The following is a 109,621-nucleotide window of genomic DNA, read 5'->3' on the forward strand; positions in this document are numbered from 1 at the left end:
CAGGCCCATGAGCTGCAGCTGCAGCAGCGGATGGAAATGCACGCCCGCACGGTCCCAGCGCGAGGTCGAGTAGATCGATGCGGCAAATGCGATGACGCCGGTGAGCGTGACCATCATGGTCGAGAGCCGGTCGGCCACCAGCACGATGCCGAAGGGCGCGCGCCAGTTGCCCGGCAGGTAGACGCCGATGGATCCGGGGCCGCCGCCGGTGTCGGCCGCGTTGACCCAGCGCAGCAGTGCGAGTGCGGCGAGCAGGCCGACGAGGCCCGACACCACGCTCAATGCCGACTTGGTGCGCCGACGGTTCTCGCCCAGCAGCAGCATGAGCGCGGCCGTGAGCATGGGCACGAGGATCGGCACCGCCACCAAATGCGGCATGCCGAACTCGAGCAACCTGTCGAGCAGATGGGAGATCTCCTTCACTCTGCCTCCTGCCGCTCTTCACCGTCCACATGGTCGGTGCCGGTGAGGCCGCGCGAGGCGAGCATCACCACGAGGAACAGCGCCGTCATCGCGAAGCCGATCACGATGGCGGTCAGTACCAGGGCCTGCGGCATCGGGTCGGCCGTGTTGGCCAGCGTGGCGGTGAAGCCTTTGACGAGCACCGGCTCGCTGTCGACCTTGAGCCGGCCCATGCTGAAGATGAAGAGATTGACCGCGTACGAGATCAGCGTCAGGCCCATGATGACCTGGAAGGTGCGTGGGCGCAGCAGCATGTACACGCCCGAGCCGGTGAGCACGCCGATGGCGAGTGCGAGCACGATTTCCATCCTAGGCTCCCCCCCAGGCTGCGCGCACTTCGTGTCGCTTCGCCAACCCCCTTCCGGGGGCGGCACCTATCGCCCGGCAAAGCCGGATCGATGGTGCCCTGCGCGAGGGAGCCTCCTGTCCCTGGCCAGGAACACCGCGGAACCGGCTTTGCCGGGCCGCTGGTGTTGCCCCCTTGAAAGGGGAGGCGGCTACACGAAGTAAGCAGGCAACGGGGGTGATCATTTTTGTTCGGCCTGCTCGTCGGCCCAGCGGTGGCTGCGTATCGACTGATGGGCCAGCCCGGTGAGGATCAGCATGGTGGCGCCGAGCACCAGCGCGAACACGCCGATGTCGAAGAAGAGGGCGCTCGGCACATGCACCTCGCCCAGCAGCGGCAGGTGAACGTGCGCGGTGTGCGTGGTCAGGAAGGGGTAGCCGAAGAACACCGCACCGCTGCCGGTGGCGAGCGCGAACAGCAGGCCGATGGCGATCCAGCGGCGCGGATAGATGCGCAAGTGCTCTTCGACCCATTCGGTGCCCGAGACGATGAACTGCAGCACCAGCGCCACCGACATCACCAGCCCCGCGACGAAGCCGCCGCCCGGCGCGTTGTGGCCGCGCATGAAGAAGTAGACCGACACCAGCACCGCCAGCGGCAGCAGCAGCCGCACCAGCACGGCCGGCACCATCAGGTAGCCGACGGCGGTGTCCTTGGCGCGGCGCGGGTTCAGCAGGTCGCTGCTGCCGTCGTCGACCTGCAGGCGCTGCTGTATGGGCAGGGCCATCGATTCGATCGCGGGGCGGAAGCGCCGCAGCAGCGCATACACGGTGAGCGCCACCACGCCGAGCACCGTGATCTCGCCGAAAGTGTCGAAGCCCCGGAAGTCGACCAGCATCACGTTGACCACGTTGGTGCCGCCGCCTTCGGTGAGCGCGCGTTCGAGGAAGAAGGGCGAGATGCTCTGCGGGAACTCGCGCGTCATCATGGCCCAGGCCAGCATCGCCATGCCGCCGCCGGCAACAGTTGCCACCAGCAGGTCGCGCCCGCGCCGGCCCCAGGGCCGCAGCCGTGCGCGCGCGGGTTGCACGGCGTCCTTGCTGCGCATCGGCAGCCAGCGCAGCCCCAGCAGGATCAGCACGGTGGTCACGGCCTCGACCACCAGCTGCGTCAGCGCGAGGTCGGGCGCGGAGAACCAGATGTAGGTCACGCACGAGACCAGCCCGGCGCCCGAAGCCAGCATCAGCGCCGCGAGCCGGTGGAACTTGGCCTGCCAGGCGGCGGCCAGCGCGCAGGTGCCGCCGATGATCCAGGTCATGGCGAACATCGGCGAGAAGGGCAGCAGCTCGCGCGTGCCGGGCGCAGCGGGCGTGGCCCACAGCGAGGCCGCGGCGCCCGCAATGGCCACGACAACCAGCAGCAGCAACTGCCACTGCATGCGGCGCGTGCCGAACAGGCGGCGGCTGCGCCGGCCCGCCTCGCTCAGCAGCGCGAGCAGGTGTTCGAAGATGGCCTGGCCGTCGAAGCGGTGCAGCAGCGGCGTGTGCGTGAGACCGCCGTCCGCGCGTCGGCTGCGCTGCAGCAGGTAGAGCGCGGCGCCGCCCGCCAGCGCCACGAAGCTCATCGCGAGCGGCAGGTTGAAACCGTGCCATACGGCCAGGCTGTACTCGGGCAGCGTGCCGCCCACCACGGGCGCCGCGGCCGCCGCCAGCAGCGGGCCGATGGACCAGGCCGGCACCACGCCCACGACCAGGCACAGCAGCACCAGCAGCTCGACCGGCACGCGCATCCAGTGCGGCGGCTCATGCGGTTGCCTGGGCACGTCGGGGCCGCAGGGCGGACCGAAGAACACGTCGAACACGAAGCGGGCGGAGTAGGCCACGGTGAAGACGCCCGCGACGGTGGCGATGATCGGCAGGCTCCAGTCGATCCATGGCGTGGACTGGATGAACACCGTCTCGGCGAAGAACATCTCCTTCGACAGGAATCCGTTGAGCAGCGGCACGCCGGCCATCGAGGCGCTGGCGATGATGGCCAGCGTGCCGGTGATCGGCATCAGCCGCAGCAGGCCGCTGAGCTTGCGGATGTCGCGCGTGCCGCTCTCGTGGTCGATGATGCCGGCCGCCATGAACAGCGATGCCTTGAAGGTCGCGTGGTTCATGACGTGGAACACCGCCGCCACTGCCGCCAACGGGCTGTTCAGGCCCAGCAGCAGCGTGATGAGCCCGAGATGCGAGATGGTCGAGTAGGCCAGCAGTGCCTTCAGGTCGCGCTGGAACATGGCAATGAAGCCGCCGAGCAGCAGCGTGACCGCACCCGCGCCGCCCACCATCCAGAACCACTGCTCGGTGCCCGAGAGCACGGGCCACAGCCGCGCCATGAGGAACACGCCGAGTTTCACCATGGTGGCCGAATGCAGGTAGGCCGAGACCGGCGTGGGCGCGGCCATGGCGCGCGGCAGCCAGAAGTGGAACGGGAACTGCGCGCTCTTGGTGAAGGCGCCGAGCAGCACCAGCACCAGCGCGGCCGGGTAGAGCACATGCGCGCGGATGAGGTCGCCCGAGGCCAGCACCACGTCGAGCTCGTAGCTTCCGACGATGCGGCCCAGCACCAGCACGCCGGCCAGCAGGCACAGCCCGCCCGCGCCGGTGACGGTGAGCGCCATGCGCGCCCCGCGCCGCGCATCGCGGCGGTGGTGCCAGTAGCCGATCAGGAGGAAGGAGAAGAGGCTGGTGAGCTCCCAGAACAGCGCCATCTGGATCAGGTTGCCGGAGAGCACCACGCCCATCATCGCGCCCATGAACGCGAGGAAGAACGAGAAGAAGCGCGGCACCGGGTCGGAGGCCGACATGTAGTAGCGCGCATAGAGCACCACCAGCGCGCCGATGCCCAGCACAAGCATGCAGAACAGCCAGGCGAAGCCATCCATGCGGAACACGAGGTTGAGGCCGAGGGCCGGGAGCCATTCGATCTCCTGCCGCAGCACGTTGCCGTGCGCGATCTGCGGAAAGAGCCACGCGGTCTGTATCGCGCAGCCCAGTGCGACCAGTCCCGCGAGGGTCGACTCCCTGTTGCGCGCGTTGGATGGCATCAACGCGGCCAGCACGCTGGCAATGAAGGGGAGTGCGACGAGAAAGACCAGAGGCATTGGGATCGATTCTATCGATCGACCCTTTGGGAAGCCCTATCCATAACCGCAAGACATAAGGCGCATTTATGCCCTGTTCAAGCCGAGAAGATCCGCACGGTCCGGATGCCGAGCCAAGTGAAGAAGAGCGAGCCGCCCAGGTGGGCCGAGGCCGTGACCATGGCCACGCCCAGCCGGCCTTCGAGCAGCATGGTGGTGACCTCGATGGAGAAGCTCGAGAAGGTGGTGAGGCCGCCGAGGAAGCCGGTGATCAGCGCGAGCCGCCAGACCGGATCCAGGTCGGGCAGCAGCTGGAAGGTGGCAACGGCCACGCCGATGAGGTAGCCGCCGATCAGGTTGGCCGCCAGCGTGCCCCAGGGCATGAGGCCGCCCATGCCCAACCAGAGGGCAAGGCCCCAGCGGGCCAGAGCGCCGATCGAGGCGCCGATGCAGATGGCAAGAATCGGTAGAAGAAGCATGCGTCTATTGTCGGCGCGCCGCCCCGCGGTTTCAGGGCGCCATCTGCTGCGGCAGCCAGGTCACCAACTGCGGCACGAAGTAGATGATCAGCACGGCCGCGACCATCAGGAAGAACATCGGCAAGGTGACGCGCGCGATGTAGAGCAGATCCTTGCCGGTCATGCCTTGCAGCACGAACAGGTTGAAGCCCACGGGTGGCGTGATCTGCGCCATCTCGACCACCAGCACGACGAAGATGCCGAACCAGACCGGATCGATGCCGGCTGCCGTGACCGTCGGCATGATCACGCCCATGGTCAGCACCACCATCGAGATGCCGTCGAGGAAGCAGCCCAGCACGATGTAGAAGGCAGCCAGCGCCAGGATGAGCTGGAACTTCGACAGGCCCAGCGAGCCGATCCATTCGGCCAGGTGCCGCGGCAGGCCGATGTAGCCCATGGCCAGCGTGAGGAAGGCCGCGCCCGCGAGGATCAGCGCCATCATGCAGTACAGCCGCGTGGCGCCCAGCAACGCGTCCCTGAAGCTTTGCCAGGTGAGCGAGCCCTGCGCGCCCGAGATGATCATCGCGCCGACCACGCCCACGGCCGCCGCCTCGGTGGCGGTGGCGATGCCCGCATAGATGGAGCCGAGCACCGACAGGATGAGCAGGGCCACCGGGATCAGCGACATCGAGGCCTTGAGCTTTTCCATGAAAGGAAGCTTCGCGTCGGCCGGCGGGACGCGGTCGGGGTGGCGCAGCGCCCAGAACACGATGTAGCCCGAGAACAGCAGCGCAAGCATGATGCCCGGGATGACGCCCGCGATGAACAGCCGAGCGATCGATACGTCCGCGCTCACCCCGTAGACGATCATGATGATCGACGGCGGAATCAAGAGGCCGAGCGTGCCCGCGCCGGCCAGCGTGCCGATGACCATGTCGTCGGGGTAGCCGCGGCGCTTGAGTTCGGGCAGGCTCATCTTGCCGATGGTGGCGCAAGTGGCCGCGCTCGACCCGGAGACCGCGGCAAACACCGCGCAGCCCACCACGTTGGTGTGCAGCAGCCGGCCCGGCAGGCTTTGCATCCAGGGTGCGAGACCCTTGAACATGTCCTGCGAGAGACGGGTGCGAAACAGGATCTCGCCCATCCACACGAACAGCGGCAGCGCGGTGAGCGTCCAGCTCGAGGCCGATCCCCAGATGGTCACGGCCATGGCGTCGCCGGCTGAGCGCGACGAGAAGATCTGCATGGCGATCCATGCCACGCCCGAGAGCGTGAGGCCGATCCAGACGCCGCTGCCGAGGATCAGGAACAGCGCGGCGATCAGGAGGCCTGCGACGACGAGGTCACTCATGGCGAAGGGCCTCCGTCTCGACGGCCTTGGCGGGGCGGCCACGCCACTCGATCACGAGTTCGTCCAGCGACGCGACGGCAAAGACGATGGCGCCGAGCGCCATAGACAGTTGCGGCATCCACAGCGGGGTGGCGTCGTTGCCGGTGGAGATGTCGTGGAAGTCGAACGACTGCCAGGCAAGGCGCACGCTGTACCAGGCGAACAGCAGCGCGAGGAGCGCCGCGGCGGCCATCGCCCAGCGCTCGAGCCAGCGCTGCGCCGCGGGCGGCAGGGTCTGCAGCACCAGCGTCACGCGGATGTGCTCCCCGCGCTTGAGCGTGTGCGCGAGCGCCAGGAAGCCCGCGCCGGCCATCAGGTAGCCGGCGTAGGCATCGATGCCGGGAATGTTGAAGTGAAGCTGGCGGCCGAGGATGGACAGGAGGACCATCGCCAGCAGGGCGACCATGAAGAGCGCCGCCAATGCGGCGGCACTCGTGTAGAGAAGGTCAAGTGTCTTGCGCATCGGGTGCAGTTCGAGTCCGCCTCACATCTTCTTGTAGGCGTCGACGACGGCCTGGCCCTCGGCACCGGCCTTCTCGGTCCACTCCTTGAGCATGGTGTCGCCGACCTTCTTCATGTCGGCCTTGAGCTGTGCGGAGGGCACGTGCACCGTCATGCCGTTCTTCTTGAGCAGGTCGAGGTATTCGAGGTTCTTTTTCTTCGACAGGTCCCACCCGCGCTTCTCGGCCTCCCCCGCCGCCTTGAGCACCGCGTCCTGCGTGGGCTTGTCGAGCGCATCGAAGGCCTTCTTGTTCATGAGCACCGCGTTTTTCGGCAGCCAGGCCTGGGTGTCGTAGAAGTTCTTGATGTATTCGTAGGTCTTGGTGTCGTAGCCGGTCGACCCCGAGGACATGTACGACTCGATCACGCCCGTGGCCATGGCCTGCGAGAGCTCGGCCTGCTGCACCGTGACGGGCTGCGCGCCGACGAGTTCGCCGATGCGCGCGGTGGCGGGACTGTAGGCGCGCCACTTCACTCCCTTCAGGTCGGCGGCCGATGCAATTTCCTTCTTCACGAAGATGCCTTGCGGCGGCCAGGCGACCGTGTAGAGCAGCACGATGCCTTGCTCGGCCAGCTTCTTCTCGAGCACAGGCTTCTGTGCCTGGTAGAGCTTCCAGGCGGCGTCGTAGCTGTCGGCCAGGAACGGGATGCCGTCGGCACCGAACAGCTGCCATTCGTTCTGGTAGTTCACGAGGAGGATCTCGCCGAGCTGTGCCTGGCCACCCTGCACTGCGCGCTTGATCTCGGGTGCCTTGAACAGCGAGGCATTGGCGTGCACCGTGATCTTGAGCTTGCCGCCGCTGCCCTTGTCCACGTCGCTCGCGAACTGGGTGATGTTCTCGGTGTGGAAGTTGCTCGCCGGGTAGGCGGTGGGCAGGTCCCACTTGGTCTGCGCGAAGGCTGCGGCGCCAAGGGTCAGGCCAGCGAGGGCGATGCCGAACTTGTGATTCATGAGCTCTCCGGAACGTATGAAAGTGAAAACGAAAACGAGCATACGAGCAAAATCCGGACCATCCCTGAGGCATTTCCCTGCCTTGGTGCATGCATGAAAAAAGCCGCCCACAGGCGGCTTGCTTGCTATAGGACCGGGTAGGAAATCAGGGCTTGGCGGCCTTGGCTACCTTGCCTGTCTTGCCTTCCTTGGGAGCGGCAGCTGCCGCTCCACCGAAGGCCTGGCCATTGACCGTCAGGCCTTCGGCTGACAGCTTGGCGGCCTTCTTTTCCTTGACGCCCTTCACGCGCTGCATGAGGTCGGGCCAGTCCTTGAACTCGCCTTCCTTGCGCGCGTCGAGAATGCGCTTGGACATGGAAGGGCCGACGCCCTTGACACCGTCGAGATCGGCGGCCGTGCCCTTGTTGACGTCGACGGCGGCGAACGAAACGACCGCGAACAGCATGGCCGTTGCGGCCAGGATTTTCTTGAACATGATGGGAACTCCCTTTGTCTTGTTGATATGACTGACAGCCGACAAGAGCGCCGGCCCAGGCTCAACGAGGCACAAAAGAAGCGCGTTGACCCGTGGAAGCCGCACCGGCCGCCACGTGACCATTGTTCAAAAATGTGATCAGAGTTCTTCGACGCGGCGCGGCGGATAGCTGTCCCAGGCCTGGCAGCCGGGGCAGTGCCAGAAGTACTGGTGCGCCTCGAAGCCGCAAGCAGCGCAGCGATAGCGCATGAGTGGCCGCGTAGCCTGGTCGAGCGCGCGCTGCACCTGCGGATGGAACTGCTGGTGTTCGAAGTGTTCGCCCGCGAGCCAGCGCGAGGCAGCGACCAGCGAGGGCTGCTGTGCAAGATGCGCGATGTAGCCATCGCGCGGCGTGGGATTGGGTTCTTCGGCGGTGGCGGTCGGTGTGCCGCCGAGCGCCATCAGTGCTTCGAGCACGTCGATCGACGGCGACTCCACGTAGCGGCGTTGCAGCAGCGCGAGCGCTTCGCCTTGGCGGTGCGCGGCCACGGCGGCCTGCTGCAGTGTGGCCGCATAGAGCGGCAGCGCCAGCGGTGCCGTGTCGCTCAGGGCCACGAGCGTGTCGAAGGCCGCGGCCGCTTCGCCTTTGCGCAACTGCAGGTTGGCTGTGTCGATGGCGGGGCGCGGTGCTTGCGGCGCAAGTCCAACGGCCTGCGCGAGCAGCTTCGCCGCGCTCGACAGGTCGCCTGCCGCCACGCGCTCGGTCGCCTGCTCGCAGAGGTGATGCGCGCGGCGCGTGCTGTAGCTGGCCTGGTCGGACTCGTCGAGCTTCTGCGCTACGTCGGCGGCCTGCGCCCATTCGCGCGAGCGCTCGTAGATGGCCAGCAGAGACAGCCGCGCCTCGTTCTCGTAGCGCGTGCCTTCGAGCTTCTGCAGTGCGGCTTCGGCGCGGTCGAGCAGGCCGGCGCGCAGGAAGTCCTGTGCCAGCGCGTGCTGCGCGCGTTCGCGGTCGCTGCGGCTCAGGTCGCCTCGGCCCAGCAGGTGCTCGTGCACGCGCACCGCGCGCTGGTACTCGCCGCGGCGGCGAAAGAGATTGCCGAGCGCGAAGTGCAGCTCCTGCGTGTCGGGGTCGTTCTGCACGGCCTCGATGAAGGCGTCGATGGCCTGATCCTGCTGCTCGTTGAGCAGGAAGTTGAGGCCGCGGAAGTAGGCCTTGGGTGCTTGCCTGTTTTCGAGCTTGAGCTGGCGGATGTCGAAGCGCGATGCGAGCCAGCCCAGCACGAAGGCGACGGGCAGGCTGATCAACAGCCAGCTGGGATCAAAGTCCATGTTGACGTACGGCGGGAAGGTCGGTGGCGGAGATGGACGGCGCCGATGCAGGAGTGCTCGTGGCGACCGACGGCGCGGATGGCTGGGCCTCGGAGGCGGCGGGCAGTTGCGCCGCTGCGGTGCGATGCTTCCACCAGCCCGGCAGCATGCCGAGCGCGCCCACCACGAGCCCGCCGGCGAAGGCCGCGAGCACCACGAGCACCAACGGCGCGCGCCAGTAGGTGCCGAAGAAGAAATAGACGGTTGCGTCGTGCTGGTTGTTCAGCGCGAAAGCAAAGAGCGTAAAAAAAATGGCTGCCTTGAGCAGCCACAGGAGGTATTTCATGCACGTTCCCGTTGGCGGGACGATTCTACGTTTGCGGCCGTCGGGACGGGCCGCCGGTCAGGCCTTGCGGCCCTTGGTTTCCTTGCCGGCGTCAAGCTCCGCGGTGCGTGCATCCACGGCCTCGCGCAGCGCCTTGCCGGGCTTGAAGTGCGGCACACGTTTCTCGGGGATCTGCACGCTCTCGCCCGAACGCGGATTGCGGCCGATGCGCGGCGGACGCCGGTTGACCGAGAAGCTGCCGAAGCCGCGGATCTCGATGCGGTGCCCGCGCACCAGCGCGTCGCTCATCGCGTCGAGGATGGTCTTGACGGCGTATTCGGCATCGCGGTGCGTGAGCTGTGCAAAGCGCGCTGCGAGTTCTTCGACAAGGTCTGAGCGGGTCATAGGCCGAACATAAACGAAAAACGTGGACGAAAAAAAAGACAGAGCGGCCCTAGGGCCTGCTCTGTCTTCGGACTCAGCTTACTTGCTGTCGTTGTTGTCGAGCTTGGCGCGCAGCAGGGCGCCCAGGCTCGTCGTGCCCGCGTTTTCGCGTGCCGACTGCTGGCTCAGGCTGGCCATGGCGCCTTGTTCGTCGACCATGTCCTTCTGCTTGATCGACAGCTGGATGTTGCGGGTCTTGCGATCCACATTCACGACGATGGCGGTGACTTCGTCGCCTTCCTTGAGCACGTTGCGGGCATCTTCGACGCGGTCGCGCGAGATTTCCGAAGCACGCAGGTAGCCGATGATGTCTTCGCCGAGGTCGATTTCAGCGCCGCGGGCGTCCACGGTCTTGACCTTGCCGGTCACGATCTGGCCCTTGTCGTTCACGGTGGTGAACGTGGTGAACGGGTCGCTGTCGAGTTGCTTGATGCCCAGCGAGATGCGCTCGCGGTCGACATCTACAGCCAGCACGATCGCTTCGACTTCCTGGCCCTTCTTGTAGTTGCGAACGGCGGTTTCGCCGGCTTCGTTCCACGAGAGGTCCGAGAGGTGAACCAGGCCGTCGATGCCGGCAGCCAGACCCACGAACACGCCGAAGTCGGTGATCGACTTGATCGGGCCCTTGACGCGGTCGCCACGCTTGGTGTTTTGCGCGAACTCTTGCCACGGGTTGGCCTTGCACTGCTTCATGCCCAGGCTGATGCGGCGCTTGTCTTCGTCGATCTCGAGGACCATGACTTCGACTTCGTCGCCCAGCGAGACGATCTTGTTCGGAGCGATGTTCTTGTTGGTCCAGTCCATTTCGGAGACGTGCACCAGGCCCTCGATGCCGGGTTCGAGTTCGACGAACGCGCCGTAGTCGGCAATGTTCGTGACCTTGCCGAACAGGCGGGTCGATTGCGGGTAGCGGCGCGAAACGCCCATCCACGGGTCGTCACCCATTTGCTTGAGACCCAGCGAGACACGGTTCTTCTCGGTGTCGAACTTGAGGATCTTGGCGGTGATTTCCTGGCCGGCCTGAACGACTTCGCTCGGGTGGCGAACACGGCGCCATGCCATGTCGGTGATGTGCAGCAGGCCGTCGATGCCGCCGAGGTCCACGAACGCACCGTATTCGGTGATGTTCTTGACCACGCCGCGCACGACTGCGCCTTCCTTCAGCGTTTCCATCAGCTTGGCGCGTTCTTCGCCCATGCTGGCTTCGACCACGGCACGGCGCGACAGCACGACGTTGTTGCGCTTGCGGTCGAGCTTGATGACCTTGAATTCGAGGGTCTTGTTCTCGTACGGGGTCAGGTCCTTGATCGGACGCGTGTCGATCAGCGAGCCCGGCAGGAATGCGCGGATGCCGTTGACGAGCACGGTCAGGCCGCCCTTGACCTTGCCGCTGGTGGTACCGGTGACGAAGTCGCCCGATTCCAGGGCCTTCTCCAGGGCGAGCCACGAAGCCAGACGCTTGGCGGTGTCGCGCGAGAGGATGGTGTCGCCGTAGCCGTTTTCAACGCTGCCGATGGCAACGGAAACGAAATCGCCGGCCTGGACTTCGAGTTCGCCCTTGTCGTTCTTGAACTCTTCGATCGGCACATACGCTTCGGACTTCAGGCCGGCGTTGACCACGACGTGGTTGTGTTCGACACGCACGACTTCGGCCGTGATGACCTCGCCGGTGCGCATTTCGGAACGCTTCAGGGACTCTTCGAATAGGTCGGCAAAAGATTCAGACATTTATGGTTCCTTCCGTCATGCAGGGTTGGCAGGCGCTCATGCGAAATTGCGTGCGGCTGCTGTGGGTCTGTAGACGGCGGTTGGTTGTGGGCATGAGCCCGGTTGGTTGAACAACCAGCAGGCCGGTGCGCTGTCGCGCGGAAGGAGCCTGCCGGAGCGGTAGGCGCCAACCCGGAAAACCCGGTTGGCGCGAGCCCCTCAAGCGGACTTGAAGAGCTGCACTTCAACCGCTCAAGCGGGCTTGAACGGTTGAATTTCTTGCCACCAGTTCAACACCGTGTCGATCGATTGTTCGATTGACAGCTGGGAGTTGTCGAGGTGGCGAGCGTCTTGCGCCGGCTTCAGAGGTGCCACGCTTCGGGAAGAGTCCCGGGCGTCGCGTGCTTCCAAGTCGGAGCGAAGACTGTCGAGTGTAGTCGAAATACCCTTTGAAATCAACTGCTTATGGCGCCGTTCGGCACGCTGGGCGGCGCCGGCCGTGAGGAACACCTTGAGCTCCGCATCGGGGAAGATCACGGTGCCCATGTCGCGTCCGTCGGCCACCAGGCCGGGCAGGCGGCGGAAGCGGTGCTGCAGGTCCTGCAGCGCCTCGCGCACGGCGGGCAGCGCGGAGACACGCGAGGCGTCCATGCCGGCGGCTTCGGTGCGGATGTCGTCGCTTACGTCTTCCCCGTCCAGCAGCACCTTTCCCTCGGTGAACTGCAAGGGCAGCGCGGCGGCGAGGGTGGCGATCTGCGGTTCGTTCGCGGCATTGGCGTCCAGGCCGGCGCGGCGCATGGCGAGGCCGGTCACGCGGTACAGCGAGCCCGAATCGAGGTAGTGGTAGCCCAGCAGGCGCGCCACTTCGGCGGCCAGCGTGCCCTTGCCGGAGGCGGTCGGGCCGTCGATGCAGATCACCGGTACCTCGGCGGCCTCGGCCACCGAGAACAGGGTCTCGAAGTAGTCGGGGAAGGTCTTGGCGACGCAGTGCGGATCGAGGATGCGCACCGGCACGCCGGCCGGGTTGAAGGCCGCGAGCGAGAAGCACATGGCCACGCGGTGATCGTCGTAGGTGCGGATGCTTGCCGGGAGCCAGCCAGCCTGCGCCAGCGGGTGCACGCGGATGAAGTCGGGGCCCGTTTCGACGGCGGCGCCAAGCTTTTTCAGCTCGTTGGCCATGGCGTCGATGCGGTCGGTTTCCTTCACGCGCCAGCTCGCGATGTTGCGCAGCGTGCTCGGGCCGTCGGCGTAGAGTGCCATCACGGCCAGCGTCATCGCGGCGTCGGGGATGTGGTTGGCGTCGAGGTCGATGGCCTTGAGCGGCCACGCCCCGCGGCGTACTTCGAGCCAGTTCGGGCCGCTGTCGACCAGCGCACCCATCTGGCGGGCGGCGTCGATGAAGCGGATGTCGCCTTGGATCGAATCGGCGCCCACGCCCTCGATCCGGATGCCGTTCCTGCCCGGGACGCCCGTTGCGATGGCGCCCAGTGCTATGAAATAGCTAGCGGAGGAGGCATCGGCCTCGACGTGGATGTCGCCCGGCGAGCTGTAGCGGCTGCCTGCGGGAATGGTGAAACGCTCCCAGCCGTCGCGCTGCACCTGGATGCCGAAGCGCGCCAGCAGGTTCAGCGTGATCTCGATATAGGGCTTGGAGATCAGCTCGCCGATCACCTCGATCACGATGTCGTCGGCTGCCGCAAGCGGCAACGCCAGCAGCAAGGCAGTGAGGAACTGGCTCGACACGTCGCCGCGGACGCGGATCGGCGCATCGAGCGCGAGTTCGCCGTGCGGCACGGGGTGGATGCGCAGGGGCGGGTAGCCGGGGTTGCCGAGATAGTCGATGCGGCAGCCAAGCTGGGTCAGTGCATCGACGAGGTCGCCGATCGGGCGCTCGTGCATGCGCGGCACGCCGCTGAGCTCGAACTCACCGCCCAGCAGCGACAGCGCCGCGGTCAGCGGGCGCATCGCGGTGCCGGCATTGCCGAGGAACAGCGGCAGCAGCGTTTCGTTGGGCTTCAGCTTCCCGCCCAGGCCGGTGATGCGCAGCGCGCTGCCCGCAGGGTCGATGCCGCAGCCGAGCGCGCGCAGGGCGTCGAGCATCACGCGCGTGTCGTCGGAGTCCAGCAGGTCGTGGATCGTGGTGGTGCCGCTCGCGAGCGCAGCGAGCAGCAGCACGCGGTTGGAAATGCTCTTGGAGCCCGGCAGCCGGACCGTGCCGGCCGCGCCTGCGAGAGGCGGGAGATCGAGGAAGGCCGTCGAGAACATCTCAGTTGTCCTGCTGCTGCGACGAGGTGTCGGTGGCCGGCTTCCAGGCCGCGCGGGTCTTGCTGGCGGCGGCGATGGATTGCTCCAGTGCCTGCAGGTCGCCTGCGGTCATCAGTGCTTCAAGGTCTTCCAGCGCCTTGCGGAAGGCCTTCGACTGCTGCAGCACCTGTTCGCGGTTGGCCAGCAGCACATCGCGCCACATGACGGGGTCGCTCGCGGCAATGCGCGAGAAGTCGCGAAAGCCTGGGCCCGCGAGGCTCAGGAACCGGTCGCCCTGCGGCTGGCTGGCGATGGCGTTGGTGTACGCGAAGGCCAGCAGGTGCGGCAGGTGGCTCACGGCGGCGAAGGCGGCGTCGTGCTCGTCGTGCGTCATGGTGACGACGTGCGCGCCGATGCCGCTCCATGCCTGCGAGGCCCGCTGCACATTGGAGCGCAGCGTGGTCTTGACGGGCGTCAGCACGACCTGGCGGCCGGTGAAAAGCGAAGCCTCTGCATGCTCGATGCCCGAGAGCTCCTTGCCGGCAATCGGATGTGCCGGCACGAAGTTCGCGAACTGCTTCTGCAGGCCGTTGCGTGCGGCCTCGATCACGTCGCCCTTGGTCGAGCCCACGTCCATCACGAGCGTTTCGCTCGAAATGCCATGGCGGATGGCCTTGAATGTGGCTTCCGACGCCGCCACCGGCACCGCCAGCAACACGATGTCGGCGCCCGATACCGCCAGCAGCGCCGAAGGCGCCACCACGTCGATCACGCCCAGCTGGCGCGCCCGCTCGGTGGTGGAGGGCGACTTGCTGTAGCCCACCACGCGTTTCACCAGTTTCGCGCGCTTGAGTGCGAGCGCAAACGAGCCGCCCATCAGGCCGCAGCCGATCAGTCCCAGTTGTTCGAACATGCTTCTGCTTGCCTGCCGCTCAGGCCTTGACGGGATAGGCGCCCAGCACCTTGTAGAAGGCGCAGAGTCCGCGCAGTTCGGCCAGCGCCGCGGCCACGTTGGGCTGCGAAGGGTGACCGTCGAGGTCGATGTAGAAGTAGTACTCCCACTGGCCGGTGCGCGCGGGACGCGACTCGAAACGCGTCATTGACACGTTGTTGGCCTTCAGCGGCACCAGCAGGTCGTGCACCGCGCCGGGCCGGTTCGGCACTGAGACGATCAGGCTGGTGCAATCGCGCCCGGAGGCCGGCGGCATGGCCAGCGTCTGCGGCAGGCAGATCACCGAGAAGCGGGTGCGGTTGTACGAGTCGTCCTGGATGGCATGCGCCACGATGTGCAGGCCGAAGCGGGTGGCAGCGCGTTCGCCGGCCAGCGCGGCCCAGGCCGGGTTGGTCGCCGCGAGGCGGGCGCCTTCGGCGTTGCTCGATACGGCGCGCCGCTCGGCGTTGGGCAGGTGCTTGGACAGCCAGGTCTGGCATTGCGCGAGCGCCTGTGGATGGGCCAGCACGGCCTCGATGCCTTCGAGCGAATTGCTGCTGCGCAGCAGGTGGTGGCGCACCAGCAGGCTGACTTCACCGACCACGTGGGTGGGCGAATGCAGGAACAGGTCGAGCGAGCGCGTGACCACGCCTTCTGTCGAGTTCTCGACGCCGACGACGCCGTACTGGGCGCTGCCCGCGGCGGTGGCGTGGAACACCTCGTCGAAGCTGGCGCAATAGATCAGGTCGGCGGCGCCGCCGAAGTACTCGATGGCCGCCTGCTCGCAGAAAGTGCCTTCGGGACCGAGAACGGCCACGCGTTGCGGCGATTCGAGCGCCAGGCAGGCCGACATGATTTCGCGCCATATGGCCGCCACATGGAGATCCTTGAGCGGACCGCCATTGCTTTTCTTCATCTTCTCGATGACCTGTGCCACGCGGTCGGGGCGGAAGAACGGCGTGCCCTCGCGCTTCTTCACCTCGCCGACCAGTTCGGCAACGTGGGCTCGTTCGTTGAGCAGGCTCAGCAGCTGCTGGTCGAGCGAGTCGATCTGCACGCGCAGATCGGCCAGGCTTTCTGATTTATCGGAAGGAGAAGAGGGCGTTGTGGGTGTGGAGGCGGTCATCGTGCGAGCAGCTAGGGCATGCGCCTAGGCATGCGATCGCTCGAATTCTCGCATGTAGCTCACAAGTTCCTGTACGCCTGCCAGCGGCATGGCGTTGTAGATGCTTGCACGCATGCCGCCCACTGACTTGTGGCCCTTGAGCTGCAGCAGCCCGGCCTCGCGCGCGCCGGCCAGGAAAGCTTCGTTGCGGCTTTCGTCCGCCAGGAAAAACGGCACGTTCATGCGCGAGCGGCAGCCGGGGTCGATGCGGTTGGCATAGAAGTCGGAGCCGTCGATGAAACCGTACAGCAGCTTCGCCTTGGCGATGTTGCGCTGCTCCATGGCGGCGATGCCGGTGTGCGTGCCTTCGGTCTGCTGCAGCAGCCATTGGAACGTGAGCCCCGCCATGTAGATGCCCCAGGTCGGCGGGGTGTTGTACATGGAGTTGTTGTCGGCCACGGTCTTGTAGTTGAACGCGCTCGGGCAGATCTCGAGCGCGTGGCCCAGCAGATCGTCGCGCACGACCACGATCGTCAGGCCGGCGGGACCGAGATTCTTTTGTGCGCCGCCGAAGGCAAGGCCCACGCGGCCCCAGTCGACGCTGCGCGAAGCAACGTGCGAGGAAAAATCGATGACCAGCGGGGCATTGCTGCCGAGCGCGGCCAGGTCGGGCAGTTGCTGGAATTCGATGCCGTTGATGGTCTCGTTGGAGCATACGTGCACGTACGAGGCATCCTTGGAGAGTTGCCAGGTCGACGGATCGGGCAGCTTCGTATGCTGGTCCTCGGCATTGCTCGCGGCCACGCGCGCCGTGCAATAGCGCTGCGCTTCCTTGTGCGACTTGATGCTCCAGCTGCCGGTGAGGACGAAATCGGCGGTTTTGCCGCGCGACAGGTTCATCGGCACGATGGCGTTTTCGCCAAGGCCGCCGCCCTGCATGAACAGGATGTGGAAATGCGAAGGCACGGCCAGCAGCGTGCGGAAGTCGGCTTCGGCCTGCGTGCAGATGGTGCCGAATTCCTTGCCGCGATGGCTCATTTCCATCACGCTCATGCCGCTACCCTGCCAATCGAGCATTTCGGCGGCGGCGCGTTGCAGCACCGCCTCCGGCATGGCAGCCGGACCGGCCGAGAAGTTGTAGGGGCGCTTGCCGGCCGGCGTCTGCTGCTGGGTCACGTTGCTTTTACTTCTTGGCTGGAGCCTTGGCAGGTGCCTTGGCGGGAGCGGAACCTTGGGCAGCACCGTCGGTCGGCGCGCCGAGTGCCTTGGCGACGGCGGTGTCGAGTGCGCGCATCTTGGGTTCGACCGAGGCGCGCGTGTCGGACACGAGCTTTTCCGTCAGTGCGGTCTGCATCTTCGGGTTCAGGTCCTGGTACTTCTTGCTCAGGGGCGAGTTGATCCAGGCCAGCAGCTGCTTGAGTTCGTCTTCGTTGAAGTTCTGCTCCAGCAGCGGGGTGAGGGCGCCTGGGGCCAGTTGAATGGCCTTGTCGCGAACGATCGGATAGGTCTCGTCGAAGTACTTCTTCAGTTCGGCGTCGGCAGCCTTGGCGGCGGCTTCGCGCTTGGCTTCAGGCACTTGCGTCTGGAGGTACTGCGAACCCGCCTGTGCGATCGGAGCGCTCGATTGCTCGACCAGGCCGCGTGCCAGCGATTCGATGCCGGGGCGCTGGATGTCGATGAACTGCTTGATGAGCGTGGCCTTGTCCTGGGCCATGGCGGCCATCGAACTGCCAGCCAGGGCGACCGTCAGAAGCGCGAGTTTGATTTTTTTCACTGAGGATTCTCCGTTGAAGATGAGGAAGTACCGTCCGCGTCAGGCTCGGTTTCGCCATTCGCGTCGTTTTCGACGATACGTTGTAGCCCGCTGAGTTTGGCGCCTTCGTCGAGCCCGATCAGCGTAACGCCTTGCGTTGCGCGACCAAGTTCGCGAATTTCGGCAACCCGGGTGCGCACCAGCACGCCCTTGTCGGTGATGAGCATGATCTCATCATCCGCATGCACCAGAGTGGCGGCAACGACCTTGCCGTTGCGCTCACTCTGTTGAATCGCGATCATGCCTTTGGTTCCCCGGCCGTGGCGGGTGTATTCGGTAATGCTTGTCCGCTTTCCGTAACCATTTTCCGTGGCGGTGAGCACGCTTTGCTGCTCATCCTCGGCCACCAGCATGGCGATCACGCCCTGGCCCGGCTCCAGCGACATGCCGCGCACGCCGCGGGCGTTGCGGCCCAGCGGCCGGACGTCTTCCTCGTCGAAGCGCACGGCTTTTCCGTTGTCGCTGAAGAGCATCACGTCGTGCTTGCCGTCGGTGAGTGCCGCGCCGATCAGGTAATCGCCTTCATCGAGGTTCACGGCAATGATGCCGCCCTTGCGCGGGTTGTTGAACTCGTCGAGCGCCGTCTTCTTGACCGTGCCCATCGAGGTTGCCATGAATACGTATTGGTCGGCCGGGAAGTTGCGCTTATCGCCGGTCAGGGCGAGGGCGACGTTGATCTTCTCGCCTTCCTGCAGCGGGAACATGTTGACGATGGGGCGTCCGCGCGAGCCGCGTGAACCCGCCGGCACTTCCCACACCTTGAGCCAATACAGCCGGCCGCGGTTCGAGAAGCACAGGATGTAGTCGTGCGTGTTGGCGATGAAAAGCTGGTCGATCCAGTCGTCTTCCTTCGTGGCCGTGGCCTGCTTGCCGCGACCACCGCGTTTTTGTGCGCGGTATTCGCCCAGCGGCTGGCTCTTGATGTAGCCGCTGTGCGAGAGCGTGACGACCATGTCGGTCGGCGTGATCAGGTCTTCGGTCGAGAGGTCGTAGGCGCTGTGCTCCACCAGGCTGCGGCGCGCGCCGGTCTTCGACTGGCCGAACTCCTGCTTGATGGTGCCGAGTTCTTCGCCAATGATGGTCGAGACGCGTTCGGGCTTGGCGAGGATGTCGAGCAGGTCGTCGATCTCGGCCATCACGTCCTTGTATTCGGCGACGATCTTGTCCTGCTCGAGGCCGGTCAGGCGCTGCAGGCGCATCTGCAGGATTTCCTGGGCTTGCGTTTCCGACAGGCGGTAGAGGCCGTCGCCGCCCATGCCGAACTCGCGCTCGAGGCCTTCGGGGCGGTAGTCGTCCGCGTTGATCACGCCGCCGTCGGCGCGCGTGCGCGTGAGCATTTCGCGCACCAGCTTGCTGTCCCAGCTGCGGGTCATCAGCTCGGCCTTGGCAACGGGTGGCGTGGGCGATTCGCGGATGATGCGGATGAATTCGTCGATGTTGGCGAGCGCCACCGCCAGGCCTTCGAGCACGTGGCCGCGTTCGCGGGCCTTGCGCAGCGTGAAGACGGTGCGGCGCGTGACCACTTCGCGGCGGTGCTGCAGGAATACCTGGATCAGGTCCTTCAGGTTGCACAGCTTGGGCTGGCCGTCGACCAGCGCCACCATGTTGATGCCGAAGGTGTCCTGCAGCTGCGTCTGCTTGTAGAGGTTGTTGAGCACCACCTCGGGCACTTCGCCGCGCTTGAGCTCGATCACCAGGCGCATGCCCGACTTGTCGGACTCGTCCTGGATGTGGCTGATGCCTTCGATCTTCTTCTCGTGCACCAGCTCGGCCATGCGTTCCTGCAGCGTCTTCTTGTTGACCTGGTAGGGGAGCTCGTCGACGATGATCGCCTGGCGCTGGCCGCGGTCGATGTCCTCGAAGTGGCACTTGGCGCGCATCACGACCTTGCCGCGGCCGGTGCGGTAGCCGTCCTTCACGCCGTTGATGCCGTAGATGATGCCGGCGGTGGGGAAGTCGGGCGCCGGCACGATTTCCATCAGCTCGTCGATGCTGGCTTCGGGGTTGCGCAGCAGGTGCAGGCAGGCGTCGACAACCTCATTCAGGTTGTGCGGCGGGATATTGGTGGCCATACCGACCGCAATACCGCCGGAGCCATTGACCAGCAAATTCGGCAACTGGCTGGGCAGCACTTTCGGTTCTTTTTCCGAACCGTCGTAATTGTCCTGAAAGTCGACAGTTTCCTTATCGATATCGGCCAGCATTTCGTGCGCAATTTTGGCCAGCCGGATTTCCGTATACCGCATTGCGGCCGCGTTGTCTCCATCGACCGACCCGAAGTTGCCCTGGCCGTCGACCAGCATGTGGCGCATCGAGAAATCCTGGGCCAGTCGCACGATGGTGTCGTAGACCGACTGGTCGCCGTGCGGGTGATATTTACCGATCACGTCGCCGACGATACGGGCCGACTTCTTGTATGGCCGGTTCCAATCGTTGTTGAGCTCATGCATCGCGTACAGCACGCGCCGGTGCACGGGCTTGAGGCCATCGCGGGCGTCGGGGAGCGCTCGGCCCACGATCACGCTCATGGCGTAATCGAGATAGCTGCTGCGCATTTCCTCTTCGAGACTGATGGGCAGGGTTTCTTTTGCGAAGGAGGTCATGAGCAAGGGGCTGGCGGCAGGAAGGCGAAATTTTACGCTGTGAGGGGTGTCGCACCGCCGCAACACAAGCGGCCTATTCCGCCTCCGTCCTACGCTTCCGGGCTGTCCAGCGGCCTGTTTGCCAAAGACCCTATGGCACAATCGCCTCAACGTTTTGGGTGGTGGTCACTTAAAGCGTCCTTGATTCGCAGCGCGGCTGCGGCTTTTTCCCCAAGAGGAGAACCATGAAGAAACTGAATAAAGTGGCGATGATGTTTGCAGTCGCTGCGCTCGCCACTGCCGCCGGCGCGCAGACCCGTGTCACCGCTGCGGACGGCGGTCCTACGATCGACAACTGGCAAAACGGCACCGGCGAACTGGTTTGGAAGAACGGCACGAACGAACTGTGCTGGCGCGATGCCAACTGGACGCCGGCTACGGCTGCCGCTGGTTGCGACGGCGCTCTGGTTCCTGCTGCTCCGGCTGCTGTTGCTCCGACCCCTGCTGCTCCGGCCGCACCGGCCGCGCCGCAAGTCGCTGCCAACAAGGTGACCTTCGCTGCTGACGCCTTCTTCGACTTCGACAAGTCGGTTCTGAAGCCCGAAGGTCGCGCCAAGCTGACCGACCTGGTCGAGAAGATCCGTGGCGTGAACCTCGAAGTCATCATCGCTGTGGGCCACACCGATTCGATCGGTACGGACGCCTACAACCAGCGTCTGTCGGTGCGTCGCGCCGAAGCCGTCAAGGCCTTCCTGGTCTCGAAGGGCATCGAACGCAACCGCGTCTACACCGAAGGCAAGGGCGAGAAGCAGCCTGTGGCTGACAACCGCACCAAGGAAGGCCGCGCCAAGAACCGTCGCGTGGAAATCGAAGTGGTCGGCACTCGCGCCAACTAATCAATCGATTCCATCGATCATGAAAACCCCGCCTAGGCGGGGTTTTTTTATGGCCGTCGAATTCGCGATTGATCCTTTGTCGGCAAAGCCGACACGGTGCTTATCGGTCATTGCTCGTTTCATAATCGCTGTATGACAGAAAATGTGAATGCGGATCCCGCCGAACTGGCCAAGTTTTCAGAGCTCGCACATCGTTGGTGGGATTTGGAGAGCGAATTCCGCCCGTTGCATGAAATCAATCCGCTGCGCCTGGACTGGATTGACGGAATTGCGCCAATTTCGCAGCGCCGCGTGCTTGATGTCGGCTGCGGCGGCGGCATCCTGGCCGACTCGATGGCTCGCAAGGGCGCCGAGGTGCTGGGCATCGACCTTGCGGGCAAGGCGCTCAAGGTCGCGCAACTGCATGCGCTCGAGGCCGGCACCCGCGGAGTGAAGTACCGCGAAATCAGTGCTGAGGCGCTGGCTGCCGAACAGCCCGGCAGCTTTGATGTCGTCACCTGCATGGAGATGCTCGAGCATGTGCCGCAGCCGGCCTCGGTGATCCAGGCCTGCTCAGCGCTCGTCAAGCCGGGCGGTTGGGTGTTCTTCTCGACGATCAACCGCAATCTGAAGTCGTTCATGTTTGCGATCGTGGGCGCCGAGTACGTCCTCGGCATGCTGCCGCGCGGGACCCACGAATATGCAAAGCTGATCCGGCCCAGCGAACTGGCCGGCTACTGCCGCGCGGCGGGCTTGGATCTGCGGCACACCCGCGGCATGGAGCACAACCCGTTGACCCGGCGCTACTGGCTCAGCGGCGACACCAGCGTCAACTACATGTTCGCCACGCAGAAGCCGGCCTCGCCGGATCCAAGGAAATGATGGGCGTGCAGACGCGGGCCGTGCTGTTCGACCTCGACGGCACGCTGATCGACAGTGCGCCCGATCTGGGTGCTGCAGCCGACAAGATGCGCACCGATCGCGGCCTCCATTCATACCCGCTGGAGCGCTACCGCCCCATGGCCGGAGCAGGCGCGCGCGGCATGCTCGGTATCGCTTTCGGCATCACGCCGGATTCGCCCGAGTTCAATGAGCTGCGCGAAGAGTTCTTCGTGGCTTATGAGCGCCGCATGCTGCTCAACACGCAGGTATTCGACGGCATCCAGGCGCTGATCGAGGCGCTGCGCGAGCTTGGGTTGCTGTGGGGCATCGTCACCAACAAGTCGATGCGCTTTACCGATCCGCTGACGCGTGCCATTCCGCTTTTCGCGAGTGCGGGTGCGGTAGTGAGCGGCGACACCACGCCATTTGCGAAGCCGCATCCCGAGCCCTTGCATGAGGCGGCGCGCCGGCTCGGCGTGCCATCGGAGGCATGTGTCTACGTCGGCGACGACGAGCGCGACATCATCGCGGGCCGGGCTGCGGGCATGCGCACGGTTGCGGCGACCTATGGCTACATGGGGCCGCAGGCCGATTCGACGCTCTGGCAGGCGGATGCTTCAATCTCTTCGCCCCTTGAGCTCTTGAAGTTACTCAATAGAGCCTAAAATGCGAGGCTTGGGGCTGCACTGGTTTCGACGTGGGTTCGGAGTCGCAGCGGGGCATGTCGAGCTGAATGCGCTCGTAAAACAGATTCAAACAAACTAACTGCAAACGACGAACGTTTCGCACTCGCTGCTTAATTGCCAGTGAGCCTTGCAACAGTTGGCCGATGGGCTGGGCAAGGGGGTCTGGAGCAATCCTGACCTCCCGGCTGCAAGGATAATTACATGGGCTGGCTCCGATCCGGGTACCTTGGGTCGGGGCGAGAAAATAGGGTGCTGGCGTCCGGTTTAGCGTGTGACTGCGCGACTCCGGAAGCGAGACTCAAATCAGATCACTAAACATGTAGAACTGCGCGATGAAGGCTTGCGGACGGGGGTTCAAATCCCCCCAGCTCCACCACATTTCTCAACGCGAGCCTCTCTGAACAAGGGCTTGCAGATGCTGGACCATGTCCAGCGCCCAGACTCAGTTGCACTGGAACAGGACGCCCTGTTCTGCAGGCGCCTTGCCGAGCCAGCGCGGCGTCTTGCTTTGCGCGTCGCAATAGTCCGAGGCTTGTACGTACGTCTTGGCCCGCAGCACGCCGTCGCGAACCTGCGTCACTTCGTTGGGTGGTGTCGAGCAGCCGGTGAGGACCAAGGCAAGCGGAAGCAGTGTGCGCCAATTCATCGGGTCATTCTAAGACCGGCGATCGCTGGAGCCGGGCCCGCGCTCGGGGTAGAGATACTTGAAGTATTCACCGGACTTGCCGAACAACTGGCGCGCCAACTGCACGGGATCTTCACCCTTGTGCTTCTCGTAGAGCACAGGCCCCCAGATGATGAAGCCGTCGATGCTGAGGCTTCTCGGCGAAGGCTCGATGGCCTTCCACGCGTGCGCGAACTTCGAGATCCAGGCCAGCGCTTCCTTGAGCGCGTGATTGGGCGCAGCGGTTGTTTCTTCGGTCAGAGACATGGCAGGTATCCTTTCTGAAAAGACTGTATAAATATACAGTAAACTGTGTCCCGGCCGAAATTTCTCCTTGACGGGTAACCGTCCCCCGCTGGTCAACCTGTGCGGGGACCTCGATGCATGCCAAGCAGAGAGGCTTTCAAGCCCAGCCCTCGCGGCTGGGCTTTTTTCTGTGCCATTCGCGCGGCCTGCGCGGGCTCGTTTTTTTGCTCGAACGCGGGCTATAGTCGGCCAGCGTTGTCACATTGCATTTGCTGCAATCCATCGCTGCCCGCGGTGCCCGTACCAAGGCACTGCCGCTTGCCCAGATCCCGAAAAGGACGCCCGTGCCGGATTCGCTGACTTCAGAGTTGACCACTTACTACGACACGGTGCCCTATGACTCGCATCCGTTTCCACAGTCGGCAATGGAGCATCTGGAAGCGCTGGCATTTCTCTTCGGGCTCGATGTTCCGTCTCCTGCAACGGCCCGCGTGCTGGAGCTCGGCTGCGCGGCCGGCGGCAACCTGATTCCCTTTGCGGCGCGCCACCCCGAGGCTTCTGCGATCGGCGTCGACCTCTCGCCGGTGCAGGTGGCGCAGGGCATGGCGGCCATCGGGCGCGCCGGGCTGTCGAACATCGAACTCAAGGCCTTCAACCTTGCGGACATCGACGCCTCGTTCGGCCAGTTCGACTACATCGTGTGCCACGGCGTCTACAGCTGGGTGCCGGGCCCGGTGCAGGACGCGATCCTGCGCATCTGCTCGGAGAACCTCGCACCGAGCGGCGTGGCCTACGTGAGCTACAACGTGTACCCCGGCTGGAAGGCGCGCGAGATCGTGCGCGACGCAATGATCCTGCGCGGTGGCCCACGCGATACGCCCGACGAAAAGCTGTCCTATGCACGCGGCATGCTCGATTTCCTCGAGCAGTCGGCCCGCGCCGACAGCGTGCTCAAGAAGACGCTCGAGGAGGCGATGCCGATCGTGCGCAGCGCCAACAGCTCGTACCTGCTGCACGAGTTCCTCGAGCCCTGCAACGCCCCGTGCTATTTCAAGGAGTTCGTGGCGCGCGCGAACGTTCATGGCCTCGCCTACCTGGCCGATGCGGAGCCGTCGACGATGTTCGTGCAGAACTACGGCGACAAGGTGCGCGATCCGCTGCTGCGCGAATGCGGTGGCAGCCAGGTCATGATGGAGCAGTACCTCGACTTCCTGGTCAATCGCACCTTCCGCCAGACCCTGCTGGTCAAGCAGGAGCAGGCCAGGCATATCCGCTACAAGCTGGAGCCCGCGCGCATCCGTTTGCTCGAGTTCGCCGGCGTCTTCAAGGCCGACGGCGGCGAGGCGCTCACGCTCGATGCCCGCGAGCAGCCGTGCAGCGCGATCCAGGGCCGCAAGGTCACGCTGCGGGTACCGGTGCACAAGGCGGTGGCGCATCTGCTCGACATGCGTTATCCGGCGTCGATGTCGGTCCCGGCCCTCATCGAGGCCACCTCCGCGCTCACGGCGCAGCCGCCCGCCGAAGTCGAGGCGGCCGTGCTGGCCATGCTCGAGGAGCTGCTGATCCTCGGCGCCCTGCGCATCCGCCGCACTGCGGTGCCGGCGGCCGACACGATTTCCGACCGGCCGCGGGTCCTGCCCGCTGTTCGGGGTGCTTCCGGCCTTGCGTCAGGCGCCGGTGCCACAGCCAACACCTGCAATCAATGGCACGAGCCCGTGGTGCTGACGCTGCTCGAGCGAAGCCTGCTGCCGCTGCTCGACGGCACACACTCGCACGACGCCCTGGCTGAGCATCTCGAAGCGGAAGTGCGCAGCGATCGCCTGCGCTTCGTCAAGGACGACAAGCCGCTGACCGACCCGCCGGCAGTCAAGGAATTCGCCCGCCAGCAGGTCGCGCTGGCGCTCGACGCCCTGCGCCGCAAGGCACTGCTGACGGCCTGAACTTCATTCTTCATCACGCCCAAGAGGAGACTTTCACATGCAACAAATCCAATGGACCCCGAAGCTGCGCGCTGCCGTCGCCGCGGTGCTCGCGCTGGCGGCCGCCGGCGCGGCGAATGCCGCGTCGGTGGCGCCCGTCGCATCCGAGCACGGGATGGTCGTGAGCGCGCAGCACCTGGCCAGCAAGGTCGGTGTCGACGTGCTCAAGCGCGGCGGCAACGCGGTCGATGCGGCGGTGGCCGTGGGTTATGCGCTGGCGGTGGTGTATCCGGCCGCCGGCAATCTCGGCGGCGGCGGCTTCATGACTGTGCAGCTGGCCGATGGCCGCAAGACCTTCCTCGACTTCCGCGAGAAGGCGCCGCTGACCGCCACGGCCAATATGTACCTCGACAAGGACGGCAACGTCATCAAGGGCCTGAGCACCAACGGGCACCTCGCCGTGGGCGTGCCGGGCTCGGTCTCCGGCATGGAGTACGCGCGCGAAAAGTACGGCACGATGAAGCGCGCCGACCTGATCGCCCCGTCGATCCAGCTGGCCGACAAGGGCTTCGCGCTGGAGCAGGGCGACATCGACATGCTGCTCACGGCCACCAACGATTTCAAGAAGGACCCCGTCTCCGGCGCGATCTTCCTCAACAAGGGCGAGCCTTTCGCCGTCGGCCAGAAGCTGGTGCAGAAAGACCTCGCCAGGACGCTGAAGGAAATCAGCGCCAAGGGCACCGAGGGGTTCTACAAGGGCTGGGTGGGCCAGGCCATCGTGGCTTCCAGCCAGGCCGGCAAGGGCATCATCACGCAGGCCGACCTCGACCAGTACAAGACGCGCGAACTCGCGCCGGTCGAGTGCGACTACCGCGGCTACCGTGTGGTGTCGGCGCCGCCGCCCAGCTCGGGCGGCGTGATCATCTGCGAGATGCTCAACATCCTCGAGGGCTATCCGCTCAAGGACCTGGGCTTCCGCTCGGCGCAATCGGTGCACTACCAGATCGAAGCCATGCGCCATGCCTACGTGGACCGCAACAGCTACCTGGGCGACCCCGACTTCGTGAAGAACCCGCTCGAGCGGCTGCTCGACAAGAGCTACGCCGAGAAGATCCGCGCCGCCATCGACCCGAAGAAGGCCGGCGTCTCGAAGGACATCAAGCCCGGCGTGGCGCCGCATGAAGGCAGCAACACCACCCACTATTCGATCACCGACCAGTGGGGCAACGCGGTGTCGGTCACCTACACGCTGAACGACTGGTTCGGCGCCAAGGTCACGGCTGCCAAGACCGGTGTGCTGCTGAACAACGAGATGGACGACTTCACCGCGAAGGTGGGTGTGCCCAACCTCTACGGCCTGGTGCAGGGCGAGGCCAACAAGATCGAGCCGGGCAAGCGCCCGCTGAGCTCGATGAGCCCGACCATCGTGTCGAAGGACGGCAAGCCGGTGTTCGTGGTCGGCACGCCGGGCGGCAGCCGCATCATCACGGCCGTGCTGCACACCATCCTGAACGTCGTCGACTACGGCATGAACGTACAGGAGGCCGTCGACGCGCCGCGCTTCCACCAGCAGTGGCTGCCCGACGTCACCAACGTCGAGACCTTCGCGCTGAGCCCCGACACGCGCAAGATCCTGACCGACATGGGCCACAACCTGGGCGTGCCGCAGCCGGCCAACCACCTGGCGGCGATCATCGTCGGTGCGCCATCCCTTGGCGGCAAGCCGGTCGGCGCCAACCGCTTCTATGGCGCCAACGACCCCCGCCGCAACACCGGCCTGGCCGCCGGCTACTGATACTGCGGCAAACTAGAAGGCGGTCGTGCCCTTGTCGGCACGGCCGCTTTTTTCATTTTTCATGCACCTGCAAGACATCCTCTACACCCAGGGCTTCGGCACGCGCCGCGTGTGCGCGGGCCTGGTCCAGCAAGGCCACGTGACCGTCGCGGGCCAGGCGGTGACCGACCCCTTTGCCGATCTCGATCCCGACGGCCTGCTTTTCACCGTCCAGGGCACCGCGTGGGCGTACCACGAGAAGGCCTATCTGATGCTGCACAAGCCGGCCGGCACCGAGTGCTCCCAGAAGCCCTCGACCTACCCGAGCATCTACACGCTGCTGCCGTCGCCGCTGCGCCTGCGCCCCAACAAGGGGGCGGTGCAGGGCGTGCAGGCGATCGGCCGGCTCGACCAGGACACAACCGGCCTGCTGCTGATGACCGACGACGGTCAGTTCATCCACAAGATGGGTTCGCCCAAGCATCATGTGCCGAAGGTCTATGAAGTGACGGCCAAGCACCCGGTGGACGAAGCGCAGATCGCGAAGCTGCTGGCCGGCGTCGTGCTCGACGACGACCCGAAGCCCGTGCGCGCGGCCGCTTGCGAATCCGACAGCCCGCTGCACCTGCGGCTCACGCTCACCGAGGGCAAATACCACCAGGTCAAGCGCATGCTGGCGGCGGTCGGCAACCGGGTCGAGGGACTGCATCGTTCGCGCATCGGCGACCTGGCGCTGCCCGGCGACCTGGCACCGGGGCAGTGGCGGTGGCTGACGGCCGAAGAGGTCGCGGCGCTGCGCGCGCCGGCCAAGCCGGCGAAACCGGCGAAATAGAGGGGAAAAGCGAGCGAAAGAGCGTATTCCCGGTCAGCCAGCCATAAGACCTGGCCGTTAAGATTCGCAGCTCTCTCTCGGAACCTTCCCTTGCGACTCCCTGCTCGACCGAACGGCCGCACCGCGGCCTTCCTGCTTTCCTGTCTGACGGCCCTGGCGGCACACACCGCTGCTGCCGCGCCGGCCGAACCTCCGCCGATCTTCGTGCTCAACTCGCTGGATGCCAACGTGAGCGTGATCAATCCGGTCGACTGGACGGAAAAGCAGCGCATCGCCACCGGCAAGGAGCCGCACCACCTCTACATGACGCCCGACGAGAAATCGGTCATCGTGGCCAACTCGGCGGGCGATTCGCTGACCTTCCTGAACCCCCGCACGGCCGAAGTGCAGCGCGTGGTCTACGGCATCATCGATCCGTACCAGCTGCAGTTCTCGCGCGACATGAAGTGGTTCGTCACGGCGGGCAACCGCCTGAACCACGTCGACATCTACCGCTGGGACGGGAAAGACCTGAAGCTGGCCAAGCGCATCGCCAGCGGCAAGACGCCCAGCCACATCTGGATCGACAACACCAGCACCATCGCCTACGTGACGATGCAGGACAGCGACGAGATGATCGCCATCGATCTGCCCACGCAGACCGTCAAGTGGCGCACCGCCACTGGCACCATGCCGGCCGACATCTTCGGCGTGCACAACGACAAGACCCTGCTGGTGGGGCTGACCGGCAGCGACGGCGTGCAGGTGTTCGACGTGGCCGGCGCCGAGCCGAAGCTGGTCGGCAAGATCCCCACCGGCAAGGGCGCCCACGCCTTCCGTTCGGCCGGCGACGGCAAGAGCGTGTTCGTGAGCAACCGCGTGGCCAACAGCATCAGCCGGATCGACCTGGCGACGCTGAAGGTCATCGCGAACTATCCCGTGCCCGGTGGCCCCGACTGCATGGACGTCTCGGCCGATGGCAAGACGCTGTACGTGACTTCGCGATGGGCCAAGAAGCTCAGCGTGGTCGACCTGGCCAGCAACAAGGTCGTGCGCCAGGTCAACGTCGGCCGTTCGCCGCACGGTGTCTGGACGCTCGATCATGGCAAGCGCATCTAGCCGCATCGGCGCGGCCCTCGCGTTGTCGCTGGCCGGGGCCCTGGCGCCCGTGGCCTGGGGCGCGCAGCCGGGCGCCACCTGCGAAAAGCCCGTGTACCTGACCTTCGACACCGGCCACATGGGCGTCGCCCCGTTGGTGGCCGACGTGCTCAAGCGGCAGGACGTGCGCGTCACCTTCTTCGCCGCCGCCGAGCGCACCCAGACCGACGGCGACAGCCTCGACGACCATTGGGCGCCGTGGTGGAAGGCGAGGGCGGCCGAGGGCAACGAGTTCGGCTCCCACACTTACGACCACGCGTACTGGCGCGCCGACGTCAAGGGCGCGCCGCCGAGCTTCCGCATCAAGCCTTCGGCCGGCCCGCAGGACGGCAAGGAATCGACCTGGAGCGCGGCCGAGTACTGCGCCAACATCCGCAAGTCGTCCGACCGCCTGGCCGCCATCACGGGCAAGAAACCGCTGCCGCTGTACCGCGCGCCGGGCGGCAAGACGTCCCCCGCGTTGCTGGCCGCCGCCGAGGGCTGCGGCTACAAGTACGTCGGCTGGGCACCCGCCGGCTTCCTCGGCGACGAACTGCCGAGCGAGAAGTTCAGCAACGCCAGGCTGCTGACGCAGGCGCTCGACACCATTCGCCCTGGCGACATCCTGCTCGCGCACCTGGGCATCTGGTCGCGCAAGGACCCGTGGGCGCCGGCCAACCTCGAGCCGCTGATCGTCGGTCTCAAGGCCAAGGGCTTCTGTTTCCAGACGCTGCGCCAGCATCCGGACTTCCGCGCCTGGATCGCATCCCACCCCTGACCGAGTTGCCGCCATGATCGATTGGCTGACAGACGCCTTTTCCGCCCTGCAGGGCTGGTTCTTCGAGACCGCCGTGCAGCCGCTGGTCTATGCCGTCGGCCTCGGCGGCTGGACCGAGGACGCCTTCGATGCCACCGGCTGGCTGCTGGTCGGCCTCATCCAGATCCTGGTGCTGATCGCGGTCATCGGGCCGCTGCAGCGCTGGCGCTCGGTGGAGCCGGTGGTCGATCGCCATGCGGTCCGCATCGACGTGCTCTACACGCTGATCCACCGCCTCGGCCTGTTCCGGCTGGCGCTGTTCTTCACGCTGCAGCCCTTCTTCGACGACGCACTGGGCAGCCTGCGCACGGCGGGGTGGGGCACCTTTCATCTCGACGAGGTGTGGCCCGGCGTGACCGACGTGCCGGTGGTGGCCTTCGCCATCTACCTCGTGGTGCTCGACTTCGTCGGCTACTGGATCCATCGCGGCCAGCACCAGTTCAACTGGTGGTGGGGCCTGCATTCGCTGCACCACTCGCAGCGCCAGATGACCATGTGGAGCGACGACCGCAACCACCTGCTCGACGACATCGTCCATGACACGCTGATCGTCATCGTGGCGCAGCTGATCGGCGTGGCGCCGGGGCAGTTCATCGCCTTCGTCGCCTTCACGCAGCTCAGCGAAAGCCTGCAGCACGCCAACCTGCGGCTGAGCTTCGGCGCCATCGGCGAGCGGCTGTGGATCAGCCCGCGCTTCCACCGGCTGCACCACAGCATCGGACTGGGGCACGAGTCGAACGGCAAGAGCACGCTGGGCGGCCACAACTTCGGCGTGCTGCTGCCGTGGTGGGACATGCTGTTTCGCACCGCGAACTTCGAGGACCGCTACGACCCGACCGGCATCCGCGACCAGGTCGAGCCGGACGCGACTGGGCGCGTGCGCGACTACGGCCGTGGCTTCTGGGCCCAGCAGTGGCTCGGCCTGAAGCGGATGGCCGGTCGCGGCTGAGGGGCTCCGGGCCCTGAAAGGCGCGTCCGACGCGTTATCCTCGCTGCCTCATGCGCCTGCTCCTCGACTCCTTCTGGCGCGCGGTCGCCTATTGCATGCTGCCGCGCGTGATCGTGCTGTCGCTGCTGCCTTTGGGCCTGATGGTGGTGCTGGCCGCGGGGCTCGGTTACTTCTACTGGGACGACGCGGTCGTATGGACGCGCGGCGCGCTCGACGCCTGGCCGCTGCTGTCGAGCTTCTGGGCCTGGATCGGCCGTCTTTTCTCCGGTGACGTCACTTCCGCACTGGCGTCCCTGGTCGTGGTGTTTGCCGCCACCCCGGTGATCGTGGTGCTCTGCCTGCTGATCGTGGCCGGCTTCATGGCGCCCGCGCTGACCAAGCTGGTGGCCGAGCGGCGCTTTCCCTCGCTCGAACAGAAAAAGGGCGCTTCGTTCTTCGGCAGCGTCGCGCGTTCGCTGGGCGTCACCATCCTGGCGCTGATCGCCCTCGTGGTGTCGATGCCGCTGTGGCTCATTCCGCCGCTGGTGCTGATCCTGCCGCCACTGATCTGGGGCTGGCTCACCTACCGCGTGATGAGCTTCGATGCGCTGGCCGAGCATGCCAGCCCCGAGGAGCGCACCGCGCTGCTGCGCGCGCATCGGCTGCCGCTGCTGTGCATCGGCGTGCTTTGCGGCTACCTGGGCGCCGCGCCCAGCATCGTCTGGGCATCAGGCCTGCTGTTCGCCGCCGCCTTCTTCGTGCTGGTGCCGATCGCCATCTGGATCTACACACTGGTCTTCGCCTTCTCGGCGCTCTGGTTCGCGCACTACTGCCTCGACGCGCTGGCGCAGCTGCGCGCCCAGCGCGCCGTGGCCGAAGCGTCGACCGCCGCCGGCACCACGTCGGCCCTCGAAGCCGAGGGAGCCAGCAAGGCCGCACTCTCTCAATGGGGTTCACCATGACACGCGCATTCGGTCTCATCGTCGTCGGCGACGAGATCCTTTCCGGCAAGCGGGCCGACAAGCACATGGCCAAGGTCATCGAGCTGCTCGCCGCGCGCGGCCTGCAGCTCGGCTGGGCGGAGTACGTGGGCGACGAGCCCACGCGCATCACCGCCGCGCTCATGCGTGCCTTTGCCTCGGGCGACATCGTTTTCTCGACCGGCGGCATCGGCGCCACGCCCGACGACCATACCCGCCAGTGCGCTGCGCAGGCGCTGCGCGTGCCGCTCGCGCTGCACCCCGAAGCCGAGATGCTGATCCGCGAACGCATGCGGGACACGGCGGACGAACAGGGCCTGCCCTATGAGCCCGACCGTCCCGACAACATCCACCGCCTCAACATGGGCGTGTTCCCGCAGGGCGCGACCATCATCCGCAACCCGTACAACAAGATTCCGGGTTTCAGCGTCGACCACGTGCATTTCGTGCCGGGCTTTCCGGTCATGGCCTGGCCCATGATCGAGTCCGTGCTCGACAGTCGCTACGCCGACCTGTTCACCCGCAATGCCGTCGCCGAGAAATCGGTGATCGTTTTCGGTGCCATGGAAGCCACGCTGACCCCGCTCATGCAGGCCATCGAGGCCGCGCACGCCGGCATCAAGGTGTTCAGCCTGCCCAGTGTCGACCACCCTGAATATGGCCGGCACATCGAGCTGGGCGTCAAAGGCGACCCCGGCCGGCTCGATGCCGCCTATGTCCAGCTGATCGAAGGGTTGCACACCTTTGATGCCAAGCTTGGCCCAGAATTGGTGCGTTGATGCCGATTGCACCAATTTGGTGAATTTCCGCCTCTATTTGGGGTTTGCAGCGCTCGCCAAAGCGTCGTCCGGTGAGGCGACAATGGCACAGAAACTGCATCCCTCGTCCCTGTATTCCTAACCACCATCCAACTCAGGAGAAACTGATGGCAAAGACCGTCGCCGATGTACTCAAGCTCGTCAAGGAAAACGAGGTCAAGTTCGTCGACTTCCGCTTCACCGACACCCGTGGCAAAGAGCAGCACGTCACCGTGCCGGTCTCGGCTTTCGATGAAGACAAATTCACCTCGGGCCACGCGTTCGACGGTTCGTCCATCGCCGGCTGGAAGGGCATCGAAGCTTCGGACATGCAGCTCATGCCCGACCCGAACACCGCCAACATCGACCCCTTCTTCGAAGAAACGACGCTGATCCTGACCTGCGACGTGATCGACCCCGCCGACGGCAAGGCCTACGAGCGCGATCCGCGTTCGCTCGCCAAGCGCGCCGAAGCCTACATGAAGGCCTCGGGCCTGGGCGACACCGCCTTCTTCGGTCCGGAACCCGAGTTCTTCGTGTTCGACGGCGTTCGCTGGAAGAACGACATGTCGGGCTGCTTCGTGAAGATCGACTCCGAAGAAGCCTCGTGGAACACCGACAAGGAATACGAGCACGGCAACACTGGCCACCGTCCCGCAGTCAAGGGTGGCTACTTCCCGGTTCCCCCGGTCGACAGCTTCCAGGACATGCGCTCGGAAATGTGCCTGGTGCTCGAATCGCTCGGCATCCCGGTCGAAGTGCATCACCATGAAGTGGCCAACGCCGGCCAGATGGAACTGGGCACCAAGTTCAGCACGCTGGTCCAGCGCGCCGACTGGGTCCAGCTGCAGAAGTACGTGATCCACAACGTGGCCCACGCCTACGGCAAGACCGCCACCTTCATGCCCAAGCCCATCGTCGGTGACAACGGCTCCGGCATGCACGTGCACCAGTCGGTCTGGAAGGACGGCAAGAACCTGTTCGCAGGCGACGGCTACGCAGGTCTCTCGGACTTCGCCCTGCACTACATCGGCGGCATCATCAAGCACGCCCGCGCGCTGAACGCCATCACGAACCCCGGCACCAACAGCTACAAGCGCCTGGTGCCCGGCTTCGAAGCCCCGGTGAAGCTGGCCTACTCGGCCAAGAACCGCTCGGCCTCGATCCGCATTCCGTTCGTGGCCAACCCGAAGGGCCGCCGCGTCGAAGCGCGCTTCCCCGATCCGCTGATGAACCCGTACCTCGGCTTCGCTGCGCTGCTGATGGCGGGCCTCGACGGCGTCGAAAACAAGATCCATCCGGGCGAAGCCGCCAGCAAGGACCTGTACCACCTGCCGCCGGAAGAAGACGCGCTGATCCCGACCGTCTGCCACAGCCTCGACCAGGCCCTGGAATACCTGGACAAGGACCGTGCCTTCCTGACCAAGGGCGGCGTGTTCACCGATGCATACATCGATGCGTACATCGAGCTGAAGATGCAGGAAGTCACGCGCTTCCGCATGGCGACCCACCCGGTCGAGTTCGACATGTACTACTCGCTGTAAAGGCGAGCCCCTGACGGGGATTCAAGACAAAAGGACGGCCTCGGCCGTCCTTTTTCATTGGCCTGGAACATTTGGTCACGGTTGGCATCGAATTGCACGAAAATGCACCTTTGTCGCCGCCCTCCACCGATACACATGAAGACTGCTTCTCTCATTTTTCTGGCCGGTTCATTGATCGCGCTACCGGCGCTCGCGCAGGAGCGCGTCTGGCGTTGCGGCAACGAGTACACCAACAACGCCACCATCGCCCAGCAGAAGGGCTGCAAGGTCATGGAAGGCGGCAACGTCACGGTCGTGCAAGGCACGAAAACTTCGGGCGGCTCCGCGTCGTCCGGTGGCTCCTCCGCGGCACGCGCACCGGCGGGCAGCCCGCGTGTCGAAGGTGTCGACCAGCGCGCGCGCGACGGCGAGGCGCGCTCGGTGCTCGAAGCCGAACTCAAGAAGGCGGAGGCACGCCAGGCCGAGCTGCAGAAGGAATACAACAACGGCGAGCCTGAAAAGCAGGGCAGCGAAGGCCGCAACTACCAGAAGTACCTGGACCGCGTCGCCGAAATGAAGGCCGAGCTGGCGCGCAACGAAAGCGACATCGCCGGCATCCGCCGCGAGATCGGCCGCCTGCCGAACAAGCAGCAGCCGCAATAGCCATATGGTGTTCGGGAAGAAGGCGAGCGGCGCCAATCCGCGCTTCCAGTCCTTCGACCTGCTGTCCACGCTGATCGCGGTGGTCAACAGCAACGGCTCGGTGCTGTTTGCTAATGCAGGCCTCGAAGACGCACTGGGCACATCGCGGCGCACCCTCGAAGGGTCGCAGTTCGGTGCGTGCTTTCACGAGCCGCAGGTGCTGCGCACGGCGATCGACGGCGCGAGCAGCAACGACTTCGCCACCCTGCGCTACGAAGCCTTCCTGCGCCGCGTCAACCACGAGCTCATGCCGGTGCAGGTCACGCTCGCGCATGGCGACAAGAAGGGCGAACTCATCATCGAGATGTCGCCGCTCGAGCATCAGGTGCGGCAGGACCGCGAAGAGCGCCTCATCGACCAGGCGCAAGCCAACAAGGAACTCATCCGCAACCTCGCGCACGAGATCAAGAACCCGCTCGGCGGCATCCGCGGCGCGGCACAGCTGCTGCAGATGGAGGTCGAATCGCGCGACCTCATCGAATACACCCAGGTCATCATCCACGAGGCCGACCGGCTGCAGACACTGGTCGACCGCCTGCTCGCGCCGCACCGCCGGCCGCACGTGGTGGGCGACGTCAACATCCACGAGGTGTGCGAGCGCGTGCGCTCGGTCATCCTTGCGGAGTTTCCGCGCGACCTGCACATCGAGCGCGATTTCGACGTGTCGATTCCCGAGTTCCGCGGCGACCGCGAGCAGCTCATCCAGGCCACGCTCAACATCACGCACAACGCCGCGCAGGCGCTGGCCGAGCGCCGCGCGGCCGGCGATGCGCAGATCACTTTCAAGACGCGCATCGCCCGCCAGGTGATCTTCAACAAGCAGTGGTATCGACTGGCACTGGAATTGCATGTCATCGACAATGGACCGGGTGTGCCGGACACGATCAAGGACCGCATCTTCTATCCGCTGGTATCGGGCAGGGAAGGCGGGACGGGGCTGGGATTGACGCTCGCACAGACTTTTGTGCAACAGCATCACGGCGTGATCGAGTGCGACAGCGTCCCGGGCCGAACCGATTTCAAGATATTGATACCGCTGCCCTAGCAGCCCGGCAACAAGGAGATGCATGAAGCCGATCTGGATAGTTGATGACGACCAATCGATTCGCTTCGTGCTCGAGAAGGCTCTGCTGCGCGAAGACTTGCCCACGCGCAGTTTCACGAACACGCGCGAGGTGCTCGCAGCACTCGAACAGGCCGCCGACGACGATCAGCAAGGTCCCCAGGTCCTGGTGAGCGACATCCGCATGCCCGGCGGCTCCGGGCTCGACCTGCTCGACAAGATCAAGGCCAAGCATCCCGGCCTGCCCGTCATCATCATGACGGCCTTTTCAGACCTCGACAGCGCCGTCTCGGCCTTCCAGGGCGGCGCCTTCGAATACCTGCCCAAGCCCTTCGACCTGCCGCGCGCGGTCGAGCTCATCCGCCGCGCCGTCGACGAAAGCCAGCGCGAGGAAGTCGCCGAAGAACGCATGGTCGCCGCGCCCGAGATGCTCGGCCAGGCGCCCGCCATGCAGGACGTTTTCCGCGCGATCGGCCGGCTCTCGCAGAGCAACGTCACGGTGCTCATCACCGGCGAATCGGGCTCGGGCAAGGAACTGGTGGCGCGTGCGCTGCACAAGCACTCGCCGCGCGCCAACGGCCCCTTCGTGGCCATCAACACCGCGGCCATCCCGAAGGACCTGCTCGAGAGCGAACTCTTCGGCCATGAGCGCGGTGCCTTCACCGGCGCGCAGACCATGCGCCGCGGCCGCTTCGAGCAGGCCGAGGGCGGCACGCTGTTCCTCGACGAAATCGGCGACATGCCCTTCGACCTGCAGACGCGCCTGCTGCGCGTGCTGAGCGATGGCCATTTCTACCGCGTGGGCGGCCACAACTCGGTGAAGGCCAACGTGCGCGTGATCGCCGCGACCCACCAGGACCTGGAGCAGCGCGTCAAGCTCGGCGGCTTTCGCGAAGACCTGTTCCACCGCCTCAACGTGATCCGCTTGCGCCTGCCGGCATTGCGCGAACGCGGCGAAGACGTGCCCGCGCTCACGCGCCACTTCCTGCAGGTGAGCGCGCGCCAGCTCGGCGTCGAGCCCAAGCGCATTTCCGACGCGGCGCTGGCCAGGCTCGCGGCCTTCAGCTTTCCGGGCAATGTGCGCCAGCTCGAGAACATCTGCCACTGGCTGACCGTGATGGCACCGGCCCAGCTGATCGAAGCGAAGGACCTGCCGCCCGAGGTGATGGCCGTCGGTGCAGGCGCCGAGGCCCACGTGCCCGAAGCCGTGGCTGCCGCGCCGGCTGCGATGGCCCAGTCCGTCGCATCGCCGCCGATTGCGGCCAGCGGTGAGTCAGCGCCCGTGCCCGCCGTATCCGAATCCACCGAAGCGCATGCAGGCGTGAGCAGTTGGGAAAGTGGCCTGGAGGTCGAGGCGCAGGCGCTGCTGGCGGCGGGCCGCACCGACGTCTGGGACGTGCTCACGCGCCGCTTCGAGTCGAGGCTGATCCTCACGGCCCTGGCCAACACGCGAGGCCGCCGCATCGAGGCCGCGCAGAAGCTCGGCATCGGGCGCAACACCATCACCCGAAAGATCCAGGAACTCGGGATCGAATGAGAAGGCCCTTCGGGGCTTTTTTACGACGCGACCCCAGCAGGGATGCCGCGGAACCGGCTTTGCCGGGCCGCCGGTATCGCCCCCTGCAGGGGGTGTGCCAAGCTACCTGCTGCGCTGGCCGAGCGTCAGCGAATCGATCTGGAATTTCCCGCTCTTGTCCCAGAGCCAGGTGTCAACGTACGTGTGAGCACCCAGCTTGCCCGGATTGGGCAGCGGCGACGTGGCCTTGATCAGTTCGGCAATCATCGGCGGCACTTCGGGCGCATGGCTCGGCGTGCGGCTGAACGTGACGTTCACTACCTTCCCGGTGGCGTCGATCTCGGTCTCGACCACCACCACCGCATACACCAGCGGCGGAATCTTGCCCTTGTAGATGCGGCTTGCGTACTTGTTGTAGATGTGGCGCGCGCCGATCTTGCGGTACGTTCGCACGGCCGGCGTTTGTGCAGTGATCAGCCGCACGGTGGGCACGTTGCGGTCGTCCGGCACGGCTTCGCCGGTGGTCGCGGTGGCGCCCGTACCGCCTTCGGGCTTGTCGGTGGGCTTCAGCAGGGAGCAGGCGGACAGCGCGAGTGCGGTGGCCGCCAATGCGATGCGGCCTGCGATGCGGGTGGGCACGGCCATCGGTCAGGCCCCCTGGTCCAGATCGAGCACCACCGGCGCATGGTCGCTCGGCTTTTCCCATTTGCGCGGCACGCGGTCAATGACGCAGCCCTTCACGCGCGGCACCAGCGGCTGGCTCACCAGGACGTGGTCGATGCGCAGCCCGCGGTTCTTCTGGTAGCCCAGCATGCGGTAGTCCCACCACGAATAGCTTTTCTCGGGCTGCTCGAACATGCGAAAGCTGTCTGTCAGGCCCAGGTCGAGCAGCGCCTTGAAATGGTTGCGCTCCTCGGTCGTGTGGTGGATCGTTTCCTTCAGGCCCACCGGGTCGAAGCTGTCGCGGTCTTCCGGCGTGATGTTGAAGTCGCCCAGCAGCACGAGGTTCGGGTTCGACACCATTTCCTGGCGCAGCCAGTCTCGCAGCGCGTCGAGCCACTTCAGCTTGTATTCGAACTTGTCGGTGCCCGGCGCCTGGCCGTTCACGAAGTAGCCGTTGACCACACGCAGCGGACCCGACGGCGTTTCAACGGTGGCCGCGATCACGCGCGACTGGTCGTCGGTGAAGCCACCAATGTTCTTCACCACGTCGCGCATTGGTGCAAGGCTGAGGACCGCCACGCCGTTGTAGGTCTTCTGGCCAAACACCGCCGCTTCGTAGCCGGCCGACTTGAGCACGTCGAGCGGGAACTTGTCGTCGGTCATCTTGAGCTCCTGCAGGCACAGCACGTCGACCGGATTGGCGATGAGCCAGTCGAGCACGTGCTGAAGGCGCGCGGTGAGGGAGTTGACGTTCCAGGTGGCGATTTTCATAAATTATTGTAAGTCATTGATTTCAAATGAAAATTTATCATTTTCAGAGCGTCTTTGGCAGCCTGCACACCCTTGGTGTGCCCGTTCGGCGTTTCGCTTTGCCTCGGTTGGCGTGCATGCAGCTGATCAGCTTAGCAAAAGCACTCGAACTTCCATTGCTTCTCGGGTAAGCGGGCGCAACAGCGGCGGCACCGCAGGGCGACGCCGCTGCTAGGTGCTTACCACTATCGTCAACAATATTGTCAACAATAATGTTGACGTTAATTTCAACAAAGCCTAGATTACGCCCGACAGCCTCGGTGGTGCACTGGCCCGGACCAGCCCGACCCGCGACTGCAAAGTTCGCCAGCGTGCCGGGTCCTTTTCCTGCAGGCTGGCATCCGTGCCACTGCAAGGAGACAAACCGATGCAAAACACCATGACGGACGGCGCCAAGGCGACCGCCGCAGCCCCCGACGCCGCCCACCAGCCCACCAAGGTGCGCTGGAAGATCTTCCTGATGATGTTGTTCCTGATCTCGATCAACTACATCGACCGGGCCTCGCTTTCGGTGGCCATGCCGCTGATCGCCAAGGAATTCGACATCGGCCCGGCCGTGCAGGGCCTGCTGCTCAGTTCGTTCTTCTGGACCTATGCGCTGATGCAGATCCCGGGCGGCATGCTGGCCGACCGCTTCGGCCCGCGCGTCGTCATCGCTGGCGCGACCGTGGGCTGGGGCGCCTTCCAGGCCATCGCTGCCCTCTGCACGGGCTGGGTTCCCTTGCTGTTGACGCGGCTGGGCCTGGGCGCGGCCGAGGCGCCGATCTACCCCGCGGGCGGCAAGCTCAACGGCATCTGGATGACCCAGACCGAACGTGGGCGCGGCGCCACCTTGCTCGACGGCGGTGCCCCCCTGGGTGCCGCGTTGGGCGCGATCCTGATCTCGGCATTGATTGCCGTGCTCGGGTCCTGGCGCCTGGCGTTCGTCATCGCCGGCGTCGGCACCGTGGTGGCAGGCTACTTCGCCTGGAGCTACATCCGCAACCATCCACGCCAGCATCCCGGTGTGAACGAGGCCGAAGCGCGCTACATCGAGGCCAGCCACGCCGCCGACGCCGCCAAGGAATCGGCCGACGCGAGCGGCCGGGTCCTCGACTTCTTCCGCTACCGCTCGGTGTGGGGCATGTTCTTCGGCTGGATGTGCTTCAACGCGCTGTTCTACGGCTTGCTCACGTGGATGCCCAACTACCTGTCGAAGGTGCACGGCTTCGACATCAAGCAGATGGGCGGCGCGGTGTTCATCATGTTCTTCTCGGGCTTCGTCGGCGAGATGTTCGGCGGCTGGCTGGCCGACAAGTGGCAGGCGGCCGGTGCCTCGCAGAGCAAGGTGCTGCGCACGCTGTTCGGCATCTCGTCGATCATCGCCACCATCGCCATCTTCATGGTGACCCAGATCAAGGACCCGGTCGCCGTGGTCGTGCTGCTGTCGGTGACGCTGTTCTTCCTGCGCTGGTGCGGCCTGTTCTGGTGCGTGCCGTCGATCCTCGGCACGCGTGCCCGGGTCGGCTTCCTCGGCGGCACCATGAACCTCGGCGGCAATGTCGCGGGCATCGGCGTGCCGATCGTGGTGGGCCTGATCGTGCAGGCGACCGGCTCGTACTTCATGGCGCTGATGCTGTTCACGGCGGCCGGTGCCGGCCTGTTCGTCTGCTCGACGATGCTGATCGACTACAGCAAGAAGCTGCCGGTCTGAAGCACGCAACCGAACCGGAAGGAGACGCTCCCATGTTTGTTTCTCATCTTCGTCTCGCGGCGGGTGCGGTTGCCCTGCACCTTGCCTTCGCCGGCGTGGCCCTGGCCCAGCCGGCGGTCGATGCCGAGCCCGGGATTGCCGTTGCGGTGCCCGAGGCCGTGGGCGTCGACTCCCAGCCGCTGGTGCGGCTGTCGGAATGGATCCGCAAGGAAAACCTCGACGTGCGCAGCTTCCTCGTGGTCAAGGACGGCAAGCTGGTCTTCGAGCGCTACAGCCAGGGGCTTACGCGCGACCACAACTACGAGCTGTACTCGATCACCAAGAACGTCACGGCGCTGGCGGCCGGCGTGCTGATCGACGAGGGCCGCTCACGCCTCGACGAGAAGATCGCGCCCATTCTGGCCAAGGCGCGTCCCGACCTGAAGGACGCGCTCGCAGACAAGCAGGCCATCGAACTGCGGCACGTGATGTCGATGTCGACCGGCCTGTTCTACGACTTCAAGCCGACCGACGACCCGATCTACTACGGCGCGCCGGACCGCCTGAAGCTCGCGGCCGGCACCACGCCCCGGCGCCCGCCCGGCGAGGCCTTCGACTACACCGACGTCAACCCCATCCTCGCGAGCGCCACGCTGGGCGCCGATGCCGGCATGCCGCTGCAGGCCTTCGCCGAGCAGAAGATCTTCAAGCCGATGGGCATGGTGCACTACGCCTGGGAGCGCGCGGACGACAAGGGGCTCGTGTCCTCCGGCTGGGGTCTGCGGCTGCGCGCCGTCGACATGGCCAAGCTCGGCATGCTGGTGCTGTCGGGCGGCCGCTGGAACGACCGGCAGATCACGTCGCAGGCCTGGATGCGGACCATGACCGCGCCGTCGTCCGCGCCCTGGTACGGGCAGTACTGGTGGATCAACGACATCGTCGCCACCGAGCCCGAGGTGCATGCCATGGGCTTCAAGGGCCAGTTCATCGTGGCGCTGCCGCAGCGCAATGCGGTGGTCGTCATGACGAGCATGCTGCCCATCGAGGGCGGCCTGCGCGAGTCGAAGAACGTGCTGGCGATCCGCCGCATGGTCAACGACTTCGTGCTGCCCGCGCTCGACAACGCCTCGCATGCGAGCCCGACGCCCGCGCGCCGCAAGGCCCTGGCGCGCGAACTCGACTTGGCCGCGCACCACCAGGGCAAGCCCGGCGCACCGGCCGACCCGACCGATACCCCCCGGCTCTGACGACCATGACGCAACGAAAGCTCATCGGCGTGCTGACGCCTTCCTCGAACACCGCGCTCGAACCGCTGACCAGCGCGATGGTCGCGGGCGTGCCTGGCGTCTCCGCGCATTTCTCGCGCTTCACCGTCACCGAGATCTCGATGCGCGACGCCTCGCTGAACCAGTTCGACGACAGCAAGATCCTCGACGCCGCGCGGCTGCTGGCCGACGCGCGTGTGGACACGATCTGCTGGAGCGGCACCTCGGCCAGCTGGCTCGGCTTCGAGAAAGACCAGGCGCTGTGCGCGCGCATCACCGAGGCGACCGGTATCCCGGCCACCACCTCGGTGCTGGCGCTCAACGAACTGCTGGCCGCGCAGGGCGCGCGCACGCTGGGCCTGGTATCGCCGTATGTCGAGGACGTGCAGCAGCGCATCGTCGCCAACTACGCGGGCATCGGCATCGACTGCGTGGCCGAGCGCCACCTGGACCTGACGGTGAACTTCGCGTTCAGCGAGGTCGAGCCCGACACGCTGCGCCGCATGCTGCGCGAGGTGGCACAACAGCGCCCCGACGCGATCACCATCATGTGCACAAACCTCAGCGGCGCGCAGCTGGTCGAAGAAATGGAGCGCGAGCTAGGCATCCCGATCTACGACTCGGTGGCCACCGTGGTCTGGCGCGCGTTGAAGACGGTCGGCGTCGATCCGAGCGCCGTGAAGGGCTGGGGCCGGCTGTTCGACGCGAAGGCCTGAACGGCCACCACCGACCATCAGACACAGACATAAAAGCAAAGAAAGACCATGACCTTCCGCGACCTCGATCTCGTGGTGCGCAACGCCCGCGTTGCCACCGCCAGCGACACCTTCGATTCGGACATCGGCATCCGCGACGGCCGCATCGTGCAGCTCGGCCTCGGCCTGCCGCCGGGGCGGCAGGAGATCGATGCCGCCGGCCGCTACGTGACGCCGGGCGGCGTCGACGCCCATTGCCACCTCGACCAGCCGATGGAGCCGCCGGTGCGCATGGCCGACAACTTCGACACCGGCACCCGCGCGGCGGCCTGCGGCGGCACGACCACCGTGATCCCGTTCGCGGCGCAGCACAAGGGCCAGTCGCTGCGCGCCGCCGTGCAGGACTACCACCAACGCGCCGAAGGCCGCGCCCACGTGGACCACGCCTTTCACCTGATCGTGAGCGACCCGACCGAGGAAGTACTCAAGCATGAGCTGCCGCAGCTCATCGCCGAGGGCTACACCTCCTTCAAGATCTACATGACCTACGACGATCTGAAGCTGGACGACGGCCAGATCCTCGACGTGCTGGCGGTGGCCAGGGAGCAGGGCGCGATGGCCATGATCCATGCCGAGAATGCCGACTGCATCGAGTGGCTGACCAAGCGGCTCGAAGCCAGCGGACGCACTGCGCCGCGCTTTCATGCGCATGCGCGGCCGATGCTGGTCGAGCGCGAGGCGACGCACCGCGCGATCGCGCTGTCGGAACTGGTCGACGTGCCGATCATGATCGTGCACGTGTCCGGGCGCGAAGCCGTCGAGCAGATCCGCTGGGCGCGCGCACATGGCCTGAGCGTGTTCGCCGAGACCTGCCCGCAGTACCTGTTCCTGACCGCCGAAGACTTGGGGCTAGACGACAGCTACCAGGGCGCGCGCTGCGTCTGCAGTCCGCCGCCGCGCAACCGCGAGAACCAGCAGGTGATCTGGAACGGGCTGTCGGACGGGCTGTTCACGATCTTCTCTTCGGACCATGCGCCGTTCCGCTACGACGCACCCGAGGGCAAGAAGCCCGGCGGCGAAGAGGTGGCGTTTCGCCACATTCCGAACGGCATTCCCGGCATCGAGACGCGGCTGCCGCTCTTGTTTTCGCACGGCGTGCTCGATGGGCGCATCACCATCAACAAGTTCGTCGAGCTGACGTCCACCAACCCCGCCAAGGCCTACGGGCTGCACCCGCGCAAGGGCACGATCGCCGTCGGCGCCGATGCCGACCTCGTGGTCTGGGGCACCACGCCGCGCGCCATCCGCAACGCTGATCTGCACCACGACGTCGACTACACGCCCTACGAGGGCATCGAGGTGAAAGCCTGGCCGGCGCTAACGTTGGCGCGCGGCGAGGTCGTGTGGGACGGCGAACGCTTCCATCCGCGCGCCGGACGCGGAGAATTCCTGCGCCGGGGCGAGCCCACCTTGCTGCCGAGCCGCCGACCGGCCTGAGCCAATCGCCTGGAGACATTGCCATGAACCTGCTGCTGATCAACCCCAACACCTCGCAAAGCGTCTCGGACCTGATCGCGGCCGAAGCCCGGCGTGCGGCCGCGCGCGACACGCGCATCGAGGTGCTGACCGCACCCTTCGGTGTCGCCTACATCGAGACCCGCTTTGAATCGCTGATCGGCGCCTATGCCGCCGCTACGCTCGCGGCGGAGCACCACGCGCGGCACGACGCCATCGTGGTCGCGGCCTTCGGTGACCCCGGCATCGACGGCCTGCGCGAGGCGCTCGACATCCCCGTGGTCGGCCTGACCGAGGCCGCGCTGATGAGCGCGTGCCTGCTGGGCAAGCGCTTCTCGATCGTCGCGATCTCGCGGCGCATCACGGCGTGGTACCGCGAGTGCGTGCAGGCCAACGGCCTGATCGACCGGCTGGCGAGCATCCGCAGTCTCGACGGTCCGCTCAAGGACATCGGGCACGTGCAGGACGACCACGGCCAGCGACTGGAGGCGTTGTGCATGTCGGCCATCGAGGACGACGGCGCGGATGTGATCATCATCGCCGGCGCGCCGCTGGCGGGCCTGGCGCGTTCGATCAAGGACCGCATTCCGGTGCCGGTGGTCGATGGTGTGTCGAGCGCCGTGTGCCATGCCCAGACGCTCGTGTCGCTGGCGCCTGCGCCGGCGCGCCGGGGCAGCTTTGCGCCGCCGCCGATCAAGCCGAACCAGGGGCTGCCAGACGCCTTGGCGCGGCTGCTGGCGCGCGATGCCGGATGCAGCACGGGCTGAGGTTGCGGGTCCCGTGGCGCTCTGCAGCGTAGGGGGGCCGCCGATAGAATCGGCGCCGATGTCCACCAAAGCCCCAGCCCGCAAGACCAGCGCGAACGGCGCGGCCAACGCCCGCGAACACAGTGTCGAGGAGATCGCCGAGAAGATCTCGGCAGCCATCCTCGAGCACCGTCTCGCGCCCGGCACGAAGCTGGGGGAAGACAGGCTGGCCACGATCTTCGCGACCAGCCGCGCCAAGGTGCGCGAAGTGCTGGCCCGGCTGGCTCACGAGCAGATCGTCGAGCTGGTGCCGCAACGCGGCGCCTTCGTCGCCAAGCCCACCATCGAGCAGGCGCAGGACGTGTTCGAGGCGCGCCGCCTCATCGAACCCGGCGTGCTGCGCCGCCTCATCCGTACGCTCGACGACACCAAGAAGCAGCGCCTGCAGCGCCACATCGAGCTCGAGGCCGACGCGCGACGCCGCGACGACAAGCGCGCCATCGTCCGCCTGTCGGGTGAGTTCCATGTGCTGCTGGCCGAACTGGCCGGCAACTCGGCTCTGGCGCGATCGATGCGCGAGCTGTCGGTGCTGACCTGCCTGATCATCTCGCTGTACGACGCCCCCACGGCCACCAGTTGCCGCGCCGACGAGCACGAGGAAATCGTCGCTGCCGTGAACCGCGGCGATGCCCAGCGCGCCGAGAAGCTGATGCTGCATCACCTGGACCACATCGAGCAGAGCCTGAAGCTGGACGACAGCGCCGAAGAGGTCGACCTCGAAAGCGTGTTCAGCTGAAGCAGGAACGGTGCAGGCGAGCCGTGCGCCCCGGAATTGGCACGCTCAATGACATCGTTCATGCGCCGCAGGCGCGGCTTCCTACAGTTCGATGAATGCCGACGTGGCTTTGTTGAGCGCCAGCTTGCCCTTGGCGGTGATCGATTCGACCTGGGCCAGCTGGCGTATCGCGCGCGCATCGGGCGCTCGGTCCGAGGGCGGAATGAAGGCCGTCACCAACTCTGCCGCACGCAGCACGCGCAGCCTGTCGATGTCTGCCGGCGTGTGAATGACGTATGGCAATTTCTGCTCGGCGATGACCCGAAGAAATTCCATGGACATGAACCGTCTCCTTGGGTTGAGGGCGGGAGCGACATTTTGCGCACAAACAATGGCGTTGTCTAAACCCTGAGCCGCGCATGCCTTTACACGCGTGTACCGAAGTGTTCCTTTCGCGCTGAAAGGAGCGACGAAGGTGCCAGTTTGTTTCTGGTAACCGGGCGACTATTTTTGTTGAGCGTCAGGGCCGGCCAAACTGTCGCCGCTCATCCGTTCGGGGATGCGATGCGCTCGTAGGTCACGAAGCTGAAGCCCAGGCCTTCCTTGGCCGAGACATGCGATTCGCGCTGCGTCTCGCGCCACACGGCTGCGTCGAGATCCGGAGCATAGGCATCGCCTTCGTAGTTGCGCGCAACCTCGGTCACGACCGCGCGCTGCGCGAGCGGCTCGGCTTCGGCGTAGATCTGCGCGCCGCCGATGACCCATACGGCGTCGGCCTTCGATGACGATTCGCAAAGCGACAGTGCCTCCTGCAGGCTGCCCGCGCGCAGCGCGCCGTCGGCCTGCCAGTCGGGCTGCCGTGTCACCACGATGTTCTGCCGGCCCGGCAGTGGCCGGAAGCGTGGCGGCAGCGAGTCCCAGGTCTTGCGGCCCATGATCACCGGCGCGCCCACGGTCTGCTGCTTGAAGTGCGCCATGTCCTCCGGGATGTGCCAGGGGATCGTGTTGTTCGCGCCGATCACGCCGTTGGCGGCGCGCGCGAAGATGAGGTTGACGCGGGACTTGCTCATTCCGCTCATACCGCCACGGGCGCCTTGATCGGATCGCCGTGCCGGTAGTCCAGCACCTCGAAGTCTTCGTACTGGTATTCGAAGATCGACGCCGGCTTGCGCTTGATGTTCAGCGTGGGGTAGGGGTAGGGCGTGCGGCTGAGCTGCAGCGCGACCTGCTCGGCGTGGTTGCTGTAAATGTGGCAGTCGCCGCCGGTCCAGATGAAGTCGCCCACGTCGAGGTCGCACTGCTGCGCCACCATGTGCGTGAGCAGCGCGTAGCTCGCGATGTTGAAGGGCACGCCCAGGAAGATGTCGGCGCTGCGCTGGTAGAGCTGGCAGCTGAGCTTGCCCCGTTCGCCTTCGGCCTGCGGCGGCGCCACGTAGAACTGGAAGAAGGCATGGCAGGGCATCAGCGCCATCTTCGACAGCTCGGCCACGTTCCATGCGCTCACGATGATGCGGCGCGAATCGGGGTTGCTCTTCAGCGTCTTTATGACGTCGGCGATCTGGTCGATATGGCCGCCGTCGGGCGTGGGCCAGCTGCGCCATTGCACGCCGTATACCGGGCCCAGGTCACCGTCCTCGCGCGCCCATTCGTCCCAGATGGTGACGCCGCGTTCCTTGAGCCAGTTGTTGTTGCTCGACCCGGTCAGGAACCACAGCAGCTCCTGGATGATGGACTTCAGGTGCACCTTCTTCGTGGTGACCAGCGGGAAGCCCTCGTTCAGGTCGAAGCGCATCTGGTGGCCGAACACGCTCTTGGTGCCCGTGCCCGTGCGGTCGCTCTTGAAGACGCCATGCGTGTCGACGTGGCGCATGAAGTCTTCGTACTGGGAGCGGACGGGGCGGGCGGGCGTGGAGGTCATGGGCGAAAGGCTTCCGGGGGATCTGGCGGGAGGCTTCGAATTTTAAGTGCCCGGGCGTAGCATCGCCGGAATGAGCGCAGACCACCCCCACGACGACAGCGGCCACGGTCACCACCACGGCCACGATCATGACCACGAACACAGCGAACTCGGCGAGATGGACCTGCGCGTGCGTGCGCTCGAAAGCGTGCTCGCGCAGAAGGGCTACATCGACCCGGGCGCGCTCGACGTGCTGATCGACACCTACCAGACCCGCATCGGCCCGCGCAACGGCGCAAGGGTGGTGGCGCGGGCCTGGGTCGATCCGGCCTTCCGGCAGTGGCTGCTGGCCGACGCCACGGCAGCCATCGCCTCGCTGGGCTACACGGGGCGGCAGGGCGAGCACATGGTGGCAGTGGAGAACACCGACGATACGCACCACATGGTGGTGTGCACCCTGTGCAGTTGCTATCCGTGGCCGGTGCTGGGCCTGCCGCCCACCTGGTACAAGAGCGCGCCGTACCGCTCGCGCGCGGTGAAGGACCCGCGCGGCGTGCTCGCCGATTTTGGCGTGACCCTGCCCGAGACCACGCGCATCCGCGTGTGGGATTCGACCGCCGAGGTGCGCTACCTCGTCATCCCGCAGCGGCCCACCGGCACCGAAGGCCTGAGCGAAGAAGAGCTCGCCGCATTGGTTTCACGCGATTCGATGATCGGCACGCGGCTGGCCGGTGCACCAGTTGAAGCCGGGAGCGACGCATGAGCTACGCGACGAAGGCCGACCTCGGCGGACAGCCCGGCTTCGGCAAGGTGGTGCCCGAAGCCGAGGGCGAACTCTTCCATGCCGATTGGGAGCCGCGCGTGCTGGCGCTCGTGCTGGCCATGGGCGCGACGGGCTCGTGGAACATCGATGCGAGCCGCTCCGTGCGCGAGACGCTGCCCGACTATGGCGAGCTGAGCTACTACCAGATCTGGCTTCGCGCGCTGGAGCAGCTGATGCTGCAGCGCGGGCAGCTCTTTCCCGACGAGATCGCCAGCGGCGAGGTGAGCCATGCTGCCGCGCCCGTGGCCCGCGTGCTGCGCGCGACCGATGTGCAGTCGGTGCTCGCCAAAGGCTCGCCCGCCGAGCGGCCGGCGCCTGCACCGGCCCGCTTTGCCCTGGGGCAGAAGGTGCGTATGCACCTCGGCAAGGTCGACCATCACACGCGGCTGCCGGCCTATGTGCAGGGCAAGCGCGGCACCATCGTTCACGTACATGGCGCGCATGTGTTCGCAGACACCAACGCGCAGGGGCTCGGCGAGCAGCCGCAGTGGCTCTACACGGTGGAGTTCGACGAAGCCGAACTGTGGGGCGACGATGCGCCGCGCCAGAACCTCTCGGTGTCGGTGGATGCGTGGGAGAGCTATCTGGAGGCCGTGGCATGAGCGCCGCGCCGGGCCGCCCCAAGCAAGCTCGCACCGCAGTGCGAAGCACGAAGGTATTCCAATGAGCGGCGAGCGCATGCCGCTGTCGCCCGGCATGCCGCGCGATGCGGACGGGCCGGTGTTCAGCGCGCCATGGGAGGCCCAGGCCTTCGCGATGACGCTTGCGCTGCACGAGCGCGGCCTCTTCACATGGCCCGAATGGGCCGAGGCGCTGGCGGCGCAGATCTCCGAGGCTCAGGCCGCGGGCGACCCCGACACCGGCCAGACCTACTACCTGCACTGGCTGGCCGCGCTCGAGAAGCTAGTGGCCGCCAAGGGCGCCAGCTCGGGCGACGAGCTGGCCCGCTACCGGCATGCCTGGGAGCACGCGGCCGGCCGCACGCCGCATGGGCAGCCGATCGAGCTGCGCGGGGAGGACTTTCCCGGCTGAACTGTCTGTAGAGTGCGAGCGGCAAGGCGGGTGCGAGCCCGCCGCGCTTTCCCCGGAACCTCCTTCAACAGAACGGACAACATGACGACTCACTCGCGCCATCCCGCTTCGGCTTCTTCGGCCATGAAATCCCGGACTCCCGCTCGCCGCCACATGCTCGCCATCGCCCAGTGCACCGCGCTCGCGTGCGCCCTGCTGGCTGGCAACGCCATGGCCCAGAAGCCGCACCAGGGCGTGCTCGACGCCGCCACGCAAAGCAAGGACGAGGCGCTGAAGATGCTGGAGCGCATGGTCAACATCGACTCCGGCTCGACCGACACGGCGGGCCTGGACAAGGTCCGCGAGATGGCGGTGGAAGAGCTGCGCAAGCTCGGCGCGCGCATCGAGACCTTTCCGGCCGATCCGCATCCCGGCACCAACGTGGTGGCCACGCTGACAGGGCAGGGCAAGAAGAAGATCCTGATCCTCGCGCACATGGACACCGTCTTCAAGGAAGGCACGGCCGCGGCCAAGCCCTTCTACATCAAGGACGGCCGCGCCTACGGCCCCGGCGTGATGGACGACAAGGGCGGCGTGATCGCCGGGCTCTATGCGCTGAAGATCCTCAAGCAGGTCGGCTTCCAGGACTACGGGCAGATCACCTTCCTGCTCGACACCAACGAGGAGGTCGGCTCCGTCGGCACCAGCGCGCTGATCGAGCGCATCGCCAAGCAGCACGACGTGGCGTTGAACCTGGAGCCGGGCCGACCGGCCGATGGCCTCGTGGTCGAGCGCAAGGGCTCGGCCACCGCGCTCGTCGAGGTGAAGGGGCTGGCCGCTCACGCGGGCGTGGCGCCCGAGGCCGGCCGCAATGCGGCGATGGAAGTGGCGCACCAGGTGCTGCAGCTGTCGAAGACGGCCGATGCCGCGAAGAAGACCACGGTCAACTTCACGGTGCTCACGGCCAATGGACCGACCAACGTGATTCCGGCGACCGCGAGCGCCAAGGGCGACGTGCGCGCGGCCACGCCCGAGGAGCTCGACCGCGTCGAGAAAGACCTGGTCCGCATCTCGCAGAACAAGCTGATCCCCGAGACCGAGGTGCGCGTGCGACTGATCCGCGGCCTGCCGCCGATGCCGCGTTCGACCGCGTCCGACAAGCTGGTGCGCATGGCCGAAGGCATCTACGGCGAGATCGGCAAGAAGCTCACCATCGAGAGCAGCGGCGGCGCGGCCGATGCGAGCCTGGTGGCAGGCGTCGGCGTGCCGGTGCTCGATGGCTTCGGCATCGTGGGTGGCGGCATCCACACGCCGGAGGAATATGCGGAGGTAGGGAGCGTGGTGCCGCGCCTCTACCTGCTGTCGCGCATGCTGATGGACCTGAGCGCGAACTGAGAGGCGCTCAGCCGCGCTTCGGAATGCCCAGCCCTGCCACCACGGCGGGGCGCGCCACGAAGGCTTCGAGCGCGCGCGCCACGTTCGGAAAATCCTTGAAGCCCACGAGGTCCGCTGCCTCGTAGAAGCCGATCAGGTTGCGCACCCACGGGAAGGTGGCGATGTCGGCGATGGTGTAGCTGTCGCCCACGATCCACGCGCGGTCCGACAGGCGCTTGTCGAGCACGCCGAGCAGGCGCTTCGATTCGGCCACGTAGCGGTCGCGCGGGCGCTTGTCTTCATAGTCCTTGCCGGCGAACTTGTTGAAGAAGCCGAGCTGGCCGAACATCGGGCCGATGCCGCCCATCTGGAACATCACCCACTGCAGGGTTTCGTAGCGGCCGGCGGCGTCCTGCGGAATGAACTTGCCGGTCTTCTCGGCGAGGTACATGAGGATGGCGCCCGATTCGAACAGCGCCAGCGGCTTGCCGTCCGGGCCATCGGGGTCGAGGATGGCCGGGATCTTGTTGTTCGGGTTGAGCGACAGGAACGCCGGCGACGTCTGGTCGTGGGTCTCGAAGCTCACGAGGTGCGGCTCGTACGGCAGGCCGGTCTCCTCCAGCATGATCGACACCTTCACGCCGTTGGGCGTGGGCAGCGAGTACAGCTGCAGCCGGTCAGGATGCTGCGCGGGCCATTTTTTCGTGATGGGAAAGCTCGAGAGATCGGTCATGGAGGGAGTCCTTGGGAGGGAGACGGCAAGCGCCGGATTCTGCCCGGGCCGGGCAGGCGGCGTGCGCGTACGGCCTTGCCTCTCAGATCCCCAGCCAGCTCATCAGCGAGGACTCGACGTCGGACGAAGGCGTGACGAAGCCGACATAGGTGGACGCAGCGAGCGCGCGCTTGCCGGCGTCGGTCTGCGCCAGGCTCAGCAGCGCATCGCGCGCCGCGTTCACCGTGGCCGCATCGAGCTTGCGCGACGCGAGCCACTGCTTGATCGGCACTGCGCGCGATTCCGCGCAGACCTTGCCGCCGCCGTCTTTCCAGGTCTTGATCACGCCGGAGGCTGCCGTTGCACCGTAGGCTGCAAAGCCGTTCTGCACGTAGAAGGGCACGGCCTCCTGGAAGCGCGTGTTGGTGACCTTGATCGCAGTGCCCTGCAGTCCCTGCTCGCGCAGCATCGCGCGCGTGATCACCGCGGTGATCGAGTCGGCGTCGGGCATGACCAGCTGCTTGCCGGCCACGCTCTTCCAGTCGGAGATCGGCTGCTGTTCCTTGCACAGGAAGGACACCTTGTAGTCGGTGTAGCCGGTGGTCCAGGCGAATGCGCTGTACTGCCCGCCCTTGATGGCGCCGAGCGCCACGTGCGACGGGTGCACGAAGGCGAAGTCGACCTGCTGCTGCTTCAGTGCGTCGCGCGCACCGTTGTACGAATTGAGGATCTTGATCGTCACCGGCTGCTTGAGCGCCTTCGACAGCACCTCGGCGATGGGCTCGAAGCGGGCGGTGACCTGCGCGTCGGACACGTTGTAGCTCACGCCTTCGCTGACACCGATCACAAAGGCGTGTGACGAAGCGCAGGCTGCGAGAAGCAGCGCGGCCGTACCGTGGGCGATGGTGCGAGGTGAATGGAGGGCGGCGCGGTGTTTCATGGGGACTTTTTCCGGAGGGTGGTGTTGTAACTAAATTATTACATTCATCCACTCGAAGGAACAAGCCCGGACCGCAGGGTTAGCACTGATGAAACAACACTCCGGCGGCCCGCGGGCCGACCGGGCGAGGCGCCATCGCCGGGTCAGCCCCGCTGATAGAGGGCCTGGTGTGCCTTGCGCAGCTCGAACTTCTGGATCTTGCCGGTGGAAGTCATTGGCAGCGCAGGCAGGAAGATGATTTCCTTCGGCACCTCGAAGCTGCCGAGGTGCTCCTTGCAGTGCGCCGCCAGGGCGGCCTCGGTGAAGTCCGTTGGTGCATCGGGCCGGCGCGTGACGAAGGCGGTGATGGCTTCGCCCCAGCGTTCGTGCGGCAGGCCCACCACCGCCGCGTTGAGCACGGCGGGGTGCCGCAGCAGCACTTCCTCGACCTTGATCGACGGCACGTTCTCGCCGCCCGACTTCACCATGTCCTTCAGCCGGTCGAGGAAGACCAGCTGCCCGTCTGCGTCGAACTTGCCCAGGTCGCCCGAGTGGTGCCAGCCGAAGCGCTGCGCGTTCGCCGTCGCCTCCGGGTCCTTGTAGTAGCCCAGCATCACGTTGGGTCCGCGAAAGACGATCTCGCCGACCTGCTCCGGCCCGAGCAGGTCGCCCTCATCGCCCATCACGGCGACCTCGTTCACCAGCGTGCCCACGCCCCAATACGAGCCGAAGCGCTTGCGCTGCTCCTGCACCTCGAAGATGGTGGCGCCGGGATACATCTCGGTCTGGCCCGAGACGAGTGCAAAGTTGGGGCAGAACCCGTCGAGCAGGCGCAGCAGCTGCGTGCGCGACATCGGCGCCATCGCGTAGACGCACAGCCGCAGGCTCGACAAGTCGCGCGCGGCGCGCTGCGGGTGCGCGAGGAGCGCACCGTACATCATCGGCAGGCCGACCATCACCGCGATCCGGTGGCGCTCAATGGCGGCGAGCACCGCGCCGGGGTCGAAGCCGCGCAGCACGACGAGCGCGCCGCCCACCGCCAGCGCCGACATCAGCACCGTGTGCTGGCCGCAATGGAACAGCGGCAGCACGCAGCTCCACACGTCGGCGCGCTCGGGGCTGCTGCCCCATTCGATCATGTTGCTCAGCAGCACCGAGTGCACGGACGCATGCGAATGCATCACGCCCTTCTGGCGCCCAGTGGTGCCGCTGGTGTACATGATGAGCGCAAGCTGTGTGCTGCCGATGGGCACTTCGGGCAGCGTGTGAGGTCCCTGCGCGATGGCCTGCGGCACGGTCGGCAGGCCGGCGGGCGGCGCATCGCCGTCGAGCACGCACAGCATCGGCGCGATGCCTTGCGCTGCCAGCAATTCGCGCAGCTCGGGCTTCGCATGCAGCGCGGTGTCGATCACCAGGTGGCGCACGCCGGCATGCGCGAGGATGTAGCCGATGGCGTCCACCGCCAGCGCGGTATTGATCGGCACCCACACCAGCCCGGCCTTCTGGATGCCCAGCATGGCGACCACCATCTGGATCGAGTTGTTGCACAGCATGCCCACGCGCTCGCCGCTCGAGAGGCCGAGGCCCAGCAGGTGATGCGCGAAGCGGTTCGACGCGGCGTCGAGTTCACCGTAGGACATGCGGTGTTCGCCCTCGATCAGCGCGGTGCGCGTGCCGAAGCGGCGCGCGCTGCGGTGGATCACGTCGCCCAGCGCGATGCGCGAGATGCGCGGATGGAACTGCGGCGGCGCGAGGCCGGTGGCGGCTGCAGGCATGCTCTGTGTCTCCGTTCTTCGGTGATGGGCGCAGCCTAAGGCTGGCCGCCGCACCGCGTCTTGCGAAGACTGGCTACACGCAGAACGACCCAGGGCCTAGAAGCGTGCCTTGAGGAAAGCCGAAGGCCCCTGCAGGCGGACCTTCAAGCGCGAATCGGCAGAGCCGCTCTCGCGCGTCAGGTCGATGTTCGTCAGGCCATAGGCGAGCACCAGGCCCACGTTCTTCACCGGGAACCACTCGACGCCGGCGGAGGCGTTGTAGATGTTGCCGTGGAAGCGGCCGCTGCTCTTCCACACGCCCGAGGCGTCGGCGAACAGCCGCAGGTCCGGCGTGATGGCGTGGCGCACGCCCACTTCGAGCAGCGGCGCCACGGCGTTGTCGCTGGAGCTTTCGTTCAGCGTTCTGACCTGTCCGTTCACCCCGGCGAGCGCAGTCGCGCCGAGCGTCGCACGGTAGTAGGCGGCACCGGCGCCCAGGCCGAGCACGGTGTTGCCCGAGCCGATCCACCACTTGTACGAGAGCTTGGCAAAGTCGAGCTTGGTGTTGACGGTGGCGTTGCCGAAAGTATTCAGCGAACCGAAGTTGCCCAGGGACGTGGTGTTCGCGACGCCGCCGGAGTAGTCGCGCCGGTACTGGTAGTAGTCGAACGAGATTCCGTGGCTGTCGCCGATCAGCACGTCGGCCGTGATGCGCGGCATGGTCACGCGGCCCGGCTTGATGTCGCCAGATTGCAGCGTGCCATACGGCGTGCTGACCGAGGCGTTGAACTTCGGATCGGCGCTGAAGGCACCGACCGAGAAGCTGAACCGGTCGAGCGCGGGCGAGGGATCGGCCAGAGCCGGCGCGGCGGCAAGCAGGAGGCCGGAGCCGAACAATGCGCCGAAAGCGGGGCGAGGGCGGAGCAGCAGCATGGATGAAATCCTTGGTGACCCGGATGGGAAATGGATGCCGCGGGCACGCGATGAAATGGCGCAGGCCTGAGGCCTTGCGCTGTGCTTCCGGGCGAAGCTCCCTTGAACAGCGAGAACCCTAGTGGCGCGCGTGAGCTTTCTCGATGCGCGGAATGCCGCTGTACTTGTAGGACTCCTTCTACGCTACGGCGCTACGGCGCTACAGTGCTCGCCCATGCGCCGACATCTTTCCACCACCACCGGTCCCCAACGTCTTCTCTATGGCGCGGCCACCGGCTGCGCCGTTGCGGCCGCGCTGATGCCGCTGTCCATGAGCGGCATGGCGCGCGGGCTGGCCGGATGGTGCGTGGGCGTGGGGGTCTACCAGCTGCTGTCGTGGTGGCTGGCCGACACCTTCGATGCGAAGCGCACGCGCGAGCGCGCCCAGTCGCTGGACCAGCCCAACGTGGTGATCCTGGTCTCGATGCTGGTGGTGGTGGGCATGAGCGTGGTGGCCATCGCGATGCTGCTGCAGCAGGTGAAGGGGCTGAGCGGCTGGGAGCGCGCGGCGCATGTCGCGCTGGGCCTGGTGGCGCTGGCAGGGTCGTGGCTGACGATGCACACCATCTATGCCTTTCACTATGCGCACCGCTACTACATCGACCAGCGGGACGGCACCCCTGATGGCGGGCTCGATTTTCCGGGCGGGCACGACGCCCCCGACTACTTCGACTTTCTCTACTACTCGTACGTGATCGGCATGACCTCGCAGGTGTCGGACGTGCAGGCGACGTCGAAGGAGATGCGGCGCATCACGCTGCTGCACAGCGTGCTGGCCTTCGCGTTCAACATGCTGGTGCTGGCGCTCTCGGTGAACGTCGTTGCGGGTGCCGTGTAGGCGCCCCGCAAGAAAACGCGCTCAGGCCGAGGCCCTGCGCGGCAGGGTCAGCTTGACGATGCCGCTCGACAGCGCCACGCCGCAGACGATGACGCCCGCGCAGATCAGCATCCACTGCGTGATGTTTTCTCCGAGGAACACCGCGCCGTAGAACAGCGCGAACACCGGCACCAGGAAGGTCACGGTCAGCGCGCGGGCCGGCCCGGCGCGTTCGATCAGCCGGAAGAACAGGATGTAGGCGACGCCCGTGCAGGCGATGCCCAGCGCCAGCAGCGCCAGCCACGCGCGCAGGCTGGGCATCTGCGCGGGCCAGAGCCAGAAGGCCGGAATGGCGAGGAACAGCGTGGCACCGATCTGGCTGCCGGTGGCGGTGGTCAGCGCGGGCACGCCGCCCAGGTGAGCGCGCGTGGCGCTGGCCGAGATGCCGTAGCACAGGCATGCGCCCAGGCAGGCCAGCACCGCGAAGAGCGCGGCATGCCCGCTGGCGCCAGCATGCAGGCCGGCGCTGCGGCTCGCGAGCATGGCGACGCCGGCAAAGCCGATCGCGAGACCGATGAGGCGCGATCCGTTCGGGCGCTCGCGGAACCAGGCCCACGCCACGAGCGCGCCGAACATCGGCGTGGTGGCGTTGAGCACGGCGGCCAGGCCGGTGTTGATGGTCAGCAGCGCGAAGCAGAACAGCGCGAACGGCATGCCCGAGTTGAAGACGCCGACCGTGAAGCTGGCCTTCCAGTGCTTCGCCAGGGATGGCCCCTGGCCGCGCAGCAGTGCGATGGGCAGCAGGAACAGCGCGGCGATCGCCACCCGCACCGCCGCCGTCGGCAGCGCACCGAACTCCGCCGCGCCGATGCGCATGAAGAGGAAAGACGCGCCCCAGAGCGCGCCCAGCAGCACGAGGTCGATGAGCCAGGTGCTGGGCGCGAGGGGCTTGGCGGCGGCGATGTTGTTATTCGTAGGGGTCATGCGTCTTTCGCTTTGCTACTTGTGGCTGCTCAGAGCGCTCCCTCGAGTTCGAGCAGGGCGGTCTTGCGTTCGAGCCCGCCAGCGTAACCGGTCAGCGAACCGTCGGCACCGAGCACGCGGTGGCAGGGCACGATCACGCTGATCGGGTTGCGTCCCACGGCTGCGCCCACCGCGCGCACCGCGGCCGGATTGCCCACGTTCATGCTCAGCTTGCCGTAGCTCGTGGTGGCGCCGGCCGGAATGGCCAGCAGCTGGTGCCACACGCTCTGCTGGAAGGCGGTGCCGTGCGACAGGTCGAGCTTCATGTCGAAGCGCTCGCGCTTGCCGGCGAAGTAGTCGCGCAGCTGGGCCGCCGCCTCGGCGAGCGCGGGATGGTCGTCCTTCGTGATCCAGCCCGCGGTGTCGGGCCAGTGGCGCTGCTGGTCGAACCAGACGCCGGCCAGGCCCCGGTCGGTGGCCGCCATCGTGATGCCGCCGAGCGGCGTGTCGATGTGCGAGGTGTAGATGACTTTGCTCTTGAACTTCATGACATTTCAGGCGGTGAGGCCTGCCGTAGTGATGAGAGGGGATTCCGTGATCGCCACGTCGGTGGCGGCCACGGCAGGAGAAGGAGAAGAGGGCGCGTGCCACGCCCGCAGCACCGCATAGCTGCGCCACGGCCGCCAGGCTTGCGAGGCCGCGCTGGCCGCGCGCGCGGTGGTCACGCCCAGCGCCTTCTGCAGCGCAACGTCGCCGGCCGGGAAGGCGTCGGGCCAGCGCAGCGCGCGCATGGCGATGTACTGCGCGGTCCACGCGCCGATGCCGGGCAGCTCCTGCAGCGCGGCGATGGTCGAGGGCACATCCGCGCCCGCATGCAGCGCCAGCTTGCCGGCCGCGACCTCGCGCGCGATGGCGTGCAGCGCCGTCTGCCGCTGGCGCACGATGCCGAGCTGGCCCAGTGCGTCGCCGCTCGCGTCGGCAATGGCCACGGGCGTGGGAAACAGGCGATCCAGTCCTTCGACGGGCGTCGCAAGCGGCTCGCCGAAGGCCTCGACCAGCCGCGAGCCCAGCGTGCGCGCTGCGGCCACCGTGATCTGCTGGCCCAGCACCGCACGCACCGCCAGCTCGAAGCCGTCGACCGCGCCGGGCACGCGCAGTCCGTCGCCATGCGGGAAGGCCGCGTGCAGCGCCGCGTTGATGGCCATCGGCTCGGCGTCGAGGTCGAACAGCGCGCGGGCGCGGCTGATGACGATCGGCAGCACCGCGGCCAGCGAATCGCTGATCGACAGCAGCACCTGTTCGCGCTCGAAGTCGAAGCGCAGCTGCAGCCAGCCTGCGTGCGCCTGTCCGCCCTGCTGGATGCGCAGCGTGCGGGTGAGCTTCACGTAAGTGGGCGTGCTGCCCTTGGCGGGCTCCTTGCCGTCCGATGTCGAGACGACTTCGACGCCGCGCAGCGCACGGCGCGCGAAGAAGCCGAGCATGGCGTTGGCGTCATAAGGCGGACGAAAGCCCAGCCGTACCTCGATGGCCCTGCCTTCGCCGCCCTCGGCCGTGGCGCCGCCGGCGCGCCGCAGGGCGCTCGGGTTCAGGCCGTAGTGTTCGAGGAAGGCCGCATTGAAGCGCCGCACGCTCGCGAAGCCGCTGGCCAGCGCCACCTGCGTCATCGGCAGGCGGGTGTCGGCAATGAGCTGCTTGGCGGCCAGCAGCCGGCGCGTCTGCAGGTACTGCAGCGGGGACACGCCGAACTGCACCTCGAAGATGCGCCGCAGGTGGCGGTCGCTCACGCCGAGCCGCGCCGCGATCTGCGCCGCGCCCGGGCCGTCCTCCGACCACGCGTCGGGCTCGTCGATCAGTCGCGCCGCCTGCAGCGCGAGGATGCGAGAGGCGTCCTCGGTCGACCAGGTGGCCGCGCGCGGCGCGAGTTCGGGCCGGCAGCGCAGGCAGGGGCGAAAGCCCGCGGCCTCGGCCTGCGCCGCGTGGCGGAAGAACCGGCAGTTCTCGCGCCGCGGCAGCTTGACGCGGCAGACCGGGCGGCAATAGATGCCGGTGGAGGTCACGGCGGTGAAGAACGACCCGTCGAAGCGCGCATCGTGCGTCTTCATCGCCAGGTAGCAGGCGTCGCTCTCGAGCGCTTCGGTGGAGGTGTGGCTGGTGGGCATGGGGAAATGATACGGTTTCGACTCGTTTCAACTGGCCGTTTTCGGACATGTGGGCGCCCGGAGCCTTGCCTACAATGCCTCGTTCCAAAAACCAACAGGGAAACGCCTTTCATGCAGCTCAGCGCGTCCATCTTCAAGGCCTATGACATTCGCGGCGTCGTGCCCGCCACTCTCGATGCGGAGGTGGCCGAAGCGCTCGGCAGGGCCTTCGGCAGCGCCGCCCGCGCCGCAGGCGAGAAGTCCGTGGCCGTGGGACGCGATGGCCGCCTGTCGGGCCCCGTGCTGGCCGAGGCGCTGATCAAGGGCCTCGTCGCCACCGGCGTCGAGGTGATCGACGTGGGCGCCATCACCACCCCGATGCTGTACTTCGCGGCCCACACGCTGTGCACGAGCGGCATCCAGGTCACCGGCAGCCACAACCCCAAGGACTACAACGGCTTCAAGATGGTGCTGGCCGGACGCGCGATCTACGGCGACGAGATCCAGGGCCTGCGCAAGACCATGGAAGCCGGCACCGCGCAACTCGCCCCCGGCGGCAGCGTGCGCAAGGTCGACGTGACCGAGGCCTACGTGAAGCGCATTGCCGGCGACATCAAGCTGGCACGCCCGATGAAGATCGTGGTCGATTCGGGCAACGGCATCGCGGGTGCATCGGCCCCGGCCATCTTCCGCGCCATCGGCTGCGAGGTGACCGAACTGTTCAGCGAAGTCGACGGCGACTTCCCCAACCACCATCCCGATCCGAGCAAGCCCGAGAACCTCAAGGACCTGATGGCCGCGCTGGCCGCGGGCGATGCCGAACTGGGCCTGGCCTTCGACGGCGACGGCGACCGCCTGGGCATCGTCACCAAGGACGGCCAGAACATCTTCCCCGACCGCCAGATGCAACTCTTTGCGCAGGACGTGCTGTCGCGCGTGCCGGGCGGCACCATCGTCTACGACGTGAAGTGCTCGCAGCGCCTGGCGCCGGCCATCGAGGCCGCGGGCGGCGTGCCGATGATCTTCAAGACCGGCCATTCGCTCATCAAGGCGAAGATGAAGGAAATCGATTCGCCGCTGGGCGGCGAGATGAGCGGCCACATCTTCTTCAAGGAGCGCTGGTTCGGCTTCGACGACGGCACCTATGCGGGCTGCCGGCTGCTCGAAATCCTGAGCAAGAGCCCGAACGCGAGCGAGGTGCTCAACGCGCTGCCCACCAGCTTCTCGACGCCCGAACTGAACGTGCCCTGCGCCGAAGGCGAGCCGCACACCGTGGTCGACAAGCTCGTGAAGGGCGCGAGTTTCGCGGCCCCGGCCAAGGTCTCGACCATCGACGGGCTGCGCGTCGACTGGCCCGATGGCTTCGGCCTGATCCGCGCATCGAACACCACCCCCGTGCTCGTGCTTCGCTTCGAAGGCCAGACCGATGCCGCGTTGAAGCGCATCGAAACCGAGATGCTCGCGCTGCTGCGTACGGCCAAGCCCGACGCCAAGCTCGCCGAAGCGTCCCACTGAGCCTGTGCGTTCCCTGCTGCTGCGCCTCTACGGCGTCTTCACCACCGTTGTGCAACCGCTCGTGCGCCGCAAGCTGCGGCGCCGCGCGGAGGCCGAGCCGGGCTATGGCGTGGCCGTGGAAGAGCGGTTCGGCCATTACGACGAAGCCACCACCGGCAAGGCCCAATGCTGGGTGCATGCGGTTTCCCTCGGCGAGACGCGCGCGGCCGCCATCCTGATCGCCGAGCTGCGCAGGCAGTACCCGGGCATCCCGATCCTGCTCACGCACGGCACCGCCACCGGCCGTGAAGAAGGCGCCAAGCTGCTCGAACCGGGCGACACGCAGGTCTGGCAGCCGTGGGACACACCGGGCGCGGTGGCGCGTTTCCTGGATCGCTTCGAGCCGCGCATCGGCGTGCTGATGGAGACCGAGGTCTGGCCCGAAATGGCCGCCGCCTGCGCCGAGCGCCGCATTCCGCTGGTGCTGGCCAATGCGCGGCTCAACGAGAAATCGCTCGCCGCGGCCGAACGGCTCGCATGGCTCGCGCGGCCCGCCTACTCGGCCCTCGCGGCCGTGTGGGCGCAGACCGAGGCCGATGCGCACCGGCTGGTGTCGCTCGGCGCCAAGGTGGCCGGCATCTACGGCAACCTCAAGTTCGACGCCACGCCCGACGTGCGCCAGCTGAACGCGGCCGTGTCGCTGCGCGAGCACCTGCCGCGGCCGATGGTCGTGCTCGCGAGTTCGCGCGACGGCGAGGAGCGGATGCTGCTCGAAGTGCTCAAGCGCTTCGGCGCGACCTCGCCCGTGCCGCCGGAGCAGGGCGCGATCCGCTCGATCGCCAAGCGCGTGCACGACGTGCAATGGATGATCGTGCCGCGCCATCCGCAGCGCTTCGACGAAGTGGCGGCGCTGATCGAGGCCGAAGGCTTCGCCGTGGCGCGCCGCAGCGCGGCGGGCCAGCCGGCCGAGGCAGAGATCTGGCTCGGCGATTCGCTGGGCGAGATGGCGCTGTACTACGGCCTGTCCGACGTGGCGCTGCTGGGCGGCAGCTTCGAGCCGCTGGGCGGGCAGAACCTGATCGAGCCGGCGGCCTGCGGCTGCCCGGTGGTCATGGGACCGTCGACCTTCAACTTTGCCGAGGCGGCGCAGCTGTCGCTGGCGGCCGGTGCATCGCTGCGCGTCGAGAACATGGAGCAGGCCGTGACGGCCGCGCTGAAGCTGGTCGAGAACCCCGAGCGCCGCGCCACGATGGCGCAGGCCGCGCTGGCGTTCTCTTCGTCGAATCGCGGGGCGGCCGAACGCACGGCCGCTGCGGTGCTTGCGATCGCGCAGGCGGCGGAGCCTGTGGCGTCGGGACTCGCGCCGCTCGAAAGCGAGCCGCCGCGCGCCGAACCCACACTCGACTGAGTTTGCATGGCTCCCTCCCCTTCGGGGGAAGGCTGGGATGGGGGCAAGCGCCCAACGGGCGCAGCAGTGGGGCCGAGGCCGCCGCGCCTCCACCCCAACCCTCCTCCGGAAGGGGAGGGAGAAAGAATTTCAGCGCACCGGCGGATTGAGGATCACCGGCGGCACCGGTGCCGTCGGCATCGTCGGCGCCGGCGGATTGAACGGTGGTACCGGCACCGGCGGAATCACCGGGATGCTCGGCGGCGTCACGGCAGGCGTCGTTGTGTTGCGATCCGGCCCCGTGGCCGGAGGCACCGCCGGCACGCTGCCGCTGCTCGCCAGCGTCGCGTTGATCGCGTTCATGTCGTCGATCGTCAGCGTGCCGTTGGCCTGGCGCAGCTTCAGGTTGCCCAGCAGCACGTTGTAGCGCGCCTGCGCGAGGTCGCGCTTGGTCTGGAACAGCTGGCTTTGCGAATTCAGCACGTCGATGTTGATGCGCACGCCCACCTGGTAGCCCAGCCGGTTGGCATCGAGCGCGCTCTGGCTCGAGGCCTCGGCCGCTTCCAGCGCCTTCACCTGCCCCGCACCCGAGACGAGCCCGAGGTACGCCGCGCGCGTGGCCTGCGCCACGCTGCGCTTGGTGCCGTCGAGCACGCTGCGCGACTGGTCCTCGAGCGCCAGCGTTTCCTTGATGCGGTTCTCGGTGGCGAAGCCGGCGAACAGCGGCAGGTTGAACGTGACGCCGACCGTGGCCGCGTTGATGCGCGTGCCCACGGTGCTCGTGCTGGTGCCCGTCGGGTTGCGCGTGACGTTGTAGCCCAGGTTGGCGTCGAGCGTGGGCTTGTGGCCGGCCTTGGCTTTCTCCACTTCGAGCCCGGCCACGTCGAGCCCCAGGCGGGCCTGCTGGATGGCGGGGTGCACCTCGTCGGCCTGCGCGACCCAGGCGTTGATGTCCGCGGGCATGGCGGTGGGCAGCACCACCGGCACCCGCAGCGGCACCGGCACGCTGCCGGGACGGCCGACCAGCTGGTCGAGCACCACCTTCTTCACCTGCAGGTCGTTCTCGGCCGCGATTTCCTGGGCGATCACCAAGTCGTAGCGCGCCTGCGCTTCGCGCGAGTCGGTGATGGTGGAGGTGCCGACCTCGAAGTTGCGCTTGGCCGATGCCAGCTGCTCGGCCACGGCGACCTTCTGCGCGCGCACGAGCGCCAGGCTGTCCTGGCTCGCGAGCACGTCGAAGTACGCCTGGCTCACACGCACGATCAGGTCCTGCTCGGCAATGGTGAGCACCGCCTGTGCGATGTCGGCCTGGCGCTTGCCCTGCTCGTAGGTGGCCCAGTTGGCCGGCCGGTACAGCGGCTGCGTGGCGTTGATGCCGACGTTCTGCGTGTTGAAGTCGCGCGGCGTGGTGGTGCCGCGGCCGGCGCCGGTGAGGGTTTCGATGTCGAGGTCGCTGCGCGTCACGCCGGCCGTGAGTCCCACGGCGGGCAGGATGCCGGCCTTGGCCTGCGCGGCGCGCGCGATGCTGGCGTCGTACTGGGCCCGTGCGCCCTGGTAGGTGGCGTCGAAGCCGCGGGCGGATTCATAAAGCTCGTTCAGTGTCTGGCTCTGGGCCGGCGATGCGAGCAGGGCTGCGAAGATGCTTGCGAGCGCTGCGGAAAGAGGCGAAAGCCGGGGCCTGGAAGGCATTGAACGTCCTTGGAGAAAGAATCAGTAGCGCGGCACGGAAGGGTCGTGCTGCGAAGACCAGGCGTCGATGCCGCCCGCCACGTTGGCGAGCTGGTCAAAGCCGTTCTGGTTCAGGAAAGCGGCCACGCGCTGGCTGCGTGCGCCGTGATGGCACAGGCAGGCAATTCGAAGTCCGGGCTGGCCGTCATTGAGCTCGGCCAGCCGCCCGGGAATCTCGTTCATCGGAATCGCGACCAGGGTGAAGCCCTGGGGCACGACGCTCGCCGTCTGCAGTTCCCAGGGTTCGCGCACGTCGAGCAGCACGGGGGTGGCGTCGGCGTCCTGGGCGAACCAGGCGGGAAGGTCGGCGGGGCGGACTTGGTCGATCATTCGGTGGACCGCCCGCTCAGAACGAGAAGCGCGAGGGCTCGGGGAAGTTCAGCAGCCGTGGGGCCACGGTGTCCCAGGGCTGGATCGTGTCCCACTTGCTTTCGCTCGTGCGGGTGACGAAGTGGGCGCGCATCATCGGCTCTTCGCCCACGATGGCCGAGAGGCGGCCGCCGACCTTGAGCGAACCCAGCAGGTTCTGCGGAATGCGAGCGACCGAGCCGCTGAGCACGATCACGTCGAAGCTCGGGCCGCTGGGCAGCGGTACGGCGCCGTCGGCATGGCGCACTTCGACGTTGGTCACGCCGTTCTGGCGCAGCGTCTCGGCGGCGCGGGCGGCCAGCACGGGGTTGATTTCGAGCGTCAGCACCTGGGCGGCGCGGGCGCCCAGCAGGGCGGCCATGAAGCCGGAGCCGGTGCCGATCTCAAGCACCGATTCATGCTTCTGGATGTGCAGGTCCTGCAGCGTGCGGGCCTCGACCTTGGGCGACAGCATGATCTCGCCGGGCACGGAGCCGTCGAGCAGCGGCAGTTCCATGTCGAAGAACGACAGCGTGCGGTGCGCGTCGGGCACGTAGTCTTCGCGGTGGATTTCGGCCAGCAGTTCGAGGATGTCGGTATCCAGCACATCCCAGGGGCGGATCTGCTGTTCGATCATGTTGAAGCGCAGGCGCTCGAGGGTGGGGGTGGGGTTCATGGCGTGGCTTTCCTTGTGGGCTCAGGACAAACCTTCAATTTTAGGCGTCGCCGATGACGCCTCCGCCGCGGTCGGCCTTCCGGGGCGCACGCAGAGTCCGTTGATCACCACCTCGGCCTGGGTGGCGAGGTATTTTTCGGGGTCGAGGGCCGATTCGCCGTCGACGCAGACCATGGCCGAATGCTTCCAGAGCATGAGGAAGACCATGGGTGCCACCACCGAGTAGATCGCGTGGTCGACGTCCATCGGAGCGAACTCGCCGCTGTCGATGCCGCGCTGGAAAATGCGCCGCAGCAGCTCGTGGCCGGGGCGGACCACTTCGCGGCGATAGAACTCCGCCAGATCGGGAAAGTTGGCGCCCTCGCTCATCATGAGCTTGGTCAGGCCCGAGGCCTGGGTCATGCCGACGCGTTCCCACCACACTCTCATGCAGTAGCGCAGCATGTCGGCCGTGGTGCCCTCGAAAGCCGCGAATTCGGCGTTCCACTCGGTGAAACGGCCGCCGAGGCTTTCCATGACGACGGCCTTGAACAGCTCTTCCTTGCTCGGGAAATAGAGAAAGAGGGTGCCCTTGGAGACGCCGGCGCGCACCGCTACTTCCTCTGAGCGGGTGGCGGCAAAGCCTTTTTCGACGAACAGGTCGAGTGCGGCGGCCAGCAGTTCGCCGGGGCGCGCCTCTTTGCGGCGCTCGCGCTTGGCGCGCACCGGGCAGATGATCTTGTCGACGAAGGAACGGGGCGGGGACATGGGATGTTAATGACTCGCGGGTTAGTAATGTAGTGACCGATATCCGTCACGTCAAGCCGCCACAATACCGGGCTCATCCTTTTCCAACCTCCCGGAGCCGCACCATGTCCACTTCATCGCCGCCCACCGAAACCATCGTGCTCGGCGGCGGCTGTTTCTGGTGCACCGAGGCGGTGTTCGACCGGGTGCAGGGCGTGCTGGACGTGGAGTCGGGCTATTGCAACGGCCAGACCGTCAATCCGACCTACGAGCAGGTCTGCACCGGCCGCACCGGCCACGCCGAGGTGGTGAAGCTCGAATTCGACCCCGCGCAGATCAGCCTGCGTGAAATCCTCGAGATCTTCTTCGTCGTGCACGACCCGACCACGCTCAACCGCCAGGGCAACGACGCCGGCACCCAGTACCGCAGCGGCATCTACTACACGAGCGACGCGCAGAAGCAGGTGGCCCAGGAGGTCATCCGCGAGATCGGGGCCAGCAAGACCTACAGCTCGCCTGTCGTGACCGAGGTGGCGCAGCTCGCCAACTACTCGGCGGCCGAGGCCTACCACCAGGACTACTTCCTGAACAACCCGAACCAGGGCTACTGCGCGTTCGTCGTGGGACCGAAGGTCGAGAAGTTCCAGAAGACCTTCGCATCGCGCGTCAAGGCCTGAGCGCCGATCGGTACCTCGCCCCGTGCATCTCTCCATCCGCCAGCCTCGGACCCGTTCGACCCGCGCGCTCGTCATCGCGCTGATGGTCGCGGTGTGGTTCGCGGGCACGCTCGGGTTGATGCACCGCTCGCTGCACGTGCCGGGCCTGCCGGCCGCCGCGGCGCAGGCTGGCCACAAGCATGCCGTCCCCCAGCTGGCCAGCCTGTTCGGCGAACACAACGACGCCGAGTGCCGGCTGTACGACCAGCTCTCGCACGGATCCGGCGTGCCCGGCGTGCCGCTGGTGGTGCTGCCGATGCTGCTGCCGTCGGCCGTCTTTGCTTTCCTGCAGGGCGAAGCCGTCGCCCGCTGGGTCGCGCTGTTCGACGCGCGCGGCCCGCCTTCCACTCGCTGAATCCCCTGTGTTCCGGCTGCCGCACCCGCTTCTCGCGCGGGCGGCGGCCGGTCGTTTCCCGATTCAACGAGTGTTCCTTCATGACTCCCAAATTCCGTCGCAACGCCATCGGCGTTGCCGTTCTTTCGCTCGCCTCCTTCGCAAGCATGGCCCAGGACCAGGCGCAGGTTCAGGCCCAACCCGCCGACGCCGCCAGCCTGCGCGAGGTCACCGTCACCGGCAATCCGCTCGGCGCCTCCGAACTGATCGCTCCCACCACCACGCTGTCGGGTGACAAGCTGCTGCTGCGCTCCCAGTCGACGCTCGGCGAAACGCTGGACAACGTGCCCGGCGTGAGCAGCAGCTACTTCGGCCCCAACGCCAGCCGCCCGATCATCCGCGGCCAGGACGGCGACCGAATCCGCATCCTGCAGAACGGCGGCGGCGCACCCGATGCCTCCGCGCTGAGCTACGACCACGCGGTGCCTGTCGATGCGCTGGTCACCGACCGCATCGAAGTGCTGCGCGGCCCGTCGGCGCTGCAGTACGGCGGCAGCGCTGTCGGCGGCGTGGTCAACGTGATCGATAACCGCATTCCTTCGGAGCCGATCAACGGCTTCGGCGGCCGCGCCGACCTGGGCTATTCCACCGGCAACAAGGAGAAGAATGGCGGCGTGGTGCTCGAAGGCGGCAACGACCGCTTCGCACTGCACGTCGACGCCTTCAACCGCGACTCGAAGGACGTCTCGGTGCCGATCACCCTCGAATGCAGCAAGCCCGGCTCGCCGTGGACGGCGCGCAAGATCTGCAACTCGGCCAACGAGGCGCACGGCGGCGCGCTCGGCGGCACGATGTTCTTCGACCAGGGCTACATCGGCGCCTCGGTCGGCACTTACCGCAGCACCTACGGCACCGTGGCCGAGGACGACGTCACCATCGGCATGAAGTCCGACCGCTATGCGCTCGAAGGCGAGTGGCGCCCGGGCGGCTTCATCAGCAGCATCCACGCCAAGCTGAGCCACACCGATTACCGCCACACCGAGTTCGAGGGCGGCACGCCCGGCACCACGTTCTCGAACATGAGCAACGACCTGCGCATCGAGGCGCGCCACCAGAAGATCGGCAACTTCGAGGGCCTGGTCGGCTTCAGCAGCGAAACCAACCGCTTCGCCGCCGATGGCGAAGAGGCCTTCGCGCCGCACAGCCGTACGCGCTCCAATGCGCTGTTCATGTACGAGGAGTACGGCACTTCGTGGGGCCGGCTGAGCTTCGGCGCGCGCACCGAGCAGGTCCGCATCCGATCGCTGGGCTATCCGGACGATCCGACGGTCACGCGCTTCGCCATCGGCGAGCGCACCTTCAATCCGCACAGCGCGGCCTTCGGTGCGCTGGTCAACCTCGCGCCGCAGTGGCAGCTGACTTCGAACCTCGCCTACACCGAGCGCGCGCCGAAGGACTACGAACTGCTGGCCAACGGCCCCCACGTGGCGACCGCCGCGTGGGAGGTGGGCGACCCGAACCTGAAGAAGGAAAAGTCGACCGGCCTCGACCTGGGCGCGCAGTGGAAGTCGGGCCCCAACACGGCCCGCGTGAACGCCTACGTCACGCGCTTCAGCAACTACATTGGTCTGACCGCGACGGGGCGCAACCTCGACGAGGAAGGCAACGTGGCCGAGCCCGGCGCCACCGATACGCTGGCCGAGTACGTCTACAGCGGCGTACGTGCGCGCTTCACCGGCATCGAGGCCAACGGCAACCTGCGCCTGCTGGGCAGCGAAGGCTTCGCGCGCATGGACGACGCCGGCACGCTGGACCTCGAATGGCGCGGCGACATCGTGCGCGCGAAGAACCTCGACACTGGCGAGCCGCTGCCGCGCATCGCGCCGCTGCGCCTGGGCGCGACGCTGGCCTATGCCAACGGTCCGTGGGGCGCGCGCTTCGGCTTCGACTACAACGCGGCGCAGCACCGCATTCCGTCGGTGGGTGCGCGCGAGACCGATGCCTACACGCTGTGGAACGCGGCCATCACCTACCGCATGAAGGTGCAGCGCGCCAACCTCACCTGGTATGCGCGCATGGACAACATCACGAACAAGCTGGCCTACAGTGCGACGTCGATCCTGACGACCACGGTGTATCCGAACGCGCCGTTGCCCGGACGCACGCTGAAGATCGGTTTGCGCGTGACGTTCTGATCTTGTGTTGCTCCCTCCCCCGTTGGGGGAGGGCAGGGGTGGGGGCAAGCAGCCTTTGACAGGGCCATGGCTCCTGCGAGTGCCGCCTGCCCCCATCCCGACCTTCCCCCAGAGGGGGAAGGAGCAAGGCACTCACTGGGCTATCCTCGCCGAGTGAATTCCTTCGTCATCTCCTCCCTGCTCCCCGTCGTCCTGCTCATCGCCGCGGGCTACCTCGCCGGCAAGCGCCGATGGATCGGCGGCAATGCGGTGAAGGACCTGTCGCATCTCATCTTCCTGCTGCTCGCGCCCGCGCTGCTGTTCCGCGCCATGAGCACGGTGCATGTCGAGCAGCTGAGCCTGAAGCCGGTGGCGGCGTACTTCGTTGCTTCGGGCCTGCTCTTCGCGGCCACGCTGGCGCTGCGCGGGTTCAATCGCACCGCGGCGGTGATCGCGCTGGCCAACACGTACAGCAACACGGTGATGATCGGCATCGCGTTGATCGGCCTGGCGTATGGCGAGGCGGGCATGGTGGTGCTGCTCACGCTGATCTCGCTGCATTCGCTGGTGCTCCTGACCAGCGCCACGGTGGTGCTGGAGCTGGCCGTCGCGCGCGAGCACGCGGGTGTCGGTGGCGAAGACAAGCGCCCCTCGATGGCACGCACCGTGATGCGTGCGCTGCGCAACGCCATCATCCACCCCGTGCCGCTGCCGATCATCGCGGGCCTGTTGTTCGCGCAGACCGGGCTGGTCATGCCCGAGTTCATCGACAAGCCGATCCAGTTGCTCGGCCAGGCCTTCGGCCCCATCGCGCTGGTGATGGTGGGCATCACGCTCGCGCTCACACCCATCGGCCGGCATTGGCGCGGCGCGCTGATGCAGGCGCTGGTGAAGAACCTGCTGCATCCGCTGCTGGTGGCCGTTATCGGTTGGCTGCTCGGCGTGCGAGGCATTCCGCTCACGGTGATGGTGGTGGCGGCGGCGCTGCCGATCGGCGCCAACGTGTTCCTCTTTTCGCAGCGCTACCGCACGGCCGAAGACCTGGTGACGGCCAGCGTCGCGATGTCGACGGTGCTGGGGCTCGCCACGCTACCGCTCGTGATGGTCTGGGTGCAGTGGTTGCCCTGAGCCCTTCGGTTCTCTCTTCGTAGAGCCTCGCAGACTTTCGCCTTAGCGCGGTTCGCCGCACGCCTATGCCGTTCGGCAGGGTGGCCGTTTGGAGAGATGGCGCGCGGCCTCTGCCGCCCTACATTTGCCGGCTGATGATTCACCCGGCGCGCTCTTCGCCCCTTCTTGCTATGGCGGTGGTCGCGACGACGATCGCCGCGCTGCAAGTTCGCCCCGCGCAGGCCACAGGCGAGGCCAGGCCGTGCCGCACGCCGTGCCTGTCGGCGAACGTGCCGCGCGAGCCCGCCGAGCCGCCGCCCGCCGAGAAGGCTGAAAGGGCCGACGAGGGGCCGTCGAAGCCGAGGCCGGTGATCAGGACGCGCACACAGCCAGCCGCGTCGGCACCGCCGCCGGTGCAACGGGAAGCGGCGGTATCAAAGCCTGCGCCGTCGAAGCGCTGCAGCGAGATCAACATGCGCGCCGCCGTGGGCGAGCCGCTGTCGGACCAGGACATGAAGACATTGAGGAGCCAATGCTGATGACGACCATCGCCACCCAACGAGTCCGCCTGGCGCTGCGCGCGCTCGCGCTGTGCGCCGCCGTGCTTGCCGCCGCCTGCGCGCACCGCCCCGCGCCGGGCAACGCCATGCCCTTCGACCAGGCCGTGAACCAGGCGGTGGACGACCTGATGGTGCAGACGCAGAAACTGCCGGCCTTCCTGGCCAAGGTGGAGTCGACGCTCACGCAGCGCCGCATCGTGATCGACCCGCTGCTCGAAGGCGCGAGCGGCCAGCAGACCGAGGTGACGCGCGTGGCCGAGCAGCGCATCGTGCAGCGCATGCAGGCGCAGTTCAGGCAGTTCACCGTCACGCCCTTCAACGCGAGCGAGATCGGCAGCGCGCAGTACGTGCTCAATGGCACGCTGGTGCGCGACAGGGACGCTTCGGGCGCACCGTACCGACTGAACCTTGCGCTGACCGAGATCCGCAGCGGCATGGTGATCGCGCAGTCGGTCACGCGCATCAGCGATGCCACGCTCGACACACGGCCCACCGCCTTCTTCCGTGACAGCCCGGTGAATGGCAAGGACCGCGGCGTCGAGGGCTACATCCGCACCGCCGAGACCCAGCCCGGCCAGGCCGCGGACGCGCTGTACCTGGAGCGCCTGCCGACCTCGACCGTGCTGCAGGAGGCCACCGCCGCCTACGAGGCCGGCCGCATGAGCGAGGCGCTCGGCCGCTACGAGGCTGCATCGAAGCGGCCCGACGGCCAGCAGCTGCGCATCTACAGCGGGCTGTACCTCACGCAGTCACAACTCGGCCGCACGGCCGATGCCGAGAAGACCTTCGGCACCATCGCGCGGCTGGGGCTCGAAACCAACAACCTGAGCGTGAAGTTCCTGTTCAAGCCGGGCTCGACCGACTTCCTCGCCGATCCGAAGATCAGCGCCGCCTATCCGATGTGGCTGCGCCAGATCGCGCGGCAGGCGGCGCAGATCGATTCGTGCGTGGTGGTCACGGGCCACACGAGCCGCACGGGCTCGGAGGCGGTGAACGAGCGGCTGTCGCTGCAGCGCGCAGTGAGCGTGAAGACCCGGCTGGTGGGCGAGGCGGCGCCCCTGTCGAAGAAGCTGCGGGAATCGGGCATGGGCTTCCGCGAGAACATAGTCGGTACGGGGGCGGACGATGCGAGCGACGCGCTGGACCGGCGCGTCGAGTTCAAAGTCGTGAGTTGCGAGGCCTGACGACGATCCGCCTCACGGAGCCAGGCGCTCGCGCACCCAGTCGCTACCGTCGAGCCGGTAGCGCAGCCGGTCATGCAGCCGGCTCTTGCGGCCCTGCCAGAACTCCCAGCGGTCGGGCACCAGCCGGTAGCCGCCCCAGTGCGGAGGGCGCGGCGGCGAGAGCATGTGCTTGGCCGCGGCAACGGCGGCGTTCTTCACCAGCACGTCGCGTCCGCTGATCACCTCGCTCTGCGGACTGGCCCAGGCGCCGATGCGCGAATCGAGCGGGCGGCTCGCGAAGTAGGCGTCGCTCTCTTCGGCGCCTGCCTTCTCGACGCGGCCCTCGATGCGCACCACGCGCTCGAGTTCGACCCAGTGGAACTGCAGCGACGCATACGGATTGCCCGACAGCTCGCGGCCCTTGCGGCTCTCGTAGTTGGTGTACCAGACGATGCCGCGCGCGTCGTAGCCCTTGATGAGCACGATGCGGCTGGACGGCCGCAGGTCGCTGCCCACGGTGCACAGCGTCATTGCATTGGGCTCGGGCACCTGCGCGTCGATGGCTTCGGTGAGCCAGCGCTCGAACTGCTTCAGCGGATCGCCGGCGCTGTGGGCTTCGCCGAGTTCGGCGCGCTCGTAGCTCTTGCGCAGCGCCGCCAGTGCGTCATTGGAGAGGGGGGAGGTCATGCCGGGATTGTTGCGCACATACTCGGCCCATGACGACCATGAAGGTGAATTCCCCGGTGGTGATCGTGCTGGCCTCGGGCCGCGGCGAACGCTTCATCGCGGCCGGTGGCACGGGCTCGAAGCTGAAGGCGTTGCTCGCCGGCAGGCCGGTGCTGGAGCGCACGCTCGACGCGGTGCGCGCCAGCGGCCTGCCATGGCACGTGGAAGATGCGGGGCACCCCGGCATGGGCGATTCGATCGCGGCCGCAGTGCGCGCAACGCCCGATGCGGCGGGTTGGCTGATCCTGCCGGGCGACCTGCCGCTGGTGCAGCCCGCGACGCTGCAGGGTGTTGCAGCAGCCCTGGGCGGCCGGGTGAATGCCGTGCAGCCGCAGTACCGGGGCGAGCGCGGTCATCCGGTGGGCTTTGCCGCCGGGTGCGGTGCGCAACTCGCCATGCTGGAGGGAAGCCTGGGCGCATCGTCCATCCTGCGGTCGATGCGTGCCATCGATTCGGTGGCCGACCTGGTGGTGGACGACGTCGGCGTGATCACCGACATCGACACACCCGAGGCGCTGGCGCAGGCCGAGACGCTGTGGCTGGCGCGCGAGGGCGCCTAGCTTTTGCCGCCCGTTTCGATCAGGGCTTGGTGATCACCGCACAGGCGATGCGCGGGCCCGAGTTGCCTGACGGCTGCGTCGTGAAATCGTCGCGGTCGCGATGCACCACCAGGGCGCGGCCCACCACGTTGTTGGCGGCGCCGTCCGTCAGCGAGATCGAGTGGTCTTCCACGCTGAAGCGGGCCACGCCGCTGGCATCGGCCACCAGGCTCGGCAGTTCGCCGGCATGGCTGCCCGCGGCGGCGAACTTGCCGTGCGTGCCGCCGGTCGGATTGAAGTGGCCGCCCGAGGCGTCGCCGTTGTTGCCGCAATCGCCCTTCTCGTGGATGTGGAAGCCGTGCTCGCTGCCCGGTGCCAGCCCGCGCACTTCGCCCGACACGCGCACGCCGTGGTCGAGCGCGGCGAAGGTCACCGTGCCGCGCGTCGGGTTGGGCGTGATGGCGCCGGTCGGCACCAGCTCGACGGCGGTGCTCGGCTTGCCGCCCATGCTGCCGCAGGCGGCGAGGAGGGCGCAGGCGAGGAGGGCGGCGCCGGCGGCGGCGAGACGACGTTGGGTCATGTGTTTTCCTTGGATGATTCGGAAGGTTGGGAAGAAGAGTCTGAAGACCCCGGAACATATACCGGAGGCTGCGGCGCCCCGCAATCGGCGGCGGCCTCGGTTTGCTGCTGGCGCTGCTGTTCCTGAACGGCGGCCAGCGCCACCAGGCGGGCCAGCGCCGCGTCGTGGATCGAGTGGCGCTGCAGTTCGAGCAGCGTCTGGCGTGCGTAGTCGAGCGAAGTTCCGTAGCGGCCGACGGCGTTGGCGAAGATGTGGCGGTAGCGCTCGTCGCTGAGCTCGCCCGTGAAGTTGGGGCTGCGCCGCGACAGGGTGAACGCCAGCGCGCGCACAGGCCCTTCGGCCGTGCCGCAGCGCAGCCATTTCGGGTCGTACACGCCAGTCGGCATCTCGCGCAGCCAGAGCCGGCGCAGCGTTTCCAGACCCTCGGCCCTGGGCACGCGGAACACCATGCCACGGCAGCTGCCGCCCGAGAGCAGTCCGAACACGAGGCCGGGCACCTGGACGCTGCCGCGGTTCACGCGGCTCCACATCTTCAGCGCGCGATGCCAGCCGCGCACCCAGGCCTGGCGCCGTTCGACGAAGTCGAACTCGGGCCGCCAGATCAGCGAGCCATAGCCGAAGAGCCAGAGATCCTCATGCCCGCCCCAGTCGGCGATGGCGCGCTCGAGCATCGGCTGCGGATCGCGCAGGGGTTTGGGCATGGGGTCGAGTCCCGGCGGACCGGGGTTCGGCGCAGGGTCCGACATGGGGATGCCGGGACCGCCGCCTACAATTTCCTGATCATGGTTCACCGCACCATTATTTACCTACCCCTTCCCTATGGAGCAAGATCCCCGATGAGCGATGACGACAGCCAGCAGAATTTCATCCTCGGATTCGTCATGGCGCTGATCGCCCTGGTGATCTTCTTCGTGGTCGGCATCGTGCTTTGGCACAGGGGCCACAACCCGGCGGTCGCGCAGGCCGCCGCCGCTCCCGCGGCGGTGGTGGTCTCGGCGCCCGCCCCCGGCGCCGCGCCCAAGGTGGCCGAGGTCACCGAGACCGTGACGGTCACGATCCCCGACGGCGCAAGCATCCGCGTGGTCGACGGCGTGGTGAACTTCTACTTCGCGACCAGCAGCGCCGACCTCGCACCCGGCGCCGCCGAGGCCCTGGCCGCGGTCATCAAAGGCGTCGAGAGCGGCCGCAAGGCGGTGGTCTCGGGCTTCCACGACACCACCGGCGACGCCGCCATCAACGAACAGCTCGCGAAGAAGCGCGCCGAGATGGTGCGCGACGTGCTCGTGGGCCTGGGCGTGCCCGCGGCCAAGGTCGACCTGCAAAGGCCCGCCGTGACAGCCGGCTCGGGCAACGATGCCGAGGCGCGCCGCGTCGAGGTGAAGCTGGTGGACTGAGCGCCGCGCGCATCGGCTGCAAGAGCAGAAGAAGCCCGGTGACGCCGGGCTTTTTCATGGGTGCTGCAGGGGCGCGGATGAGTGAATTCGTATTGGCGGGCACCCGGATTTCATCGGGCTTTCGTGCCCGGCTTGTTACCATGGGTCTCCAGGCCCACAGCCGCCCTGGCGGCACGCAGCAAGAGCCACCGACCCCATGAGCAGCAGCACACACCCCATCGTCCGCGACGTCACCGATCGCATCCGCGAGCGCAGCAAGGGGCTGCGCAGCGCGTACCTCTCCCGCCTCGCCGAAATCCGCGACCGCGACCGCGGCTCAGACCGCATGGGCTGCGCCAACGTGGCGCACGCCGTGGCCGGCATCCCGGCGAACGACAAGTTCCGCGTGGTGGCCGAGCGCGCGCCCAACATCGGCATCGTCACCGCCTACAACGACATGCTCTCGGCCCACGCGCCGTACCAGGGCTACCCCGACATCATCAAGCACGAGGCCCGCCGACTCGGCGCCACCGCGCAGGTGGCCGGCGGTGTGCCCGCCATGTGCGACGGCGTCACGCAGGGCACGCCCGGCATGGAACTGAGCCTGTTCAGCCGCGACCTGATCGCCATGAGCACGGCCGTCGCGCTCACGCACGACATGTTCGACAGCGCGCTGCTGCTCGGCGTGTGCGACAAGATCGTGCCGGGCCTGCTGATCGGCGCGCTGCACTTCGGCCACCTGCCGACCGTGTTCGTGCCCGCCGGCCCGATGCCCTCGGGCCTGTCGAACAATGCCAAATCGAAGGTGCGCGAGCAGGCGGCGCAAGGCCTCGTGGGCCGCCAGGGCCTGCTCGACGCCGAGATGGCGGCCTATCACACGATGGGCACCTGCACCTTCTACGGCACCGCCAACAGCAACCAGATGCTGCTCGAGGCCATGGGCCTGCACGTGCCCGGCACTGCCTTCATCCAGCCCGGCGACGCGATGCGCGAAACGCTCACGCGCGAAGCGGTGCGCACCGTGCTGGGCAAGGCGAGCGACATTTCCTTCCAGTGCCCGCCCATCGGCGAGATGGTTGACGAGCGCTGCATCGTCAACGCCATGGTCGCGCTGCTGGCCACGGGCGGCTCCACCAACCACCTGATCCACTGGGTGGCCGTGGCGCGTGCCGCCGGCATCGTGATCGACTGGGACGACTTCTCGAAGCTCTCCGATGTGGTGCCGCTGCTGAGCCGCGTGTATCCCAACGGCAGCGCCGACGTGAACGAGTTCCAGGCCGCGGGCGGTCCCGGCCTCGTGATCGGCGAACTGGTCGACGCCGGCCTCATGCATGCCGACGTGCTGACGGTGCGCGCGGGGGGCATCCGCGAATACGCGAACATCCCGGCGCTGGCGGGCGATGGCGCCGAACAGCGCCTGCAATGGAGTCCCGCGGCGCCGCTGAAGAACGAAGCGATCACACGCACGGTCGCGAATCCGTTCAGTGCCACCGGCGGCCTCAAGCTGCTGGGCGGCAACCTCGGGCGCAGCGTCATCAAGGTGTCCTCGGTGCCCGACGACCGCCATGTCATCGAAGCGCCCGCGCGCGTGTTCGACTCGCAGGCCGCGCTGCACAAGGCCTTCACCGCTGGCGAACTCGAGCGCGACGTGGTCTGCGTGGTGCGCTGGCAGGGCCCGCAGGCCAACGGCATGCCCGAGCTGCACAAGCTCACGCCGCCGCTGTCGGTGCTGCAGGGCAAGGGATTCCGCGTGGCGCTGGTCACCGACGGCCGCATGAGCGGCGCGTCGGGCAAGATACCGGCCGCCATCCACGTCTCGCCCGAAGCGGCTGCGGGCGGCCCGCTCGCCAAGGTGCGCGACGGCGACCTGATCCGCCTCGATGCGGTAGCGGGTACGCTGGCCGTGCTGCTGCCCGAAGACGAATGGGCCGCGCGCGAAACCGCGACGCTGCCCGAAGCGCAGCGCATCGCCGATGGACACGGCCTCGGCCGCGAACTGTTCGCCGGCATGCGCCGCAATGCACTCACTGCCGAAGAAGGAGCCTGCTCATGGCTGTAATCGGGCTCGCCCCCAGGCTGCGCGTGCTTCGTGCCGCTTCGCCTTCCCCCTTCCGGGGACAACACCGGTGGCCCGGCAAAAGCCGGTTCCGCGGTGTTTCTGGAATTGAGCACCGCGATTTTCAGGATCGCGGATGTGCTTGAAGTAATGGAGCTATGAAATGACAAAGAAACTCACCGCCCTCGAAGTCATGCGCGATGCGCCGGTCATTCCGGTCATCGTGCTGAACGACGTGAAAGACGCCGTCCCTCTCGCTCGCGCACTGGTGGCTGGCGGCATCCGCATGCTCGAAGTCACGCTGCGCACGCCGCAGGCGCTGCAGTGCATCGAAGCCATCGCCAGGGACGTTCCCGAGGCCGTGGCCGGCGCCGGCACCATCCGCAGCGCGGCCGATGCCCAGGCCTCGGCGCTGGCCGGCGCGAAGTTCGGCGTGAGCCCGGGCTACACGCGTGCGGTCGGCAAGGCCTGCCACGACCTCGGCCTGCCGCTGCTGCCCGGCGTGGCCACCGGCAGCGAGATCATGATGGCGCAGGAAGACGGCTACACCCAACTCAAGTTCTTCCCCGCGCTGCAGGCCGGCGGGCTGCCGATGCTCAAGGCCTGGCAGGGTCCGTTCGGCGACGTCACCTTCTGCCCGACGGGCGGCATCCAGGCGGGCAACGCGGCCGAGTTCCTCGCGCTGTCGAACGTGGCCTGCGTGGGCGGTTCGTGGATCGTGCCGACCGACGCGATCCGCGAAGGCGACTGGGCCCGCATCGAGCAGCTGGCACGCGCCGCGAGCCAGCTGCCGCGCTGATCATGCGCGCCGATTTCGACGCGGGCGACCTGAAGGTCATCGCGTTCGACGTCTTCGGCACGGTGGTCGACTGGCACAGCGGCATTGCCGCCGAGGTCGAGCGCGCATTGCCGGGCGTGGACGGCGCGGCCTTCGCGCTGGCGTGGCGCGCGGGCTACCAGCCCGCGATGAAGGCCGTGATGGAGCGCATTGCCGCGGGCGAGGGCGGCTTCACGCTGCTCGACGAGCTGCACCTGAGCATGCTCGAACAGGTGCTGCGCGATTTCGGCCTGTCCGAGCGCCTCGACACGGCCGCCAGGCGCGACCTGAGCCGCGCCTGGCACCGCCTGCCGGCCTGGCCCGATTCGGTGCCGGGTCTCACGCGGCTCAAGAAGAAGTTCACCATCTGCACGCTGTCGAACGGGAACATCGGCCTGCTCACCGAGATGGCGAAGCGTGCGGGCCTGCCCTGGGACTGCGTGCTGTCGGCCGAGGTGTTCAAGGCCTACAAGCCCGACCCGCGCACCTACCTCGGCGTGGCGGGTGTGTTCGATGCAACGCCGGGCCAGGTGATGCTGGCCGCCGCGCACCACGACGACCTGGCCGCCGCGCGCGTGTGCGGCCTGAAGACGGCCTACATCGAGCGCCCGCATGAATTCGGCCGCGCCAAGCCGAAGGACGTGTCGCCGCAGCCGGACAACAACCTGCATGCGCGCGACATCGAGGCGCTGGCCGACCTGCTGGGCTGCTGATCAGCCGGTGAGCAGCTTCTCCACCGTACGCAGGTTGCGCGTGGTGGTGCTCGACTTGTAGCGCGTCTTGGCCAGCAGCTTGGCCACCGGCGTATCGAGGCTCTCGCCGCGCGGGCATTGCCAGTACAGCACGCCCTTGCCGGGCTCCAGCTGTTCGACGTCGGCATCGACGGTGCCGGCCTTCTCCACGATCTCGTCGAGCATCGCGGTGTCCGAGCCGAACACGATGTAGGGATGCCGCTCGTCGTCGATGCGCTCGAAGGGATAGGCCTTGGCCACGTCGGCCACCTGCTTCTGGATGAGCAGCACGATCCACGCCTCGTAGCCGAATCGCTTGCGCAGCGCCTGCTCGATGCGCTTGCGCAATGCGGTGGCATCGCGCTCGTCGGTGTCGAACAGCACGTTGCCGCTGGCGAGCACGGTGCGCACCGCGCCAAAGCCGAGTTCTTCCGCGAACAGCGCCTTCAGGTCGGCGCTCTTGATCGCGATGCCGTTGACGTTCACGCCACGCAGCAGGGCAACGCGGCGGGTCATCAGCGCAGGCCGCCGCCGGCGGCGCCTTCGTCACGCTGGATCAGCTCGATCTTGTAGCCGTCGGGGTCCGTCACGAACGCGATCACGGTGGTGCCGCCCTTGACCGGCCCGGCCTCGCGCGTCACGTTGCCGCCCGCGGCCTTGATCTTCTCGCAGGCCGCGTACGCGTCGGGCACGCCCAGCGCGATGTGGCCGTAGGCGGTGCCCAGTTCGTAGCTCTCGGTGCCCCAGTTGTAGGTGAGCTCGATCTCGGCCTGCTCGGGGTTGCCCTTGCCGTAGCCGATGAAAGCGAGGCTGTACTTGTACTCGGGGTTCTCCGAGGTGCGCAGCAGGTTCATGCCGAGCACCTTGGTGTAGAAGTCGATGGAGCGCTGGAGGTTGCCGACGCGCAGCATGGTGTGGAGGAGTCGCATCTCGTGGGGGCCGTTGGGCGTGAAGAAAGGGAGGCCGCTATTGTCTGCCTCCCGCCGCGGCGATCAAGCCGCCAGTGTCAGCAGGTGGGCCTGGTGGCGCTTCAGGAATTCCATCAGGTGCCCGGGATATTCAGGCACCACCGCATCGCGCACGCTGGGGCGGGCCGCCAGCGCCTTGCGCCAGGCCTTGACCCTGGGCAGTGCGTCGAAGACATGCGAGTCGCTGATCGCGTCGAACACCTCGAAGTAGCGGAACACCGGTGCGAAGACCGCGTCGACGAGGCTGAAGTTCTGGCCGGCGAAGTAGGGACCTTCTCCCGTGGCTGCCAGCGCAGCTTCCACGCGCTCGAACCTGGCGACGAGCGCCAGCCGCTTCTGCTCGAACACGGCCGCGTCCTGCGTGGTCTCGTAACCCCAGAGGTCGCCGAGGATGGCCGAGCCGAACTCCATCCACGCGCGATGTTCGGCGCGCTGGAGCGGGTCTTCGGGGTGCAGGCGGGCGCCGGGCTGTGTCTCCTCGAGGTACTCGCAGATCACGTTGCTCTCGAACAGCACGGCCTCGCTGCCGTCGGGCCGCCGCACCTTCAGCAGCGGTACCTTGCCGAGCGGCGAGATGTCGAGAAACCACTGGGGCTTGTTCGCGAGGTCGATGACGACGCGCTCGAAGGGCACGCCCTTTTCATGCAGTGCGATCGCGGCGCGCTGGACGTACGGGCACAGCAGGTGGCTGACGAGGGTGAGAGCTTGCGTCATGGGGCTTTCCGTTCCTGGGTGATGGGGATGTGTCTGGAAGGCCGCGATTCTTGCGGTCCGGAACAACCTTTTCCCGGAAGGCCCATTCGGAAAATAGGCCTCGTGTGCTATGCCGCTGCGTCGAGCCAGTGCGTAATGCGCCCGCCGTGCATCACGCCGATGCGGTCGGCCATGGCGTGCGCCTCGGCCTCGTTGTGCGTGACGAGGATGGCGGTCTGGCCGGCCTGCTTGAGGATGCCGCGCACCTCCGCAGCCAGCCGCTCGCGCGTGCCGCCGTCGAGGTTGGAGAACGGTTCGTCGAGCAGCAGCAGGGCGGGCGAGGGCGCGAGCGCGCGAGCCAGTGCGACGCGTTGCTGCTGGCCGCCGGAGAGTTGGTGCGGATAGCGTTCGCCCGCGTCGGCGAGGCCGACCAGCGCCAGCATTTCCGCCACGCGCGATTGCTGCGCCGTGCAGCCGAGCCGGCGCAGGCCGAAGGCCACGTTCTTCGCCGCCGACAGGTGCGGGAACAGCGCGTACTCCTGGAACATCATGCCCACGTGCCGCTGCTCCGGCGGCAGGTGCTTCTGCGCGGACGAGAGGAGCACGTCGCCGAGCCGGACCGTGCCGGCGCGCACGGGCTCGAAGCCTGCGATGGCACGCAGCACCGTCGTCTTGCCGCAGCCCGAAGGGCCGAACAGGCAGCCGATTTCGCCGGCGTCCAATGCCAGCGAGAAGCCGTCGACGACCGTGTGCGGGCCGCGCGGTGTGTCGTATGCGAGCTGGATCGCATCGAGGTGCAGGGGGGAACTCATGGTGTCTGGTCGGGGCCGGGTGCGGCCGAAGGCGCGCCCAGCTGGTTGCGCGCGAGCAGCAGGATGGGCATCAGGCCGGCCAGCACGATGGCGAGCGCGGCAATCGCGCCTTCTTCATACGTGCCGCGCGCGGCCTCGGCATACAGCCAGGTGGCGAGGGTGTCGAAATTGGCGGGCCGCAGCAGCAGCGTGGCCGGCAGTTCCTTCATCGCATCGACGAACACCAGCAGCGCGCCCGTGGCGATGGCGGGGCGCAGCAGTGGCAGGTGCACGCGGCGCAGCGTCCCGCCGGTGGTTTCGCCGAGCAGGCGCGAAGCCTGTTCGATGGCAGGCGGAATGCGCGCGAGGCCGGCCTCGATGCCGCCGACCGGCATCGCGAGAAAGCGGATCGCGCAGGCCACGACCAGCACGATGCCCGCGCCCATGAGCGGCAGGCCCTGCCATCCGAATGCCGTGGCGAGGGCGCTGTCGAAGGCCAGCGCCGGCGTGAGCAGGCCGATGGCCAGCACTGTGCCCGGCACCGCGTAGCCCAGCGTCGCCGCACGCGCCTGCCATCGCGCGCGGTTGGCGAGGCCCGCGCCCTGGCTGCGCGAGGCCCAGGCAACGACCAGCCCCGCCGCGACTGCGGCCGCGGTGACACCCGAAGCCAGCGCCAGCGTGTTGCCGAGGCTCGCGACCAGGCCTTGGGAAATGCCGCCGCCCTGATGCAGCCGCTTGAAGCTTTCCCGCACGAGGTAGAACGCAGGGGCCACGAAGCCGATCAGCACCGGCAGCGCCGCCGCCGCGCTGGCGGCCCACGCCGCACCACCGTGCAGCCGCCGCGGCTGCACCGCGCGCATGCGCTGCGCCGAGCCGAAGCGCTGGTGCTGCCGGCCATTGCGTTCGAGCCAGACCAGCGCCACCACCACGAACAGCATCGCGCACGCGATCTGCGCAGCCCCTGCGAGGTCGGAGCGCGTGATCCACGTCGTGTAGACCGCCACCGTCAACGTGTTCACGCCGAGGAACTCCGAGGCGCCGATGTCGTTGAGCGTTTCGAGCAGCGAGAGGCTCAGCCCCACGGCCAGCGCTGGCCGTGCCAGCGGCAGCGCCACGCGGAAGAACGCGCCGCGCCGGCTCTCGCCGAGCGTGCGCGCCGCTTCCATCAGGTGCGCCGGCTGCGTCATGAACATCGCGCGCGCCGTCATGTAGACGTACGGATAGAGCACGAAGCCCAGCACGAAGATTGCACCGGGCATCGAGCGCAGGTCGGGCAGGCGGAACTGGCGCGGGCTGTCGAAGCCCAGCATCCAGCGGATCGCGCCCTGCACGGGGCCGATGGGGTGCAGCAGGTCGAGGTACGCGAAGGCGACGATGTAGGTTGGCATCGCCAGCGGCAGCAGCAGCGCCCAGTGCAGCACGCCGCGCCCCGGGAAGTCATGCGCCGTCACCAGCCACGCGCAGCCGGTGCCGATCACCAGCACCAGCACGCCCACGCCCGTGAGCAGCATGGCCGTGTTGAGCGCCGCCTGCGGCAGCACGTTCGCAAACAGCGGCCCCCAGTGCCCGAGGCCCGAGCCGAAGGCGAGCCACGCCAGCGTGAGCACCGGCGCGAGCACGCCGACGGCGATGGCGAACGAGGCAAGACGCCAGACCGGACCTGCGGCGTGCAGGCCCGGGAGCTGGCGTCGTGTCATTCGCATGCTTCCTCAGGCACCGGGAAGGCGTGCCCGGCCGCTTGCGTCACTGGTCGAAGCCGACCTTGTCGACCAGCGCGCTGGCCTGCTTGCGATACTTGGCGATCTCGGCCACGGGCAGCGGGTCGGCCTTCAGCTCGCCGATGCTCGACGCGATGATCGGGTCGAGCGCGACGCCCTTGCGCACCGGGTACTCGTAGTTGGTCTGCGCATACAGCGCCTGCGCCGGCTCCGACACCAGGAACTCGAGCAGCTTGACCGCGTTGGCGCGCTGCGGCGCGTTCTTCGCCACAGCCGCGCCGCTGATGTTGACGTGCGTGCCGCCGCTCTTGGCGAAGGTCGGGCGCACCACCTTGATGGCGTCGCCCCACTTGCGCGCGTCGGTGCCTTCCTTGGAACTCTTCATCTGGCCGACGTAGTACGAGTTGGCCAGGCCCACGTCGCAGATGCCGCCGAGGATGTCGCGCGCCACGTCGCGGTCGCCGCCCGTGGCCTTGCGCGCCAGGTTGGCCTTGACGCCGCGCAGCCACTGCTCGGCCTTGGCTTCGCCGTCGTGCGCGATCAGCGCGGCGACCAGCGCGGTGTTGTAGGGGTGCTGGCCGGCGCGGATGCAGACCTTGCCCTTGTATTTCGGGCTGGCGAGGTCTTCGTAGCGGAAGCTTGCGAGCGGCAGGGCCTTGTCGGCATAGAGCACGCGCGCGCGCAGCGAGAGCGAGAACCACTGGCCGTCGGCGCCGCGCAGGTTGGCCGGAATGGCCGATTCGAGCGCGGGCGATTTCACGGGCTGCGTCACGCCGCCGTCGACGAGGTCCATCAGCGCGCCGATGTCCACGGTCATCAGCACGTCGGCCGGCGAGCGGGCGCCTTCGGCCTTGACGCGCTCCAGCAGGCCGTCCTTCACGAACACGGTGTTGACCTTGACGTTGCTCTGCGCGCTGAAGGCCGAAATCAGCGGCTGGATCAGCGCGGGCTCGCGCGTCGTGTAGAGCGTGAGTTCGTCATTCGCAGCGTGGGCGGGCAGGGCGGTGAGGGCGAGCCAGGCGGTAGTGGCGCCGATCAATGCGCGCGCGGCGCGGACTTGAGCGCCAGAGCGTTCGGTCATGAAAAATCCTCCAGGACGGTGAAGTGTTCTTGTGAAAGCATCGGCGGCACGGCGTGCGGCGCCAATGCGAACAATTATCACTGACGAAGAGGGGATGAGCCGTTTGGACTTACGAGCTGAAGGCCTACTGCAGGCGAATCGACGTTCAGCGTCAACGCGGTGAGCGCCGGGTTGTCGATGTCGGTGGCCAGGGTTCGTGCGGCCACCGCCCCATCCGGATCGCCGAGGGCGGCGCGAAGGAGGTGGGCCCGCACCACGAGTTCCCGCATACCGGTTCGTGCGGCGATGTCCATCAACTCGTCCACCTGCCGGCGGATCGGCGACGTGCGCCGCGACACGCCAAGGCGGCAAAGCGCCTCGAGCACATAGGCCTCGCCCCACAGGTAGGCGTCCGGCGGGCGGGTGCAGCGGATCAGTGTGTCCAGCAGGATTTCCTCGGCGCGCACAGCGTCGCCGCGCGCCATCGCGACCAGTCCGAGGCCGCGGCCGGCAATGCCTTCCCAGCATGGATCGCCCAGCTGGCATCCCAGCGCGAAGGCGTGCTCGAAGCGCTCAGCGGCCGGCTCCAGTTGGCCGTCGCTCAGATCTATTTCGGCGCGAAAGGACAAGGGCCAGGGAAGGAAGGCGGCCCACAGCCGGCCAGCCTGGTCGACGGCACGGTCGACGATCGGCCTCGCTGCTTCCCATTCGCCGCGCAGGATCATGGCCCGACCCAGCATGGACTCGGCGTAGATCACCTGTTTGGGCTCGCCCGCCTCCGACGCCCAGGCTGCGGCGTCCCGCAGCGTTTCCATGGCGGCCGGGTAATAGGCCGAGTCGCTCAGGATGGAGCCCTTCACCGTGGCGATCCGGGCCTGCTCGGCAAGGGAGTCGCCTGCCAATGGCTCTGCCCGTGCCATCCAGGCCAGCGCGCGCTCATAGCGACCTCGCAGGAACTCGACGTAGCCCAGTTCGCGGCATGCGGCGGCGGCCAGTGCGGGCGCGGCTTCACGGCCGATGGCCAAGGCCTCGTGCAGGGCCGCGGCGCCCTCTTCGTCGCGGCCGCGCGCCGCGTGCACCAGCGCGCCGCCCAGCGCGACCCGCGCGCGCGTGCGCAGGGCGGGATCGCCGGTGCCGTCGGCGTCGACCATGGCTCGGCGCAGGCATTGCAGGCCGGCCTCGAGCACGCCGGCGCCGATGGCGGCCTCGCCAGCCTCGAGCTGCGCCAGGGCACCCGCGCGGCCAATGGCCGGCCGGGCTGTCGGCGTGGCCGTCACGGTGTGCAGTGCATCGGCCAGCGCGGGCCCGGGTGCGACGCCGAGCTGGCGCCTGAACAGTTCCCGGCAGGCGGCCGCCTGCCGCGCCGCGCCCAACCCCTCGCCCGCCGCCGCAAGGCAGCGCACCAGCAGGACATGCGCGTTTTCGTCCAACGGGTCCAGGCTGACGAGCCGGTAGGCCAGGTCGGCGGCCGCGCCCGGCGCCCCGTCCGCCACGCGGGACAAGGCGGCTTCGCGCAGCACGGCTTCCGCCGTGGCCTGCATCCTTCGTCGCTCGGACTGCAGCCACGCTGCGAACGACGGGCTCGATGAAAAGCCCAGGCCCTCCAGCAGCTCGCATCCGAGCCCATGGAGCGACAACGCGTCCGACCAGTCTCCCCGCGTCAGCACGGCAACGTCCACGCCGGCGACGTGCTCGTGCGGAAAGGCGATCGCATCTCCGCGCAGCGTGCAGTCGCCCAGGGCCCGACGCAGTTCGCGAAGGTTCCAGCGCAGCGCAGCCAGCGGGTCTTCGGCGTCCTCGAACAGCAATCCGGCCAGGCGCTGCCGCGCAACAGCGCCCGGTTGGAGCGCGAGATAGGCAAGCAGTCCCCAGGCCTTGTGGCCCCGGATGGGCGCGACCGGGCCGTCTGCGCTCACCACACACGGCACGCCAAGAAGCTGGACGAAGGGCCTCATGCCCGCAGTGTGGCAGAGCGAGGCACGGGGCGCGGCAGGATCGTGGGGTCAGGCCTCCGCAGTCGTCGGATCGATCGTCGTCACCACGCGCGCCACGCTGTCGGCGGGGAATCCGCCCTTGCGCGCGTGCTCGCGCACCAGCTCTTCGCTGGCCGCGTTGTAGACGCAGTAGATCTTGTCGCCCGTGACGTAGCTGTGGACCCATTGCACGTCGGGGCCGAGTTCGCGCAGCACGCCGCACGACTTCTGGGACACGGCCTGCAGTTCGGCGGCGCTGGCGGCGCCGATGTTGGGAATGGCGCGTTCGATGACGAATTTGGGCATGAGGCTCACCTTGAAGAGAGAGTCGAAGGGAGCGCGACCGTAGGCGCGGCGCGTTTGAGCTTGCGTTTGACGGCGGGTTACCCCGCCGCGGCCCCCTTGGCGACTACCGCCGCCTGGTGCCAGCCGCCGATGAGTCCGCCGGCTGGTCCGCCGAAGCCTGCCGTGCGAGCGACAGTGCCAGGTAGTCGACGAAGGCGCGCACGCGCGCCGCGAGTCGGTGGCGCTGCGGGTAGACCGCGTAGATGTCCGCGTCCGGCGTGTGATGCTGCGGCAGGACCTGCACGAGGCGGCCGCTGCGCAGGTGGCGGGCAATGTCCCACTCCGCGCGCATCAGGATGCCGTGCCCGTCGAGCGCCCAGTTGACGGCGATCTCTCCGTCGTTCGTCGTCAGCGTGCCGCGTGTCTTGACGGCCTGCGTGGTGGCGCTCTTGCCCCGGCCGCTCGACAGCCGCCAGAGGCCGTAGGCCTCCTCGCCCTGCCGGATGCCGATGCAGTTGTGCCTGGCCAGGTCGCCGGGCACCTTTGGCATGCCGCGCCTGGCGATGTAGGCCGGCGCGGCGCACAGCAGGCGGCGGTTGGCAGCGATCCGCCTTGCGATCACGCGCGAATCCGGCGGCGCGCCGAAGCGCACGCAGACGTCGAAGGAATCGTCCGTCAGCGGCGGCGGATTGACCGACAGCTGCAGCTGCACTTCCACCTCCGGATATTCGCGCACGAACTTGGATATCAACGGCGCGATGTGGCTGCGGCCGAAGCCGAGCGTGGCGTTGACGCGCAGCAGACCCCGTGGCGTCGCCTTCGACGCGCCCAGCATTTCGCCCATGCTGTCGATGTCGTTCAGGATCCGGCGCGCGTGCTCGAGATAGAGCTCGCCTTCGGGCGTCAGGCTCATGCGCCGCGTGGTGCGGTTGAGCAGGCTGACACTCAGGCGCGCTTCCATCTGCGCGAGATGCTTGCTCACGGCCGCCGTCGAGACACCCAGCTCGCGTGCCGCGGCACTGAGGCTGCCGGCGCTCGCCAGCGCGCAGAAGAAGCCCAGGTCGGCCGGCTGGATCTCGTTTCCCACGGCTCAGCCCGCCGGCCGCGTCTCGAACACCAGGCAGGTCGTGGTGGCATGCGCGTACAGCGTGCCATCGGGCCCGAAGAGGCGGGCCTCGGCGGTGGCCAGCTGGCGGCCGCAGTGGATCACCTTGCCTTCGGCGCGCACGCGCTGCACCTTGGGCGTCAGGCCTTTCACGTAGTTCACGTTCAGCTCGGCGGTGGTGTAGGCCCGCCCGGGCGGCATCATCGTGTGGACGGAGCAGCCCAGGGCGGAGTCGAGCATCGTGGCGACCCAGCCGCCATGGATGGTGCCCAGCGGGTTCAGGTGCTGCGGCAGCGGCGTGCCCTGGAAGATGGCTACGCCCGGGCGCACTTCGAGGATCGTGAAGTCCAGCGTCCTGGCGATGGCTGCAAAGGGAATCTCGCCGTTCAGCATCGCCTGCATCATCTCGAGGCCGGTCTTGCCCGCGATCTGGTCGGGGCGGGCGAGGCCAGGGCCTGGGCCGGCTTCGAGGCGTTCGGTGATCTTTCGCTCTTCGGCGATCCATGCGTCGAGCTGGCTGGGGTTCTGCGTCATGCCGGGTGTTCTCCTGTCCGGGTTGTCCGGAGGGTTAAGTTGCATATGCAATAGTTGTAGCTACAATAATACCCCATGGACACCCTCGCCAAGCCACGCGGCTGCACCAGCTTCAAGGTGCGCCAGCTCTCGCGCCGCCTCTCGCAGCACTACGACGCCGAGGTGTCGAAGAGCGGCCTGAAGACCACGCAATACTCGCTGCTGTCGAATCTGGCGCGGATCGGGCCCTCGCGTCCGGTCGACCTGGCGAGCGAACTCAAGATGACCGCCTCGACCCTGAGCCGCAACCTGCAGCCGCTGATCGCCGCGGGCTGGATCTCGCTGGGCGCCGGCGCCGATGCGCGCAGCCGGCTGGTGCAGATCACCGAAGAGGGCGATGCCAAGCGCCGCGAGGCGCAGCTGCACTGGAAGGCAGCGCAGCAAAAACTCAATGCGCTGCTGGGCGTCGAGCGTGTGCTCGCGCTGCACCGGCTGATCGACGAGTCGATGGAACTGCTGGGCGCGGAGGACGAGCCCGACGCCGAAGACTGAACCTTTTCTTTCCAACCGCACGCCTTCACCCATCGCGTCCGAGGCCGCGCGCGGATTCCGTTTTCGTTTCTTGCTTCTCCTCACATTCAATTCCAACAGCAGAGGTCCCATGTTCGCCACTCCCGTCTCCGCATGGCTGCAGCGCCGCGGCATTCACTACGGATGGATCGTCGCCGCCATCACCTTCCTCACCATGCTGACCATGTCGGCCGCGCTGGGCCTGCCGGGCGCCATGCTGCAGCCGCTGGGCAAGGAGTTCGGCTGGAGCACGGGGCAGATCTCGTCGGCGCTGGCGCTCCGCTTCGCGCTGTTCGGCCTGATGGGGCCGTTCGCCGCGGTGCTGATGGAGCGCTACGGACTGCGCGCCGTGGTCTGCACCGGCCTCGCGCTGGTCGGCCTGGGCATGGCACTGGTCACCATGGCTTCGCAGCTGTGGCACCTGTTCGTGCTGTGGAGCCTGATGCTGGGCCTGGGCACCGGCATGACGGCGCTGGTGCTCGGCGCGGTGGTGGCCAACCGCTGGTTCGTCGCGCGGCGCGGCCTCGTCGTCGGCATGCTCACGGCCAGTTCGGCCACCGGTCAGCTGGCCTTCCTGCCGCTCGCGGCCTGGATGATCGAGCACTGGGGCTGGCGCTCGGCCATCGTGCCGATCGTGGCCGGCAGCATACTGATCGGCGTGCTGGCGCTGTGCCTCATGCGCAACCGGCCTTCGGACCTCGGCCTGCTGCCCTACGGCGAGTTGCCCGGCACCCAGCCGGCCGCGCCTGCCGCCGCCGCGCCGGCGATGAACTTCGCCACGCCGTTTCGCGTGTTGAAGGAAGTTTCGACCAACCGCACCTTCCTCATCCTCGCCGCCACTTTCTTCATCTGCGGCCTGAGCACCAACGGGCTCGTGCAGACGCACTTCATCTCGCTGTGCGGCGACTACGGCATGAGCGCAGTGCCCGCAGCCTCGGTGCTCGCGATGATGGGGGCCTTCGACTTCGTCGGCACCATCCTCTCGGGCTGGCTCTCGGACCGCTACGACAACCGCAAGCTGCTCTTCTGGTACTACGGCCTGCGCGGCCTGTCGCTGTTCTGGCTGCCGCACTCGGAGTTCACCATCTACGGCCTGGGCATCTTCGCGATGTTCTACGGCCTCGACTGGATCGCCACCGTGCCGCCGACCGTCAAGCTCGCGGGCGCCGCCTTCGGCCCCGCCAAGGTGGGCCTGGTGTTCGGCTGGGTCTTTGCCGCGCACCAGCTGGGCGCCGCCACGGCCGCCTACGGCGCCGGCTTCGCGCGCACGCTGCTGCTGACCTACACACCGGCGCTCTACGCGGCCGGCGCAGCCTGCCTGGTGGCGGCGGTGGTCGTGATGATGATCCGCCGTCCGGCGGCGAAGGCCGGCGCGCAGGTCGCGCCTGCCGCGGCACGGGCCTGACGCTCGGAGCCCCCGACATGACGACAGCCCACACCGAGCTCGACCCGCGCACGCGCCGCCTGCTCGAGGCGCCCATCGTGCCCACCCTGCTGCGCCTGGCTGCGCCCAACGTGCTGGTGATGCTGGCACAGGCCTCCGTCGGCCTTATCGAGACCTACTTCGTCGGCAGGCTCGGCACCGATGCGCTCGCCGGCATGGCGCTGGTGTTTCCCATCGTGATGCTGATGCAGATGACCTCCAGCGGCGCGATGGGCGGCGGCATCGCCTCGTCGATCGCGCGCGCACTTGGCGCACGCCGCAAAGACGATGCGGATGCGCTGGTGTGGCACGCCATCGTCATCGCGCTGGGCTTCGGCCTGTGCTTCACGCTGGCCCTGCTGCTGGGCGGGCAATGGCTCTACGGGACCATGGGCGGCACGGGGCCGGCGCTCGAGGCTGCGCTCACGTACTCGAACTGGGTGTTCGCGGGCGCGACGCTGGTGTGGCTCTTCAACTCGCTCTCGGCCATCATCCGCGGCACCGGCAACATGTCGGTGCCGGCCAACGTGACGGTGGTGGGCGTGGTGTTCCTCGTTCCCGCGTCGCCGCTGCTGATCTTCGGCATCGGACCGCTGCCGGGCATGGGCATCGCGGGCGGTGCGATGGCGCTGCTGCTGTACTACCTGCTGGGCTCCGTCGCGCTGATCGTCTACCTGCGCTCGCCGCGCAGCCTGCTGCGGCCCACGCTGGCCGCGCTGAAGCTGCGCTGGCCACTGTTCCGCGACATCCTGCGCATCGGGCTGGTGGGGGCGGTGTCGACGGTGGCGACCAACCTGTCGATCGGCATCGCCACTGCGCTGACAGGTCATTTCGGCTCGGGCGCGCTGGCCGGCTACGGCACGGCCTCGCGGCTCGAATACCTGCTGGTGCCGCTGGTGTTCGGTCTCGGCGCGCCGCTGGTGGCCATGGTCGGCACCTGCATGGGGGCCGGGCAGCGCGAACGCGCGCTGCGCGCCACCTGGACCGGCGCGGCGCTGGCCTTTGCGCTCACAGAAACCATCGGACTCGCGGCCGCGCTGTTCCCGCGCCCGTGGCTGCTGCTGTTCGGCAGCGACCCGGCGATGCTCGAGACCGGCGCGCACTACCTGCGCGTGGTCGGGCCGCTGTATGGCTTCTTCGGCGTCGGGCTGGTGTTGTATTTCGCGTCGCAGGGCGCGGGCCGCCTGCTGTGGCCGGTGCTGGGCAACATCGCGCGCCTGGCGGTGGCGGGCACCGGCGGCTGGCTCGCGCTGCGCTGGGGAGGCGGGCTCACCGGCGTGTTCGGGGCGCAGGGCGTGGCGCTGGCGGTGTACGGCATCGTGATCGCATCGGCCATCGCGGGCGGGGCCTGGTTCGGCCGCGTCGGCTGGCCGCGTACAACCGGCGGGCTGCTGCGGCGCATGGCGCAGGCCGGATGAAGCTAGCTTGCCCCAGGCTTCGCACTTCATGCATCCCGGCTCACGCGAACTTCGAATGCAGGCATCCAACGACTTCCATCAACGAAAGGCTCACATGCAAATCAAGGACTCCGTGGTCTTCATCACCGGCGCCAACCGCGGCCTCGGGCTCGCCTTTGCGAAGGCGGCATTGGCGGCGGGCGCGCGCAAGGTCTATGGCGCGGCGCGCGACCCGAAGAGCATCACGCTGCCCGGCGTGACGCCGGTGGCGCTCGACGTGACGCAGCCCGCGCAGGCCGAAGCGGCCGCGCGCGCCTGCGGCGACGTCACGCTGCTGATCAACAACGCAGGCATCTCGCGCGGCTCCAGCTTCCTCGGTTCGCCCGATGCGGTGGCAGCCGCGCGCGCCGAGTTCGAAACCAACTTCTTCGGCCCCTGGACGCTGGCGCAGGCTTTCGCGCCCGTGCTCGCGGCCAACGGCGGTGGCGGCGTGATCAACGTGCTGTCGGCGCTGAGCTGGACCACCTTCCCCAGTGTGGCGACTTACAGCGCGACGAAATCGGCGGCATGGTCGCTGAGCAACGGCCTGCGCAACGAACTGGCCGCACAGGGCACGCAGGTCACGAGCCTGCATGTGGGCTACATGGACACCGACATGGCCGCGCACGCGGAAGGCGACAAGGCCTCACCGGATGATGTGGCGCGCCAGGCGCTGGCGGGCGTGGAGGCGGGGCAGCCCGAGGTGCTGGCCGACGAGGTCTCGCGGCAGCTCAAGCAGGGCCTGTCGAGTCCGACGCCGCCCTATGCCGGCTCGCCGCGGGCAGCCTGAACCGATGCCCGAATGGAGCACCCGGGCGCGCGGCCCGGGCCTTCGTCAATAGCGGTAGGGGTTGTTGGGCCGGCGATCGTAGCGGTTGGGTACGCCGTCGCCGTCGTTGTCCCTGCGGCCATAGCGCGGGCGGTCGTCCCAGCGGCGGCCGTAGTGGCGATCCGGACCGCGGTAGTAGCCGGGGCCGTAATAGTGGCGCGGCGGGGGCGGCGGCGCGTAATAGTGGCGGGGCGGTGGTGGCGGTGCGGGCACGACATACACCTGCGCCTGGATGAAGCGCCCGCCCGTCTGGGCCTGGGCCGGAATGCCGAGTGTGGCCAGCGACAACAAGGCCGCAGCGCCGATTGCGAAACTAAGCTTTTTCACTTGATCCCCCGGTTGTGGTTGGAAGCCTCATCCTCGCGCCTGCGTGTGAAGTTGTTGTAAGGCTGAGGCGAAATCGGATGAAGAGCTGTAAGCCCGTGCGCGCCGGACGCGGCATGGTCAAGACACAATTGTGAATGGCTTTGCACCGCGGAACATGTCCCGCGGACAGGCCATTGGCCGTATCGGCCGGATGCTCAGCCGCGCGGGGCGGGCAGCATGCGCCGCAGGGCTTCGAAGAACAGGTCCGACTGCTCGCGCTCGCCCTGGATCTGCGCCGCCACATGCGCGGCCAGCTTCGCGTCGACCGGCACGAGCGGACGGCCGGTCGATTGCGCGATCACCTGGTGCAGGCAGGCGCGCTCCAGGTAGTAGAGGTCGTCGTAGGCATGGGCAATGGTGCCGCCTGCCACGATCACACCGTGGTTCGCGAGAAAGGCCACGTCCTTGCCGGCCATCGCGCGGGCGATGCGCTCGCCCTCGGCGTCGTCGAGCGCGAGGCCGTTGTATTCGGCGTCGATGGCGATGCGGTTCATGTAGCGCATCGCGTTCTGGCTGGCGGTCGGGTCGAGCGCGCGATCGGCCGTGATCGTGAGCGCGGTGGCGTACGGCATGTGGCAGTGCATCACGACCGCATGGCCCGTGAGCCGGTGCACCGCGCCATGGATGAAGAGGGCGGTGGGCTCCACGCGGTGGCGGCCCGCGAGCACCTCGCCGTGCACGTCGATCAGCACGATGTCGTCGGGGCCGATCTCGCTCCAGTGCAGCCCGCGGGGGTTGATGAGGTAGCGGTCCTGCGCGCCCGGCAGCATCACGCTGAAGTGGTTGCAGACGCCTTCGGACAACCCGTGGTGGGCGGCGGCGCGCAAGGCCAGGGCGAGGTCTTCGCGCAGCTTGCTGACGGCGGGGCTGGCGTAGGCGGCATCGGCGGACATCGAGGGGGCTCCTTGTTCTTGGGTTGCGTCCTGGATCAGGCCTGGATCAATCCCGTCCAGGCCGCGATGAATTTCTTCGCATCGTCGCACACCGCCGCGGCCTGCTTGCCGGGCTTGTAGAGCGCGGAGCCGATACCGAACCCTGCAGCCCCGCCCGCACGCCATTCGGCCATGTTCGCGGGCGTGATGCCGCCCACGGGCATCACGGGCGTGCCGGCCGGCAGCACGGCCAGCAGCGCTTTCACCACGGCGGGCGAGGCCAGTTCGGCCGGGAACAGCTTGAGCCCCGTGGCGCCGGCCGCGAGCGCGCCGAAGGCCTCGGTTGGCGTCATGACGCCCGGCAGGCACACCATGCCGAGCCGTGCGGCCTCGGCGATGACCTCGGCGTTGAAGTTGGGCGAGACGATCAGCTCGCCGCCGGCCGCGTGCACCTCGCGCACCTGCTGCGCGCCGAGCACCGTGCCGGCGCCGACCAGCGCGTGCGGAAAGAGCTTGCGCATCAGCGCAATGCTTTCCAGAGGATGCGGCGAATTGAGCGGCACCTCGAGCAGCCGGAAGCCGGGTCCGGCGATGGCGTCGCCGATGTCGGCGGCCTCGGCGGGCGTGAGACCGCGCAGGATCGCCACCAGGGGCAGCTCGCGCATCGCGGCATGGAATTTTTCGAGGGGCGTGGTCATGTGGGGGTTCTGTCGGTGTCGAGAAAACCGGACAGCGCGTGCAGTCCGGCCCAGGTGGCTTCGGCGCCCAGCGTGCGTGTGGCGACGCCGGTGGCGCGCAGGGCCAGTGCATAGCGCTGGGTGAGGGCGGACGAGCCGATGAGGATCACCTCGCCGGCGGCCTGCAGCGACTGCGTGCGCAGTTCCTCACCGATCAGCAGGCCCGAGAGATAGCTCGACAGTTCCTGCTTCGGCATGCGCTCGAACAGCGCCAGCGTGCGCGTGCCGAAGGCGTTGTGCAGCAGGCCGTGGCCGTTTTCCGAGCAGGTCACGCCTTCGAGGAAAGAGGCCTCGTCGAGCGGTGCCGACGCGTCGAGCATGCGCGCCAGGATCGAATGCTGGCTCAGCAGCGCGTAGAACTCGCCCGTCATGTAGGTGCGGAAGCCCGCGACGCGGCCCTTCTTGACCGTGACCCATTTGTTGTGCGTACCGGGCAGCACGAAGACGCCGTCGTCCAGGCCGGTGATCGACATCGCACCGAAGATCTGCACCTCTTCGCCGCGCATTACGTCGGGCACGCCGTCGTGCTCGTCGTTCAGGCCCGGCACGATCGCGATGCTGGCACCGGGGATGGCGTCGACGTCGATGATCCTGCGGCCCACCTCGACGCGGCCGGCGGGGCAGGCACAGTACGGTGCTTCCACCCAGCCCTGCTTGCTGCCGGCCATGCCGGAGATCAGGCAGCGCGCGCCCTCGAGGCGCATCCAGTCGCCGAACAGTGACTCGAAGACGGCGGGAAAGCCACCTTCGGGCACCGCGAGGATGCCTCGCGCATCGCTGCGTTCTTCCTGTACCTTGCCTTGGGCGTCCAGCAAGGCACCGCGCAGCGAGCTTGTGCCCCAGTCGATGGCTATCAGTCGTGTCATGTCTGTCGCCTGCGTTTTGAGGATTTGTGTCGGGGTGCGTGCACAAGCCACCGGGTGCTCCCCTCCGCGAATGTCCCTCGTCGGCGTGATCGCGCCCCGAACCCTCAGCCCTCGGTCCTAGTGATTGTCGCGCGGCACGAAAGCCCCACGGCGACCACGCAGAAAGCCCAGGTCGGCCCCCTGGTCAGCCTGCAGCACCGTGTCGACGTAGAGCTTCCAGTACCCCGAGTCCAGCGGCGCCTTGGGAGCGACCCATTTCTCGCGGCGCTTCGCCAGCTCTTCGTCGCTCACATGCAGATGCAATTTGCGGTTCGGCACGTCGAGCTCGACGATGTCGCCGTCCTGCACCAGCGCCAGCGGGCCGCCGGCTGCGGCTTCGGGTGCGGTGTGCAGCACCACGGTGCCGTAGGCCGTGCCGCTCATGCGCGCATCGCTGATGCGGACCATGTCGGTGATGCCCTTGCGCAGCACCTTCGGCGGCAGCGGCATGTTGCCGGCCTCGGCCATGCCGGGGTAGCCCTTGGGGCCGCAGTTCTTCAGCACCATGATGCAGTGCTCGTCGATGTCGAGGTTCTCGTCGTCGATGCGCTTGTGCAGGTCTTCGGCGCTTTCGAACACCACCGCGCGGCCCTTGTGCACCAGCAGTTCGGGCGTGGCCGCGCTGGGCTTGATGATGGCGCCGTTGGGCGCGAGGTTGCCGCGCAGCACGCAGATGCCGGCCTTCTCCTTGAAGGGCTCGGCCAGCGTGCGAATGACCTGCGGGCCGTAGTTCTCGGCGTCCTTCACGTTCTCCCACACGCTCTGGCCGGTGACGGTGAGGATGTCCTTGTGCAGGTGGTCGGCGATCTCCTTGATGACCACCGGCAGGCCGCCCGCGTAGCAGAAGTCTTCCATCAGGAACTGGCCCGAAGGCTGCAGGTTCACGAGGCAGGGCAGCTCGGAGGCGAGGCGGTCGAAGTCGTCGAGCGTGAGGTCCACGCCGATGCGCCCCGCGATGGCCAGCAGGTGGATCACGAGGTTGGTCGATCCGCCGATGGCCGCGTTCACCTTGATGGCGTTCTCGATCGCCTGGCGCGTGAGGATCTTCGACATGTTCATGTCCTCGTGCACCATGTCGACGATGCGCCGGCCCGCCTGGCGCGCGAGCACGTTGCGGCGGCCGTCCACGGCGGGGTAGGCCGCGTTGCCCGGCAGCCCGATGCCCAGCGACTCGACCATGCTCGCCATGGTGCTGGCGGTACCCATCGTCATGCAGTGGCCGTGGCTGCGGTGCATGCAGCTCTCGGCCTCGAAGAATTCCTGCAGCTTGAGCGTGCCGGCGCGCACCTGCTCGCTCATCTGCCATACGCCGGTGCCCGAGCCCAGCTCCTGGCCGCGCCACTTGCCCGAGAGCATCGGGCCGCCGGAGACGCCGATGGTCGGCAGGTCGACGCTGGCCGCGCCCATCATCAGTGCGGGCGTGGTCTTGTCGCAGCCCATGAGCAGCACCACGCCGTCGAGCGGATTGCCACGGATGCTTTCTTCGACGTCCATGCTCGCGAGGTTGCGGTACAGCATGGCGGTCGGGCGCAGCAGCGTCTCGCCGAGCGACATCACGGGGAACTCGAGTGGAAAGCCGCCCGCTTCGTACACACCGATCTTCACTTGCTCGGCCAGCGTGCGGAAGTGCGAGTTGCAGGGCGTGAGTTCGCTGAAGGTGTTGCAGATGCCGATGACCGGGCGGCCGTCGAACTGGTCGTGCGGCAGGCCCTTGCCCTTCATCCAGCTGCGGTAGATGAAGCCGTCGCGGTCGTTGCGGCCGAACCATTGCTGGCTGCGAAGTTCACCGGGTTTTTTCTTGGGAGCGGTGCTCATGGAGTGTCTCTCTTTGTTGTCGAAATAAGAGGCAGAACTCTCAGGGTTTGTCCTGCCGATCCGGGCTTTCAATCATCATATGATAAGCGCGACCAGCACACCGGACCCTTGGTGTTTTCGAGCGTCGAGATACCGAATTTCGCATCACACATGATCAAGAACATCCACGGTCGCACGCTCGAGCTGCTCGGTGAAGCCGTGGTGTCGGGACGCTATGCGATCGGTGCGTCGATCCCCTCCGAGCCCGTGCTCGGCGAGGAACTCGGCGTGAGCCGGACCGTGGTGCGCGAGGCCATCAAGTCGCTGGCGGCCAAGGGCCTGATCGTCACGGGGCCGAAGGTCGGCACGCGCGTGCTGCCCCAGGACAAGTGGAACTGGTTCGACCCCGATGTCATCACCTGGCAGGCGCGCGCGGGGCTCACGCCCGAGTTCCTGCGCGACCTGCAGGACCTGCGTCGCGTCGTGGAGCCGGCGGCCGTCAGGCTCGCGGCCGAGCGGGCCACGGCCAAGGACATCGCGGAAATAGAAACGGCCTTCGCCGGCATGAAGGAGGCGGTGGAAAACGGCGGCGACTACGTCACCTTCGACCTGCGCTTCCATAACGGCCTGCTGAGTGCCGCCGGCAACCGCATGCTGGCGCAGATGAGCAAGGTGCTCAGCGCACTGCTGCGCACCAGCTTCGAGATATCGACCGCCAAGCCCGACGGGCCCGCGCTTTCGCTGCCGCTGCATCGCGCGGTGATCGACGCGGTGATCGCGCACGACCCGAGCGGGGCCGAGCGCGCGATCATCCGCCTCATCGACGGCGCGCGCCAGGACATCGAGGACGTGCTGGGCTCTCGCCGGCGATTGCCGCGCCTGAGCAGGCCGCCGCCCAGGCTCAAGGCCAGCTAGCAGCATCTGCGCCGTCTACGCGTTTGTCCGCAGTTCGCATCCGGTTCTTTCACCCTACGCTCGCGCCCCGAGCAAATTCCACCCAAGAAGAGAAGGAGACATCAACCATGAAACTCGTCAAGTCGCTCATCGCGCCGACGCTGGTCGCGCTGGGCCTGCTGTCGGCAGGCCACGCTGCCGCGCAGGAAAAACTCACCGTCTGGTGGGTCAAGGGCTTCTACAAGGCGGAGGACGATGCGCTGTTCGCCGCCATCAAGAAGTTCGAGGAGAAGAACAAGAACGTCAAGATCGAACTGTCGCAGTACCCGATCCAGGACATGATCCCCAAGACCGTGTCCGCGCTCGACTCGGGCAGCCCGCCCGACGTGGCCTACGCCGACGTGTACGACTTCCAGGTCACGGGCAAGTGGGCCTTCGACGGCAAGCTCGAGGACATCAGCAGCGTGCTCACGCCCATGAAGGACCGCTTCGCGCCCAACACGATCGAGACCACCTACCTCTACAACGACCAGACCAAGAGCAAGGCCTACTACGCCTTCCCGATCAAGCAGCAGACGATGCACATCGAGTACTGGCGCGACATGCTGGCGGAGGCGGGCTTCAAGGAGTCGGACATCCCGACGACCTGGAAGGAGTACTGGACGTTCTGGTGCGAGAAGGCGCAGACCGCCAGCCGCCAGAAGAGCGGCAAGCGCACCTTCGGCATCGGCATGCCAATGGGCGTGGATTCGAGCGACTCGTTCTATTCGTTCCTGACCTTCATGGACGCCTACAACGTCAAGCTGGTGGACGACAACGGCAAGCTGCTGGTCGACGACCCGAAGGTGCGCACCGGCCTGATCGGCGCGCTGACCGACTACACCACGCCCTACACCAAGGGCTGCACGCCGCCGTCGTCGACAAGCTGGAAGGACCCGGACAACAACGTCGCGTTCCACAACAAGACGACGCTGATGACGCACAACGCGACCATCTCCATCGCCGCCAAGTGGCTCGACGATTCGGACAACGCCTCGCTCACGCCCGAGCAGCGCGAGGAAGCGCGCAAGAACTACACCGAGCGCATCCGCACCGCGGGTTTCCCGAGCAAGCCTGACGGCAGCAAGATGGTGTACCGCACCGCCGTGAAGACCGGCGTGGTGTTCAAGGACGCGAAGAACAAGGCGCGCGCCAAGGAGTTCGTCGCCTTCCTGATGCAGGAAGAGAACCTGACGCCGTACGTCGAAGGCTCGCTGGGCCGCTGGTTCCCGGTCACCAAGGCCGCGCAGCAGCGCGACTTCTGGAAGGCCGACCCGCACCGCCTCTCGGTCTACAACCAGTACGCCGCCGGCACCGTGACCTTCGAGTTCACCAAGAACTACAAGTTCACCGTGCTGAACAACGAGAACGTCTGGGCCAAGGCCATGAGCCGCGTCGTCACCGACAAGGTGCCGGTGGACAAGGCCGTGGACGAGATGATCGCGCGCATCAAGACGGTGGCGGCGCAGTAAGCGGCGCACACGCGACACCCGCAACCACCAGCAGCTGCATGCCATGAGCGCCACAGCCACCGCCGCCGCGTCGACCCCGACGCCTGTCGTCAATCCCGGAGCGCGGCATGCGCGCTGGCAGTTTTGGGGCGCGGTCATGGTCGTGCCCTACCTGCTGGTGTTCGTGGTGTTCGTGCTGTACCCGGTGGGCTATGGCCTCTGGCTCGCCCGCCATCCGCAAAGCTACGTGAAGCTGGTCGAGGACCCGATCTTCTTCCGCTCGGTGATCAACACGGCCATCTTCCTGGTCGTGGCGATCAACCTCAAGATGCTCGTGGCACTGGTGCTCTCCGGCTTCTTCGTGACATCGCGCTGGTGGATCAAGATCGTCTCGGCGATCTTCATCCTGCCCTGGGCGATGCCGTCGATCCCGACCATCCTGTCGATCCGCTTCATGCTGAACCCCGAGTGGGGCGTGATCAACAGCACCATCTTCCGCCTGACCGGCGCCGATGGGCCCAACTGGCTCAACGACCCCGCGCTGGCATTGGCCTTCGCGATGGTGGTGCACGTGTGGAAGTCGCTGCCGTTCTGGACGCTGATCCTGGTGGCGGGGCGGCTGGCCATTCCATCCGAACAATATGAGGCGGCCTCCGTCGACGGCGCCTCGTCGTGGCAGAAGTTCCGCTTCGTGAGCTGGCCGGCACTGAAGACGCTCTACATCACCTCCCTCATCCTCTCGATGATCTGGACGCTGGGCGACTTCAACAGCGTCTACCTGCTGACCGGCGGCGGCCCTGCCGACCTGACGCATGTGCTCGCCACGCTGGGCATCCGCTACCTGCGCCTCGACCAGGTCGACCTGTCGATGGCATCCATCGTGGTGGCCTTGCCGCTCGTGCTGCCCCTCGTGTACTTCATGATGAAGAGGCTCTCGAAATGAAGCGCTGGACTCCGAAAGCCGTGCTCACCGAAGCCCGGCTCCTGCTCATCGGCATACCTGTGCTGCTGTGGACGCTGATCCCGGTCTACCACATGGTGCTGTTCGCGATCTCGTCGAAGGACTCAGCGACCTCGGGCCACCTGTGGCCCAAGAACCCGACGCTGGACAACTTCCGCATCGTGTTCCAGCAGAAGCATTTCTACCTCGACCACTTCTGGCTGCAGCTGTGGAACTCGCTGCTGATCGCGCTGTCGGTGGGCGTGCTCACGCTGTTCGTGGCAACCACAGCCGCATTCGCCATCAGCCGGCTGCGTGTGCGCGGCGGGCGCACAGTGATGAACCTGGCGCTGTTCACGTACTTCATCCCGGCGGCGTTCCTGGCCGTGCCGATGTACAAGACCATGGGCAACTACGGGCTGCTCAACAGCCAGTGGGCGTTGATCCTGGCGATGGTGACCATCGCTTCGCCGTACTGCATCTGGGTGCTGAAGCAGGCGTCGGACAAACTGCCCTACGAACTCGACGAGGCCGCGCGCATGGACGGCGCCTCGCCGCTGCAGTTGTTCCGCCTGGTGTACTTGCCGCTGATGGTGCCGTCGCTGGTGGCGGTGGGCACCTATTCGCTGCTGCTGGCATGGAACGAATACCTCTACGCCTTCCTGCTGCTGTCGAACGACAGGAGCGTGACCCTTGCCGTCGCGCTCGGCAACTTCCTCTCGGCGGACGATTCGCCATGGGAGCTGCTGATGGCCACCGGCCTCATCTATGCGTTGCCGCCTGCGGCCATCTACTACGCATTCAAACGCTACATGGTCGGTGGTCTTACTGCCGGCGCCGTCAAGAGCTGAGCGAATCCAGGAATCACAAATGGCATCCGTAACCTTTCGCAATATCCAGAAATCCTTCGGCAAGGTCCAGATCATCAAGGGCCTGGGCTTCGACATCACCGACGGTGAATTCGTCGTGCTGGTCGGCCCTTCGGGCTGCGGCAAGTCGACGCTGCTGCGCATGCTCGCGGGCCTGGAAGACATCAGCGGCGGCGAGATCGTCATCGACGGCCGCGTGGTCAACGACCTCGAGTCGAAGGACCGCGACATCGCCATGGTGTTCCAGAGCTACGCGCTCTATCCGCACATGACGGTGGGCGAGAACATGGGCTTCAGCCTGCGGCTGCGCAACGCCGAGAAATCGGTGACCGACGAGCGCGTGGCGCGGGCCGCGAAGATCCTCAACCTCGACGCATTGCTGGGCCGCTATCCGCGCGAGCTCTCGGGCGGCCAGCGCCAGCGCGTGGCCATGGGCCGCGCCATCGTGCGCGACCCGAAGGTGTTCCTGTTCGACGAGCCGCTGTCCAACCTCGACGCCAAGCTGCGTGTGGCGATGCGCGCCGAGATCAAGGCGCTGCACCAGCGCCTGAAGACCACCACCGTCTACGTGACGCACGACCAGATCGAGGCCATGACCATGGCCGACCGCATCGTGGTGATGCACGACGGCATCATCGAGCAGATCGGCACGCCGCTGGAGCTGTACGACCGGCCCGACAACCTGTTCGTCGCGCAGTTCATCGGCTCGCCGTCGATGAACGTCATCGAAGGCACGGTGCGGCGCGCGGGCGGCGACTGCTGGGTCGAATCGCAAGGCGCGCGCTGGCCGGTGCCGGCCGGCACCTCGGCCCCCGACGGCCAGCCGGTGCACTACGGCATCCGGCCCGGCGACATGACGCTCGGCGGCGGCCCGCACAGCGTCGAAGCCAAGGTGATCGTGGTCGAACCCACCGGCGCGGAGACCGAACTGCTGGTGCAGGTCGGCGAAGAAAAGCTGGTGCTGGCGGTGCATGGCCGCGTCGATGCCGGACCTGACGAAACGGTGCGGCTGGCCATCGAGGCCGAGAACGTGCACCTGTTCGACCGGCAGACCGGCCGGCGCATGGGCTGATCCTCAGGCCGTGCGCAGCCGCAGCAAGGCGCGCACGAAGCCGTGGTCGGAGCGCGAGCGGTCGCGCCCTTCGTGCAGGTGGTCGTTGAAATAGTCGACCCGCCGCACGTCGCCCAGGCTGTGCCGGCTGGTGGCGACGAACTCCTCGCTCACGAAGATCTGGTCGAGCACGTCCGGAAAGCCCTGGTGGATGTGCGAATACGCCACGTCCTTCTTGAGTGCTGATTCACCCTGCATCTCGTAGGCGTTGAACAGGGCCACGTCGCGCGCGGCCTTGTCGTAGGCCACTTCGGAGGTGGCAGCCACGAGCTGCGTCGTCACGCTGTGCGGGTTGTCGTTGAAGTCGCCCATCACCACGAGCGGCACGTTCGTGTCCTGCAGCAGGTCGATGACGATGCAGCGCAGGGCCGCGGCTTCCGCGCCGCGCATCAGCAGCGAGCGCATCGAGGCCATCACGCCCACCTTGCGGTCGTCCCGGTCTTCGAGCGGGTTGCCTTGGGCGTCCTGCAGGAACTTCGGGCGCTTGGACTTCAGGTGCACCGTGAGCACATGCACCTGCTGGCCGTGCTTCATGCGCACCGTGGCGAGCAGGGGGGGCCGCTCGAAGCGCGTGTGGGGGCCCAGGCCCGGCACCTCGACGCCGAAGCCCGGAGGGAAGTCGACGAAGGAGCGAAGCTCGTCCACCTTCAGCCGCGTCGCGATGCCCACGCGCGGCGTGCCCTGCGCGCCGGTGTGTGGTGGCGTGTTCTCGGCACCCGGCACCGAGACGAAGTCGTAGCGCAGGCCGCTGCGCGCGATGCAGGCCTTGAGCGCCGACTCGTCCCACACCTCCTGCACCGCCAGCACGTCGGCGTTGAGTGCATGGAAGCGCTCGCCGGTCCAGTCGATCTTTCGTTCGTACTCGCGCTCGGTGTAGGCGTCCTGGTTCTCGTAGTACACGCGGTTCGGTGCCGCGAGATTGAGGAGGTTGCAGGTGGCTACGAAGAGGGTGGCGTAGTTGGGTGGGATGTATTGCATGGCGGCGATGATTGTGGCTCGGGTCACCGTTGCCTATCGAAACCTTGCCTGCCACGCGCGCTGACGACCTCAAAAGAAAAAGGGCACCGAGTGCCCTTTCTTCATCTTCCGGGTAGGTGTTCTACCCGCGGCGAGTCTCAGCGACCGAACGAACGGCCACCACCGCCGCCGCCCGAGCGGCCACCGCCACCATAGCCGCCGCCCGAACGGCCACCGCCGCCCGAACGGTTGCCGCCGTAGCCGCCACCACCACCGCCGCCGCCCGGGCGACCGCGACCACGTCCGCCACCCATGTGGTCGACGCTCGTGCGCAACGGATCCGGCTGGCCGGCGCCGCCTGCGACCGCTTCGGCGCGCAGGTGCGCAACCTGGTTGGCCTGGGTCGGGCTATGGCTGTTGCCGTGATGGCGCGGCTGGCGCTCGTCATGCGGCTGATGGGCCTGTTGCTGATGCGGCGCATGGTGCGGCGCGCGTGCCGGACCTTGCGGGCCACGGCCCTGCGGTGCGCGAGCACCCTGGCCGCGCGGGCCTTGACCCTGGCCTTGGCCGCCACCGTTGGCGTTGCGGCCCTGGCCGCCACCCTGGCCGCCACCACCGCGGCGTTGACCTCCGCCATTGCCGCCACCACCGCCAGCGCGCTCGCCGCCGCCCTGGCCGGCCTTGTTCTCGCGGATGCGCTGCAGCATCTCGGTGCGGGCAGCCTTGGCGGCCGCCTGCATCACGTCGCGGCTCGGCGGACGGCCGGCGCCGCCCCAGATCGTCTGGCGACCCATGGCGATCGGCTCGGCGCGTTCGCCGTCTTCAGGGCCGAAGCCTTCGACGATCTGCACCGGAATCGTCTGCTTGGTGAAGCGTTCGATTTCCTGCATGAAGCCCTCTTCGTCCAGGCACACGAAGCTCACGGCCTCGCCGCTCGAACCGGCGCGGCCGGTGCGGCCGATGCGGTGCACGTAGTCTTCGCTGACGTTCGGAATCTCGTAGTTCACGACGTGCGGCAGTTCATCGATGTCGATGCCGCGCGCCGCGATGTCGGTGGCCACCAGCGCTCGGATGTCGCCGGTCTTGAAGCCGGCCAGCGCTTGCGTGCGGGCGCTCTGGCTCTTGTTGCCGTGCAGCGCCATCGCCTCGATGCCGTTCTTGGTGAGGAATTCGGCCACGCTGTTGGCGCCGAACTTGGTGCGCGTGAACACGAGCACCTGGCTCCACTTGTTCTCGTTGATGATGTGCGCGAGCAGCGCCTTCTTCTTGCCGCGGCCCACGGGGTGGATCACCTGGGTGATGCGCTGCACGGTGGTGTTGCGCGGCGTGACCTGGATGCTTTGCGGGTTCTTCAGCAGCGTGGCCGCGAGGTCGCGGATCTCGTCGCTGAAGGTGGCCGAGAACAGCAGGCTCTGCTTTTCCTTGGGCACCAGGGCCAGGATCTTCTTCACGTCGTGGATGAAGCCCATGTCGAGCATGCGGTCGGCTTCGTCCAGGATCAGCATCTGGACCTGGCTCAGGTCGAGCATGCCTTGCTGCTGCAGGTCGAGCAGGCGGCCGGGGGTGGCCACGAGGATGTCGACACCCTTCTTGAGCTTGCTGATCTGCGGGTTCATGCCGACGCCGCCGAAGATCACGGTCGAGTCGAGCTGCAGGTACTTGCCGTAGGTGCGCACCGACTCTTCGACCTGGGCCGCGAGTTCGCGCGTGGGGGTCAGCACGAGGGCGCGGATGCCGGTACCGCCGAACTTGTTGGTGGCGCTGCGGCTCATGCTGAGCTTGTGCAGCATCGGCAGCGTGAAGGCGGCCGTCTTGCCGGTGCCGGTCTGGGCGCCGCCCAGCAGGTCGTGGCCTTCGAGAACCGCGGGAATGGCTTGCGCCTGGATGGGGGTGGGGGTGTCGTAGCCGTGCTCGTGCACAGCCTTCAAGATGGCGGGGGCCAGCTTCAGTTCGTCAAAATTCATTGGAAACAATAAGCGCCATACACGGCGCAGTGGCATCGGCCCGCCAGGCGTCTTGTTGACGCCGAGCCAGTCAAGGCAGATGAAGGTCAGGGGTGGGAGCCGGAAAGTCCGCCCTCGCAAAAGGGTTGAAATGGAGCTTTCTTCGTCCCCGGCAGAGAGCCGGTGTTGCGGGCAACTGGACCCGGCAACGGTGGCTATTGTCGCATGAGTCGATAATCGGTGGTTTGCCGCGCCTGAATGCTTCCCAAGGGCTTCTTTCTGGCGACCGCGCTTTCCCCCCGAATCTTTGTACCCAAGGTAACTATTCCCAGATGGCTCAATACGTCTATTCGATGAACCGCGTCAGCAAGACCGTGCCGCCCAAGCGGCAGCTCTTGAAAGACATTTCGCTCTCTTTCTTCCCCGGCGCCAAGATCGGCGTGCTCGGCCTGAACGGCTCGGGCAAGTCCACGCTGCTCAAGATCATGGCGGGTGTGGACAAGGAGTTCGAGGGCGAGGCGCTGCCCATGCCGGGGATGACGATCGGCTATCTGGAGCAGGAACCCAAGCTCAACACCGAGCACACGGTGCGCGAATCGGTCGAAGAGTCCATGGGCGCGGTGTTTGCGGCCAAGGCGCGCCTCGAAGAGGTGTACATCGCCTATGGTGCCGAAGACGCCGACTTCGACGCGCTGGCGGCCGAACAGGCCCAGCTCGAAGCCATCATCGCCACCGCCGGCACCGATTCCGAGCATCAGCTGGAAATCGCCGCCGATGCCCTGCGCCTTCCGCCGTGGGACGCGAAGATCGGCCTGCTGTCTGGCGGCGAAAAGCGCCGCGTGGCGCTGTGCCGCCTCCTGCTGTCCAAGCCCGACATGCTGCTGCTCGACGAGCCGACCAACCACCTGGATGCCGAATCGGTGGAGTGGCTCGAAGTGTTCCTGCAGCGCTTCTCGGGCACCGTGGTGGCCATCACGCACGATCGCTACTTCCTGGACAACGCGGCCGAGTGGATCCTGGAAATGGACCGCGGTCGCGGCATCCCCTGGAAGGGCAACTACAGCACCTGGCTCGAGCAGAAGGGCGAGCGCCTCGCGCAGGAGCAGAAGAGCGAGGAAGCCCACGCCAAGGCGCTGAAGAAGGAACTGGAGTGGTCGCGCCAGAACCCGAAGGCACGCCAGGCCAAGAGCAAATCCCGCCTGGCCCGCTTCGAAGAGCTGAGCGACATGGAATACCAGAAGCGCAACGAGACGCAGGAAATCTTCATTCCTGTGGCCGAGCGGCTGGGTCAGCAGGTGTTCGAGTTCCACGGCGTCAGCAAGTCCTTCGGCGACCGCATGCTGATCGACAACCTGAGCTTCACCGTGCCGCCGGGCGCGATCGTCGGCATCATCGGCCCGAACGGCGCCGGCAAGTCGACGCTCTTCAAGCTGCTCGCGGGCAAGGAAAAGCCCGATTCGGGCGAGGTCGTCATCGGCCAGACCGTGAAGATGGCCTTCGTCGACCAGCACCGCGACGAGCTGGCCAATCAGAAGACCGTGTGGGAAGACATCTCGAACGGCCTGGACATCATCAACGTCGGCAAGTTCCAGATGGCGAGCCGCGCGTATGCGGGCCGCTTCAACTTCAACGGGGCCGATCAGCAGAAGAAGGTCGGTACGCTGTCGGGCGGTGAACGCGGCCGCCTGCACCTGGCCAAGACGCTGATCGCCGGCGGCAACGTGCTGCTGCTGGACGAACCGTCGAACGACCTCGACGTGGAAACGCTGCGCGCGCTCGAAGACGCGCTGCTCGAGTTCGCCGGCACCGTCATGGTGATCAGCCATGACCGCTGGTTCCTCGACCGCATCGCCACCCACATCCTGGCCGCCGAAGGCGACAGCCAGTGGACTTTCTTCGACGGCAACTACCAGGAGTACGAAGCCGACAAGAAGAAGCGCCTGGGCGAAGAAGGCGCAAAGCCCAAGCGCATGCGCTACAAGGCCTTGAAATAGGGCTCGCCCCCAGGCTGCGCGCACTTCGTGTCGCTTCGCCTACCCCCTGCCGGGGGCAACACCTGAGGCCCGGCAAAGCCGGTTCCTCGGTGTTCCTGGATTTGCTCCCTCCCCCGCTGGGGGAGGGTTGGGGCGGGGGCACGACGGCCTGCGAGAAACCCCTCAGTTCGTTTCGGCAAGAGCGCGCGGTTCCGCAAGGGACTGCGCGCTTTTTTCATCGTCGGCCGCGAACACCTCGCGCGCCGCAAACAGGCCGTTGAGCGCCGCCGGGAAGCCCGCGTACACCGCCATCTGCATGATGACCTCGACAACCTCGGTGCGCGTCGCGCCGACGTTCAGCGCACCCTGGATGTGCACCTTCAGCTGCGGCGTCGCATTGCCCATGGCTGTGAGCGCAGCCACGGTCGCGATCTCGCGGGCGCGCAGGTCGAGACCGGGGCGCGAGTAGATGTCGCCGAACGGAAACTCGATCACCAGGCGGGCGAAGTCGGGCGCGATGCCGGCCAGGCTCTCGACCACATTGACGCCGCCTTCACCGTCGATCTCGTGGAGCTTGGCCAGGCCGCGCGTGTAGCGCAGGTTGTCGTTGTGGCCCTGGTTCTGTGTGTTCGTCATTGCTCGTCTTTCCTTCCGGGGCAGTGCCCGATGAAGGAGGACGCTTCTTCGTCTTCTCGACCGCGCGGTAGTGGTCGATCTTGAGCGACAGCGCCTGCATGGATTGCTGCAGCGCCGCCACCCGGGCCTGAACTTCGGCAAGGTGCTGTTCGAGCATCTCGCGCCGTTCGCCGACGCTGGCGTCCCCCTGGTTTCGAAGCCTGACGAAGGCCTGCATGCCCTGGATGGACATGCCGGTCTCGCGCAGGCGCAACAGGAAATCCAGCAAGTCCATGTCGGCGCTCGCATAGCGCCGCTGACCGCCCGGTGCACGCGGCACCGCGGCAATCAGCCCGATGCGTTCGTAGTAGCGCAGCGTGTAGGCCGTGAGGCCGGTTCGCTGCGCGACTTCCGCGATGGTCAGGCTGGTTTCCATGGCGTTGATTCTCGAAGTTAGAGCGCGCTCCAAGTCAAGCGCTTTGACGAACTATTTTTGCGCAGTGTGCAGGTCGGCATCGAGCCAGCCGCGCAGGCTGTTCACGAAAGCAAGGGCCTGCACGCGTGGCAGATCGTTCACCCGCACGACGGCTTCGGCAAGCTGGCCGCTGCGCAGCCGGTTGGCGCGGCCGACGCCGTTCAGCAGGCCGCAGTGCAAGGGCGGCGTGACCCAGCGGCCGTCGAGCAGCAGGGCAATGTTGCCGCGCGTGCATTCGGTGATCTCGCCATCGCGGTTCCACAGGAGCGTGTCGAACACGCCCGCGGCGGTGGGCGCGAAGGCCTCGTAGTGGGCGCGGCGGGTGGTCTTGAAGCGGGTGAAGTCGCTGTCGGCCTCGTCGAACGCGCGCGTGGCCAGTTGCAGTTGCACGCGCGCGGGTGGCGCCTCCATCGCAAAGGCTTCGGCGCGCGGCGCGCCTTGCGCGTCGAGCAGCAGGCGCACGCGCCATGTGCCGGTGGCATGCCGTGCCTTGAGTCGATCGAGGCATGCAGTGACGGGCGCTTCGCTCCACGCGCGGCCGAAATGCGCTGCCGCGGCCGCCATGCGCGCAAGGTGTGCGGGCGCATCGCGCAGCTCGCCGCCAACCAGCGCAAGGGTTTCGAGCAGCTCGAACGGCGGGTTCGCCGCCTGGCCCAGGAAGGCCCGCTTGTGGCGCCATTCCTCCCATTCGGCGTCCGCCCGCGCATCGGCCGTGATGCCGCTGCCGATGCCGCAGCGCGCCTCGGTGCCGCGCAGCGTCACGGTGCGGATCGGTACATTGAAGGTCGCATGGCCGCCGGGCTGCACCACGCCGACCGCGCCGCAGTACACGCCGCGCGCCTCGGGCTCCAGCTCGCGGATCGACCGCATCGCGCTGACCTTGGGCGCGCCGGTGATCGAGCCGCACGGGAACAGCGCCCCGAACACGTCGGCCAGCGTGATGCCCTCGCGCAGGAGCGCCTCGACATCCGACGTCATCTGCCACACCGTCGGCAGAGCCTCGGTATGGAAGAGCCGCGGCACGCGCACCGAGAAGGGCTGCGCCACGCGCGACAGGTCGTTGCGGATCAGGTCCACGATCATCACGTTCTCGGCCCGCTCCTTCGGCACGGTGCGCAGCCGCCGTGCCAGCGCTGCGTCCTCGGCCGGTGTCGCGCCGCGCGGGGCCGTGCCCTTCATGGGGCGCGCCAGGATGCGGTCGCCGTGCCAGTCGAAGAAGAGTTCGGGTGACACCGACAGCACCTGTTCTTCGCCGGTGTCGATGAAGGCGCTGTAGCCGCCGGGCTGCGCCTGCCGCAGCGCGAGGAACCAGTCGAGCGCATCGCCGTGGAATTCGGCATTCAACGCGGCGGTGTAGTTGAGCTGGTAGAGCTCGCCGTCCGCAATTGCGCGGTGGATGGCCTGCATGCGCTGGTCGAAGGACTCGCGCGAGAGACTGCCTTGCCATTCGACCGGCGGCATTGCGGGCGAATCTTCCGGCCAGGGCAGCACTTCGTCATGCACGCCGAACCATGCCAGCGGGCCGTCGGCTTCGTGCACGGCCAACGCAGGATCGAACGCCACAGCCGTCTCGTAGCGCAGGTACCCCACGCACCAGCGCCCCTCGCGCGCCAGCGCCTCGACAGCCTCCAGCACCGGCCGTACGTCGCCGGCAGTCCGCGCCACCAGCACGCGCGACGGCGCGCCGAAGGCCAGGCGCAGCCGGCTCGCACCGTCGCCGTGCGGCTGCGCAAAATCGATCAGCGTGCGCAAGGCCGGAAGCAGGGCTCCATCAGCCGGCATCGTTCGCCGCGGCCGTCGGTGCGGCAGCGCCTTGCGACGTCCTGGCCAGCACCCGCTTGCGCACCGCATAGATGTTGTTGCGCAGTGCGTAGAGCTCGTCGGCATACGACAGCGGCACCGCCACCTTGTTGACCGTGCGGTCGAGCTGGTCGAGGTCGTCCAGCAGCGTTTTCTGCTCGCCCTGTTTCGCATCGACCTTGGCCTCGATGTCGCGCAGCCGTGCATACCAGCGGAACACGCGCCGCCGCACGCGGAACTGGTACAGCGGCGGCACCACGCGGCTCAGCGGCAGCATCAGCACCAGCAGGCCGCCCAGCACCAGCCACATGCGCTCGACCAGGTTGCTGGCCCAGAACGGCAGGTAGC

At 67.2% G+C, this 109,621-nt stretch carries 109 protein-coding genes and 1 other RNA gene (2 of these 110 only partly in view); 49 read left to right on the forward strand and 61 right to left on the reverse strand.

What is annotated here, in order from left to right:
- The 18 genes from ACEN9N_RS03895 to gyrA all read right to left on the reverse strand — a co-directional run.
- A protein-coding gene (locus ACEN9N_RS03895; RefSeq protein ID WP_495656444.1) for a monovalent cation/H+ antiporter subunit D crosses the window boundary here: on the reverse strand, positions 1 to 378 show its start. Its footprint begins 1,281 nt before the window's first position; 378 of the gene's 1,659 nt are visible here — the first part of the coding sequence; its start codon is at positions 376 to 378; the stop codon falls past the left edge of the window.
- Positions 379 to 419: 41 nt separating this feature from the next.
- Positions 420 to 770: a Na+/H+ antiporter subunit C gene (locus ACEN9N_RS03900; RefSeq protein WP_056510360.1), complete on the reverse strand. Its 351-nt coding sequence runs from the start codon at positions 768 to 770 to the stop codon at positions 420 to 422.
- 219 nt (positions 771 to 989) lie between these two features.
- Positions 990 to 3,896, reverse strand: coding sequence for a monovalent cation/H+ antiporter subunit A (locus ACEN9N_RS03905; protein ID WP_495655387.1), 2,907 nt, complete (start codon positions 3,894 to 3,896; stop codon positions 990 to 992).
- A 77-nt stretch (positions 3,897 to 3,973) separates the two neighbouring features.
- On the reverse strand, positions 3,974 to 4,354 hold the full coding sequence (gene crcB, locus ACEN9N_RS03910; RefSeq protein WP_413314751.1) for a fluoride efflux transporter CrcB: 381 nt from the start codon (positions 4,352 to 4,354) through the stop codon (positions 3,974 to 3,976).
- Between the two features lie 31 nt (positions 4,355 to 4,385).
- Positions 4,386 to 5,687, reverse strand: a complete 1,302-nt coding sequence (locus ACEN9N_RS03915; RefSeq protein ID WP_413314750.1) for a TRAP transporter large permease — start codon at positions 5,685 to 5,687, stop codon at positions 4,386 to 4,388.
- Positions 5,680 to 6,189, reverse strand: coding sequence for a TRAP transporter small permease (locus ACEN9N_RS03920; protein ID WP_413314749.1), 510 nt, complete (start codon positions 6,187 to 6,189; stop codon positions 5,680 to 5,682). Before ACEN9N_RS03920 ends, ACEN9N_RS03915 begins: the two co-directional genes overlap by 8 nt.
- 21 nt (positions 6,190 to 6,210) lie before the next feature.
- Positions 6,211 to 7,179 carry a TRAP transporter substrate-binding protein gene (locus ACEN9N_RS03925; RefSeq protein WP_495655388.1) on the reverse strand — a complete coding sequence of 323 codons (969 nt, stop codon included), beginning with the start codon at positions 7,177 to 7,179 and terminating at the stop codon, positions 6,211 to 6,213.
- A gap of 145 nt (positions 7,180 to 7,324) precedes the next feature.
- Positions 7,325 to 7,654, reverse strand: coding sequence for a ComEA family DNA-binding protein (locus tag ACEN9N_RS03930; protein ID WP_413314746.1), 330 nt, complete (start codon positions 7,652 to 7,654; stop codon positions 7,325 to 7,327).
- 138 nt (positions 7,655 to 7,792) lie between these two features.
- Positions 7,793 to 8,962: a lipopolysaccharide assembly protein LapB gene (lapB, locus tag ACEN9N_RS03935; RefSeq protein WP_413314745.1), complete on the reverse strand. Its 1,170-nt coding sequence runs from the start codon at positions 8,960 to 8,962 to the stop codon at positions 7,793 to 7,795.
- Positions 8,952 to 9,287 carry a LapA family protein gene (locus ACEN9N_RS03940; RefSeq protein WP_007829364.1) on the reverse strand — a complete coding sequence of 112 codons (336 nt, stop codon included), beginning with the start codon at positions 9,285 to 9,287 and terminating at the stop codon, positions 8,952 to 8,954. The genes lapB and ACEN9N_RS03940 overlap by 11 nt, the downstream gene beginning before the upstream one ends.
- A 57-nt stretch (positions 9,288 to 9,344) precedes the next feature.
- Positions 9,345 to 9,671: an integration host factor subunit beta gene (locus ACEN9N_RS03945; RefSeq protein ID WP_007829365.1), complete on the reverse strand. Its 327-nt coding sequence runs from the start codon at positions 9,669 to 9,671 to the stop codon at positions 9,345 to 9,347.
- Between the two features lie 78 nt (positions 9,672 to 9,749).
- Positions 9,750 to 11,438 (reverse strand): 30S ribosomal protein S1, encoded by a 1,689-nt coding sequence (gene rpsA, locus ACEN9N_RS03950; protein ID WP_007829366.1) that lies wholly within the window; start codon positions 11,436 to 11,438, stop codon positions 9,750 to 9,752.
- 231 nt (positions 11,439 to 11,669) lie between these two features.
- Entirely contained in the window at positions 11,670 to 13,682 is a 2,013-nt protein-coding gene (locus ACEN9N_RS03955) for a bifunctional 3-phosphoshikimate 1-carboxyvinyltransferase/cytidylate kinase (RefSeq protein ID WP_495655389.1), read from the reverse strand.
- 1 nt (position 13,683) lies between these two features.
- Positions 13,684 to 14,574: a prephenate dehydrogenase gene (locus tag ACEN9N_RS03960; protein WP_007829368.1), complete on the reverse strand. Its 891-nt coding sequence runs from the start codon at positions 14,572 to 14,574 to the stop codon at positions 13,684 to 13,686.
- 19 nt (positions 14,575 to 14,593) lie between these two features.
- Positions 14,594 to 15,718, reverse strand: a complete 1,125-nt coding sequence (gene pheA, locus ACEN9N_RS03965; protein WP_413314741.1) for a prephenate dehydratase — start codon at positions 15,716 to 15,718, stop codon at positions 14,594 to 14,596.
- Positions 15,719 to 15,742: 24 nt separating this feature from the next.
- Complete coding sequence (gene serC, locus ACEN9N_RS03970; RefSeq protein ID WP_495656445.1) at positions 15,743 to 16,810, reverse strand: 3-phosphoserine/phosphohydroxythreonine transaminase; 1,068 nt, start codon at positions 16,808 to 16,810, stop codon at positions 15,743 to 15,745.
- Between the two features lie 70 nt (positions 16,811 to 16,880).
- On the reverse strand, positions 16,881 to 17,471 hold the full coding sequence (locus tag ACEN9N_RS03975) for a DUF2059 domain-containing protein (RefSeq protein ID WP_007829373.1): 591 nt from the start codon (positions 17,469 to 17,471) through the stop codon (positions 16,881 to 16,883).
- Positions 17,468 to 20,113: a DNA gyrase subunit A gene (gene gyrA, locus ACEN9N_RS03980; RefSeq protein ID WP_007829380.1), complete on the reverse strand. Its 2,646-nt coding sequence runs from the start codon at positions 20,111 to 20,113 to the stop codon at positions 17,468 to 17,470. The genes ACEN9N_RS03975 and gyrA overlap by 4 nt, the downstream gene beginning before the upstream one ends.
- A 224-nt stretch (positions 20,114 to 20,337) precedes the next feature.
- On the opposite strand from gyrA, the gene ompA reads away from it, so the two are divergent.
- From ompA to ssrA, 4 genes are all read left to right on the forward strand, one after another.
- Positions 20,338 to 20,988, forward strand: coding sequence for an outer membrane protein OmpA (ompA, locus tag ACEN9N_RS03985; RefSeq protein ID WP_007829381.1), 651 nt, complete (start codon positions 20,338 to 20,340; stop codon positions 20,986 to 20,988).
- 132 nt (positions 20,989 to 21,120) lie between these two features.
- A complete protein-coding gene (gene ubiG, locus ACEN9N_RS03990) occupies positions 21,121 to 21,849 on the forward strand; it encodes a bifunctional 2-polyprenyl-6-hydroxyphenol methylase/3-demethylubiquinol 3-O-methyltransferase UbiG (RefSeq protein ID WP_495655390.1) in 729 nt (242 codons plus the stop codon).
- Positions 21,849 to 22,514, forward strand: coding sequence for an HAD family hydrolase (locus tag ACEN9N_RS03995; protein WP_495656446.1), 666 nt, complete (start codon positions 21,849 to 21,851; stop codon positions 22,512 to 22,514). The genes ubiG and ACEN9N_RS03995 overlap by 1 nt, the downstream gene beginning before the upstream one ends.
- Positions 22,515 to 22,526: 12 nt before the next feature.
- Positions 22,527 to 22,911, forward strand: a transfer-messenger RNA (tmRNA) gene (gene ssrA / locus ACEN9N_RS04000).
- A 66-nt stretch (positions 22,912 to 22,977) separates the two neighbouring features.
- Here the strand turns inward: ssrA and ACEN9N_RS04005 are convergent.
- Positions 22,978 to 23,181 carry a hypothetical protein gene (locus tag ACEN9N_RS04005; RefSeq protein WP_007829384.1) on the reverse strand — a complete coding sequence of 68 codons (204 nt, stop codon included), beginning with the start codon at positions 23,179 to 23,181 and terminating at the stop codon, positions 22,978 to 22,980.
- A gap of 9 nt (positions 23,182 to 23,190) precedes the next feature.
- Positions 23,191 to 23,466, reverse strand: coding sequence for a hypothetical protein (locus tag ACEN9N_RS04010; protein ID WP_495655391.1), 276 nt, complete (start codon positions 23,464 to 23,466; stop codon positions 23,191 to 23,193).
- Between the two features lie 347 nt (positions 23,467 to 23,813).
- Between ACEN9N_RS04010 and ACEN9N_RS04015 the strand changes: the two genes are divergently transcribed.
- From ACEN9N_RS04015 to ntrC, 12 genes are all read left to right on the forward strand, one after another.
- On the forward strand, positions 23,814 to 25,385 hold the full coding sequence (locus tag ACEN9N_RS04015; protein ID WP_495655392.1) for a class I SAM-dependent methyltransferase: 1,572 nt from the start codon (positions 23,814 to 23,816) through the stop codon (positions 25,383 to 25,385).
- Between the two features lie 37 nt (positions 25,386 to 25,422).
- Positions 25,423 to 27,159 carry a gamma-glutamyltransferase gene (ggt, locus tag ACEN9N_RS04020; protein ID WP_495655393.1) on the forward strand — a complete coding sequence of 579 codons (1,737 nt, stop codon included), beginning with the start codon at positions 25,423 to 25,425 and terminating at the stop codon, positions 27,157 to 27,159.
- A gap of 61 nt (positions 27,160 to 27,220) precedes the next feature.
- The gene (locus ACEN9N_RS04025; protein WP_007829390.1) at positions 27,221 to 27,970 is read left to right on the forward strand and encodes a pseudouridine synthase; all 750 of its coding nucleotides are present in this window, start codon (positions 27,221 to 27,223) and stop codon (positions 27,968 to 27,970) included.
- Between the two features lie 90 nt (positions 27,971 to 28,060).
- Positions 28,061 to 29,068: a YncE family protein gene (locus ACEN9N_RS04030; protein ID WP_007829392.1), complete on the forward strand. Its 1,008-nt coding sequence runs from the start codon at positions 28,061 to 28,063 to the stop codon at positions 29,066 to 29,068.
- Positions 29,052 to 29,864 (forward strand): polysaccharide deacetylase family protein, encoded by an 813-nt coding sequence (locus tag ACEN9N_RS04035; RefSeq protein ID WP_413314736.1) that lies wholly within the window; start codon positions 29,052 to 29,054, stop codon positions 29,862 to 29,864. Before ACEN9N_RS04030 ends, ACEN9N_RS04035 begins: the two co-directional genes overlap by 17 nt.
- Positions 29,865 to 29,877: 13 nt before the next feature.
- A complete protein-coding gene (locus ACEN9N_RS04040; RefSeq protein WP_413314734.1) occupies positions 29,878 to 30,852 on the forward strand; it encodes a sterol desaturase family protein in 975 nt (324 codons plus the stop codon).
- 50 nt (positions 30,853 to 30,902) lie between these two features.
- Positions 30,903 to 31,793, forward strand: a complete 891-nt coding sequence (locus ACEN9N_RS04045) for an EI24 domain-containing protein (RefSeq protein ID WP_007829399.1) — start codon at positions 30,903 to 30,905, stop codon at positions 31,791 to 31,793.
- Positions 31,790 to 32,590: a competence/damage-inducible protein A gene (locus ACEN9N_RS04050; protein ID WP_495655394.1), complete on the forward strand. Its 801-nt coding sequence runs from the start codon at positions 31,790 to 31,792 to the stop codon at positions 32,588 to 32,590. The genes ACEN9N_RS04045 and ACEN9N_RS04050 overlap by 4 nt, the downstream gene beginning before the upstream one ends.
- Before the next feature lie 146 nt (positions 32,591 to 32,736).
- The gene (gene glnA, locus ACEN9N_RS04055) at positions 32,737 to 34,152 is read left to right on the forward strand and encodes a type I glutamate--ammonia ligase (protein ID WP_007829403.1); all 1,416 of its coding nucleotides are present in this window, start codon (positions 32,737 to 32,739) and stop codon (positions 34,150 to 34,152) included.
- Between the two features lie 135 nt (positions 34,153 to 34,287).
- Positions 34,288 to 34,794 carry a hypothetical protein gene (locus ACEN9N_RS04060; RefSeq protein ID WP_007829405.1) on the forward strand — a complete coding sequence of 169 codons (507 nt, stop codon included), beginning with the start codon at positions 34,288 to 34,290 and terminating at the stop codon, positions 34,792 to 34,794.
- Between the two features lie 4 nt (positions 34,795 to 34,798).
- Positions 34,799 to 35,878, forward strand: a complete 1,080-nt coding sequence (gene glnL / locus ACEN9N_RS04065; RefSeq protein ID WP_056510423.1) for a nitrogen regulation protein NR(II) — start codon at positions 34,799 to 34,801, stop codon at positions 35,876 to 35,878.
- 22 nt (positions 35,879 to 35,900) lie between these two features.
- Positions 35,901 to 37,433, forward strand: a complete 1,533-nt coding sequence (gene ntrC, locus ACEN9N_RS04070; protein ID WP_495655395.1) for a nitrogen regulation protein NR(I) — start codon at positions 35,901 to 35,903, stop codon at positions 37,431 to 37,433.
- Between the two features lie 102 nt (positions 37,434 to 37,535).
- Here ntrC and ACEN9N_RS04075 read toward each other — a convergent pair whose 3' ends face one another.
- Both ACEN9N_RS04075 and xth read right to left on the reverse strand, forming a co-directional pair.
- A complete protein-coding gene (locus tag ACEN9N_RS04075) occupies positions 37,536 to 38,057 on the reverse strand; it encodes a hypothetical protein (RefSeq protein ID WP_495655396.1) in 522 nt (173 codons plus the stop codon).
- Positions 38,058 to 38,060: 3 nt separating this feature from the next.
- Complete coding sequence (gene xth, locus ACEN9N_RS04080; protein WP_495655397.1) at positions 38,061 to 38,846, reverse strand: exodeoxyribonuclease III; 786 nt, start codon at positions 38,844 to 38,846, stop codon at positions 38,061 to 38,063.
- A 418-nt stretch (positions 38,847 to 39,264) separates the two neighbouring features.
- On the opposite strand from xth, the gene ACEN9N_RS04085 reads away from it, so the two are divergent.
- Genes ACEN9N_RS04085 through ACEN9N_RS04110 form a run of 6 tightly spaced genes read left to right on the forward strand, consistent with a single transcriptional unit; the run spans position 39,265 to position 45,574 of the window.
- Positions 39,265 to 40,578: an MFS transporter gene (locus ACEN9N_RS04085; protein WP_086012090.1), complete on the forward strand. Its 1,314-nt coding sequence runs from the start codon at positions 39,265 to 39,267 to the stop codon at positions 40,576 to 40,578.
- A gap of 32 nt (positions 40,579 to 40,610) precedes the next feature.
- Positions 40,611 to 41,804: a serine hydrolase domain-containing protein gene (locus tag ACEN9N_RS04090; RefSeq protein WP_495655398.1), complete on the forward strand. Its 1,194-nt coding sequence runs from the start codon at positions 40,611 to 40,613 to the stop codon at positions 41,802 to 41,804.
- A gap of 5 nt (positions 41,805 to 41,809) precedes the next feature.
- Positions 41,810 to 42,538, forward strand: a complete 729-nt coding sequence (locus ACEN9N_RS04095; protein WP_495655399.1) for a maleate cis-trans isomerase family protein — start codon at positions 41,810 to 41,812, stop codon at positions 42,536 to 42,538.
- A gap of 48 nt (positions 42,539 to 42,586) precedes the next feature.
- Positions 42,587 to 44,014, forward strand: coding sequence for a dihydropyrimidinase (gene hydA, locus ACEN9N_RS04100; RefSeq protein WP_495655400.1), 1,428 nt, complete (start codon positions 42,587 to 42,589; stop codon positions 44,012 to 44,014).
- 23 nt (positions 44,015 to 44,037) lie between these two features.
- Positions 44,038 to 44,799: an aspartate/glutamate racemase family protein gene (locus tag ACEN9N_RS04105; RefSeq protein ID WP_495655401.1), complete on the forward strand. Its 762-nt coding sequence runs from the start codon at positions 44,038 to 44,040 to the stop codon at positions 44,797 to 44,799.
- Positions 44,800 to 44,857: 58 nt separating this feature from the next.
- Complete coding sequence (locus tag ACEN9N_RS04110) at positions 44,858 to 45,574, forward strand: GntR family transcriptional regulator (protein ID WP_413314724.1); 717 nt, start codon at positions 44,858 to 44,860, stop codon at positions 45,572 to 45,574.
- Between the two features lie 81 nt (positions 45,575 to 45,655).
- Here ACEN9N_RS04110 and ACEN9N_RS04115 read toward each other — a convergent pair whose 3' ends face one another.
- From ACEN9N_RS04115 to ACEN9N_RS04125, 3 genes are all read right to left on the reverse strand, one after another.
- On the reverse strand, positions 45,656 to 45,895 hold the full coding sequence (locus ACEN9N_RS04115) for a hypothetical protein (RefSeq protein ID WP_007829428.1): 240 nt from the start codon (positions 45,893 to 45,895) through the stop codon (positions 45,656 to 45,658).
- 203 nt (positions 45,896 to 46,098) lie between these two features.
- Positions 46,099 to 46,623, reverse strand: a complete 525-nt coding sequence (locus tag ACEN9N_RS04120) for a dihydrofolate reductase (protein ID WP_495655402.1) — start codon at positions 46,621 to 46,623, stop codon at positions 46,099 to 46,101.
- A gap of 5 nt (positions 46,624 to 46,628) precedes the next feature.
- Complete coding sequence (locus tag ACEN9N_RS04125) at positions 46,629 to 47,471, reverse strand: thymidylate synthase (RefSeq protein WP_007829430.1); 843 nt, start codon at positions 47,469 to 47,471, stop codon at positions 46,629 to 46,631.
- 70 nt (positions 47,472 to 47,541) lie between these two features.
- Here ACEN9N_RS04125 and nthA point away from each other — a divergent pair, with 70 nt between their 5' ends.
- The 4 genes from nthA to ACEN9N_RS04145 all read left to right on the forward strand — a co-directional run bounded on the left by nthA (position 47,542) and on the right by ACEN9N_RS04145 (position 50,679).
- Positions 47,542 to 48,213 (forward strand): nitrile hydratase subunit alpha, encoded by a 672-nt coding sequence (gene nthA, locus ACEN9N_RS04130; protein ID WP_495655403.1) that lies wholly within the window; start codon positions 47,542 to 47,544, stop codon positions 48,211 to 48,213.
- On the forward strand, positions 48,210 to 48,875 hold the full coding sequence (gene nthB / locus ACEN9N_RS04135) for a nitrile hydratase subunit beta (RefSeq protein ID WP_495655404.1): 666 nt from the start codon (positions 48,210 to 48,212) through the stop codon (positions 48,873 to 48,875). Before nthA ends, nthB begins: the two co-directional genes overlap by 4 nt.
- Before the next feature lie 61 nt (positions 48,876 to 48,936).
- Entirely contained in the window at positions 48,937 to 49,305 is a 369-nt protein-coding gene (locus ACEN9N_RS04140) for a nitrile hydratase accessory protein (protein ID WP_007829434.1), read from the forward strand.
- Positions 49,306 to 49,428: 123 nt separating this feature from the next.
- Positions 49,429 to 50,679, forward strand: coding sequence for a glutamate carboxypeptidase (locus tag ACEN9N_RS04145; protein WP_495655405.1), 1,251 nt, complete (start codon positions 49,429 to 49,431; stop codon positions 50,677 to 50,679).
- 7 nt (positions 50,680 to 50,686) lie between these two features.
- On the opposite strand, the gene ACEN9N_RS04150 is transcribed toward ACEN9N_RS04145, so the two are convergent.
- The 4 genes from ACEN9N_RS04150 to ACEN9N_RS04165 all read right to left on the reverse strand — a co-directional run bounded on the left by ACEN9N_RS04150 (position 50,687) and on the right by ACEN9N_RS04165 (position 54,976).
- The gene (locus ACEN9N_RS04150) at positions 50,687 to 51,391 is read right to left on the reverse strand and encodes a glutathione S-transferase N-terminal domain-containing protein (protein ID WP_495655406.1); all 705 of its coding nucleotides are present in this window, start codon (positions 51,389 to 51,391) and stop codon (positions 50,687 to 50,689) included.
- A gap of 82 nt (positions 51,392 to 51,473) precedes the next feature.
- On the reverse strand, positions 51,474 to 52,310 hold the full coding sequence (locus ACEN9N_RS04155; RefSeq protein ID WP_495655407.1) for a phosphate/phosphite/phosphonate ABC transporter substrate-binding protein: 837 nt from the start codon (positions 52,308 to 52,310) through the stop codon (positions 51,474 to 51,476).
- 143 nt (positions 52,311 to 52,453) lie between these two features.
- Positions 52,454 to 54,064 (reverse strand): class I adenylate-forming enzyme family protein, encoded by a 1,611-nt coding sequence (locus ACEN9N_RS04160; protein ID WP_495655408.1) that lies wholly within the window; start codon positions 54,062 to 54,064, stop codon positions 52,454 to 52,456.
- Positions 54,065 to 54,160: 96 nt separating this feature from the next.
- A complete protein-coding gene (locus ACEN9N_RS04165; RefSeq protein WP_007829458.1) occupies positions 54,161 to 54,976 on the reverse strand; it encodes a hypothetical protein in 816 nt (271 codons plus the stop codon).
- A 214-nt stretch (positions 54,977 to 55,190) separates the two neighbouring features.
- On the opposite strand from ACEN9N_RS04165, the gene ACEN9N_RS04170 reads away from it, so the two are divergent.
- Positions 55,191 to 55,853, forward strand: a complete 663-nt coding sequence (locus ACEN9N_RS04170) for a DUF1345 domain-containing protein (RefSeq protein ID WP_413314714.1) — start codon at positions 55,191 to 55,193, stop codon at positions 55,851 to 55,853.
- A gap of 21 nt (positions 55,854 to 55,874) precedes the next feature.
- On the opposite strand, the gene ACEN9N_RS04175 is transcribed toward ACEN9N_RS04170, so the two are convergent.
- From ACEN9N_RS04175 to ACEN9N_RS04185, 3 genes are read right to left on the reverse strand one after another with little or no spacing between them, the layout of a single operon-like run.
- A complete protein-coding gene (locus ACEN9N_RS04175; RefSeq protein ID WP_495655409.1) occupies positions 55,875 to 56,816 on the reverse strand; it encodes a DMT family transporter in 942 nt (313 codons plus the stop codon).
- A 29-nt stretch (positions 56,817 to 56,845) separates the two neighbouring features.
- A complete protein-coding gene (locus ACEN9N_RS04180; protein ID WP_413314712.1) occupies positions 56,846 to 57,343 on the reverse strand; it encodes a methylated-DNA--[protein]-cysteine S-methyltransferase in 498 nt (165 codons plus the stop codon).
- A 6-nt stretch (positions 57,344 to 57,349) separates the two neighbouring features.
- Complete coding sequence (locus ACEN9N_RS04185) at positions 57,350 to 58,954, reverse strand: DNA-3-methyladenine glycosylase 2 family protein (protein ID WP_495655410.1); 1,605 nt, start codon at positions 58,952 to 58,954, stop codon at positions 57,350 to 57,352.
- Positions 58,955 to 59,065: 111 nt separating this feature from the next.
- Here ACEN9N_RS04185 and ACEN9N_RS04190 point away from each other — a divergent pair, with 111 nt between their 5' ends.
- Positions 59,066 to 60,448, forward strand: a complete 1,383-nt coding sequence (locus ACEN9N_RS04190) for a phosphomannomutase/phosphoglucomutase (RefSeq protein WP_495655411.1) — start codon at positions 59,066 to 59,068, stop codon at positions 60,446 to 60,448.
- Positions 60,449 to 60,452: 4 nt separating this feature from the next.
- On the forward strand, positions 60,453 to 61,835 hold the full coding sequence (locus ACEN9N_RS04195) for a 3-deoxy-D-manno-octulosonic acid transferase (protein WP_495655412.1): 1,383 nt from the start codon (positions 60,453 to 60,455) through the stop codon (positions 61,833 to 61,835).
- Between the two features lie 129 nt (positions 61,836 to 61,964).
- Here the strand turns inward: ACEN9N_RS04195 and ACEN9N_RS04200 are convergent, their stop codons facing one another.
- The 4 genes from ACEN9N_RS04200 to ACEN9N_RS04215 are packed head-to-tail and all read right to left on the reverse strand — an operon-like array spanning position 61,965 to position 65,313.
- A complete protein-coding gene (locus ACEN9N_RS04200; RefSeq protein ID WP_413314708.1) occupies positions 61,965 to 63,503 on the reverse strand; it encodes a TolC family outer membrane protein in 1,539 nt (512 codons plus the stop codon).
- A 21-nt stretch (positions 63,504 to 63,524) separates the two neighbouring features.
- Positions 63,525 to 63,872, reverse strand: coding sequence for a rhodanese-like domain-containing protein (locus ACEN9N_RS04205; RefSeq protein ID WP_495655413.1), 348 nt, complete (start codon positions 63,870 to 63,872; stop codon positions 63,525 to 63,527).
- A 16-nt stretch (positions 63,873 to 63,888) separates the two neighbouring features.
- The gene (locus ACEN9N_RS04210; RefSeq protein WP_007829474.1) at positions 63,889 to 64,566 is read right to left on the reverse strand and encodes a protein-L-isoaspartate O-methyltransferase family protein; all 678 of its coding nucleotides are present in this window, start codon (positions 64,564 to 64,566) and stop codon (positions 63,889 to 63,891) included.
- Between the two features lie 21 nt (positions 64,567 to 64,587).
- Complete coding sequence (locus ACEN9N_RS04215; RefSeq protein ID WP_007829476.1) at positions 64,588 to 65,313, reverse strand: TetR/AcrR family transcriptional regulator; 726 nt, start codon at positions 65,311 to 65,313, stop codon at positions 64,588 to 64,590.
- A 104-nt stretch (positions 65,314 to 65,417) separates the two neighbouring features.
- Here ACEN9N_RS04215 and msrA point away from each other — a divergent pair, with 104 nt between their 5' ends.
- From msrA to ACEN9N_RS04235, 4 genes are all read left to right on the forward strand, one after another.
- The gene (gene msrA / locus ACEN9N_RS04220) at positions 65,418 to 65,969 is read left to right on the forward strand and encodes a peptide-methionine (S)-S-oxide reductase MsrA (protein WP_413314705.1); all 552 of its coding nucleotides are present in this window, start codon (positions 65,418 to 65,420) and stop codon (positions 65,967 to 65,969) included.
- Positions 65,970 to 65,991: 22 nt separating this feature from the next.
- Entirely contained in the window at positions 65,992 to 66,363 is a 372-nt protein-coding gene (locus ACEN9N_RS04225) for a hypothetical protein (RefSeq protein ID WP_042672802.1), read from the forward strand.
- A gap of 80 nt (positions 66,364 to 66,443) precedes the next feature.
- Positions 66,444 to 68,537 (forward strand): TonB-dependent receptor, encoded by a 2,094-nt coding sequence (locus tag ACEN9N_RS04230; RefSeq protein ID WP_495655414.1) that lies wholly within the window; start codon positions 66,444 to 66,446, stop codon positions 68,535 to 68,537.
- A 153-nt stretch (positions 68,538 to 68,690) separates the two neighbouring features.
- Positions 68,691 to 69,644, forward strand: coding sequence for an AEC family transporter (locus tag ACEN9N_RS04235; protein ID WP_042672804.1), 954 nt, complete (start codon positions 68,691 to 68,693; stop codon positions 69,642 to 69,644).
- A gap of 139 nt (positions 69,645 to 69,783) precedes the next feature.
- Here the strand turns inward: ACEN9N_RS04235 and ACEN9N_RS04240 are convergent, their stop codons facing one another.
- Positions 69,784 to 70,137: a hypothetical protein gene (locus tag ACEN9N_RS04240; RefSeq protein WP_413314702.1), complete on the reverse strand. Its 354-nt coding sequence runs from the start codon at positions 70,135 to 70,137 to the stop codon at positions 69,784 to 69,786.
- Between the two features lie 24 nt (positions 70,138 to 70,161).
- Here ACEN9N_RS04240 and ACEN9N_RS04245 point away from each other — a divergent pair, with 24 nt between their 5' ends.
- Positions 70,162 to 71,367: an OmpA family protein gene (locus tag ACEN9N_RS04245; protein WP_413314701.1), complete on the forward strand. Its 1,206-nt coding sequence runs from the start codon at positions 70,162 to 70,164 to the stop codon at positions 71,365 to 71,367.
- Positions 71,368 to 71,379: 12 nt separating this feature from the next.
- On the opposite strand, the gene pdxH is transcribed toward ACEN9N_RS04245, so the two are convergent.
- Positions 71,380 to 72,033, reverse strand: coding sequence for a pyridoxamine 5'-phosphate oxidase (gene pdxH, locus ACEN9N_RS04250; protein WP_007829484.1), 654 nt, complete (start codon positions 72,031 to 72,033; stop codon positions 71,380 to 71,382).
- Positions 72,034 to 72,071: 38 nt separating this feature from the next.
- Between pdxH and ACEN9N_RS04255 the strand changes: the two genes are divergently transcribed.
- Complete coding sequence (locus ACEN9N_RS04255) at positions 72,072 to 72,632, forward strand: nucleotidyltransferase family protein (RefSeq protein WP_495655415.1); 561 nt, start codon at positions 72,072 to 72,074, stop codon at positions 72,630 to 72,632.
- Between the two features lie 19 nt (positions 72,633 to 72,651).
- On the opposite strand, the gene ACEN9N_RS04260 is transcribed toward ACEN9N_RS04255, so the two are convergent.
- Positions 72,652 to 73,191, reverse strand: coding sequence for a superoxide dismutase family protein (locus tag ACEN9N_RS04260; RefSeq protein WP_007829486.1), 540 nt, complete (start codon positions 73,189 to 73,191; stop codon positions 72,652 to 72,654).
- Entirely contained in the window at positions 73,188 to 73,892 is a 705-nt protein-coding gene (locus ACEN9N_RS04265) for a gamma-glutamylcyclotransferase (RefSeq protein ID WP_081502616.1), read from the reverse strand. The genes ACEN9N_RS04260 and ACEN9N_RS04265 overlap by 4 nt, the downstream gene beginning before the upstream one ends.
- 135 nt (positions 73,893 to 74,027) lie before the next feature.
- On the opposite strand from ACEN9N_RS04265, the gene ACEN9N_RS04270 reads away from it, so the two are divergent.
- From ACEN9N_RS04270 to ACEN9N_RS04285, 4 genes are all read left to right on the forward strand, one after another.
- Positions 74,028 to 74,585, forward strand: a complete 558-nt coding sequence (locus tag ACEN9N_RS04270; RefSeq protein WP_495655416.1) for an OmpA family protein — start codon at positions 74,028 to 74,030, stop codon at positions 74,583 to 74,585.
- A gap of 196 nt (positions 74,586 to 74,781) precedes the next feature.
- Entirely contained in the window at positions 74,782 to 76,623 is a 1,842-nt protein-coding gene (edd, locus tag ACEN9N_RS04275) for a phosphogluconate dehydratase (protein WP_007829489.1), read from the forward strand.
- Between the two features lie 160 nt (positions 76,624 to 76,783).
- Positions 76,784 to 77,419, forward strand: coding sequence for a bifunctional 4-hydroxy-2-oxoglutarate aldolase/2-dehydro-3-deoxy-phosphogluconate aldolase (gene eda / locus ACEN9N_RS04280; protein WP_007829490.1), 636 nt, complete (start codon positions 76,784 to 76,786; stop codon positions 77,417 to 77,419).
- Positions 77,420 to 77,421: 2 nt separating this feature from the next.
- Positions 77,422 to 78,150: a haloacid dehalogenase type II gene (locus ACEN9N_RS04285; protein ID WP_007829491.1), complete on the forward strand. Its 729-nt coding sequence runs from the start codon at positions 77,422 to 77,424 to the stop codon at positions 78,148 to 78,150.
- On the opposite strand, the gene ACEN9N_RS04290 is transcribed toward ACEN9N_RS04285, so the two are convergent.
- The 10 genes from ACEN9N_RS04290 to ACEN9N_RS04335 form a co-directional block, all read right to left on the reverse strand.
- Positions 78,151 to 78,684 carry a DUF1697 domain-containing protein gene (locus ACEN9N_RS04290; protein WP_495655417.1) on the reverse strand — a complete coding sequence of 178 codons (534 nt, stop codon included), beginning with the start codon at positions 78,682 to 78,684 and terminating at the stop codon, positions 78,151 to 78,153.
- The gene (gloA, locus tag ACEN9N_RS04295; RefSeq protein ID WP_042672808.1) at positions 78,684 to 79,097 is read right to left on the reverse strand and encodes a lactoylglutathione lyase; all 414 of its coding nucleotides are present in this window, start codon (positions 79,095 to 79,097) and stop codon (positions 78,684 to 78,686) included. The genes ACEN9N_RS04290 and gloA overlap by 1 nt, the downstream gene beginning before the upstream one ends.
- Positions 79,098 to 79,160: 63 nt before the next feature.
- Positions 79,161 to 79,850: a glutathione S-transferase family protein gene (locus tag ACEN9N_RS04300; RefSeq protein ID WP_495655418.1), complete on the reverse strand. Its 690-nt coding sequence runs from the start codon at positions 79,848 to 79,850 to the stop codon at positions 79,161 to 79,163.
- A gap of 107 nt (positions 79,851 to 79,957) precedes the next feature.
- A complete protein-coding gene (locus tag ACEN9N_RS04305; protein WP_495655419.1) occupies positions 79,958 to 80,641 on the reverse strand; it encodes an ABC transporter ATP-binding protein in 684 nt (227 codons plus the stop codon).
- Positions 80,638 to 82,317: an ABC transporter permease gene (locus ACEN9N_RS04310; protein WP_495655420.1), complete on the reverse strand. Its 1,680-nt coding sequence runs from the start codon at positions 82,315 to 82,317 to the stop codon at positions 80,638 to 80,640. The genes ACEN9N_RS04305 and ACEN9N_RS04310 overlap by 4 nt, the downstream gene beginning before the upstream one ends.
- A gap of 46 nt (positions 82,318 to 82,363) precedes the next feature.
- On the reverse strand, positions 82,364 to 83,419 hold the full coding sequence (locus ACEN9N_RS04315; RefSeq protein ID WP_495655421.1) for a Fe(3+) ABC transporter substrate-binding protein: 1,056 nt from the start codon (positions 83,417 to 83,419) through the stop codon (positions 82,364 to 82,366).
- 77 nt (positions 83,420 to 83,496) lie between these two features.
- Entirely contained in the window at positions 83,497 to 85,353 is a 1,857-nt protein-coding gene (locus tag ACEN9N_RS04320; RefSeq protein ID WP_495655422.1) for an AfsR/SARP family transcriptional regulator, read from the reverse strand.
- 48 nt (positions 85,354 to 85,401) lie between these two features.
- A complete protein-coding gene (locus ACEN9N_RS04325; protein WP_007829504.1) occupies positions 85,402 to 85,677 on the reverse strand; it encodes a DUF4242 domain-containing protein in 276 nt (91 codons plus the stop codon).
- Between the two features lie 103 nt (positions 85,678 to 85,780).
- On the reverse strand, positions 85,781 to 86,743 hold the full coding sequence (locus ACEN9N_RS04330; protein WP_413334811.1) for a LysR substrate-binding domain-containing protein: 963 nt from the start codon (positions 86,741 to 86,743) through the stop codon (positions 85,781 to 85,783).
- 3 nt (positions 86,744 to 86,746) lie between these two features.
- Complete coding sequence (locus ACEN9N_RS04335) at positions 86,747 to 87,295, reverse strand: PaaI family thioesterase (RefSeq protein WP_007829509.1); 549 nt, start codon at positions 87,293 to 87,295, stop codon at positions 86,747 to 86,749.
- Positions 87,296 to 87,370: 75 nt separating this feature from the next.
- Here ACEN9N_RS04335 and ACEN9N_RS04340 point away from each other — a divergent pair, with 75 nt between their 5' ends.
- The 4 genes from ACEN9N_RS04340 (at position 87,371) to ACEN9N_RS04355 (ending at position 91,493) form a co-directional block, all read left to right on the forward strand.
- Entirely contained in the window at positions 87,371 to 87,826 is a 456-nt protein-coding gene (locus ACEN9N_RS04340; RefSeq protein ID WP_413314093.1) for a MarR family winged helix-turn-helix transcriptional regulator, read from the forward strand.
- A gap of 109 nt (positions 87,827 to 87,935) precedes the next feature.
- A complete protein-coding gene (locus tag ACEN9N_RS04345) occupies positions 87,936 to 89,249 on the forward strand; it encodes an MFS transporter (protein ID WP_007829517.1) in 1,314 nt (437 codons plus the stop codon).
- A 17-nt stretch (positions 89,250 to 89,266) separates the two neighbouring features.
- The gene (locus ACEN9N_RS04350) at positions 89,267 to 90,685 is read left to right on the forward strand and encodes an MATE family efflux transporter (protein WP_413314094.1); all 1,419 of its coding nucleotides are present in this window, start codon (positions 89,267 to 89,269) and stop codon (positions 90,683 to 90,685) included.
- 94 nt (positions 90,686 to 90,779) lie between these two features.
- Positions 90,780 to 91,493 carry an SDR family oxidoreductase gene (locus tag ACEN9N_RS04355; protein ID WP_413314095.1) on the forward strand — a complete coding sequence of 238 codons (714 nt, stop codon included), beginning with the start codon at positions 90,780 to 90,782 and terminating at the stop codon, positions 91,491 to 91,493.
- Positions 91,494 to 91,538: 45 nt separating this feature from the next.
- Here the strand turns inward: ACEN9N_RS04355 and ACEN9N_RS04360 are convergent, their stop codons facing one another.
- The 5 genes from ACEN9N_RS04360 to ACEN9N_RS04380 form a co-directional block, all read right to left on the reverse strand.
- Complete coding sequence (locus ACEN9N_RS04360) at positions 91,539 to 91,859, reverse strand: hypothetical protein (RefSeq protein ID WP_495655423.1); 321 nt, start codon at positions 91,857 to 91,859, stop codon at positions 91,539 to 91,541.
- Between the two features lie 194 nt (positions 91,860 to 92,053).
- The gene (locus tag ACEN9N_RS04365) at positions 92,054 to 92,791 is read right to left on the reverse strand and encodes an aldolase (protein WP_495655424.1); all 738 of its coding nucleotides are present in this window, start codon (positions 92,789 to 92,791) and stop codon (positions 92,054 to 92,056) included.
- 35 nt (positions 92,792 to 92,826) lie between these two features.
- The gene (locus ACEN9N_RS04370; RefSeq protein WP_495655425.1) at positions 92,827 to 93,468 is read right to left on the reverse strand and encodes a 2-dehydro-3-deoxy-6-phosphogalactonate aldolase; all 642 of its coding nucleotides are present in this window, start codon (positions 93,466 to 93,468) and stop codon (positions 92,827 to 92,829) included.
- Positions 93,465 to 94,373, reverse strand: coding sequence for a 2-dehydro-3-deoxygalactonokinase (locus tag ACEN9N_RS04375; RefSeq protein WP_007829522.1), 909 nt, complete (start codon positions 94,371 to 94,373; stop codon positions 93,465 to 93,467). Before ACEN9N_RS04375 ends, ACEN9N_RS04370 begins: the two co-directional genes overlap by 4 nt.
- A gap of 117 nt (positions 94,374 to 94,490) precedes the next feature.
- Entirely contained in the window at positions 94,491 to 96,227 is a 1,737-nt protein-coding gene (locus tag ACEN9N_RS04380) for an IlvD/Edd family dehydratase (RefSeq protein WP_007829523.1), read from the reverse strand.
- A gap of 150 nt (positions 96,228 to 96,377) precedes the next feature.
- Here ACEN9N_RS04380 and ACEN9N_RS04385 point away from each other — a divergent pair, with 150 nt between their 5' ends.
- From ACEN9N_RS04385 to ACEN9N_RS04405, 5 genes are all read left to right on the forward strand, one after another.
- A complete protein-coding gene (locus ACEN9N_RS04385) occupies positions 96,378 to 97,121 on the forward strand; it encodes a FadR/GntR family transcriptional regulator (RefSeq protein WP_007829524.1) in 744 nt (247 codons plus the stop codon).
- 107 nt (positions 97,122 to 97,228) lie between these two features.
- A complete protein-coding gene (locus tag ACEN9N_RS04390) occupies positions 97,229 to 98,611 on the forward strand; it encodes an ABC transporter substrate-binding protein (protein ID WP_007829525.1) in 1,383 nt (460 codons plus the stop codon).
- A 43-nt stretch (positions 98,612 to 98,654) separates the two neighbouring features.
- Positions 98,655 to 99,533, forward strand: a complete 879-nt coding sequence (locus ACEN9N_RS04395; protein WP_495655426.1) for a carbohydrate ABC transporter permease — start codon at positions 98,655 to 98,657, stop codon at positions 99,531 to 99,533.
- A complete protein-coding gene (locus tag ACEN9N_RS04400) occupies positions 99,530 to 100,381 on the forward strand; it encodes a carbohydrate ABC transporter permease (RefSeq protein ID WP_007829528.1) in 852 nt (283 codons plus the stop codon). The genes ACEN9N_RS04395 and ACEN9N_RS04400 overlap by 4 nt, the downstream gene beginning before the upstream one ends.
- Before the next feature lie 19 nt (positions 100,382 to 100,400).
- On the forward strand, positions 100,401 to 101,471 hold the full coding sequence (locus tag ACEN9N_RS04405; protein ID WP_413314099.1) for an ABC transporter ATP-binding protein: 1,071 nt from the start codon (positions 100,401 to 100,403) through the stop codon (positions 101,469 to 101,471).
- Positions 101,472 to 101,474: 3 nt separating this feature from the next.
- Here ACEN9N_RS04405 and ACEN9N_RS04410 read toward each other — a convergent pair whose 3' ends face one another.
- Both ACEN9N_RS04410 and ACEN9N_RS04415 read right to left on the reverse strand, forming a co-directional pair.
- Positions 101,475 to 102,488, reverse strand: a complete 1,014-nt coding sequence (locus ACEN9N_RS04410) for an endonuclease/exonuclease/phosphatase family protein (RefSeq protein WP_413334807.1) — start codon at positions 102,486 to 102,488, stop codon at positions 101,475 to 101,477.
- A 137-nt stretch (positions 102,489 to 102,625) separates the two neighbouring features.
- A complete protein-coding gene (locus ACEN9N_RS04415; RefSeq protein WP_495655427.1) occupies positions 102,626 to 104,431 on the reverse strand; it encodes a DEAD/DEAH box helicase in 1,806 nt (601 codons plus the stop codon).
- A 311-nt stretch (positions 104,432 to 104,742) separates the two neighbouring features.
- Here ACEN9N_RS04415 and ettA point away from each other — a divergent pair, with 311 nt between their 5' ends.
- On the forward strand, positions 104,743 to 106,404 hold the full coding sequence (ettA, locus tag ACEN9N_RS04420) for an energy-dependent translational throttle protein EttA (protein WP_007829535.1): 1,662 nt from the start codon (positions 104,743 to 104,745) through the stop codon (positions 106,402 to 106,404).
- Positions 106,405 to 106,566: 162 nt separating this feature from the next.
- On the opposite strand, the gene ACEN9N_RS04425 is transcribed toward ettA, so the two are convergent.
- The 4 genes in view from ACEN9N_RS04425 to ACEN9N_RS04440 are tightly spaced (at most 51 nt apart) and all read right to left on the reverse strand, a layout consistent with a single transcriptional unit that may run on beyond the window.
- Entirely contained in the window at positions 106,567 to 107,019 is a 453-nt protein-coding gene (locus tag ACEN9N_RS04425) for a carboxymuconolactone decarboxylase family protein (RefSeq protein WP_495655428.1), read from the reverse strand.
- A complete protein-coding gene (locus ACEN9N_RS04430; RefSeq protein WP_495655429.1) occupies positions 106,937 to 107,434 on the reverse strand; it encodes a MerR family transcriptional regulator in 498 nt (165 codons plus the stop codon). The genes ACEN9N_RS04425 and ACEN9N_RS04430 overlap by 83 nt, the downstream gene beginning before the upstream one ends.
- Before the next feature lie 51 nt (positions 107,435 to 107,485).
- On the reverse strand, positions 107,486 to 109,255 hold the full coding sequence (pabB, locus tag ACEN9N_RS04435; RefSeq protein ID WP_495655430.1) for an aminodeoxychorismate synthase component I: 1,770 nt from the start codon (positions 109,253 to 109,255) through the stop codon (positions 107,486 to 107,488).
- Positions 109,245 to 109,621: the 3' end of a TAXI family TRAP transporter solute-binding subunit gene (locus ACEN9N_RS04440; RefSeq protein ID WP_007829541.1), read on the reverse strand. 1,003 nt of this gene lie beyond the right edge of the window; the window shows 377 of its 1,380 coding nt (coding positions 1,004–1,380); its start codon lies beyond the right edge, outside the window; its stop codon occupies positions 109,245 to 109,247. The genes pabB and ACEN9N_RS04440 overlap by 11 nt, the downstream gene beginning before the upstream one ends.

Source organism: Variovorax sp. Varisp46, assembly GCF_059491885.1.

What these genes read in the sequence shown, in the direction of transcription:
- ACEN9N_RS03900 (WP_056510360.1), bottom strand. Translation starts at nt 770, where the DNA reads ATGGAAATCGTGCTCGCACTCGCCATCGGCGTGCTCACCGGCTCGGGC.
- ACEN9N_RS03905 (WP_495655387.1), bottom strand. Translation starts at nt 3,896, where the DNA reads ATGCCTCTGGTCTTTCTCGTCGCACTCCCCTTCATTGCCAGCGTGCTG.
- crcB (WP_413314751.1), bottom strand. Translation starts at nt 4,354, where the DNA reads ATGCTTCTTCTACCGATTCTTGCCATCTGCATCGGCGCCTCGATCGGC.
- ACEN9N_RS03915 (WP_413314750.1), bottom strand. Translation starts at nt 5,687, where the DNA reads ATGAGTGACCTCGTCGTCGCAGGCCTCCTGATCGCCGCGCTGTTCCTG.
- ACEN9N_RS03920 (WP_413314749.1), bottom strand. Translation starts at nt 6,189, where the DNA reads ATGCGCAAGACACTTGACCTTCTCTACACGAGTGCCGCCGCATTGGCG.
- ACEN9N_RS03925 (WP_495655388.1), bottom strand. Translation starts at nt 7,179, where the DNA reads ATGAATCACAAGTTCGGCATCGCCCTCGCTGGCCTGACCCTTGGCGCC.
- ACEN9N_RS03930 (WP_413314746.1), bottom strand. Translation starts at nt 7,654, where the DNA reads ATGTTCAAGAAAATCCTGGCCGCAACGGCCATGCTGTTCGCGGTCGTT.
- lapB (WP_413314745.1), bottom strand. Translation starts at nt 8,962, where the DNA reads ATGGACTTTGATCCCAGCTGGCTGTTGATCAGCCTGCCCGTCGCCTTC.
- ACEN9N_RS03940 (WP_007829364.1), bottom strand. Translation starts at nt 9,287, where the DNA reads ATGAAATACCTCCTGTGGCTGCTCAAGGCAGCCATTTTTTTTACGCTC.
- ACEN9N_RS03945 (WP_007829365.1), bottom strand. Translation starts at nt 9,671, where the DNA reads ATGACCCGCTCAGACCTTGTCGAAGAACTCGCAGCGCGCTTTGCACAG.
- rpsA (WP_007829366.1), bottom strand. Translation starts at nt 11,438, where the DNA reads ATGTCTGAATCTTTTGCCGACCTATTCGAAGAGTCCCTGAAGCGTTCC.
- ACEN9N_RS03955 (WP_495655389.1), bottom strand. Translation starts at nt 13,682, where the DNA reads ATGTTCTCGACGGCCTTCCTCGATCTCCCGCCTCTCGCAGGCGCGGCC.
- ACEN9N_RS03960 (WP_007829368.1), bottom strand. Translation starts at nt 14,574, where the DNA reads ATGTTCGAACAACTGGGACTGATCGGCTGCGGCCTGATGGGCGGCTCG.
- pheA (WP_413314741.1), bottom strand. Translation starts at nt 15,718, where the DNA reads ATGACCGCCTCCACACCCACAACGCCCTCTTCTCCTTCCGATAAATCA.
- serC (WP_495656445.1), bottom strand. Translation starts at nt 16,810, where the DNA reads ATGCCGGAGGCGGTGCTGCAACGCGCCGCCGCCGAAATGCTCGATTGG.
- gyrA (WP_007829380.1), bottom strand. Translation starts at nt 20,113, where the DNA reads ATGACCTCCTTCGCAAAAGAAACCCTGCCCATCAGTCTCGAAGAGGAA.
- ompA (WP_007829381.1), top strand. Translation starts at nt 20,338, where the DNA reads ATGAAGAAACTGAATAAAGTGGCGATGATGTTTGCAGTCGCTGCGCTC.
- ubiG (WP_495655390.1), top strand. Translation starts at nt 21,121, where the DNA reads ATGACAGAAAATGTGAATGCGGATCCCGCCGAACTGGCCAAGTTTTCA.
- ACEN9N_RS03995 (WP_495656446.1), top strand. Translation starts at nt 21,849, where the DNA reads ATGGGCGTGCAGACGCGGGCCGTGCTGTTCGACCTCGACGGCACGCTG.
- ACEN9N_RS04005 (WP_007829384.1), bottom strand. Translation starts at nt 23,181, where the DNA reads ATGAATTGGCGCACACTGCTTCCGCTTGCCTTGGTCCTCACCGGCTGC.
- ACEN9N_RS04010 (WP_495655391.1), bottom strand. Translation starts at nt 23,466, where the DNA reads ATGTCTCTGACCGAAGAAACAACCGCTGCGCCCAATCACGCGCTCAAG.
- ggt (WP_495655393.1), top strand. Translation starts at nt 25,423, where the DNA reads ATGCAACAAATCCAATGGACCCCGAAGCTGCGCGCTGCCGTCGCCGCG.
- ACEN9N_RS04025 (WP_007829390.1), top strand. Translation starts at nt 27,221, where the DNA reads ATGCACCTGCAAGACATCCTCTACACCCAGGGCTTCGGCACGCGCCGC.
- ACEN9N_RS04035 (WP_413314736.1), top strand. Translation starts at nt 29,052, where the DNA reads ATGGCAAGCGCATCTAGCCGCATCGGCGCGGCCCTCGCGTTGTCGCTG.
- ACEN9N_RS04040 (WP_413314734.1), top strand. Translation starts at nt 29,878, where the DNA reads ATGATCGATTGGCTGACAGACGCCTTTTCCGCCCTGCAGGGCTGGTTC.
- ACEN9N_RS04045 (WP_007829399.1), top strand. Translation starts at nt 30,903, where the DNA reads ATGCGCCTGCTCCTCGACTCCTTCTGGCGCGCGGTCGCCTATTGCATG.
- ACEN9N_RS04050 (WP_495655394.1), top strand. Translation starts at nt 31,790, where the DNA reads ATGACACGCGCATTCGGTCTCATCGTCGTCGGCGACGAGATCCTTTCC.
- glnA (WP_007829403.1), top strand. Translation starts at nt 32,737, where the DNA reads ATGGCAAAGACCGTCGCCGATGTACTCAAGCTCGTCAAGGAAAACGAG.
- ACEN9N_RS04060 (WP_007829405.1), top strand. Translation starts at nt 34,288, where the DNA reads ATGAAGACTGCTTCTCTCATTTTTCTGGCCGGTTCATTGATCGCGCTA.
- glnL (WP_056510423.1), top strand. Translation starts at nt 34,799, where the DNA reads ATGGTGTTCGGGAAGAAGGCGAGCGGCGCCAATCCGCGCTTCCAGTCC.
- ntrC (WP_495655395.1), top strand. Translation starts at nt 35,901, where the DNA reads ATGAAGCCGATCTGGATAGTTGATGACGACCAATCGATTCGCTTCGTG.
- ACEN9N_RS04075 (WP_495655396.1), bottom strand. Translation starts at nt 38,057, where the DNA reads ATGGCCGTGCCCACCCGCATCGCAGGCCGCATCGCATTGGCGGCCACC.
- xth (WP_495655397.1), bottom strand. Translation starts at nt 38,846, where the DNA reads ATGAAAATCGCCACCTGGAACGTCAACTCCCTCACCGCGCGCCTTCAG.
- ACEN9N_RS04085 (WP_086012090.1), top strand. Translation starts at nt 39,265, where the DNA reads ATGACGGACGGCGCCAAGGCGACCGCCGCAGCCCCCGACGCCGCCCAC.
- ACEN9N_RS04090 (WP_495655398.1), top strand. Translation starts at nt 40,611, where the DNA reads ATGTTTGTTTCTCATCTTCGTCTCGCGGCGGGTGCGGTTGCCCTGCAC.
- ACEN9N_RS04095 (WP_495655399.1), top strand. Translation starts at nt 41,810, where the DNA reads ATGACGCAACGAAAGCTCATCGGCGTGCTGACGCCTTCCTCGAACACC.
- hydA (WP_495655400.1), top strand. Translation starts at nt 42,587, where the DNA reads ATGACCTTCCGCGACCTCGATCTCGTGGTGCGCAACGCCCGCGTTGCC.
- ACEN9N_RS04105 (WP_495655401.1), top strand. Translation starts at nt 44,038, where the DNA reads ATGAACCTGCTGCTGATCAACCCCAACACCTCGCAAAGCGTCTCGGAC.
- ACEN9N_RS04110 (WP_413314724.1), top strand. Translation starts at nt 44,858, where the DNA reads ATGTCCACCAAAGCCCCAGCCCGCAAGACCAGCGCGAACGGCGCGGCC.
- ACEN9N_RS04115 (WP_007829428.1), bottom strand. Translation starts at nt 45,895, where the DNA reads ATGTCCATGGAATTTCTTCGGGTCATCGCCGAGCAGAAATTGCCATAC.
- ACEN9N_RS04120 (WP_495655402.1), bottom strand. Translation starts at nt 46,623, where the DNA reads ATGAGCAAGTCCCGCGTCAACCTCATCTTCGCGCGCGCCGCCAACGGC.
- ACEN9N_RS04125 (WP_007829430.1), bottom strand. Translation starts at nt 47,471, where the DNA reads ATGACCTCCACGCCCGCCCGCCCCGTCCGCTCCCAGTACGAAGACTTC.
- nthA (WP_495655403.1), top strand. Translation starts at nt 47,542, where the DNA reads ATGAGCGCAGACCACCCCCACGACGACAGCGGCCACGGTCACCACCAC.
- nthB (WP_495655404.1), top strand. Translation starts at nt 48,210, where the DNA reads ATGAGCTACGCGACGAAGGCCGACCTCGGCGGACAGCCCGGCTTCGGC.
- ACEN9N_RS04140 (WP_007829434.1), top strand. Translation starts at nt 48,937, where the DNA reads ATGAGCGGCGAGCGCATGCCGCTGTCGCCCGGCATGCCGCGCGATGCG.
- ACEN9N_RS04145 (WP_495655405.1), top strand. Translation starts at nt 49,429, where the DNA reads ATGAAATCCCGGACTCCCGCTCGCCGCCACATGCTCGCCATCGCCCAG.
- ACEN9N_RS04150 (WP_495655406.1), bottom strand. Translation starts at nt 51,391, where the DNA reads ATGACCGATCTCTCGAGCTTTCCCATCACGAAAAAATGGCCCGCGCAG.
- ACEN9N_RS04155 (WP_495655407.1), bottom strand. Translation starts at nt 52,310, where the DNA reads ATGAAACACCGCGCCGCCCTCCATTCACCTCGCACCATCGCCCACGGT.
- ACEN9N_RS04160 (WP_495655408.1), bottom strand. Translation starts at nt 54,064, where the DNA reads ATGCCTGCAGCCGCCACCGGCCTCGCGCCGCCGCAGTTCCATCCGCGC.
- ACEN9N_RS04165 (WP_007829458.1), bottom strand. Translation starts at nt 54,976, where the DNA reads ATGCTGCTGCTCCGCCCTCGCCCCGCTTTCGGCGCATTGTTCGGCTCC.
- ACEN9N_RS04170 (WP_413314714.1), top strand. Translation starts at nt 55,191, where the DNA reads ATGCGCCGACATCTTTCCACCACCACCGGTCCCCAACGTCTTCTCTAT.
- ACEN9N_RS04175 (WP_495655409.1), bottom strand. Translation starts at nt 56,816, where the DNA reads ATGACCCCTACGAATAACAACATCGCCGCCGCCAAGCCCCTCGCGCCC.
- ACEN9N_RS04180 (WP_413314712.1), bottom strand. Translation starts at nt 57,343, where the DNA reads ATGAAGTTCAAGAGCAAAGTCATCTACACCTCGCACATCGACACGCCG.
- ACEN9N_RS04185 (WP_495655410.1), bottom strand. Translation starts at nt 58,954, where the DNA reads ATGCCCACCAGCCACACCTCCACCGAAGCGCTCGAGAGCGACGCCTGC.
- ACEN9N_RS04190 (WP_495655411.1), top strand. Translation starts at nt 59,066, where the DNA reads ATGCAGCTCAGCGCGTCCATCTTCAAGGCCTATGACATTCGCGGCGTC.
- ACEN9N_RS04200 (WP_413314708.1), bottom strand. Translation starts at nt 63,503, where the DNA reads ATGCCTTCCAGGCCCCGGCTTTCGCCTCTTTCCGCAGCGCTCGCAAGC.
- ACEN9N_RS04205 (WP_495655413.1), bottom strand. Translation starts at nt 63,872, where the DNA reads ATGATCGACCAAGTCCGCCCCGCCGACCTTCCCGCCTGGTTCGCCCAG.
- ACEN9N_RS04210 (WP_007829474.1), bottom strand. Translation starts at nt 64,566, where the DNA reads ATGAACCCCACCCCCACCCTCGAGCGCCTGCGCTTCAACATGATCGAA.
- ACEN9N_RS04215 (WP_007829476.1), bottom strand. Translation starts at nt 65,313, where the DNA reads ATGTCCCCGCCCCGTTCCTTCGTCGACAAGATCATCTGCCCGGTGCGC.
- msrA (WP_413314705.1), top strand. Translation starts at nt 65,418, where the DNA reads ATGTCCACTTCATCGCCGCCCACCGAAACCATCGTGCTCGGCGGCGGC.
- ACEN9N_RS04230 (WP_495655414.1), top strand. Translation starts at nt 66,444, where the DNA reads ATGACTCCCAAATTCCGTCGCAACGCCATCGGCGTTGCCGTTCTTTCG.
- ACEN9N_RS04240 (WP_413314702.1), bottom strand. Translation starts at nt 70,137, where the DNA reads ATGTCCTGGTCCGACAGCGGCTCGCCCACGGCGGCGCGCATGTTGATC.
- ACEN9N_RS04245 (WP_413314701.1), top strand. Translation starts at nt 70,162, where the DNA reads ATGACGACCATCGCCACCCAACGAGTCCGCCTGGCGCTGCGCGCGCTC.
- pdxH (WP_007829484.1), bottom strand. Translation starts at nt 72,033, where the DNA reads ATGACCTCCCCCCTCTCCAATGACGCACTGGCGGCGCTGCGCAAGAGC.
- ACEN9N_RS04255 (WP_495655415.1), top strand. Translation starts at nt 72,072, where the DNA reads ATGAAGGTGAATTCCCCGGTGGTGATCGTGCTGGCCTCGGGCCGCGGC.
- ACEN9N_RS04260 (WP_007829486.1), bottom strand. Translation starts at nt 73,191, where the DNA reads ATGACCCAACGTCGTCTCGCCGCCGCCGGCGCCGCCCTCCTCGCCTGC.
- ACEN9N_RS04265 (WP_081502616.1), bottom strand. Translation starts at nt 73,892, where the DNA reads ATGCCCAAACCCCTGCGCGATCCGCAGCCGATGCTCGAGCGCGCCATC.
- ACEN9N_RS04270 (WP_495655416.1), top strand. Translation starts at nt 74,028, where the DNA reads ATGAGCGATGACGACAGCCAGCAGAATTTCATCCTCGGATTCGTCATG.
- edd (WP_007829489.1), top strand. Translation starts at nt 74,782, where the DNA reads ATGAGCAGCAGCACACACCCCATCGTCCGCGACGTCACCGATCGCATC.
- eda (WP_007829490.1), top strand. Translation starts at nt 76,784, where the DNA reads ATGACAAAGAAACTCACCGCCCTCGAAGTCATGCGCGATGCGCCGGTC.
- ACEN9N_RS04285 (WP_007829491.1), top strand. Translation starts at nt 77,422, where the DNA reads ATGCGCGCCGATTTCGACGCGGGCGACCTGAAGGTCATCGCGTTCGAC.
- ACEN9N_RS04290 (WP_495655417.1), bottom strand. Translation starts at nt 78,684, where the DNA reads ATGACCCGCCGCGTTGCCCTGCTGCGTGGCGTGAACGTCAACGGCATC.
- gloA (WP_042672808.1), bottom strand. Translation starts at nt 79,097, where the DNA reads ATGCGACTCCTCCACACCATGCTGCGCGTCGGCAACCTCCAGCGCTCC.
- ACEN9N_RS04300 (WP_495655418.1), bottom strand. Translation starts at nt 79,850, where the DNA reads ATGACGCAAGCTCTCACCCTCGTCAGCCACCTGCTGTGCCCGTACGTC.
- ACEN9N_RS04305 (WP_495655419.1), bottom strand. Translation starts at nt 80,641, where the DNA reads ATGAGTTCCCCCCTGCACCTCGATGCGATCCAGCTCGCATACGACACA.
- ACEN9N_RS04310 (WP_495655420.1), bottom strand. Translation starts at nt 82,317, where the DNA reads ATGACACGACGCCAGCTCCCGGGCCTGCACGCCGCAGGTCCGGTCTGG.
- ACEN9N_RS04315 (WP_495655421.1), bottom strand. Translation starts at nt 83,419, where the DNA reads ATGACCGAACGCTCTGGCGCTCAAGTCCGCGCCGCGCGCGCATTGATC.
- ACEN9N_RS04320 (WP_495655422.1), bottom strand. Translation starts at nt 85,353, where the DNA reads ATGAGGCCCTTCGTCCAGCTTCTTGGCGTGCCGTGTGTGGTGAGCGCA.
- ACEN9N_RS04325 (WP_007829504.1), bottom strand. Translation starts at nt 85,677, where the DNA reads ATGCCCAAATTCGTCATCGAACGCGCCATTCCCAACATCGGCGCCGCC.
- ACEN9N_RS04335 (WP_007829509.1), bottom strand. Translation starts at nt 87,295, where the DNA reads ATGACGCAGAACCCCAGCCAGCTCGACGCATGGATCGCCGAAGAGCGA.
- ACEN9N_RS04340 (WP_413314093.1), top strand. Translation starts at nt 87,371, where the DNA reads ATGGACACCCTCGCCAAGCCACGCGGCTGCACCAGCTTCAAGGTGCGC.
- ACEN9N_RS04345 (WP_007829517.1), top strand. Translation starts at nt 87,936, where the DNA reads ATGTTCGCCACTCCCGTCTCCGCATGGCTGCAGCGCCGCGGCATTCAC.
- ACEN9N_RS04350 (WP_413314094.1), top strand. Translation starts at nt 89,267, where the DNA reads ATGACGACAGCCCACACCGAGCTCGACCCGCGCACGCGCCGCCTGCTC.
- ACEN9N_RS04355 (WP_413314095.1), top strand. Translation starts at nt 90,780, where the DNA reads ATGCAAATCAAGGACTCCGTGGTCTTCATCACCGGCGCCAACCGCGGC.
- ACEN9N_RS04365 (WP_495655424.1), bottom strand. Translation starts at nt 92,791, where the DNA reads ATGTCCGCCGATGCCGCCTACGCCAGCCCCGCCGTCAGCAAGCTGCGC.
- ACEN9N_RS04370 (WP_495655425.1), bottom strand. Translation starts at nt 93,468, where the DNA reads ATGACCACGCCCCTCGAAAAATTCCATGCCGCGATGCGCGAGCTGCCC.
- ACEN9N_RS04375 (WP_007829522.1), bottom strand. Translation starts at nt 94,373, where the DNA reads ATGACACGACTGATAGCCATCGACTGGGGCACAAGCTCGCTGCGCGGT.
- ACEN9N_RS04380 (WP_007829523.1), bottom strand. Translation starts at nt 96,227, where the DNA reads ATGAGCACCGCTCCCAAGAAAAAACCCGGTGAACTTCGCAGCCAGCAA.
- ACEN9N_RS04385 (WP_007829524.1), top strand. Translation starts at nt 96,378, where the DNA reads ATGATCAAGAACATCCACGGTCGCACGCTCGAGCTGCTCGGTGAAGCC.
- ACEN9N_RS04390 (WP_007829525.1), top strand. Translation starts at nt 97,229, where the DNA reads ATGAAACTCGTCAAGTCGCTCATCGCGCCGACGCTGGTCGCGCTGGGC.
- ACEN9N_RS04395 (WP_495655426.1), top strand. Translation starts at nt 98,655, where the DNA reads ATGAGCGCCACAGCCACCGCCGCCGCGTCGACCCCGACGCCTGTCGTC.
- ACEN9N_RS04400 (WP_007829528.1), top strand. Translation starts at nt 99,530, where the DNA reads ATGAAGCGCTGGACTCCGAAAGCCGTGCTCACCGAAGCCCGGCTCCTG.
- ACEN9N_RS04405 (WP_413314099.1), top strand. Translation starts at nt 100,401, where the DNA reads ATGGCATCCGTAACCTTTCGCAATATCCAGAAATCCTTCGGCAAGGTC.
- ACEN9N_RS04410 (WP_413334807.1), bottom strand. Translation starts at nt 102,488, where the DNA reads ATGCAATACATCCCACCCAACTACGCCACCCTCTTCGTAGCCACCTGC.
- ACEN9N_RS04415 (WP_495655427.1), bottom strand. Translation starts at nt 104,431, where the DNA reads ATGAATTTTGACGAACTGAAGCTGGCCCCCGCCATCTTGAAGGCTGTG.
- ettA (WP_007829535.1), top strand. Translation starts at nt 104,743, where the DNA reads ATGGCTCAATACGTCTATTCGATGAACCGCGTCAGCAAGACCGTGCCG.
- ACEN9N_RS04425 (WP_495655428.1), bottom strand. Translation starts at nt 107,019, where the DNA reads ATGACGAACACACAGAACCAGGGCCACAACGACAACCTGCGCTACACG.
- ACEN9N_RS04430 (WP_495655429.1), bottom strand. Translation starts at nt 107,434, where the DNA reads ATGGAAACCAGCCTGACCATCGCGGAAGTCGCGCAGCGAACCGGCCTC.
- pabB (WP_495655430.1), bottom strand. Translation starts at nt 109,255, where the DNA reads ATGCCGGCTGATGGAGCCCTGCTTCCGGCCTTGCGCACGCTGATCGAT.